The sequence below is a fragment of the Streptomyces sp. NPDC042002 genome (assembly GCF_055588305.1).
Genome location: NZ_JBVJCT010000005.1, coordinates 30707 through 118956, shown reverse-complemented (window position 1 = coordinate 118956; position 88250 = coordinate 30707). Strand labels below are relative to the sequence as shown.

General features: G+C 71.9%; 66 protein-coding genes, 1 tRNA gene and 4 pseudogenes. 37 read left to right on the top strand and 34 right to left on the bottom strand.

The window, feature by feature from the left end:
- Positions 1-104 precede the first annotated feature (104 nt).
- Both ACZ6KY_RS10415 and ACZ6KY_RS10410 read right to left on the bottom strand, forming a co-directional pair.
- A complete protein-coding gene (locus tag ACZ6KY_RS10415) occupies positions 105-908 on the bottom strand; it encodes an endonuclease I family protein (protein WP_469309916.1) in 804 nt (267 codons plus the stop codon).
- Positions 909-1133: 225 nt separating this feature from the next.
- Positions 1134-3539 carry a glycosyltransferase family 39 protein gene (locus tag ACZ6KY_RS10410; protein WP_469309915.1) on the bottom strand — a complete coding sequence of 802 codons (2406 nt, stop codon included), beginning with the start codon at positions 3537-3539 and terminating at the stop codon, positions 1134-1136.
- Between the two features lie 450 nt (positions 3540-3989).
- Between ACZ6KY_RS10410 and ACZ6KY_RS10405 the strand changes: the two genes are divergently transcribed.
- Together ACZ6KY_RS10405 and ACZ6KY_RS10400 are read left to right on the top strand one after the other, a co-directional pair.
- The gene (locus ACZ6KY_RS10405; protein WP_469309914.1) at positions 3990-4913 is read left to right on the top strand and encodes a serine hydrolase; all 924 of its coding nucleotides are present in this window, start codon (positions 3990-3992) and stop codon (positions 4911-4913) included.
- A gap of 178 nt (positions 4914-5091) precedes the next feature.
- Positions 5092-8820: an ABC transporter ATP-binding protein gene (locus ACZ6KY_RS10400; protein ID WP_469309913.1), complete on the top strand. Its 3729-nt coding sequence runs from the start codon at positions 5092-5094 to the stop codon at positions 8818-8820.
- A 21-nt stretch (positions 8821-8841) separates the two neighbouring features.
- Here the strand turns inward: ACZ6KY_RS10400 and ACZ6KY_RS10395 are convergent, their stop codons facing one another.
- Positions 8842-9318: a hypothetical protein gene (locus ACZ6KY_RS10395; protein ID WP_469309912.1), complete on the bottom strand. Its 477-nt coding sequence runs from the start codon at positions 9316-9318 to the stop codon at positions 8842-8844.
- Between the two features lie 184 nt (positions 9319-9502).
- Between ACZ6KY_RS10395 and ACZ6KY_RS10390 the strand changes: the two genes are divergently transcribed.
- Positions 9503-9892, top strand: a complete 390-nt coding sequence (locus ACZ6KY_RS10390; RefSeq protein WP_469309911.1) for a hypothetical protein — start codon at positions 9503-9505, stop codon at positions 9890-9892.
- A gap of 28 nt (positions 9893-9920) precedes the next feature.
- Here the strand turns inward: ACZ6KY_RS10390 and ACZ6KY_RS10385 are convergent, their stop codons facing one another.
- The 3 genes from ACZ6KY_RS10385 to ACZ6KY_RS10375 all read right to left on the bottom strand — a co-directional run bounded on the left by ACZ6KY_RS10385 (position 9921) and on the right by ACZ6KY_RS10375 (position 13809).
- Positions 9921-10523 (bottom strand): hypothetical protein, encoded by a 603-nt coding sequence (locus ACZ6KY_RS10385; protein ID WP_469310127.1) that lies wholly within the window; start codon positions 10521-10523, stop codon positions 9921-9923.
- Positions 10524-10669: 146 nt separating this feature from the next.
- The gene (locus tag ACZ6KY_RS10380; protein WP_469309910.1) at positions 10670-12538 is read right to left on the bottom strand and encodes a glycoside hydrolase family 3 protein; all 1869 of its coding nucleotides are present in this window, start codon (positions 12536-12538) and stop codon (positions 10670-10672) included.
- Between the two features lie 359 nt (positions 12539-12897).
- The gene (locus ACZ6KY_RS10375) at positions 12898-13809 is read right to left on the bottom strand and encodes a LysR family transcriptional regulator (RefSeq protein ID WP_469309909.1); all 912 of its coding nucleotides are present in this window, start codon (positions 13807-13809) and stop codon (positions 12898-12900) included.
- Positions 13810-13923: 114 nt separating this feature from the next.
- On the opposite strand from ACZ6KY_RS10375, the gene ACZ6KY_RS10370 reads away from it, so the two are divergent.
- The 4 genes and pseudogenes from ACZ6KY_RS10370 (at position 13924) to ACZ6KY_RS10355 (ending at position 18085) form a co-directional block, all read left to right on the top strand.
- Positions 13924-14829 (top strand): EamA family transporter, encoded by a 906-nt coding sequence (locus tag ACZ6KY_RS10370; protein WP_469309908.1) that lies wholly within the window; start codon positions 13924-13926, stop codon positions 14827-14829.
- A 10-nt stretch (positions 14830-14839) separates the two neighbouring features.
- A pseudogene (locus ACZ6KY_RS10365) lies at positions 14840-15550 on the top strand (3-phosphoshikimate 1-carboxyvinyltransferase); the annotation flags it as partial.
- Positions 15551-15660: 110 nt separating this feature from the next.
- Entirely contained in the window at positions 15661-16911 is a 1251-nt protein-coding gene (locus ACZ6KY_RS10360; protein ID WP_469309907.1) for a Gfo/Idh/MocA family protein, read from the top strand.
- A 559-nt stretch (positions 16912-17470) separates the two neighbouring features.
- The gene (locus tag ACZ6KY_RS10355) at positions 17471-18085 is read left to right on the top strand and encodes an RBBP9/YdeN family alpha/beta hydrolase (RefSeq protein WP_469309906.1); all 615 of its coding nucleotides are present in this window, start codon (positions 17471-17473) and stop codon (positions 18083-18085) included.
- Here ACZ6KY_RS10355 and ACZ6KY_RS10350 read toward each other — a convergent pair.
- The 3 genes from ACZ6KY_RS10350 to ACZ6KY_RS10340 all read right to left on the bottom strand — a co-directional run bounded on the left by ACZ6KY_RS10350 (position 18066) and on the right by ACZ6KY_RS10340 (position 21507).
- Positions 18066-18956, bottom strand: coding sequence for an MHYT domain-containing protein (locus ACZ6KY_RS10350; protein ID WP_469309905.1), 891 nt, complete (start codon positions 18954-18956; stop codon positions 18066-18068). The genes ACZ6KY_RS10355 and ACZ6KY_RS10350 overlap by 20 nt on opposite strands.
- A gap of 214 nt (positions 18957-19170) precedes the next feature.
- Positions 19171-20106 carry a bifunctional helix-turn-helix transcriptional regulator/GNAT family N-acetyltransferase gene (locus ACZ6KY_RS10345; RefSeq protein ID WP_469309904.1) on the bottom strand — a complete coding sequence of 312 codons (936 nt, stop codon included), beginning with the start codon at positions 20104-20106 and terminating at the stop codon, positions 19171-19173.
- A 351-nt stretch (positions 20107-20457) separates the two neighbouring features.
- Positions 20458-21507: a LacI family DNA-binding transcriptional regulator gene (locus ACZ6KY_RS10340; protein WP_469309903.1), complete on the bottom strand. Its 1050-nt coding sequence runs from the start codon at positions 21505-21507 to the stop codon at positions 20458-20460.
- Positions 21508-21816: 309 nt separating this feature from the next.
- Between ACZ6KY_RS10340 and ACZ6KY_RS10335 the strand changes: the two genes are divergently transcribed.
- From ACZ6KY_RS10335 to ACZ6KY_RS10315, 5 genes are all read left to right on the top strand, one after another.
- The gene (locus tag ACZ6KY_RS10335) at positions 21817-22968 is read left to right on the top strand and encodes a Gfo/Idh/MocA family protein (RefSeq protein ID WP_469309902.1); all 1152 of its coding nucleotides are present in this window, start codon (positions 21817-21819) and stop codon (positions 22966-22968) included.
- Positions 22965-24122: a dihydrodipicolinate synthase family protein gene (locus ACZ6KY_RS10330; protein ID WP_469309901.1), complete on the top strand. Its 1158-nt coding sequence runs from the start codon at positions 22965-22967 to the stop codon at positions 24120-24122. The genes ACZ6KY_RS10335 and ACZ6KY_RS10330 overlap by 4 nt, the downstream gene beginning before the upstream one ends.
- A complete protein-coding gene (locus ACZ6KY_RS10325; RefSeq protein WP_469309900.1) occupies positions 24119-24949 on the top strand; it encodes a sugar phosphate isomerase/epimerase family protein in 831 nt (276 codons plus the stop codon). The genes ACZ6KY_RS10330 and ACZ6KY_RS10325 overlap by 4 nt, the downstream gene beginning before the upstream one ends.
- 281 nt (positions 24950-25230) lie before the next feature.
- Positions 25231-27486 (top strand): SF1B family DNA helicase RecD2, encoded by a 2256-nt coding sequence (gene recD2 / locus ACZ6KY_RS10320; protein WP_469309899.1) that lies wholly within the window; start codon positions 25231-25233, stop codon positions 27484-27486.
- 285 nt (positions 27487-27771) lie between these two features.
- Complete coding sequence (locus tag ACZ6KY_RS10315; protein WP_469309898.1) at positions 27772-29061, top strand: citrate synthase; 1290 nt, start codon at positions 27772-27774, stop codon at positions 29059-29061.
- 585 nt (positions 29062-29646) lie between these two features.
- On the opposite strand, the gene ACZ6KY_RS10310 is transcribed toward ACZ6KY_RS10315, so the two are convergent.
- The 4 genes from ACZ6KY_RS10310 to ACZ6KY_RS10295 all read right to left on the bottom strand — a co-directional run bounded on the left by ACZ6KY_RS10310 (position 29647) and on the right by ACZ6KY_RS10295 (position 34157).
- Complete coding sequence (locus ACZ6KY_RS10310) at positions 29647-31890, bottom strand: heavy metal translocating P-type ATPase (protein ID WP_469309897.1); 2244 nt, start codon at positions 31888-31890, stop codon at positions 29647-29649.
- A 91-nt stretch (positions 31891-31981) separates the two neighbouring features.
- Entirely contained in the window at positions 31982-32221 is a 240-nt protein-coding gene (locus ACZ6KY_RS10305) for a heavy-metal-associated domain-containing protein (protein WP_469309896.1), read from the bottom strand.
- Between the two features lie 94 nt (positions 32222-32315).
- Positions 32316-33266, bottom strand: coding sequence for a PrsW family intramembrane metalloprotease (locus tag ACZ6KY_RS10300; RefSeq protein WP_469309895.1), 951 nt, complete (start codon positions 33264-33266; stop codon positions 32316-32318).
- Between the two features lie 219 nt (positions 33267-33485).
- The gene (locus ACZ6KY_RS10295) at positions 33486-34157 is read right to left on the bottom strand and encodes a TetR family transcriptional regulator (RefSeq protein ID WP_469309894.1); all 672 of its coding nucleotides are present in this window, start codon (positions 34155-34157) and stop codon (positions 33486-33488) included.
- Between the two features lie 165 nt (positions 34158-34322).
- Between ACZ6KY_RS10295 and ACZ6KY_RS10290 the strand changes: the two genes are divergently transcribed.
- Positions 34323-36734, top strand: a complete 2412-nt coding sequence (locus tag ACZ6KY_RS10290) for an MMPL family transporter (protein ID WP_469309893.1) — start codon at positions 34323-34325, stop codon at positions 36732-36734.
- Positions 36735-36777: 43 nt separating this feature from the next.
- On the top strand, positions 36778-37821 hold the full coding sequence (locus ACZ6KY_RS10285) for a zinc-dependent alcohol dehydrogenase family protein (RefSeq protein ID WP_469309892.1): 1044 nt from the start codon (positions 36778-36780) through the stop codon (positions 37819-37821).
- A 164-nt stretch (positions 37822-37985) separates the two neighbouring features.
- Here the strand turns inward: ACZ6KY_RS10285 and ACZ6KY_RS10280 are convergent, their stop codons facing one another.
- Together ACZ6KY_RS10280 and ACZ6KY_RS10275 are read right to left on the bottom strand one after the other, a co-directional pair.
- Positions 37986-38186, bottom strand: coding sequence for a helix-turn-helix transcriptional regulator (locus ACZ6KY_RS10280; protein ID WP_355764666.1), 201 nt, complete (start codon positions 38184-38186; stop codon positions 37986-37988).
- A 379-nt stretch (positions 38187-38565) separates the two neighbouring features.
- Complete coding sequence (locus ACZ6KY_RS10275; RefSeq protein ID WP_469309891.1) at positions 38566-39543, bottom strand: sugar phosphate isomerase/epimerase family protein; 978 nt, start codon at positions 39541-39543, stop codon at positions 38566-38568.
- Between the two features lie 129 nt (positions 39544-39672).
- Here ACZ6KY_RS10275 and iolC point away from each other — a divergent pair, with 129 nt between their 5' ends.
- From iolC to ACZ6KY_RS10245, 6 genes are all read left to right on the top strand, one after another.
- On the top strand, positions 39673-40746 hold the full coding sequence (gene iolC, locus ACZ6KY_RS10270) for a 5-dehydro-2-deoxygluconokinase (RefSeq protein WP_469309890.1): 1074 nt from the start codon (positions 39673-39675) through the stop codon (positions 40744-40746).
- A 104-nt stretch (positions 40747-40850) separates the two neighbouring features.
- On the top strand, positions 40851-41747 hold the full coding sequence (locus ACZ6KY_RS10265; protein ID WP_469310126.1) for a Cgl0159 family (beta/alpha)8-fold protein: 897 nt from the start codon (positions 40851-40853) through the stop codon (positions 41745-41747).
- A gap of 7 nt (positions 41748-41754) precedes the next feature.
- Positions 41755-42597, top strand: coding sequence for a 5-deoxy-glucuronate isomerase (gene iolB / locus ACZ6KY_RS10260; RefSeq protein ID WP_469309889.1), 843 nt, complete (start codon positions 41755-41757; stop codon positions 42595-42597).
- The gene (iolD, locus tag ACZ6KY_RS10255) at positions 42594-44477 is read left to right on the top strand and encodes a 3D-(3,5/4)-trihydroxycyclohexane-1,2-dione acylhydrolase (decyclizing) (protein WP_469309888.1); all 1884 of its coding nucleotides are present in this window, start codon (positions 42594-42596) and stop codon (positions 44475-44477) included. Before iolB ends, iolD begins: the two co-directional genes overlap by 4 nt.
- 14 nt (positions 44478-44491) lie before the next feature.
- Positions 44492-45994, top strand: coding sequence for a CoA-acylating methylmalonate-semialdehyde dehydrogenase (gene mmsA / locus ACZ6KY_RS10250; RefSeq protein WP_469309887.1), 1503 nt, complete (start codon positions 44492-44494; stop codon positions 45992-45994).
- A 374-nt stretch (positions 45995-46368) separates the two neighbouring features.
- The gene (locus tag ACZ6KY_RS10245) at positions 46369-47778 is read left to right on the top strand and encodes an APC family permease (protein ID WP_469309886.1); all 1410 of its coding nucleotides are present in this window, start codon (positions 46369-46371) and stop codon (positions 47776-47778) included.
- A gap of 56 nt (positions 47779-47834) precedes the next feature.
- Here the strand turns inward: ACZ6KY_RS10245 and ACZ6KY_RS10240 are convergent, their stop codons facing one another.
- Positions 47835-48029 (bottom strand): hypothetical protein, encoded by a 195-nt coding sequence (locus tag ACZ6KY_RS10240; RefSeq protein ID WP_469309885.1) that lies wholly within the window; start codon positions 48027-48029, stop codon positions 47835-47837.
- A 116-nt stretch (positions 48030-48145) separates the two neighbouring features.
- On the opposite strand from ACZ6KY_RS10240, the gene ACZ6KY_RS10235 reads away from it, so the two are divergent.
- The 6 genes from ACZ6KY_RS10235 (at position 48146) to ACZ6KY_RS10210 (ending at position 57284) form a co-directional block, all read left to right on the top strand.
- A complete protein-coding gene (locus ACZ6KY_RS10235; protein ID WP_469309884.1) occupies positions 48146-50830 on the top strand; it encodes an alpha/beta fold hydrolase in 2685 nt (894 codons plus the stop codon).
- Complete coding sequence (locus ACZ6KY_RS10230; protein WP_469309883.1) at positions 50827-51690, top strand: ABC transporter permease; 864 nt, start codon at positions 50827-50829, stop codon at positions 51688-51690. The genes ACZ6KY_RS10235 and ACZ6KY_RS10230 overlap by 4 nt, the downstream gene beginning before the upstream one ends.
- A gap of 159 nt (positions 51691-51849) precedes the next feature.
- Positions 51850-53472 carry a vWA domain-containing protein gene (locus tag ACZ6KY_RS10225; RefSeq protein WP_469309882.1) on the top strand — a complete coding sequence of 541 codons (1623 nt, stop codon included), beginning with the start codon at positions 51850-51852 and terminating at the stop codon, positions 53470-53472.
- A 137-nt stretch (positions 53473-53609) separates the two neighbouring features.
- Positions 53610-55529 (top strand): AMP-dependent synthetase/ligase, encoded by a 1920-nt coding sequence (locus ACZ6KY_RS10220; RefSeq protein WP_469309881.1) that lies wholly within the window; start codon positions 53610-53612, stop codon positions 55527-55529.
- A gap of 467 nt (positions 55530-55996) precedes the next feature.
- Complete coding sequence (locus tag ACZ6KY_RS10215; RefSeq protein WP_469310125.1) at positions 55997-56188, top strand: chaplin; 192 nt, start codon at positions 55997-55999, stop codon at positions 56186-56188.
- Positions 56189-56294: 106 nt separating this feature from the next.
- Positions 56295-57284 carry a chaplin gene (locus tag ACZ6KY_RS10210; protein WP_469309880.1) on the top strand — a complete coding sequence of 330 codons (990 nt, stop codon included), beginning with the start codon at positions 56295-56297 and terminating at the stop codon, positions 57282-57284.
- A 108-nt stretch (positions 57285-57392) separates the two neighbouring features.
- Here the strand turns inward: ACZ6KY_RS10210 and ACZ6KY_RS10205 are convergent.
- Together ACZ6KY_RS10205 and ACZ6KY_RS10200 are read right to left on the bottom strand one after the other, a co-directional pair.
- A pseudogene (locus tag ACZ6KY_RS10205) lies at positions 57393-58663 on the bottom strand (NAD(P)-binding domain-containing protein).
- A gap of 64 nt (positions 58664-58727) precedes the next feature.
- Positions 58728-60224, bottom strand: a complete 1497-nt coding sequence (locus ACZ6KY_RS10200) for a carboxylate--amine ligase (RefSeq protein WP_469309879.1) — start codon at positions 60222-60224, stop codon at positions 58728-58730.
- Between the two features lie 297 nt (positions 60225-60521).
- On the opposite strand from ACZ6KY_RS10200, the pseudogene ACZ6KY_RS10195 reads away from it, so the two are divergent.
- Positions 60522-61892, top strand: a pseudogene (locus ACZ6KY_RS10195) (glycoside hydrolase family 26 protein); the annotation flags it as partial.
- 445 nt (positions 61893-62337) lie between these two features.
- Here ACZ6KY_RS10195 and ACZ6KY_RS10190 read toward each other — a convergent pair.
- The 9 genes and pseudogenes from ACZ6KY_RS10190 to ACZ6KY_RS10150 all read right to left on the bottom strand — a co-directional run.
- A complete protein-coding gene (locus tag ACZ6KY_RS10190; protein WP_469309878.1) occupies positions 62338-63468 on the bottom strand; it encodes a GNAT family N-acetyltransferase in 1131 nt (376 codons plus the stop codon).
- Positions 63465-64121: a YveK family protein gene (locus ACZ6KY_RS10185; protein WP_469309877.1), complete on the bottom strand. Its 657-nt coding sequence runs from the start codon at positions 64119-64121 to the stop codon at positions 63465-63467. The genes ACZ6KY_RS10190 and ACZ6KY_RS10185 overlap by 4 nt, the downstream gene beginning before the upstream one ends.
- Positions 64122-64137: 16 nt before the next feature.
- Positions 64138-65250 carry a glycosyltransferase gene (locus tag ACZ6KY_RS10180; protein ID WP_469309876.1) on the bottom strand — a complete coding sequence of 371 codons (1113 nt, stop codon included), beginning with the start codon at positions 65248-65250 and terminating at the stop codon, positions 64138-64140.
- Positions 65247-66011, bottom strand: a complete 765-nt coding sequence (locus tag ACZ6KY_RS10175) for a polysaccharide deacetylase family protein (protein ID WP_469309875.1) — start codon at positions 66009-66011, stop codon at positions 65247-65249. Before ACZ6KY_RS10175 ends, ACZ6KY_RS10180 begins: the two co-directional genes overlap by 4 nt.
- Entirely contained in the window at positions 65995-67785 is a 1791-nt protein-coding gene (gene murJ, locus ACZ6KY_RS10170; protein WP_469309874.1) for a murein biosynthesis integral membrane protein MurJ, read from the bottom strand. The genes ACZ6KY_RS10175 and murJ overlap by 17 nt, the downstream gene beginning before the upstream one ends.
- Before the next feature lie 104 nt (positions 67786-67889).
- The gene (locus ACZ6KY_RS10165) at positions 67890-69215 is read right to left on the bottom strand and encodes an O-antigen ligase family protein (RefSeq protein ID WP_469310124.1); all 1326 of its coding nucleotides are present in this window, start codon (positions 69213-69215) and stop codon (positions 67890-67892) included.
- Between the two features lie 91 nt (positions 69216-69306).
- On the bottom strand, positions 69307-70743 hold the full coding sequence (locus ACZ6KY_RS10160) for an exopolysaccharide biosynthesis polyprenyl glycosylphosphotransferase (protein WP_469309873.1): 1437 nt from the start codon (positions 70741-70743) through the stop codon (positions 69307-69309).
- The gene (locus tag ACZ6KY_RS10155; protein ID WP_469309872.1) at positions 70740-71939 is read right to left on the bottom strand and encodes a glycosyltransferase; all 1200 of its coding nucleotides are present in this window, start codon (positions 71937-71939) and stop codon (positions 70740-70742) included. Before ACZ6KY_RS10155 ends, ACZ6KY_RS10160 begins: the two co-directional genes overlap by 4 nt.
- Positions 71940-71979: 40 nt before the next feature.
- Positions 71980-72273, bottom strand: a pseudogene (locus tag ACZ6KY_RS10150) (DUF3344 domain-containing protein); the annotation flags it as partial.
- 618 nt (positions 72274-72891) lie between these two features.
- Here ACZ6KY_RS10150 and chpG point away from each other — a divergent pair.
- From chpG to ACZ6KY_RS10115, 7 genes are all read left to right on the top strand, one after another.
- Entirely contained in the window at positions 72892-73131 is a 240-nt protein-coding gene (gene chpG / locus ACZ6KY_RS10145) for a chaplin ChpG (RefSeq protein ID WP_469309871.1), read from the top strand.
- A 237-nt stretch (positions 73132-73368) separates the two neighbouring features.
- A complete protein-coding gene (locus tag ACZ6KY_RS10140; RefSeq protein WP_469309870.1) occupies positions 73369-73671 on the top strand; it encodes a hypothetical protein in 303 nt (100 codons plus the stop codon).
- Between the two features lie 97 nt (positions 73672-73768).
- Complete coding sequence (locus ACZ6KY_RS10135) at positions 73769-74008, top strand: chaplin (RefSeq protein WP_469309869.1); 240 nt, start codon at positions 73769-73771, stop codon at positions 74006-74008.
- A 166-nt stretch (positions 74009-74174) separates the two neighbouring features.
- Positions 74175-74672, top strand: a complete 498-nt coding sequence (locus ACZ6KY_RS10130; protein WP_469309868.1) for a DUF5949 family protein — start codon at positions 74175-74177, stop codon at positions 74670-74672.
- Positions 74672-75301, top strand: coding sequence for a vitamin K epoxide reductase family protein (locus ACZ6KY_RS10125; RefSeq protein ID WP_469309867.1), 630 nt, complete (start codon positions 74672-74674; stop codon positions 75299-75301). Before ACZ6KY_RS10130 ends, ACZ6KY_RS10125 begins: the two co-directional genes overlap by 1 nt.
- 692 nt (positions 75302-75993) lie before the next feature.
- Positions 75994-76482, top strand: a complete 489-nt coding sequence (locus ACZ6KY_RS10120) for a tyrosinase cofactor (RefSeq protein ID WP_469310123.1) — start codon at positions 75994-75996, stop codon at positions 76480-76482.
- Complete coding sequence (locus ACZ6KY_RS10115; RefSeq protein ID WP_469309866.1) at positions 76466-77332, top strand: tyrosinase family protein; 867 nt, start codon at positions 76466-76468, stop codon at positions 77330-77332. Before ACZ6KY_RS10120 ends, ACZ6KY_RS10115 begins: the two co-directional genes overlap by 17 nt.
- Before the next feature lie 122 nt (positions 77333-77454).
- Here the strand turns inward: ACZ6KY_RS10115 and ACZ6KY_RS10110 are convergent, their stop codons facing one another.
- The gene (locus tag ACZ6KY_RS10110; protein ID WP_469309865.1) at positions 77455-77745 is read right to left on the bottom strand and encodes a chaplin; all 291 of its coding nucleotides are present in this window, start codon (positions 77743-77745) and stop codon (positions 77455-77457) included.
- A gap of 255 nt (positions 77746-78000) precedes the next feature.
- Positions 78001-78960: a D-2-hydroxyacid dehydrogenase family protein gene (locus tag ACZ6KY_RS10105; RefSeq protein WP_469309864.1), complete on the bottom strand. Its 960-nt coding sequence runs from the start codon at positions 78958-78960 to the stop codon at positions 78001-78003.
- Positions 78961-79089: 129 nt separating this feature from the next.
- Between ACZ6KY_RS10105 and ACZ6KY_RS10100 the strand changes: the two genes are divergently transcribed.
- Positions 79090-79677, top strand: coding sequence for a hypothetical protein (locus ACZ6KY_RS10100; RefSeq protein WP_469309863.1), 588 nt, complete (start codon positions 79090-79092; stop codon positions 79675-79677).
- A 30-nt stretch (positions 79678-79707) separates the two neighbouring features.
- The gene (locus tag ACZ6KY_RS10095; RefSeq protein ID WP_469309862.1) at positions 79708-80478 is read left to right on the top strand and encodes a YcnI family copper-binding membrane protein; all 771 of its coding nucleotides are present in this window, start codon (positions 79708-79710) and stop codon (positions 80476-80478) included.
- 223 nt (positions 80479-80701) lie between these two features.
- Here the strand turns inward: ACZ6KY_RS10095 and ACZ6KY_RS10090 are convergent, their stop codons facing one another.
- The 4 genes from ACZ6KY_RS10090 to ACZ6KY_RS10075 form a co-directional block, all read right to left on the bottom strand.
- Complete coding sequence (locus ACZ6KY_RS10090; RefSeq protein WP_469309861.1) at positions 80702-82108, bottom strand: Cys-Gln thioester bond-forming surface protein; 1407 nt, start codon at positions 82106-82108, stop codon at positions 80702-80704.
- Positions 82109-82366: 258 nt separating this feature from the next.
- Entirely contained in the window at positions 82367-82834 is a 468-nt protein-coding gene (locus tag ACZ6KY_RS10085; protein ID WP_469309860.1) for a single-stranded DNA-binding protein, read from the bottom strand.
- A gap of 132 nt (positions 82835-82966) precedes the next feature.
- A complete protein-coding gene (locus ACZ6KY_RS10080; RefSeq protein WP_469309859.1) occupies positions 82967-85093 on the bottom strand; it encodes a YfjP family GTPase in 2127 nt (708 codons plus the stop codon).
- Positions 85094-85098: 5 nt separating this feature from the next.
- A complete protein-coding gene (locus ACZ6KY_RS10075) occupies positions 85099-86745 on the bottom strand; it encodes a dynamin family protein (RefSeq protein WP_469309858.1) in 1647 nt (548 codons plus the stop codon).
- 271 nt (positions 86746-87016) lie between these two features.
- On the opposite strand from ACZ6KY_RS10075, the gene ACZ6KY_RS10070 reads away from it, so the two are divergent.
- Positions 87017-87092: transfer RNA gene (locus tag ACZ6KY_RS10070), tRNA-Arg, on the top strand.
- A 335-nt stretch (positions 87093-87427) separates the two neighbouring features.
- Here the strand turns inward: ACZ6KY_RS10070 and ACZ6KY_RS10065 are convergent.
- Entirely contained in the window at positions 87428-88099 is a 672-nt protein-coding gene (locus ACZ6KY_RS10065; RefSeq protein WP_469309857.1) for a hypothetical protein, read from the bottom strand.
- Between the last annotated feature and the right edge of the window lie 151 nt (positions 88100-88250).

Here is an 88250-nt window from a genome sequence, read left to right as displayed (position 1 = left end):
GTTGTGGTTCGCGGCTTCCTTCTTTTTTTTTTCCCCCCCCCATGCACCCCCCCCCCCCCCCCCCCCCCCCCCCCCCCCCCCGCCACCCGGCCCGGACGGCCGCTCTACCAGATCGCGTCGACCCACTCCGGGTGGTCGACGAACGGGTTGCGGTTGTGCTGGTAGGTGTCGTAGATGACCTGGTTGCGCTTCTCCTCGAAGGCGCTCGGCGGGTCCTCGTCGTTCCACTCCTTGAGCACGGACAGCTTGCCGATGTACGGGGCGCTGCCGTTGTTGACCTTCTCGTCGGGCTCCAGGTTCGCGAAGCCGTCGTCGCCCTCGTAGCGGACCGCCATGTAGAGGATCATGCGGGCCACGTCGCCCTTGTCGGCGTCGCGCGGCTCGAAGGAGTCGGAGTCGACCTTGCTGCCGCCCCCGTTGGTGACCGCGCTGCCGCCGTTGTCGAAGTCCAGGTTGCCCCGGATGCTGTTGACCTGGACGTCCGCCGGGCGCAGATGGTGCAGGTCGGTGCCGGGACCGGTCACCTCGCCGAAGTCGCCGTGCGACTTGGCCCAGGTGTGCTCACGGTTCCAGTCGCCGACGTCGCCGCCGTTGAGGGACTTGGCGCGCGAGACACCGCTGTACAGCAGGATCACGTTGCTGCTGTTGTTCGGGTCCTGGTCGGTGACCATCAGCGCGTTCCAGACCGCGGAGTACGAGATCTTGGTCTGGCTGCTGATGATGGTGTGCAGCGAGGCCTTCAGGGTCGTGCCGGACTTGCCGATCGCGTTCTTGTAGTACGTGCTGTCGTACGCGGTCGTGGTGGCGCTCGCGGGGGTCGCGGTCATCGTCGGCAGGGTGAGGCCTACGAGGACCACGGAGGTGCTCAGCGCCAGGGTTTTCCAGCGGCTCATGTGCGTGGCGGGCATCGTGGGGTGTCCGTTCTACGCGGGTTGAATGGAGTGGATAACCGGGAGAATGACATGGACATGAGGTTCCTTGGGTTAAAGAGAGGTGTCGGTTCCGTGTCGGGATTCAACAACTCGGCCACCGAGTGCGAGACATGACATACCGGAGCCTCCGGCCGGGATCGTCGAGCGTCGAGCGGCCCCCGACCGGGTGTGGTCAGGGGCCGCCGGGTGCCGGGAGTGGGGTCAGCCGAGGTCGGAGGGGTCGAGCCGGTAGAGCGTGGAGGTCGACTGGCCGCTGCTCTGTGTGCCGGAACCGGAACCGGAGTTGGACCCGGAGCCCGAGCCCGAGCCGGAGTTGGAGCCGGAGCCGGTCCCTGAGCTGGAGCCGGACCCGGCAGTGGAGCCCGACTCCGAAGTGGAGCCGGACGACGCGGACTTGTCGTACGCGCTCTCCTTCACCGCCGTGCCGTTCTTCTCCACCCACGCGGTGATCTGCGAGTTGAGCGTGTTGTTGCCGCCCATCCCGCCGCCCATGCCGCCGCCGAGCTGGATGTAGTGCAACTCGCCCTTGCGCACGAGCTCCTTGAGCTTGGCGAGGGTCATGGCCTTGTCGGAACCGGTGAAGCCGAACATGGAGATGACGGGCTTGCCGGTGCTCACGATCAGCTGGGCCGCACCCTGCGAATTGGACACGGCCAGCAGCCACTTGGCGCCGTCCTGATGCTTCTCCAGGTAGGAGGCCAGGGCGCTGCTGGTGGTGCCGCCCATGCCGCCACCGCCCATGCCGCCGCCCCCGCCGAGGCCGCCCGCGCCGCCGGGCTGGTCTCCGGTGCCGCCCGGGGCGGCACCGTTCCCGCCCTCGGCCTGGCCGCCGCCGGGGAACTCCCCTTTCCCGGCGCCCTGTTGGCCGGTGTCCTGGCCGCCTTGGGGGAAGCCGCCCTGGGGCGGTTCGCCGTTCCCGCCGGGTGCCTGGCCGCCGGGGAAGCCCCCGGCCTGCCCGCCCGCCTCGGCGTTCGGACCGCCCTGCCGGGTGCCGCCGAACCCGCCCCGGCCGCCGCCGGGACCGCCGCCGAAGCCGCCGCTGCCGGTGGACGGGCCCGCGGTCGGGTTGGTGCCGCCCATTCCGCCGCCACCCCGGCCGCCGCCGGCGGCCAACGGCTCGGCGACGGCGTACGCCGCCGGTCCGGCGAGGGCCGCGACGACCGCCGCGGCCACGGACGCGGTGAGGAGCCGGGCACGGTTGGTGGAGCCGAGCCGGGCGCGGTTGCCGGAGCGGAAGACGAACAGGCCCGTGACGGCCAGTGCCATGACCACCGCGACGGCCGGCCACAGCCAGCCGTTCCAGTCGGCGGCCCGGCGCAGCAGGACGACCGCCCAGATCGCGGTGACCGCGAGCCCGGCGGGCAGCACCCACACCCAACGGGCGTCCGGGCCGCGGAAGGCGCGCAGCAGCAGGACGCCGCCCGCGCCGGTCAGGGCCGCGATGCCGGGGGCGAGCGCGGTCGTGTAGTACGGGTGCATCGTGCCCTCGGCCATGCCGAACGTCAGATAGTGCAGGACGGTCCAGCCGCCCCACAGCACCAGCGCGGCACGCGTCGGGTCGGTGCGCGGCGCGCGCCCGCACAGCACCAGGCCGCCCACGAGCGCGATGCCCGCGAACGGCAGCAGCCAGGAGATCTGGCCGCCGAGGATGTCGTTGAACATCCGGCCGAGGCCCGCGGTCCCGGCGAAGGTGCCGCCTCCGCCACCCCCGCCGCCTCCGCCGTTGCCCTCGCCGCCCAGCACCCGGCCCAGGCCGTTGTAGCCCATGATCAGGTCCCAGGCGGAACCGTCCGTGGAGCCCCCGATGTACGGGCGGTCGCCGGCCGGTACGAGCGAGACGGCGGCCGCCCACCAGAAGCTCGCGACGGCCAGCGCCACGGTGGCGAGCAGCAGGTCGCGGACCTTCTTCGCCCAGCCGAGCCGGGAGGCGTACAGGTACACGGCGAAGACGGCGGGCAGGGCGATGTACGCCTGGAGCATCTTGGTGTTGAAGGCGAGGCCGAAGAACACCGCCGAGCCGAGCAGCGGCAGCAGTCTGCCGTCGCGGGTGGCCCGCAGGCCCAGCGCCGCGCCCGCGACCATCAGCAGGACGAGCGTGGTGTCGGGGTTGTTGTCGCGGTTGATGGCGACCGTGATCGGGGTCAGGGCGAGGACGAGCGCGGCGATGGCGGCTGCCGCGTGCCCGAAGTACCGCTTCACACTCGCGTGCAGGATCCAGATCGTGCCGAGCGCGGCGGCGACCATGGGCGCCATCATCTGCCAGGTGCCGAAGCCGAAGACCCGGCAGGACAGACTCATGATCATGAGCGCGAACGGCGGCTTGTCGACGGTGATGAAGTTGCCCGCGTCGAGGGAGCCGAAGAACCAGGCCTTCCAGCTCTGCGTACCGCTGAGCACCGCGGCGCTGTAGAAGCTGTTGAGGCTGGAGGCCGACAGGTTCCAGGAGTACAGGGCCGCGGCCAGTACGAGGATCGCCAGCAGCGCGGGCAGCGACCAGCGGGGTGCGGCCGACGGCGCCGTCTCCGCGGGCCCGGCCGGCACGGGAACCGGCGGCGGGGCGGGGGGAGTCGTGGGGGCGTCGGGCGATGGGTCAGTGGCAGACGTCACCACCGCACCCTGACGCGAGGTGATGGGCGGGGACTGTGCTCCACCTGGGGGCGAGCTGTGCATTCGGGCCACCGCGCCCCGGGTTTCCGCCCCTCAGGTCTCCGCACCCGGGCTTCTGTGCCCCGGGTTCCCTGGTCCGGGTCTCCGTGCCCCGGGCTCCTACGCCCTGGGCCTCTGTACCCCGGGCTCCTGCATCCCGGGTCTGCCTTGATCGTCCGCGTCCCGCGTCCCGGGCCCCGGGGTCTCCGCGCTTCGCGCCCGCGGGCTTTCGCCCGGGGTCCTTTGCGTCCCGTGCCCCGGGTTTCTGCGTTCCGGGGCTGTGCTCCGAGGCTTTGGGATCGAACTCCCGTCCGCGGAACACCCGTACAACCATCGATCGCCCTTGCGAGTCATCAGAGAGCGCGCGCCCTTGGGTGCGTTCGTATCGCTTCAAGGGGATGGGAAGCCTCCATGATTCACCGGATATCCCGGCGTGCCCGTGTGCTCGCAGTGAGCCTCGGCGCCGGGGTCATCGTGCCGCTCGCGGTCGCCGCGACCCCCGCCGCCGCCGCGACGGCGCCGACGGTCAGCTGTACGTCGGGCAAGGCCGGCCTGGCCGCCAAACTGCAGAAGGACATCACCGCGGCGCTCGCGAACCGCAAGGGCACCGTCGCGGTCGGCCTCTACGACCGCACCACGAACACCACCTGCGCACTCCGCGCCACCACCGCCTTCGACTCGGCCAGCACGGTGAAGGTCACCGTCCTCGCCACGCTGCTCTGGGACGCGAAGAAGCACAACCGCTATCTGACGAGCACCGAGACGTCGCTCGCCACCAAGATGATCACCCAGTCGGACAACGCCTCGACCACCAAGCTGTGGAACCAGCTCGGTCTGACGAAGATCAAGGGCTTCCTGACCGCCGCGGGGATGACGAAGACCACGCCGGGCACCGGCGGCTACTGGGGTCTGACGCAGATCAACGTCACCGACGAGCAGAAGCTGCTGAAGCTCGTCACCGCCAAGAACACGGTGCTGAGCGACAACTCCCGCGCGTACATCCTGAAGCTGATGGGGCAGGTCATCTCCTCGCAGCGCTGGGGGACACCGGCCGGGGCGCCCTCGACGGTCGCCGTGCACGTCAAGAACGGCTGGCTCTCGCGCTCCACGAACGCCTGGCGGGTGCACAGCCTCGGCACGTTCAACGGCGGCGGCCACGACTACATGATGTCGGTGCTCACCGTCGGCAGCAGCACCATGGACTACGGCGTGGCCACCATTCAGGGCGTCGCCAAGGCCATCCACAAGGACCTCGTGCCGGTCACCGTCAGTGCCCAGCGCTACACGCCGACGGCGACGCCGAAGGAAGCCTTCCCGGCCGTCCCGGCGAGCTGACCGGGACCGCCCTCCCGCCTCGCGAAGCCCGTACTCTCCCGTCCGCCCGCCCGGCCACCGCGCCCGGCGGGCGGACTGCTGTCGCGGCGGCCGGCGGACGAATTGTTGCGGAGGGATGAAATCCGCTTCGCCCGGTGTTGGTGCCTCCGGCGGAGTGAGATCTACGGAAGGTGCCGGAGTGGCGACGGAACGGGGATGGGCGCGGCGGCTCGCCGGGTACGCGTGGCGGTACCCGAAGGACGTGGTGCTCGCGCTCGGCTCCTCGCTGGGCGGCATGGCCCTGATGGCGGTGGTCCCGCTGATCACGAAGGTGATCATCGACGACGTCATCGGGGACCACAGCAGAGGCATGGCCCCCTGGGCGGGCGCGCTGCTCGGCGCGGCGGTCGTCGTCTACGTCCTCGCCTACGTCCGCCGCTACTACGGCGGCCGGCTCGCCCTCGACGTCCAGCACGATCTCCGTACGGACATGTACGAGACGATCACCCGGCTGGACGGGCGGCGCCAGGACGAGCTGTCCACCGGGCAGGTCGTGGGCCGCGCGACCAGTGACCTCCAGCTGATCCAGGGCCTGCTCTTCATGCTCCCGATGACCATCGGGAACGTCCTGCTCTTCCTGATCTCCCTCGGGATCATGGCGGCGCTGTCCCTGCCGCTCACCCTGGTCGCGCTGGCCGTCGCCCCGGCCCTCTGGTTCGTCGCCAGGCGCAGCCGCTCCCGGCTGCACCCCGCCACCTGGTACGCGCAGGCGCAGGCCGCCGCCGTGGCGGGTGTCGTCGACGGCGCCGTCAGCGGCGTCCGCGTGGTCAAGGGCTTCGGCCAGGAGGACCAGGAGACCGGCAAGCTGCGCGAGGTCGGGCGGCGGCTCTTCGCGGGCCGGCTGCGGACCATCCGGCTCAACGCCAGGTACACCCCGGCCCTCCAGGCCGTGCCCGCCCTCGGCCAGGTCGCGATGCTCGCGCTCGGCGGCTGGCTGGCCGTGCGCAGCGAAATCACCCTGGGCACCTTCGTGGCGTTCTCCACGTACCTCGCGCAGCTCGTCGGACCCGTGCGGATGCTGGCCGTCGTCCTCACCGTCGGACAGCAGGCCCGCGCCGGCGCCGAGCGCGTCCTCGAACTCATCGACACCGAGCCGTCGATCAAGGACGGCACCAGGACCCTGCCGGCCGACGCGCCCGCCACCGTCGAGTTCGACGACGTGTCGTTCGGATACGTGGAGGGCCGGCCGGTCCTGGACGGGCTGAGCTTCGAGATCCGGCCCGGCGAGACCCTCGCCGTCGTCGGCTCGTCCGGCTCAGGCAAGTCGACGGTCTCGCTGCTGATGCCCCGCTTCTACGACGTGACGCACGGCGCCGTCCTCATCGGCGGGCACGACGTCCGCGAGCTGACCACCGAGTCGCTGCGCGCCGCGATCGGGCTCGTCCCCGAGGACTCCTTCCTCTTCTCCGACACCGTGCGCGCCAACATCGCGTACGGCCGTCCCGACGCCACCCAGGACGAGATAGAGACGGCGGCGCGCGCCGCCCAGGCGGAGCGTTTCATCGCCGAGCTGCCCCGCGGCTACGACACCAAGGTCGGCGAGCACGGCCTGACCCTCTCCGGAGGCCAGCGCCAGCGTGTCGCGCTCGCCCGCGCCATCCTCACCGACCCGCGGCTGCTCGTCCTCGACGACGCCACCTCCGCCGTGGACGCCCGGGTCGAGCACGAGATCCACGAGGCGCTGGGGCACGTCATGGAGGGCCGTACGACCCTGCTGATCGCGCACCGCCGCTCCACCCTCAACCTCGCCGACCGCATCGCCGTCCTCGACGGCGGACGGCTCGCCGACATCGGCACCCACGAGGAGCTCCAGGCCCGCTCCGCGCTCTACCGGCGGCTGCTCACCGACCCCGACGAGCTGGGCGGCGTCTCCCCGGGACACGCGTTGCCGGCGGCGCCGCGTGAGGACACCTCCGTACGCGACGAGCTGGACGCCGAGTTCGACGCCGAGCGCGGGGTGACACCGCGCCTGTGGACCGGCGACCGCGAGCCCAGGGACAACGCGCTCGAAGGGATGCCCGCCACCCCCGGACTCCTCGCCCAGGTCGAGGCGCTGCCCCCGGCCACCGATGTCCCGGACATCGACGAGGCCCGCGCGGTCGGGGCCGAGGACTCCTACGGACTGCGCAGACTGCTGCGCGGCTTCGGGGCCCCGCTGCTCATCAGCCTCGCGCTGGTCGCCGTCGACGCGGTGATGACGCTGCTGCTGCCCATCCTGATCCGGCACGGCATCGACCAGGGCGTCACCCGGCTCGCGCTCGGCGCGGTGTGGGCGGCGGCCGCGCTCGCGCTGGTCACCGTGCTCGTCCAGTGGGCCGCGCAGATCGGCGAGACCCGGATGACGGGACGTACCGGCGAGCGGGTCCTGTACGCGCTGCGCCTGAAGATCTTCGCGCAGCTCCAGCGCCTCGGGCTCGACTACTACGAGCGGGAGCTCACGGGCCGGATCATGACCCGGATGACGACCGACGTCGACGCCCTGTCGACGTTCCTGCAGACCGGGCTCGTCACCGCGTTCGTCTCCGTCGTCACCTTCTTCGGCATCATGGTCGCCCTGCTGGTGATCGACGTACAGCTGGCGCTGGTCGTCTTCGTGACGCTGCCGCCCCTGGTCATCGGCACGTTCTTCTTCCGCCGGGCGAGCGTCAAGGCGTACGAACTGGCCCGCGAGCGGGTGTCGCTGGTCAACGCCGATCTCCAGGAGTCGGTGTCCGGGCTGCGGATCCTCCAGGCGTTCCGGCGCGAGGACGCGAGCGCGCGGCGGTTCGCGGAGGGCAGCGACAGCTACCGCAGGGCGCGGATCCGCGGGCAGTGGCTGATCTCCGTCTACTTCCCGTTCGTGCAGCTGCTGGCCTCGGGGGCCGCGGCGGCCGTGCTGATCGTGGGCGCCCACCGGATCGACTCCGGCACGCTCACCACCGGCGCGCTGGTCGCCTACCTCCTCTACATCGACCTGTTCTTCGCGCCCGTGCAGCAGCTCTCGCAGGTCTTCGACGGCTATCAGCAGGCCACCGTCTCGCTGGGCCGCATCCAGGAACTGCTCCGGGAGCCGACCTCGACCAAGGCCGCCGCCGAGCCACTGGAGGTGCCGTCACTGCGGGGCGAGATCGCGTTCGAGGACGTCGACTTCGCGTACGGCCCCGCGGACGAGGCCGAGGAGGCGCTCAGCGCGGTGTCGCTGCGCATCCCCGCCGGGCAGACCGTCGCCTTCGTCGGCGAGACCGGCGCGGGCAAGTCGACGCTCGTGAAGCTGGTCGCGCGGTTCTACGACCCGACGGGCGGGCGGGTGACGGTCGACGGCACCGACCTGCGCGACCTCGACATCACCTCCTACCGGCACCGGCTCGGTGTCGTCCCCCAGGAGGCCTACCTCTTCCAGGGGACCGTCCGCGACGCCATCGCCTACGGCCGTCCCGGCGCCACCGACGCCGAGGTGGAGGCCTCCGCCCGCGCGGTCGGCGCGCACGAGATGATCGCCACACTGGAGGGCGGCTATCTCCACGAGGTCGCCGAGCGCGGCCGCAACCTCTCCGCGGGACAGCGCCAGTTGATCGCGCTGGCCCGCGCGGAGCTGGTCGATCCGGACGTGCTGCTCCTCGACGAGGCGACGGCCTCGCTCGACCTGGGGACGGAGGCCCTGGTCAACCGGGCCACCGACCGGCTGGCGGGCCGCCGTACGACGCTGGTGGTCGCCCACCGGCTGACGACGGCCGCGCGTGCCGACCGGGTCGTGGTGATGGACCACGGCCGGGTCACCGAGGACGGCACCCACGACGAACTGCTCCGCCTCGACGGCCGGTACGCCGCGCTCTGGCGGACCTTCGTGGGTTCCCCGGAACCCGAGGAGCCCGTCAGCTCCTCGGCCTGATGCCAGTTCCTGGGCCCGATATCAGCTCCTCGGCTTGATGTCGGAGATCTTCTTCGTCGCCAGATCCGACTGCACCGTCAGATAGGTGTACGTCGGGTGCTGGACGGAGCCCCAGGTCAGCCGGACCGTCGACCAGGTGTGCCCGGCGCCGCTGTCGCCCGGCGTCACCTTCCAGGCGCTCGGCACGTCCTGGGCGCGCAGCACCCCGTCGGCGTGCTGGTGGTTCTCCCATGTGGTCAGCCGGGTGCGGAGCCCTGGGGTCAGGTAGAACGAGCGGAGCTGGGTGCTGAGGCGGCCGGAACCCCCGTCGGTCACCGCGTCGACGTAGGCGCCGTAGAAGTCGGCGACGCGGTCGTAGGCGGGGCCGTTGCTCCCGCTGCGGGCGGGCGGTGGGGCGGTGGAACTCGCGACCGCCGGCGCCGAGGCACCGGCTGTGATCAGAAGGGCCGCGGCGACGAGTGCGCGGCTGGTCGTACGGGAGGACTTGATGCCGGACATGAACTACCGCCTTTCGTTTTCTGACCAGTTGGACCCCGGGTAAACGGGCACGGTTGTCCTGAAAAAGGAAAAAACCTCTCACGGGTGAGGCGGGATCGACAGCGATGTCGTAGCGGTACGCAACCATCCGCCGTATGTCCTGCGTCCGTACACCAGTACGCCGATTGCCGCGGGAGGGACGACAGTGGACAGTGGTGCGATACGCCGACGGCTGGCGCTCGGCCTGGCCGTGCTGACCGCGGCCGGACTGCTCGCGATCATGAGCCCGGGCAGCGCCCAGGCGGCCCCGTCCAGCTGCTCGGGCCGCAAGGTCCGCACGCTGCCCTTCACGACCGGTTCCGTGCAGGTGTACAAGCGCAGCGGCTATGTCTGCGCGGTGACCTTCCCCGGGGCACGGGGTTCCCGCAAGCGGATGTCGGTCAGCGTGCAGGCGCGCGGCGGCCGGCCCGTGATGGACTCCGGGCGCTTCGCGCATCACGCGGGCCCGGTGACCCTGTACGCGGGCCATCGCTGCGTCCGGATCAAGGGCTCGGTCGGCTCGGGTTCGGTGAGTTCCGGCTGGATCCTCTGCTGAGCCGTATTCCTCCGGGGGCCTCGCCGGTTCACACCGGGCGGGCGCAGCCCACCGGCCTGGTGCCGCCGAGATCGACGTAGAGCTCCGTGGCGGACGGGCACGTGGGGCGGGTCGTCACCGCCGACGTCACCTTGTACTGAGGGCGCTTCCCGCCCGTCCCGTCGCACGCCGTCTCGCGGACCTGTCCGCGGCCCGATCCGTAGACGCAGTCGCCGACGATGGTCCGGGGGCCTCCGCCGCCGCCCGGGTCGCCGGGGTGCGGGGGTTCGAGCTTGCGCATGCAGGCGTAGCCCCGGGGGACGGCGGTGTCGCCGCTCCCGCCGGAGGGGGGCTCGGTCTCGCCGATGCGCAGGACGAAGTCCGTGGTCGCCGGGCAGGACGGGCCGTCCGCGACGTCGCCGTCGTAGCGGGCGGTGACCCGGGCGGCGGCCCGTTCGCTGCCGCAGGGCACCTCGGTGAAACTGGTCGTGCCGAAGGAACTGCACTCGCCGCGGCCCAGGAAGACCGATCCGTAGCCGGAGGGGCGCGTCGAGGCCGCCGCCGGTTCGGGACCGGCGGCTCCGGAGCCGGATCCGGACCAGCGGTCGCAGCCCGCGAGGGCGGTCCCGGCCAGCAGCAGAGCGCACACCATTCCCGCGGAACGCCGACACACCGAGCTGGCTCGCACGGCTCACCCCCCGACCCCTGCCCAGCGTGACCCGCCGAGGCGGGCACACGCCAGACATCCGGGGCCCTTTGGCTCACTTGGGGGTGGCGCGCCGGGTGGGCTGCGTACGGCTAGTACGTCAGCCCGTACCCGATCGGATACAGCACCTGCGCCGGGTCGTCCGCCCGTTGCACCACCACGGGGAGTCCGCCCCGCGGGTCCACCCGGCCGGCGATCACCCGGGCGGCGGCGCGTACTTCGACATCGGTCCAGGAGTACGAGGCCAGGCAGGCGCCGACCCCGGGGAGCAGGGCGACGTCGTACGGGTTGCGGATGGCGACGGCGATCACCGGGACACCCGTGGCGAGCAGACGCTCGACCAGGGTCTTCTGGGACCCGGCCGCCGTCAGGTTGTACGTCCCGACGACCACCGCGTCCGCGTCGGCCGCCGCCGTGACGGCCTGGGCGATCGTCGCCGCCGACGGTGCCGTACCCGTGGACAGGGCCGTCGCCGTGAAGCCCAGCTCGGTCAGCGCGGCGGCGAGGACGGTGGTGGGCGGTCCGTCGGACAGCGACGGGGAGGCGGGATCGGCGCCCACCACCAGCACTCTCGGGGTGCGCCGCCGGGACAGCGGGAGCAGCCCCGCCTTGTTGACCAGCAACGTGGTGGTGCGCTCGGCGATCCGGTCGGCCGCCCTCAGATGCGACGGGATGCCGACCACCCGGTCCACGTCCGCGTCACGGACGTACGGGTCGCTCAGAACCCCGTGCCTCGCCTTGAGCCGCAGGATGCGCAGGATCGATTCGTCGAGGCGGGCCTCGGTGAGTTCGCCGCCGCGTACGGCGTTGAGCACCGCGTTCCACGCGACGCTCAGGTCGGGCGGGTTGAGGAGCTGGTCGACACCGGCCTTGAGAGCGAGGACGGGGACGCGGTCGTCGCCGTACTTCGTCCGGACGCCCTCCATGCCCAGCGAGTCCGTCACCACGACGCCGTCGTAGCCCAGTTCGCCGCGCAGGATGCCGGTGACGATCGGGTGGGAGAGGGTGGCGGGGTCGCCGGCCGGGTCGAGCGCCGGGACCATGATGTGCGCGGTCATGAGCGAGTCGATGCCCGCGCGGATCGCCGCCCGGAAGGGCACCGCGTCGAGGGCCGCCCACAGCTCACGGCTGTGGGTGATGACGGGGAAGCCGAAGTGGCTGTCCACGGCGGTGTCGCCGTGGCCGGGGAAGTGCTTGGCCGTGGCCGCGACACCCGAGCTCTGGTACCCCTTCACCTCGGCCGCCACCAGGCCCGCCACCGCGTCCGGGTCGGCGCCGAAGGAGCGGACGCCGATCACCGGGTTGGCCGGGTTGACGTTCACGTCGGCGTCGGGGGAGTAGTCCTGGTTGATGCCGATCGCGCGCAGTTCGGCACCGCTGACGCGGCCCACCGTCCGGGCGTCGGCCCGCGAGCCGCCCGCGCCCAGCGCCATGGCGCCCGGGAACAGCGTCGCGGGCTTGCCCACCCGTGCCACTATCCCGTGTTCCTGGTCGGTGGAGATCAGCAGCGGCAGCCCGCGCGGCTGCTCCAGCGAGGCCTGCTGGATCCCGTTCGACAGGCCGGCGATCTGGTGCGGATCGCGGGTGTTGTGCGCCCAGGCGAAGTAGATGATGCCGCCGACGCGGTACTTGGCGATCAGCTCGGCGGCCGTCCGGACGCCGATCTCCGTGAGGTTGGCGTCGATGTCGGCCTGGTCGGGCGCGGTGGCCGAATGGCCGTACACCCGCATGACGAAGAGCTGGCCGACCTTCTCCTCCAGGGTCATACGGGAGATCAGGGCGCGCAGTTCCCTGTCGGCGCCCGGGCGGGCGCCGGCCGCGTGGGCGCGGGGTCCGGCGGCCAGCGCGGCGGTGATGCCCGCCGTGGCGGCGAGAACCGTACGCCGGGAGGGTCTTGACGGTCTGTCCGGCTCGGTCGGCCCGGACGGTCTTGCGGTGCTTCCCGTGCTGGAGTCGCGCACAAGCGCTCCTTCCCTCGTGAAGGAAACTTCCGAGGAGTCACGAATATCCGGGAAGTTTCTTCCAGTCAAGGGTGTGCACAGTATCCGGGAAGGGGCCGCCACCGGCGCAGTTGGAGGGGGGCGCGCCGGTGACGGCGTGCTGCCGGCCGCAGGCGGCGGAGAGGGTTGGTCAGCGATCGCAGCCAGCAGCGAAGCCGACACCGCACTGCGGAGACTCGTCCGTCAGCATGCGGATGTGACGAAGCGGGAGGGGTCCGGGTTCCCGGGATCCGGGCGAATGCCGGAAGTCGGGACGGGTGGGACGGATGAGACCACCTGGACCCGCTCCGCCGCGCCCCCCGGGGTGCGCGCGGGCCCGCTCAGTCGCGCGCCGATACCGCCGGCCAGTGCGCCTGGAGGGTGTGGACCGTCTCGGCGATGGCCGGGCGGCGCGCCGCCCCGGAGCGCCACAGCGCGTACAGCCGGCGGACGGGCAGCGGGTCGAGCGGTACCTCGACCACTCCTTCGGGAAGGGCGCCGCGGCCGAGGCGCGGGATGAGGGCGATGCCGAGACCGGCGGCGACGAGGGCGATGAGGGTCGGGTTCTCCTCGGCCTGGTGGACGATGTCCGGCTCGTGGCCCGCCTCGCGCAGGGTGCGGACCAGCCAGTCGTGGCAGACCCGGCCCGGCGGCTGGCAGATCCACCGCTGGCCGCCCAGGTCCTCCCGTCGTACGGCGGCCCGCCCGGCGAAGGGGTGCCCGGCGGGGACGAGCAGATCGCACAGGTCGTCCCCGATCACCGCCTGCTCCACTCCCTGCGGGGCGGGCAGCGGGGCGATGTCCCAGTCGTGCGCGACGGCCAGGTCGACCGCGCCCTTGGCGACCAGGTCGACCGACAGATGCGGGTCGATCTCCGTCAGCCGGGTGTCCAGGGCCGGGTGCCGGGCGGCCAGATCGGCCAGGACGGCGGGCAGCAGACCGCGGGCCGCCGAGGCGAACGCGGCCACCGTCAGCCGCCCCGCCGGCAGCCCCCGGCGCTCCTCCAACTCGGTCTCCGCCCGCTCCACGATCGCCATCAACTCCTGTGCGGTTGCCGCGAGTTGTTCGGCCTGCTCGGTGAGCCGGACACCGCGCCCGCGCCGTTCCAGCAGGACGGTCCTGGTCTCCCGCTCCAGTTTCGCGATCTGCTGGGACACGGCGGACGGGGTGTAGCCGAGGGCGGCCGCGGCGGCGCCGACCGTGCCGTGCACCGAGACGGCGTGCAGGGCGCGCAGGCGCTGGAGATCGAGCATCGGGCCTCCCGGGTCGCGGCATCGCTCACCCCCAGCTTACGTAAGCACTGCTTCATCCATCCCTACAGATATTCGCGCTGGTGCTACATGGTGCGGTCGTCCGATGCTCGACGTATGCGACCCACCCACATCAGCCTCGCCGTGCTCGTCGCCGCCGTCTGGGGCGTGAACTTCACCGTCATCGAGGTCGGACTCGACCACTTCCCGCCCCTCCTCTTCTCGGCCCTGCGCTTCCTGGTGGCGGCTCTGCCCGCCGTGTTCTTCGTGGGCCGCCCCAAGGTGGCCTGGAAGTGGATCGTGGCGGTGGGACTCGCCCTCGGCGTCGCGAAGTTCGGGCTCCTGTTCATCGGCATGGACGCGGGGATGCCCGCCGGACTGTCGTCCCTCGTGCTCCAGATCCAGGCCGTCTTCACCGCGCTCATCGCCTTCGCCTTCCTCGGCGAACGCCCCACCCGCGTCCGGCTCGCGGGCATGGCGGTGGCCCTGTGCGGAGTGGGCCTGGCCGCCGCCGACGAGGGCACGGCCGGCCCACTCGGCGCCTTCGCCCTGGTCATCGCGGCGGCGGCCTGCTGGGGCCTGTCCAACGTCCTCACCCGCAAGGCGTCCCCGCCCGACCCGCTCAACTTCATGGTGTGGGTGAGCACCGTCCCCGTCCTCCCGCTGCTCGGCCTGTCCCTGCTCACCGAGGGCCCGTCCCGCGACCTCGACGCCCTGCGCGCCCTGGACTGGCAGGGCGCCGCCGTGGTCGGTTACGTCGCCTGGGTCACGACCGTCTTCGGCTTCGGCGCCTGGGGCTGGCTGCTGCACCGGCACCCCGCGTCCACCGTCGCGCCCTTCTCGCTGCTCGTCCCGGTCTTCGGGATGTCGTCGGCGGCGCTGTTCCTGCACGAGCCGGTCAGCCCGCTGCGGTGGGCGGCGGCGGCCCTGCTGGTCGGCGGGGTGGCGCTCACCTCACGGACGCCACGCAAGGTCCAGTCGGCGGACGTTCCGGCGCCGGAGCGGGCCGGGGCGCCAGCATGACCCCATGGCCGTTGTCGACGCCCCGTACGTGGGGATCGCCCTCGCGATGATGCGCGCGTACGGGGCGGACGTACGGGTGGAGGGCGATGCCTTCGAGGTGGCGCCCGGCGGCTACCGGGCCACCGCCTACCCCGTCGAGCCCGACGCCTCCACCGCGAGCTAATTCTTCGCGGCGGCCGCCCTGACCGGCCGCGAGGTCACCGTCCACGGCCTCGGCGCGCGGGCGCTCCAGGGCGACCTGGGCTTCGTGGACGTCCTGCGCCGGATGGGCGCGCGCGTGGAGACCGGGTCCGACCGCACGACCGCGCGCGGCACCGGCGAACTGCGCGGCCTCACCGTCAACATGCGGGACATCTCCGACACCATGCCGACGCTCGCCGCCCTGGCGCCCTTCGCCTCCGGTCCGGTCCGGATCGAGGACGTCGCCAACACCCGGGCCAAGGAGTGCGACCGTCTCGAGGCCTGCGCGGAGAACCTCCGGCGGCTCGGCGTCCGGGTGGAGACCGGCCCCGACTGGACCGAGATCCACCCGGGCGTCCCCTCCCCGGCCGAGATCAGGACGTACGGCGGCCACCGCGTCGTGATGGCCTTCGCGGTGACCTCGCTGCGCACCCCGGGCATCGGCTTCGACGACCCGGGACGCGTACGCAAGACGTTCCCGGCCTTCCACGAGGTGTTCGGGGCCTGGGCGGCCGCCGGAGCGGCCGGGGCGGACGGCTGAGACGGACCGGTGAGCGCCGCGGGCGTCTTGTCGCGGAGATCCCGGGCGGCTAACTTCCCGACGGACAGCGCCAACCGCGCCTGCGACCCGACTGGGAAAGCGGTCCACACATGCCCTCCGTCGTCACACTCGCCGTCGTCGGTGCCGGGGACCGCGGGACCGGCCACGCGCGCTGGGCCCTGGACCGTCCGGACCGGGCCAAGGTGGTGGCCGTGGCCGAGCCGCGGGAGACCCGGCGGCGCCGGTTCGCCGCCGCCCACGCCCTGGGGCCGGACGCCGCGGTGGACGACTGGCGGGTGCTGGCCGCCCGCGGCCGGATCGCGGACGCGGTGCTGATCTGCACCATGGACCGCGAACACCTGGAACCGGTACTGGAGTTCGCGGCCCTCGGCTACCACATCCTGCTGGAGAAGCCGATGGCCCTGACCGAGGACGAGTGCCGGCGGATCGTCGACGCGGTGGAGAGGGCCGGGGTGACCCTCGCGGTCGGGCACGTCCTGCGCTACACCCGGTACACCCGCGCCGTGAAGGAGGTCGTGGACTCCGGCCGGATCGGGGACGTCGTGAATGTCCAGCACCTGGAACCCGTCGGCTTCTGGCACCAGGCCCACTCCTTCGTCCGCGGCAACTGGGGCCGTACGGACCGGGCGACGTCCATGCTGATGGCCAAGTCCTGCCATGACATCGACTGGTTGCAGTACATCCTGGGGCAACCCCCCGTCCGCGTCTCCAGTTTCGGACGCCTCTCGCACTTCCGGCCCGAGAACAGGCCCGAGGGCGCCGCCGACCGCTGCCTGGACTGCGCGGTGGAGAACACCTGCCCCTACTCCGCCCGGCGCGAGTACGGCGACCGGCTCGCCCGCGGCGAACACCACTGGCCGCTGAGCGTGCTGGTCGACGACTTCACCCCCGAGGCGCTGGAGACCGCCCTGCGCGAGGGCCCGTACGGGCGCTGCGTGTACGCCTGCGACAACGACGTCGTCGACCACCAGGTGGTGTCCATGGAGTTCGCCTCCGGCGCGACCGCCACCTTCACCATGACCGCCTTCACCGAACAGGCCGACCGCCGGACCCGGATCTTCGGGACCCGTGGCGAACTGCGCGGCGACGGCGAGAAGTTGAGCGTCTACGACTTCCTGACCCGGACCGAGGAGGCCGTCGACCTCGCCGCCGCGGGCGCCATGGACGCCGCGGGCGGCCACGGCGGAGGCGACGCCGGTCTGATGGACGCGTTCGTCGCCGCCGTCGCCACCGGGAACCCCGGCCTGGTGAAGTCCGGCCCGCGGGAGTCCCTGACCAGCCATCTCACCGTCCTGGCCGCCGAACGCGCCCGGCACGCCGGCACCGTCGAGGCCGTATGACCGCTCGGCACGCGCAGCCCCGACCGGCATGCTCGCCCCCTACGCCCAGGTGTCCCCGGCCTCCGGACGGGCGGTCGGCGCCACGGCGCACCGGGAGCCGCGTTGCCGGCGCACGGACGACCGGCTCGACGCTGCGCGGAGGAGGCGAGCCGGGTGAACCCGACCTCGACGGCGCCTCCGAGGAGTGGGGCGTCTCCCGCGTGGATCTCAAGACCGATGCCCGCAACTCCTGTTCGCGCGCCGCGATCGAGCGCACCGGCGCCCGCCTGGAGGGCGTCCTGCGCGACTGGTCCCGCTTCTGGGCGCCGGGCGGGGACGGTCTGCCGCGCGACTTTGCGATCCATTCGGTGACGGCGGCTGAGTGGCCCGAGTGCCGGGACCGGCCGGCCGCGAGGGTACGCGGAGCGATCCGCGCGGCCACGGAGACCGTCCGCCGGGGCGGCACCCCGTCACGGCGCTCATCCGGCCAGGCCGGCTGCCGTGCGCGCGGTCCCGCTCACCCGTTCCACCATGGAAGACCGGCTGGACCGAAAGGCCGGCGATCGGAAACGATCAGCCCATGACCTCGTACGACTCCGATGACAGCGCCGAAGCCCCGCGCGCGTTCCTGATCCTGCACGGCTGGCAGAACCACCGCCCGGAGGGCCACTGGCAGCACTGGCTCGCCGGCCGGCTCGGCGAGCTGGGGCAGCACGTCGTCTATCCGCAGCTGCCGGACCCCGACGACCCGGACCTGGAGGTGTGGCTGGCGGAAGTGGCCCGCCATCTGGGCGCGTTGGCCGGTGCCGAGCGTGTGGTCGTCGCCCACAGCGCCTCGGCCGTGCTGTGGCTGCACGCCGCCGCCCGCCGGCTGCCGGGTGCGGCCGGTGTCGACCGGGTGCTGCTCGTCGCCCCGCCGTCCGCCTCCGTCCTCGCGGGACTGCCGGAGATCGCCGGGTTCGCCCTGGCCGAGCTGGACTTCACGCTTCCCGGGCACACCCTGCTGGTCGCCGGCGACGACGACCCGTACTGCCCCGAGGGCGCCGGCACGGTGTACGGCGACCCCCTGGGCGTACCGACCCGGATCCTGCCCGGAGCCGGGCACCTCGGCATGGACGCGGGCTACGGCCCGTGGCCCGCGGTGCTCGACTGGTGCCTCGACGGGACGACGAAGCTCACCGCCCGCGCGGGGTAGAGTGCCGGCCCGTCCGCTGGTCCCGGGGCTCGAAGAGGGAGTCGGCGCGCGGAGGGTACGCGGGGCGTTCGGGCAGGGCGGTCGTGGCGCGGCGCCGACGCGGGGGGGTCCGGCTCCAGTCCCCGTCGCCGAGGACGAGCTGGGGGTCGAACATCACCACCACTCCGGCCAGGATCAGGAAGACGACCGGTCCGATGAGCATGGGGAGCAGGATCGTGGCGGGCGACGCGTTGCCGTACATCCCGGTGTACGACGCGTCCGTCGCGCCGCGCAGATGTACTCCGAGGGCGGCCATGCCGGTGTAGTGCATACCGGTCTGCGCGATGCCCATGAGGAGACTGGCACCGAGGGCGGCCGGGAAGCCCCGGTAGGAGGCGGCGGTCCACAGGGCGGCGGTCGCGGCGGCGACCGCGATCAGCACGGAGGCCCCGACCGTGAGCGAGTCGTACTCGAGGGACCCGTTCAGCTGGAGCGCCGCCATGCCCAGGTAGTGCATGGCGACCACGCCGAGCCCGGTGATGATCCCGGCGGCGGTCAGGGTGGCGGTGGTGGCTCCGCGGTATCCCACGGCGAAGACGCCGATGCCGACCACCACGATCGCCACGACGAGACTGAGCGCCGTCAGACGGGCGTCGTAGTCGATCTGGATCCCCTGGATCCGGAAGCCGGCCATCGCGACGAAGTGCATGGTCCAGATACCGCAGCCGATGGTCGCCGCCCCGAGGGCCAGCCAACCCGGCTTCCACGACTGCCGGTTGTTCAGGGAACGGACGACGCAGCGCAGCCCCAGAGCGCTGCCCAGACAGGCGACGAGGTAGGAGACCGCCGGAGTCACCCACCCGTATCCGAAGCCGTCCACGGTGCCTTGCATATATGCCAACTCCCCATGAATGCGGGCCACTTGGGGGAGCACGGTCTCGCACTCAGGTTGCGCGAGCGGTCACTTACGGTAGGCGTTTGAGTTAACTCTGTGATGCGACTTCGCTCAAGGGGCGGACGAGCTGTTCACATCTCGGGATCGGCGCACGTCTCCCGTTGCCCTGTCGGACGCCTGCCCGAGCCCGTTGGCCGGCGTCCGGTCCACGTCACTCGCGGCCGGCGCGCAGGTCCAGCCGCCAGTCCTGGCCCACCAGATCGGCGCCGAACGACCGGTGCGGTTTCTCGGCGACCAGGGCGAAGCCGTGGCGCTGGTAGATACGGCGGGCGGCGGCCAGGACGTCGTTGGTCCACAGGACGAGCTCGTGATAGCCGACACCGCGCGCGAAGTCGGTGACGGCCCCGACGAGGCGGTCACCGACGCCGAGACCCCGCGTCTCCGGCTCGACGAGCAGCAGCCTCAGGCGGGCCGTGCCGGGAGCGTCGTCCCGTACGCACATCACGCATCCGACGGGCCGGCCGTCGAGCTCGGCGATCCACACCCGCTCCAGGTGGGGGTCGTGATCCTCGGCGAAGTCGGCGACGATCCTCGCGACCAGGCCCTCGTAGTCGGTGTTCCAGCCGTACTCGGCCGCGTACAGCGCCGCGTTGCGCTGCACGATCCAGCCGAGGTCGCCGGGGCCCGGTTCGCGCAGGACGACATCCTCGCGGCGGGGCGCGGCCCGCCCGTCGCCCAGGAGCGTCCGCACCGTGCGCATCGCCTCCGCGAGCCGCGGGCGGTCGTCGGGGGCCACGGTCGCCAGCAGTGAACCCACGGTCTGGCGCGCCCGCTCGTCGAGCAGGGCGGCGGCCTCCCGGCCGCGCGCGGTGAGCGTGATCCGCCGGCGTCGCGGGTCCCTCTCGGACGCGGCGCGCTCGACCAGTCCGTCCTGCTCGAACTTGTTCAGAATCCGGCTCAAGTAACCGGAGTCCAGCGAGAGTTCGGCCCGGAGATCCGCGGCGTCCGCCTGGGGTGTGTGCGCCAGCTCGTAGAGGACGCGGGACTCGGTGAGCGTGTACGGCGCGTAGAGACGGCGCCCGTAGTCGAGCGCGCCGATGACGTTCGTGCAGAAGCGGTTGAAGGAGCGGATGTCCTGGACGGTCATGATCGGCCCCGGAGTTCGGCTCTGGACGGCGACGATGGCCTGTTCGGCCCGAACGGCTGACTCAGTCAGAGAAACAACTCCCCCGAGCATAGAACCCCCACCCGAAGCCGCCTATCCCCCCGGGCCGCCACCCTCGGAGCCGCCGCCCCTCCGCGAGGGACGCCCTCCGCGCCCCGCCCTCCGGTTCCGGCCCACCGCGCCGCGCGTTCCCGTGCGCCCAGCGGCGGCATCCGGTCCATTACGTCGGTCCGGAAGCCCGGAAGCCCGGAAGCCCGGAAGAGCCGCGTGCCAGGTGCCCTCAGCTCTGCGGCGCCCCGGGAAAAGAGAGGCCAGCCCCCGGGAAAGGGGAGGTCAGCCCCGGGGAACCCCGGTGGACCCCCGGACCATCAACTCCCCCCGCACCGTCGCGATCCCGCCCGGCGGCGGCTCCTCGCGGCCCATGGCGATCCGCCCGGCGCGCGCGCCCGCCTCGGAGAGCGGCAGCCGTACGGTCGTGAGCGCGGGCACGGCGTCGATGCTGAACGGCAGATCGTCGAAGCCCGCGACGGACACCTCGTCGGGGATGCGCAGCCCGGAGTCGCGCAGGGCCGCGCACGCGCCCAGCGCCACGGTGTCGTTCGCGGCGACGACGGCCGTCAACGACGGGTCACGGCGCAGCAGTTCGAGCGTCGCCTCGTAACCGGACCGGCGGTCGTAACGGCCGTGCACGGTGCGCCGCGGGTCGTCCTCGACGCCGTGGGCGTCGAGCGCCGCGCGGTGGCCCTCCAGCCGGTGGCGGGTCGTCGTGCGCTCCTCGGGGCCCGCGATGTAGCCGAGCCGCCGGTGGCCGAGGCCGATCAGATGCTCGGTGAGCTGCTTGCCGCCGCCCCGGTTGTCGAAGGTCAGCGCGATCGCCTCGGGCGCGTCCGGCGCGGGCGGCCGTCCGCACAGCACGACCCGGGTGCCCGCCTCCGTCAGCCGGCGCAGCTTCGTGGCGACGGCGGCGGCGTGGACGGTGTCCTCTATGGCACCGCCGGTGAGCACGACCGCGGCGGCGCGCTGGCGCTGAAGGAGCGTGAGATAGGTGAGCTCGCGCTCCGGGGAGCCGCCGGTGTTGCAGACGACCCCGAGCCGCTCCCCGCCCGCGCGCCCCCCGGGACCGCCGATCTCCGACTGGATCGCCGCCGCCATGATCCCGAAGAAGGGGTCGGCGATGTCGTTGACCAGGATCCCGACGAGGTCGGAGGTCGCCGCGGCCAGCGAGCTCGCGGGCCCGTTCAGCACGTAGTCCAGCTCGTCCACCGCGCGCAGCACCCGCTCACGGGTGGAGGAGGCCACGGGATAGTTCCCGTTCAGCACGCGCGACACCGTCGCGGGAGAGACCTGCGCGCGGGCCGCCACGTCCGCCAGGGTCACCGTCATCTCGTCGTCCTCCGGTCGCGCGTCTCGTCGTACCACTTCGTACGTCTCGTACGTCGTCGTGCCTGGTCATACCTCGTCGTACGGCGTCGAACACGGAGTCGAAGGCCGAGTGCGCCGCTTCCTGTGGGCAGGGTCCGTGCAGACCATACGGCCAACGGCCCCCGTTGTTCGCCCCCTCGAACAACTCGTCTCAGCGGTGGTCTTGTCCAGACCGCTGCACAGAGGCTAGCTTCTCAGCAGATAGAAAGCGCTTGCTAGCACGCTCACCTGTGAGCGCGCTCGGCGTCTGACGCGTACGAAGGGAATGACGTGACACGCAAGACGGTGCGGATCGCCATGAACGGCGTGACGGGACGCATGGGCTACCGCCAGCACCTGGTCCGCTCGATCCTCGCCCTGCGCGACCAGGGCGGACTCGACCTCGGCGACGGCACCGTGCTGTGGCCCGAGCCCGTCCTCGTCGGCCGCCGCGAGAGCGCCCTGAAGGCGCTCGCCGAGCGGCACGGCCTCGACCACTGGTCGACGGACCTGGACGCGGTGCTCGCCGATCCGTCCGTCGACCTCTACTTCGACGCCCAGGTGACGTCCGCCCGCGAGGAGGCCCTCCGGAAGGCCGTCGCCGCGGGCAAGCACATCTACACCGAGAAGCCGACCGCCACGGGCCTCGACGGAGCGCTCGAACTGGCCCGCCTCGCGCACGCCGCCGGCATCAAGCACGGCGTCGTCCAGGACAAGCTCTTCCTCCCCGGCCTGCTCAAGCTGAAGCGGCTCGTCGACGGCGGCTTCTTCGGACGGATCCTGTCCGTCCGCGGGGAGTTCGGCTACTGGGTCTTCGAGGGCGACTGGCAGCAGGCCCAGCGGCCCTCCTGGAACTACCGCGCCGAGGACGGCGGCGGCATCGTCGTCGACATGTTCCCGCACTGGGAGTACGTCCTGCACGAGCTGTTCGGCCGCGTCACCTCCGTGCAGGCGCTCACCGCCACCCACATCCCGCAGCGCTGGGACGAGCGCGACAAGCCCTTCGACGCCACGGCCGACGACGCCGCCTACGGCATCTTCGAACTGGAGGGCGGCGCGGTCGCCCAGATCAACTCCTCCTGGGCCGTGCGCGTCAACCGCGACGAACTCGTCGAGTTCCAGGTCGACGGCACGGAGGGATCGGCCGTCGCCGGGCTGCGCAACTGCCGTGTCCAGCACCGCGGTTCCACTCCCAAGCCGGTCTGGAACCCGGACATCCCGGCCACCTACTCCTTCCGCGACCAGTGGCAGGAGGTCCCCGACAACGCCGAGTTCGACAACGGCTTCAAGGCCCAGTGGGAGCTGTTCCTGCGGCACGTCTACGCCGACGCCCCCTACCGCTGGGACCTCCTCGCCGGCGCCCGCGGCGTCCAACTCGCCGAACTGGGACTGAAATCCTCGGCCGAGGGCCGCCGCCTCGACGTGCCGGAGATCTCTCTGTGACCATCCGACTCCCGGGCGCCGACGGCCGGTTGCGCATCTACGAGCCGCGCACCGAGCCTCTCGCCATCGCCCCCACGGGCGAACCCCTCGCCTCCCGTACGGTCTTCTCCGCCGCGCACGTCGTCGCCGCCCCCTACGCGGACGTCTCGCCCGACTCGCCCGCCGCCGTCGACTGGGACGCCACGCTCGCCTTCCGGCGCCACCTGTGGTCGCACGGCCTCGGGGTCGCCGAGGCGATGGACACCGCCCAGCGGGGGATGGGTCTGGACTGGGCCGGGGCGGCCGAGCTCGTGAGAAGGTCCTCCGCCGAGGCCAGTGCGGTCGGCGGCAGGATCGCCTGCGGTGCCGGCACGGACCAGCTCACGGGCCCGGCCACGCTCCACGAGGTGCGGGCCGCCTACGAGGAACAGCTCGCCCTCGTCGAGGAGTCGGGCGCGCAGGCGATCCTGATGGCCTCCCGCGCGCTCGCCGCGACCGCCGCCGGACCCGAGGACTACCTCGACGTCTACGGCCACCTCCTGCGCCAGGCCGCCGACCCGGTGATCCTGCACTGGCTGGGCCCGATGTTCGACCCGGCCCTGGAGGGCTACTGGGGATCGGACGACCTGGACGCGGCCACGGAGGTGTTCCTGGAGGTGATCGCCGCCCACCCCGACAAGGTGGACGGCGTCAAGGTCTCCCTGCTGGACGCCCGCCGGGAGGTCGAGCTGCGCCGCCGCCTCCCGGACGGCGTCCGCTGCTACACCGGCGACGACTTCAACTACCCCGAGCTGATCGCGGGCGACGAGCGCGGCTTCAGCCACGCGCTGCTCGGCGTCTTCGACCCGCTCGGCCCCCTCGCCGCGCGGGCGGTACGCGTCCTGGACACCGGAGACGTCAAGGGCTTCCGCGAACTCCTCGACCCCACCGTCGAGTTGTCCCGGCACCTCTTCCGGCCCCCGACCCGCTTCTACAAGACGGGCGTCGTCCTGCTGGCCTGGCTCGCCGGCCACCAGGAGCACTTCGTGATGGTGGGCGGCCTCCAGTCGGCGCGCTCCCTGCCGCACCTCGCGCGCGCCTACGAACTGGCCGACGGACTGGGCCTGTTCCCGAATCCCGAACGAGCCGAGACCCGGATGAAGACCCTGCTCGCCCTGTACGGAGTGACCTCATGAGCAGCCTCGCCCGCTTCTCCGTCAACCAGATGACGGTCAAGCAGCTGACGATGCCCGAACTGGTGCAAGCCTGCCTGGAGACGGGCATCCCGGGCGTCGGCCTCTGGCGCGAGCCCGTGCGGTCGTACGGCCTCGACGCCACCGCGAAACTCGTCCACGACGCCGGTCTGGCCGTCACCACCCTGTGCCGGGGCGGCTTCCTCACCGCGATCGACCCGGGAGAGCGGCAGCGCGCCCTGGACGACAACCGCGCCGCCGTCGACGAGGCCGCGACGCTCGGCACCGACACCCTCGTCCTGGTCTCCGGCGGCCTGCCGCCCGGCTCGAAGGACCTGCACGGCGCCCGTGAGCGCATCGCCGACGCGCTCGGCGAGCTGGGCCCGTACGCCGCCTCCCACGGCGTACGGCTGGCCGTCGAACCGCTCCATCCGATGTACGCGGCCGACCGCTGTGTGGTCTCCACGCTCGCCCAGGCACTGGACCTCGCGGAACGCTTCCCCGCGGACCAGGTGGGCGTCACCGTCGACACGTACCACCTCTGGTGGGACGACACGGCCCCCGCCCAGATCGCCCGCGCGGGGGCCGGGGGCCGCATCCACACCTTCCAGCTCGCCGACTGGACCACCCCGCTTCCCGAGGGCGTCCTCAACGGCCGCGGCCAGCTCGGCGACGGCTCGATCGACCTCCGCGCGTGGCGGGGGCTCGTCGAGGCGGCGGGTTACACCGGGCCCATCGAGGTCGAACTCTTCAACGACGCGCTGTGGGCCCGGGACGGACGCGAGGTGCTGGCCGAGACGGCGGCACGGTTCGTGGAGCACGCCGGGTAGCACCCCGAAGTGCCGCCCGACCAGCGATGATTCCGTACGGCCGCGGCGGGCCGAAAAAATCTTCGGAAGTTCGTGCAACCCTTCCCCGGCCTCGCGGGTCGTACGTGGCATCAGGACCTTTGGAGGGGGATCCGGGGGGATCGCGGGGGTTCTGATACGGAGGGGAAAACCGAGGGGCCCGGTCGATGGACCGGGCCCCTCGAAGACTTTCGAGGCCCCACGACCGGGTGAGATGTCCCCGGCCCCGGGGCGCTGTCGGAGGCGGGCGGTACCGTCGGATCATGTCGAATCAGGCGGGGGCCGCCCAGACGGATGAGCGGCGGCTGGCCACGCTGGAAGGCGTGCTCGAACGCATCACGTACGCCAACGAGGAGAACGGGTACACGGTCGCCCGGGTCGACACCGGCCGCGGCGCCGGCGATCTGCTCACCGTCGTCGGCTCCCTGCTCGGTGCCCAGGTCGGCGAGTCCCTGCGCATGGAGGGCCGCTGGGGCTCCCACGCGCAGTACGGCAAGCAGTTCACGGTGGAGAACTACACGACGGTCCTCCCGGCCACCGTCCAGGGCATCCGCCGCTATCTCGGATCCGGCCTGGTCAAGGGCATCGGCCCGGTCTTCGCCGACCGCATCACCCAGCACTTCGGCCTGGACACCCTGCGGATCATCGAGGAGGAGCCCAAGCGGCTCATCGAGGTCCCGGGGCTCGGCCCCAAGCGCACGGGGAGGATCGCCGACGCCTGGGAGGAGCAGAAGGCGATCAAGGAGGTCATGCTCTTCCTCCAGACCGTCGAGGTGTCCACCTCCATCGCGGTCCGCATCTACAAGAAGTACGGCGACGCGTCGATCTCGGTCGTGAAGAACCAGCCCTACCGCCTGGCGTCCGACGTCTGGGGCATCGGCTTCCTCACCGCCGACAAGATCGCCCAGTCCGTCGGCATCCCGCACGACAGCCCGGAGCGCGTCAAGGCCGGCCTTCAGTACGCCCTGTCGCAGTCCACCGACCAGGGCCACTGCTACCTCCCCGAGGAGCGGCTGATCGCGGACGCGGTGAAGCTGCTCCAGGTCGACACGGGCCTGGTCATCGAGTGCCTGGCCGAGCTGGCGGCCCCCGCGGACGAGGGCGAGGACCCCGGCGTCGTACGGGAGAGGGTTCCTGGTCCGGAAGGCGGCGACCCGGTGACGGCCGTCTACCTGGTCCCCTTCCACCGCGCCGAACTCTCGCTCTCCGCACAGCTGTTGCGCCTGCTGCGCACCGACCGGGACCGGATGCCCGGCTTCCACGACGTGGTCTGGGACAAGGCGCTCGCCTGGCTGAAGGGGCGTACGGGCGCGGAGCTGGCCCCCGAGCAGGAGGCGGCGGTCCGGCTCGCGCTCACCGAGAAGGTCGCCGTGCTCACCGGAGGCCCGGGCTGCGGTAAGTCGTTCACGGTCCGCTCGATCGTGGAACTGGCCCGCGCCAAGGGAGCCAAGGTGGTTCTCGCCGCGCCCACCGGCCGCGCCGCCAAGCGCCTCGCCGAGCTGACCGGAGCCGAGGCCTCCACCGTGCACCGGCTCCTGGAGCTCAAGCCGGGCGGCGACGCGGCCTACGACAAGGACCGCCCGCTGGACGCCGACCTGGTCGTCGTGGACGAGGCCTCCATGCTCGACCTGCTGCTCGCCAACAAGCTGGTCAAGGCGGTGCCCCCGGGCGCCCACCTGCTCTTCGTCGGCGACGTCGACCAGCTGCCCAGCGTCGGCGCGGGCGAGGTGCTGCGCGATCTGCTGGCCGACCGCGGCCCGGTCCCGGCGGTGCGCCTCACCAAGGTCTTCCGCCAGGCCCAGCAGTCCGGGGTGGTGACCAACGCGCACCGGATCAACTCCGGGCAGCACCCGCTCACCGACGGCATGAAGGACTTCTTCCTCTTCGTCGAGGACGACACCGAGGAGGCCGGGCGGCTCACCGTGGACGTGGCGGCCCGGCGGATTCCGGCCAAGTTCGGCCTTGACCCCCGCCGGGACATCCAGGTCCTCGCTCCCATGCACCGGGGCCCGGCCGGCGCGGGTCACCTGAACGGACTGCTCCAGCAGGCCATCACCCCCGGCCGCCCGGACCTCGCCGAGAAGCGGCTCGGCGGCCGGGTCTTCCGGGTCGGCGACAAGGTCACCCAGATCCGCAACAACTACGACAAGGGCGAGAACGGCGTCTTCAACGGCACCGTGGGCGTCGTGACCTCCCTCGATCCGGTCGAACAGCGCCTGACGGTGCGCACGGACGAGGACGAGGAGGTGCCGTACGAGTTCGACGAACTCGACGAGCTGGCCCACGCCTACGCGGTGACCATCCACCGCTCCCAGGGCAGCGAGTACCCGGCGGTCGTGATCCCCGTGACGACCGGCGCCTGGATGATGCTCCAGCGCAATCTGCTCTACACGGCGGTCACCCGGGCCAAGAAGCTGGTCGTCCTCGTCGGTTCGCGCAAGGCGATAGGCCAGGCGGTGCGTACGGTGTCCGCGGGACGCCGGTGCACGGCCCTGGACTTCCGGCTGTCCGGCTCGTGAAGCACCGCCTCCTCGCGAGGCGAACCGGCCCGTTCGAGCGTTGAACCGGGCCTTTCGGGCGCGAGACGTGGTCCATCACAAAAAATGATCGATCAAACGAGTCATGAAGGTCACAGAGCACTTCCAGATGCGGGATGAACGGGGCAGGATGAGCAGGTTGGCGGCACTGAGTGCCGCCAATAGGCCCAATGGTCGACCCCGAGTGCACTCTCCAGGGCCAAATGGGGGATGGTAGAGACAGTCAGGGCACCTCGAAGAAGAGGCACAACGTCGGTGAGGGATGACGTGAGCGACAACTCTGTAGTACTGCGGTACGGCGATGGCGAGTACACCTACCCGGTGATCGACAGCACCGTCGGCGACAAGGGCTTCGACATCGGCAAGCTCCGCGCCCAGACCGGTCTGGTGACGCTGGACAGTGGGTATGGCAATACCGCCGCCTACAAATCCGCGGTCACCTATCTCGACGGTGAGCAGGGCATCCTCCGCTACCGCGGTTACCCGATCGAGCAGCTGGCCGAGCGGTCCACCTTCCTGGAGGTGGCCTACCTGCTGATCAACGGCGAGCTCCCGAACGTCGACGAGCTCTCCACCTTCAAGAACGAAATCACGCAGCACACCCTGCTGCACGAGGACGTCAAGAACTTCTACAGGGGCTTCCCCCGCGACGCCCACCCGATGGCGATGCTGTCGTCGGTCGTCTCGGCGCTGTCGACCTTCTACCAGGACAGCCACAACCCGTTCGACGAGAAGCAGCGCAACCTCTCCACGATCCGGCTGCTCGCCAAGCTTCCGACGATCGCGGCGTACGCGTACAAGAAGTCGATCGGCCACCCCTTCGTCTACCCGCGCAACGACCTCGGGTACGTCGAGAACTTCCTGCGCATGACCTTCTCGGTCCCCGCGCAGGAGTACGAGCTCGACCCGGTGGTCGTCTCCGCGCTGGACAAGCTGCTGATCCTGCACGCGGACCACGAGCAGAACTGTTCGACCTCCACCGTGCGTCTGGTCGGCTCCTCGCAGGCGAACATGTTCGCCTCGATCTCCGCCGGCATCTCCGCGCTGTGGGGCCCGCTGCACGGCGGCGCCAACCAGTCCGTCCTGGAGATGCTCGAGGGCATCAAGGCCAACGGCGGCGACGTCGACTCCTTCATCCGCAAGGTGAAGAACAAGGAGGACGGCGTCCGCCTGATGGGCTTCGGCCACCGGGTGTACAAGTCCTTCGACCCGCGCGCGAAGATCATCAAGGCCGCCGCGCACGACGTCCTCTCCGCTCTCGGCAAGTCCGACGAGCTGCTGGACATCGCCCTCAAGCTGGAGGAGCACGCGCTCTCCGACGAGTACTTCGTCTCGCGCAACCTCTACCCGAACGTGGACTTCTACACGGGTCTCATCTACCGCGCCATGGGCTTCCCGACCGAGATGTTCACGGTCCTGTTCGCCCTCGGCCGGCTGCCGGGCTGGATCGCCCAGTGGCACGAGATGATCAAGGAGCCCGGCTCCCGCATCGGCCGCCCGCGGCAGATCTACACGGGCGTCGTCGAGCGCGACTTCGTGCCGGTCGAGGCCCGCTAGAGGCTCGTACACGACCACCGGGCTCCGTAGGCGGGGCCCGGTGAAGCTCGTATCAAGGCAGAAAAACGGAAAGCGCCCTGCTACTGGTCCCCCCACGGGCCGGCAGTCAGGGCGCTTTCCTTGTCCCGGTGCGGATTCCCCCCACGGGATCCGGCCGGGCGTCTGCGGGACAGCGCCTGAATCGCTGTGTGTCGGCACGGAGGCCGACGGTGTGACCGGGCGAGCGGAACTCGCCGTTCTGCGGTGGTGCGGTGCGATCTGCCGGGACGCGTACGGATCGGGAGGGCCGCTCAAAGCTCCCCGCTGTACGTGCCCCGGCGACGCAATTTCCGGGAACGTCCCCCAAGACATCCCCAGATGCCAGTCGCGCCCCCCAAGACGCTTCTGACATCGCCAACTTAGACTGACGAACCCCTTCGGTGGTTACGTTCACATCACTGTGATCTGAGTCTCTTGCATATGTCCTGAAGATAGGCAAGAGCCCCGATACGGGAATCGAGGACCAAGCGTAAGGAAGATGCGCGAGCCTTGTGAAGAGCTTATGTGAGGCTCGCGTTGGACTCTAGGGGGACTCATGGTCCGTCGTCACGCGAATGCTCTCAGTCGAAGGCTGTTCGTGACCACGAAGACCGACGAGAAGGCCATCGCGGCTCCCGCGATCATGGGGTTCAGCAGGCCGGCGGCGGCCAGCGGAAGCGCCGCCACGTTGTAGCCGAAGGCCCAGACCAGGTTTCCCTTGATCGTCGACAAGGTGCTGCGCGCCAGCCGGATCGCGTCCGCGGCCACCCGCAGATCGCCGCGCACGAGCGTGAGGTCGCTCGCCTCGATCGCCGCGTCCGTCCCGGTGCCCATCGCGAGGCCCAGATCGGCGGTCGCGAGCGCCGCCGCGTCGTTCACCCCGTCCCCGACCATCGCGACGGTCCGCCCCTCGCGCTGCAGCCGCCGGACCACGGCGACCTTGTCCTCGGGCAGCACCTCGGCGATCACGTCGGCGGAGCCGATGCCGACCGCCCGCGCCACGGCCTCGGCGACCGCCCGGTTGTCCCCGGTCAGCAGCATCGGCGTGAGTCCGAGGGCGCGCAGTTCGCGGACGGCCTCGGCGCTGGTCTCCTTGACCGTGTCGGCGACGGTCACGACACTCACCGGAGCGCCGTCCAGGGCGACCACGACGGCCGTACGGCCCGCCGCCTCGGCCGCGCTCTTCGCGCCCGCAAGCGCTTCGGGGAGCGCGCCCGGGAACCGGCCGACGGTGACGTCGTGGCCGTCCACCCGCCCGCGTACGCCGCGGCCGGGCACGTTCTCGAAGTGTTCCGGCGCCGGAAGGCCGCCCGTGCGCTCCTGAGCGCCTGTCGCGATAGCTCGGGCAATCGGATGCTCGGAGGCGTGTTCCAGGGCTCCGGCGAGCCGCAGGACGTCCTTCTCGGCGGTGCCTTCGACGACGTGGACCTCGTGCAGGCTCATGCGTCCCGTCGTCACGGTGCCGGTCTTGTCCAGGAGGACGGTGTCGACGCGGCGCGTGGACTCCAGGACCTCGGGCCCCTTGATGAGGATGCCGAGCTGGGCGCCCCGGCCGGTGCCGACCATCAGGGCGGTCGGAGTCGCCAGGCCGAGCGCGCACGGGCAGGCGATGATCAGCACCGCGACGGCGGCGGTGAAGGCCGCGACCGTGTCGCCGGTGACCGCGATCCAGGCCGCGAACGTGCCGAGCGCGATGACCAGCACGACGGGCACGAAGACCCCGGAGATCCGGTCGGCGAGACGCTGCACCTCGGCCTTGCCGTTCTGCGCGTCCTCGACGAGCCGGGCCATCCGCGCGAGCTGGGTGTCCGCGCCGATCCGGGTTGCCTCGACGACGATCCGGCCCCCGGCGTTCACGGTCGCACCGGTGACGGCGTCCCCGACACTCACGTCCACCGGCACCGACTCCCCGGTCAGCATGGACGCGTCGATGGCCGACGCGCCCTCGACGACGGTCCCGTCCGTGGCGATCTTCTCGCCCGGCCGTACGACGAAGCGGTCGCCGACGGTCAGCCGCGCCACGGGCAGGCGGATCTCACGGCCGTCCCGCAGGACCTGGACGTCCTTGGCGCCGAGCTCCATCAGCGCCCGCAGCGCCGCTCCCGCGCGCCGCTTGGAGCGGGCCTCCAGGAAGCGGCCGAGCAGGATGAACGCGATGACGCCCGCGGCGACCTCGAGGTAGAGCGTGGACGCCCCGTCCGTACGGGAGACGGTGAGCTCGAAGCCGTGCCGCATGCCCGGCATCCCCGCGTCGCCGAAGAACAGTGCCCACAGGGACCAGCCGAACGCGGCGAGGGTGCCGACCGAGACCAGGGTGTCCATGGTGGCCGCGCCGTGCCGCGCGTTCGTCAGGGCGGCCCGGTGGAAGGGCAGCCCGCCCCAGACCACGACGGGCGCGGCGAGCGTCAGCGAGAGCCACTGCCAGTTGTCGAACTGGAGGGCCGGGATCATCGACATGAGGACGACGGGCAGGGCGAGCAGCGCGGAGACGGTCAGCCGTTGGCGCAGGGCGGCCGTTTCGGGGTCGTCGTCGGCGGGCGGTTCCGCCTCCTCGGGCGCCGCGGGCGGCGGGGGCTCCTCGGCGGTGTAGCCCGTCCTCACCACGGTGGCGATCAGATCGGCGACCCGTACCCCCTCGGGGTAGGAGACCTTGGCCTTCTCCGTCGCGAAGTTGACGGTGGCGGTGACGCCGTCCATGCGGTTGAGCTTCTTCTCGACGCGTGCCGCGCAGGAGGCGCAGGTCATCCCGCCGATGGAGAGCTCGATGTCCGAGGTCGTGCCTATGGGCGTCTCGGGTGCTGCGGTGGTCATGGTCCGGCTCCAGGAATGGGCCGGGCCGCGCGGAGCCGGTATCAGCCGGTCGGCACGGCCCGGTGCGGAGGAGAAGAGCTGCTGGTCCCGCTCAGGCCGGGCCGACGAGCTCGAAGCCCGCCTCGTCCACCGCGGCGCGGACGGCGCCCTCGTCGAGCGCGGCGTCGGAGACGACGGTGACCTCGCCGGTCGAGGCGACGGCCTTCACCGAGCTCACGCCGGGGATCCCGGAGATCTCTCCGCTGACGGAGCCTTCGCAGTGTCCGCAGCTCATGCCGCTCACCTGGTAGACGGTGGTGACGGAACCCTGGGTGCCGGTCTGGGCGGTCATGGCGTTACTCCTCATCGAGGCGTCCGGTGCGTGCGTGTGCGGGAGGGATCCCTGGGAACCCAGGGTTCCCCTCGATGTTCACCACACTATACCCCTAGGGGGTATTTCTCCAAGTACGGTCGCGGTGCGCCAGCGAGCGCGCCCAGGCCGCCCCCGCGAGTGCGACGAGGAACAGGCCGCCCACCGAGAACAGCGTGAAGAGGTGGTCCTGTCCGCCGCCGGTTCGCGTCGGCCGGCCAGGACCGAACAGCGTCCGGTCGAGTCCCGTACGGCTCAGCCGGGCCACCAGCCACAGCGCGATCCCGTGCGTGGAGTCCCACAGGGCGTGCAGCAGGGACACGCCGAGGCAGGCGCCGAGCACCGGAGCGGTGAACCGGAAGCGCCCGTCCGGGCGGCGGTACGCCAGCAGCACCGCGCCCGTGACCGCGGTCCACAGGCCGTGACCGAACGGGGTGAGCGCCCCGCGCAGCACCTCGGTCTCCAGGAGTGTGCGTACGTCGACCCCCTGAAGGGACACGGCCGCGCCGAAGGCGCCTCCCGCGCTCTCCAGGGCCGCGAAGCCGAACCCGAGCGTCGCGCCGAGCACCAGGCCGGCCCGTGGCCCGCGGATCCGGGTGTGCCGGCGCAGCACGTACATCAGCGCGCCGAGCTTCACCGCCTCCTCGATCAGTCCGGCACCGACGTACATCCCCAGCGAGGGGCGCGGCAGTTGGTACTCCATCACGGACACGCCGAGCACCCCCAGGGTGCCGCCGGCCAGGAAACAGCCGAGGACCAGGTTCACGCCCAGGTCGCGGCCGTGCCGCTCGTACGCCCAGAGCACGAAGACGACGGGCGCCAGAAAGCTGCCGAGCAGGATCAGGGTCGGCAACGGCGTGGCGCTCTTCGTGGCGTACGTGACGATCGCGGTCAGCGCCCAGAGGGTCAGCCCGAGACCCAGGCAGCGCTTCCAGAGGCCGACGGGGATCCGGGGGTACGGCGGCGGGGGCTGCTGCGGTCCGGGAATGCGGGCCCGGGGTGCGCCCGGTGGCTGATTCTGGGTCACGGCCATCCCTTTGTCCCTCGGGGGCGGACCCGCGGGTTCGGACGGGGGACCCGCGTTCCGACGCATCGGGGCGGCCCACGGGTGTGTGACACGGGTGTGTGACGCGGGGGCGCGTGGATGGATCGATACCACGGATCGCTGATCGTTTTGTCCGAACCTTATGGCACATGTCCCTGATGTCGCAGAGCGGAGCGCTGGTGCCGCCCCGTCCGGCGCGGCTCAGCGGCCGGCGGGCGGCCCGCCTTCGAGGAGCGGCTCCAGATAGCGGCGCATGACCGTCTTCAGCTCCGCGATGTAGGCGTCCCGTTCGGCGCCCTCGTGGGACATGACCAGGGTGAGGCCGGCCTTGAAGAGGTGGAGCGCCATGTTCGCCGTGCGGGTGCGCTCGTCGGGCGGCAGGTCCGGCACGCGGGTCGCGATCATCTCCTCGACGCGGGCGAGGAGGGTGCAGTGCACGGTGCCGATCTCCTCGATGATCGCTCCCGGGACGTCGGGGCCGTGCATCAGGACGGCGAAGGCCGGGTTCTCGACGTTGAACGCGATCAGCGGGTCGAGGACCGCGTCGAGCATCCGGTCCAGCGGGAGGCCGATGTTCTCGGGTCTGAGCGCCTGTCCGTGCGACCGGGTCCAGTGCTCCAGCAACTGGTCGCTGAGGCCGACCGCGATGGCCTCCTTGTTCGGGAAGAACTGGTAGAGCGTGCCGGGTGAGACGCCCGCCTCGCGGGCGATGGCGTTGGTGCTCGCCGCCGTGTAGCCGGACTGGCAGAACACCGAGGCCGCCGCCTCCAGGAGCTGGGCGATGCGGCGCTCGCCGCGGGCCTGGCGGCGGCGCGGCTTCTCTTCGGCGCGCTGCGGCGTCGGCGACTCCTCGGTCTGCTGCTTCTCGGGCACGGGTTATCCCCAGCTTCTCGGGACGCGATTGACAAACACGAGTGGTCGCTCGCATTCTTGAAAAACGCGAGCGATGACTCGTGTTTGCCATTCTATGGCAATGGGCGATCCATGATGCCTGCACGCATGCGGCTCATCGGGTCACGGTGAAGGGGACACCGCAACATGTCCGAAGTCAACGGCGCCGATGACGGGCCCGGAGCGAGGCCCGACGAGGGCATCCGCGAGGGCTCTGGCGGGGGTGCGGGCAGAGGCGCCGGCGGGGGTGCGGGCTCGGACGGGGGTGCGGGCTCGGACGGGGGTGCGCGGCTCGGCGGGTGGACCCGGTTCGTCACCGCGCGGCCACGGCTCTCCCTGCTCGTCGCCCTCCTGCTGACCGCGCTCGCCGTGGTCGCCGGCAGCGGGGTCGCGGACCGGCTGGGCAGCGGCGGCTGGGAGGACCCGACCGCGGAGTCGACCTACGCGACCAAGGCGCTGGAGCGGGAGTTCCCCGCCTCGCAGCCCAATCTGCTGCTCCTGCTCGACGCGGGCGGAGCCTCGGTCGACGACCCCTCGGTCGCCGCCGAGGCCAAGCGGATAGCGGCACGCCTGGCCGCCGAGCACGGCGTCACCGGCGTCGGCTCCTACTGGCAGTCCGGTTCACCCGCGCTGAAGGCACGCGACGGCCACGAGGCGCTGATCGCCGCCCGGATCACCGGCGACGAGACGGCCGCGGCCGACACCCTGGACCGCCTCGCACCCTCCTACCGCGGGAAGAGCGGCCCCGTCGAGGTCGAGATCGGCGGACCGGTCGCCGTACGGCACGAGATGCAGACGACCATCAAGGAGGACCTGACCCGGGCCGAGATGATCGCCCTTCCGGTGACCCTCCTGCTGCTGGTCATGGTCTTCGGGAGCGCCGTCGCGGCCCTGCTCCCGCTGGGGGTCGGGATCATCGCGATCCTCGGCACCAACGCCGTGCTGCGCGGACTCACCGAGGTCACGGACGTCTCGGTCTTCGCGATGAACCTGACGACGGCCCTCGGTCTCGGTCTCGCCATCGACTACGCCCTGTTCATCGTCCGCAGGTTCCGCGAGGAGCTGGCCACCGGCGTCCCACCGCGCACCGCGGTCGGCACCACCCTGCGCACCGCGGGCCGCACGGTGCTCTTCTCCTCCCTCACGGTCGCCGTGTCGCTGGCCGCGATGCTGGTCTTCCCGCAGTACTTCCTGCGCTCCTTCGCCTACGCGGGCATCGCCGTCGTGCTGCTGGCCGCGGCGGCCGCCCTGATCCTGCTCCCCGCGGCGCTGGTGCTCCTCGGCGACCGGGTCAACTCCCTCGACCTGAGGCGCCTGTTCCGGCGCGGAAGGCCGGATCCGGCCGACGCCGGAGCCCTCTGGGGACGCATGGCCTCCCTCGTGATGCGCAGGGCGCCGCTCTTCGCGGTGGCCACCACGGCCGGCCTCATCGTCCTCGGACTGCCCTTCCTGGGCGTGAAGTTCGGCACGGCCGACGACCGGCAGCTGCCCTCCGGCGCGGAGTCGCACATCGTCCAGCAGCACATCCGCGACGGCTTCCCGGGCAGCCCCGGCGGGGCTCTGGAGGTCCTGGCCGAGGGCCCGGCCACCGCGACCCAGTACGCCCGGTACCGGGAGCGGATCGCCGCGCTGCCGGAGGTGCTGCGCGTGGACGGGCCCCTGGTGAAGGGTGACGCCGCCTACTTCTCGGTGCTGCCCAAGGGCGAGGCCGTGGACGAGGGGGCCCAGCGGCTGGTGGGCGAACTCCGCGCTACGGACGCCCCGTTCGACACCTCCGTGACCGGCACGGCGGCCGTGCTGGTCGACTCCAAGCACGCGATAGCCGACCGGCTCCCGTGGGCGGCCGCGTTCATCGCGATCGTCACGCTGTTCCTGGTGTTCCTGCTGACCGGCAGCGTGCTGATCCCGGTCCAGGCGGTGCTGCTCAACGCGCTCAGCCTGACCGCGATGTTCGGTGCGGTGGTCTGGGTCTTCCAGGACGGACACCTGTCCGGCCTCCTCGACTTCACCAGCTCCGGCTCGATCGAGACGACCCTCCCGGTCCTGATGTTCTGCGTCGCCTTCGGCCTCTCCATGGACTACGGGGTGTTCCTTCTCTCCCGCGTCAAGGAGGAGTACGACCACACCGGCGACCACCGGGAGGCGGTCCGTTTCGGGCTCCAGCGCACCGGCGGACTGATCACCGCGGCGGCGGTCATCCTCGCGGTGGTGATGGTCGCCATCGGCACCTCCCGCGTGGCCAACACCAAGATGCTCGGACTGGGCGTCGCGCTCGCCGTGCTGATGGACGCGATGGTCGTCCGGAGCCTGCTGGTCCCGGCGGTCATGCGCCTGACGGGCAGGGCCACCTGGTGGGCGCCAGGACCGCTGCGGCGCTTCCACGACCGGTTCGGACTCAGCGAGGGGGAGGCACGGGAGCCCGCCCCGGACGCGACCCCGGACACGGCACCGGCACCGGCCCCGGACGCGGAGTCGGCACCGGCGGCGGAGTCCTCGCCGGACGCGGAGTCCTCGCCGGAGGCGGAGCCCGGCCGGGACAAGGCCGAGGCGCGCGGCTAGCGTTCCCCGGGGAAGCTGATCTCCGAGCGGAGGGCGGGAGCCGATGCGGGCAGTGGTGTTCGAGCGGTACGGGGAGCCGGCCGAGGTACGGGACGTGGCGGACCCGGCGCCCGCGCGGCACGGGGTCGTGGTGCGGGTCGAGGCCACCGGGCTGTGCCGGAGCGACTGGCACGGCTGGATGGGCCACGACCCGGACATCACGCTGCCGCATGTGCCGGGGCACGAACTCGCCGGGGTGATCGAGGCGGTGGGCGCCGGAGTGACCGCCTGGCGTCCCGGCGACCGGGTCACCGTTCCGTTCGTCTGCGCCTGCGGAAGCTGTCCCGCGTGCGCGGCGGGCGACCAGCAGGTGTGCGAGCGGCAGACCCAGCCGGGGTTCACGCACTGGGGTTCCTTCGCCCAGTACGTGGCGCTCGACCACGCCGAGGTGAACCTGATCGCGGTGCCGCCGGAGCTGTCCTTCGCGACGGCGGCCTCGCTGGGCTGCCGGTTCGCCACGGCGTTCCGCGCCGTGGTCGCGCAGGGGAGGGTGGCCGCGGGGGAGTGGGTCGCGGTGCACGGCTGCGGCGGTGTCGGCCTCTCGGCGGTGATGATCGCGGCGGCGTCCGGGGCACGGGTCGTGGCCGTCGACGTCTCACCCGCGGCGCTCGACCTGGCACGGAAGTTCGGGGCGGCGGAGTGCGTGGACGCCTCCGGCGCGGTGGATCCGGCCCAGGCGGTCCGTGAACTGACCGGCGGTGGCGCGCATCTGTCGCTGGACGCCCTCGGTTCGCCCGCCACCTGCGCGGCCTCGGTCGACGGCCTGCGCCGTCGCGGCCGGCACGTCCAGGTCGGCCTGCTGCCCTCACCGACCGGCGCCACCCCGGTCCCGATGGCCCGGGTGGTCGCCCTCGAACTCGAACTCCTCGGCAGCCACGGAATGGCGGCCCACGCCTACCCGCCCCTGCTGGAGCTGGTCCGCGCCGGCGTACTCCGCCCCGACCTCCTCGTGACCTCCACCATCCCGCTGGACGCCACACCCGCCGCCCTGGCCGCCATGGGATCGGCCCCGGGTTCGGGGGTGACGGTCATCGAGCCCTGGAGCTGACGGTCGTCGAGGTGTGCGGGGGACGGCCGTCGGGCCGTGCGAGTGCCTGGAACCAACTCGGCGCGAGGGTGATCCAGTTGGGCGGTGCCTCACCCAGTGCCCCACCGGGGAGGCAACGGGGTGCCCCGTCGGCGAGGGACTGGGTGAGGCACCGGGCCGGCGGGTCAGGTGTCTCTGCGGCCCCGGTTTCCTGGGCGGGAGGCGACCCAGGCTCGGACGGTGTCGGCGTACCAGTAGGGCTTTCCGGCCTCGACGTGGTCGGGCGGCGGCAGCAGCCCGTGCTTGCGGTAGGACCGGACCGTGTCCGGCTGCACCTTGATGTGTGCGGCGATCTCCTTGTACGACCAGAGCCTGCGGTCGGTCATGAGTGGCACCTCCCTGCGCGCACCGCGGCGGCGGCCTGGGGCGGTCGTCGGGGGAGCCGGGCGCTGCGCTGGTGATCACAAAGCGTGTGCCCCGTGAACGACGCAGCGTGAGCGCTGGGCTGTGGCTGTCGACCGGGTGTGACGGAAGACCCGCGTATACGCGACATGTGTGACACGGGGGTGTTTTTTGTGACACGAGTGACGCATTGGCCACCGAGGGGCGGGCGGTTGCCGGTGAGGTTCTCCACAGAACGGTTTCCGCCGTCGTCCGCGCGACGGTCTCCGTACCGGCCCGCGGGGTGCCTTCCGCGGCTCCTCGCGGGCGGGGCCGACGACCCGCCGCGCCCCGAGCGCCCGGCGGGTCGTCGTGGTGCGGCTCTCACGCCCCGCAGGACCTCAGGAACGCCCGGGTGCGCCGGGCGATCGGCAGTGGCTTGTCCGGCGGGCACGGGTACATGTCCTGCTCGACGATCGCGAAGAGCTCGACGCCGAGGTCCTGCGCGGCGGCGAGGACGGGCTCCAGCGCCGGTACGCCGGACGGCGGTTCGCACATCACGCCGCGCGCGACGGCGGGCCCGAACGGCAGCTCCTCGGCCCGTACGCCGGCCAGCACCAGCGGGTCCACCTGCTTGAGGTGGAGGTAGCCGACGCGTTCGCCGTACGTCTCGATGAGCTTGACGCTGTCGCCGCCGCAGTAGGCGTAGTGGCCGGTGTCCAGACACAGCGACACCAGCGAGGAGTCGGTCGCGTCGAGGAAACGCGTGACGTTCTCCTCGCTGTCGATGTGCGTGTCGGCGTGCGGGTGGACGACGATCCTCAGCCCGTAGCGCTCGCGCACCTCATGGGCGAGCCGCTCGGTCTGGGCGGTCAGATGGCGCCACTGGGTCGGCGTCAGCCTGCTGTCCTCCAGCACCGCGCCGGTCTTGTCGTCCCGCCAGAAGGCCGGGATGACGACGAGATGCCCGGCGCCCGTCGCCTGGGCGAGCGCCGCGATGTCCGAGACGTGCGCCCAGGTGGACTCCCACACCTCGGGACCCCGGTGCAGCCCGGTGAAGACCGTGCCCGCCGAGACGCTGAGTCCGCGGCGCGCGGTCTCCTCCCTGAGGATGTCCGGATCGGTCGGCAGATAGCCGTACGGGCCGAGCTCGATCCATTCGTAGCCGGATCCGGAGACCTCGTCGAGGAAGCGCCGCCAGGGGACCTGCCGTGGGTCGTCGGGGAACCAGACGCCCCAGGAGTCGGGAGCCGAACCGATCCGGATGCGCGACAGTGAGGACGGAGGCGACGACAGCGGTGACGACTCCGACGAGGGCTCGGGCTGTGGCCGCGGCGATGACTGAGGTGGCAACGACGTCATGGCCGTCAGCTTCGGGCGGCTCCGGAGAGGTGTCAAGCGTCGTCCGAATGTCTGGACAAAACGTTGACAGGCTTCGCGTGCGGCACTAGACCTGGGGGCAGCCGTAGGGGTCGCAGGGAAGGGAACTCGATGGCGTACGAGCTGATCACCATGGGGCGGATCGGTGTGGACCTCTACCCGTTGCAGACGGGGGTCCCGCTGTCCCGGGTGACCTCCTTCGGCAAGTTCCTCGGCGGCTCGGCGACCAATGTCGCGGTGGCCGCCGCGCGGCTCGGACGGCGCACGGCCGTCATCACCCGGACGGGCGCTGATCCCTTCGGAACCTATCTGCACGAGGCGCTGCGCGACTTCGGCGTCGACGACCGCTGGGTCACCGCGGTCCCCGGGCTGCCGACCCCCGTCACCTTCTGCGAGATCTTCCCGCCGGACGACTTCCCGCTCTACTTCTACCGGCAGCCCAAGGCCCCCGACCTGGAGATCGAGGCCCACGAACTCGACCTCGGCGCCGTGCGCGACGCCCGCGTCTTCTGGATGACGGGCACGGGGCTCTGCGCGGAGCCGAGCCGCACGGCCACGCTCGCCGCCCTGGCCCACCGGGCCCGGTCCGGTACGACGGTCTTCGACCTCGACTGGCGTCCCATGTTCTGGAACGACGCAGCCTGGAACGACGCAGCCTGGAACGACGCGGCCCGGAAGGACACGGCCGGGGGCAGCACCGCCGGGAACGGCGCGGCCTCGAACGATCTGGCCGCCTCGAACGGCGCGGCCTGGGGCGATCCCGAGGCCGCGCGCCCCTTCTACGCCGAGGCCCTGCGCCACGCCACCGTCGCCGTCGGCAATGTCGACGAGGTAGAGATCGCCACGGGAGAGCGCGAGCCGCACGCCGCTGCCACCGCCCTCCTCGAAGCCGGTGTCGAACTCGCCGTGGTGAAACAGGGGCCCAAGGGCGTCCTCGCCGTCCATCGCGACGGGACCACCGCCGAGGTCCCGCCTCTCCCGGTCGAGGTGCTCAACGGCCTCGGCGCGGGCGACGCGTTCGGCGGCTCCCTCTGCCACGGACTGCTCGCCGGCTGGGACCTGGAGCGGATCATGCGCCACGCGAACGCGGCGGGTGCCATCGTGGCCTCCCGCCTGGAGTGCTCCTCCGCGATGCCCACCCCGCACGAGGTCGAACAGGCCCTCGCCGCAGGAGCGGTGCGGTGAGGGCGGGGCACGTCGGGGGAGCCCACCACGAACAGGGCGGCGACCGACCCCCGCCCGCCGGAGCGCTCACCGCCGGCTCCGTCACCCCCACCGCCTACGACCGTCTGCGCCCCCCGTCCCCCCGCGTCGACGTCCTCGCCCTCGTCCAGGTCAGGGCCCGGCACCCCGAGGCGATCGCGGAGGCCGCCGCGCGGCGGGTGCGGAGGCCGCTGCTCGACGGCTCCGGTCGGCTGATGATCGTCGCCGCGGACCACCCGGCGCGCGGCATGCTGGCCGTCGGCGACCGGAAACTGGCCATGGCGGGGCGCGCCGACCTGCTGGAGCGGCTGTGTCTCGCGCTCTCCCGCCCCGGGGTCGACGGCGTGCTCGCCACCGCCGACGTACTCGACGACCTGCTGCTGCTCGGCGCGCTCGACGGCAAGGTGGTCATCGGGTCGATGAACCGGGGCGGACTCGCGGGCGCCGCCTTCGAGCTGGACGACCGGTTCACCGGGTACCGCCCGCAGGACATCGAGCGGCTCGGCTTCGACGCGGGCAAACTGCTGCTGCGCATCGACTACGACGACCCGGGCTCGCTGCGCACCCTGGAGTCCACCGCCCGGGTGATCGACGCCATGGCCGAGCGGCGACTCCCGGTCTTCGTCGAACCGTTCCTCTGCCGTCGCCGGGACGACGGCACCCTGCGCAACGATCTGAGCGCCGAGGCCGTCACCAAGTCCATCGCCATCGCCGGTGGTCTGGGCGGCAGTTCGGCGTACACCTGGCTCAAGGTCCCCGTCACCGAGAACCCCGACGACATGGCCCGCGTCATGGAGACCTCCACGCTGCCCGCCGTGCTGCTCGGCGGCGATGTCGGCGAGGACCAGGAGGGTGCGTACGAGAAATGGCGCGGGGCACTCCAACTCCCCACCGTGCAGGGCCTGGTGGTGGGACGTTCGCTGCTGTACCCGGCGGACGGCGATGTCGCCGCGGCCGTGGACACCGCCGTAGGACTGCTGTGAGGGCCGCATGAGTCGTCCGAGCAACGAGCTGTACGTGCCCAAGGGCACCACCGCAGACGCCTATTACGCCCTCGACATCGACCCCGAACGGGCCGGCTGGACTCATAGCAGCCTGCGGATCGTGGAGCTGGCACCCGGCGGCACCCACACGTTCACCACCGGGGACAGCGAGTGGATCGTGCTCCCGCTCAGCGGCGGCTGCACGGTGCGCACCAAAGACGGCATGGAAGAGGAAGAGTTCCAACTCCTGGGCAGACGGAGTGTGTTCGACGGAGTCTCCGACTTCGCGTACGTTCCCCGTGAGGCCCGGGCCCAGATCGCCTCCGGCGCGGGAGGCCGCTTCGCCCTGGCAGGAGCGAAGTGCGAGCGCCGACTCCCCGCCCGCTACGGCCCCGCGCCGGAGGTCCCCGTCGAAGACCGCGGCAGCGGCGACTGCGCCCGCCAGGTGCGCAATTTCGCCGCCGCGGACGTCTTCGACTGCGACCGGCTCATCGCCGTGGAGGTGATCACCCCCGGCGGCAACTGGTCCTCGTACCCGCCCCACAAGCACGACGAGGACGAGCCCGGCGTCGAGTCACGGCTGGAGGAGATCTACTACTTCGAGATCGACGGCCCGAACGGTTTCGGCTATCAGCGCGTATTCCCTTCCCGTGAGGGCGGTTCGGACGTCCTCGCCGAGGTCCGCACCGGCGATGCCGTCCTCGTCCCCGACGGATGGCACGGCCCGTCCATCGCCCAGCCCGGTCACGCCATGTACTACCTGAACGTCATGGCGGGACCGGGCGGGGACAGGGAGTGGCGGATCCGCTTCCACCCGGGACACGCAGAGAGCACAGGGGGATACCGATGACCTCGACGACGAGGCTGACGGTCGCGCAGGCACTGGTGCGGTTCCTGGCCGCGCAGTACACCGAACGGGACGGCGAGCGCCGCCGGCTGATCGGCGCCACCTGGGGCATCTTCGGCCACGGGAACGTCGCCGGGATCGGCCAGGCGCTCGTCGAGTACGCCGACGAGATGCCGTACCACCAGGGGCGCAACGAACAGGCCATGGTCCACGCGGCGGTCGGCTACGCGCGTCAGTGCGGGCGGCTGTCGGCGCACGCCGTCACCACCTCCATCGGGCCCGGCGCCACCAACCTCGTCACCGGCGCCGCGCTCGCCACGATCAACCACCTCCCGGTGCTGCTGCTGCCCGGCGACGTCTTCGCGACCCGCCCCGCCGACCCGGTGCTCCAGCAGCTGGAGGTCCCCTTCGCCGGGGACGTGTCGGTCAACGACTGTCTGCGCCCGGTGTCGAGGTACTTCGACCGGATCACCCGCCCCGAGGCGCTGATCCCGGCGGCCCTCCAGGCGATGCGCGTGCTCACCGACCCGGCCGACACCGGCGCGGTCACGCTCGCGCTGCCCCAGGACGTGCAGGCGGAGGCGTACGACTGGCCGGAGGAGTTCTTCGCCGAGCGGACCTGGGCCGTGCGGCGCCCGGCGGCCGACCCGGGTGAACTGGCCCGCGCCGTCGCGGCGGTCCGCGAGGCCCGGCGCCCGCTGATCGTGGCGGGCGGCGGTGTCCACCACAGCCGCGCCGAGGAGGCGCTCGCCGAACTCGCCTCCGCCACCCGCATCCCCGTCGCCTCCACCCAGGCGGGCAAGGGCTCGCTGCGCTGGGACCACCCCCAGGACGTCGGCGGCGTCGGGCACACCGGCACGGCGAACGCCGACGAACTCGCCCGCACCGCCGACCTGGTGATCGGCGTCGGCACCCGCTACACCGACTTCACCACCGCCTCCGGCACCCTGTTCGGCGCGTCGGGGGTCCGTTTCCTCAACCTCAACATCGCTCCGTACGACGGCCACAAGCTCGCCGGGACACCGCTGATCGCCGACGCGCGCGCCGGTCTGGAGGCGCTCACCGAGGCGCTGCTGACGCACAAGCACCGCGCCGAGCCCGCGTACGTCACCGAGTACACGGACGACAAGGAGCGCTGGGAGTACCGCGTCGACGCGGCCTACGAGGCCGAGGACATCGACATCCGGCCCACCCAGCCGCAGGTTCTCGGTGTCCTGGACGAGCTGGTCACCGAGGACGACATCCTGATCAACGCGGCCGGCTCGCTCCCCGGCGACCTGCACAAACTGTGGCGGGCGCGGTCGCGGGACCAGTACCACGTCGAGTACGGCTACTCGTGCATGGGCTACGAGATCCCGGCCGCGATCGGTGTCCGGATGGCGGCCCCGGACCGGCCGGTGTGGGCGCTGGTCGGCGACGGCACGTATCTGATGATGCCGACGGAGATCGTCACCGCCGTCCAGGAGGGCGTCGCGATCAAGGTGGTCATCCTCCAGAACCACGGGTACGCCTCGATCGGCGGCCTCTCGGAGTCCGTGGGCGGCGAGCGGTACGGCACGGCGTACCGCTACCGCGCCGAGGACCGCAGGTACACGGGGGCGCCGCTGCCGGTGGATCTCGCGGCCAACGCGGCCAGCCTGGGGATGCGGGTCCTACGCGCGAAGACCGTGCGTGACCTGCGGGCGGCCCTGGCCGAGGCGCGTGAGGCGGACACTCCCACTTGTGTCTACGTGGAGACCGAAACGGCAGACACAGTGTCGGGCGCGCCTCCGGCCCAAGCCTGGTGGGATGTACCTGTGGCCGAGACCGCGACCCGATCGTCGGCGGTCAAGGCACGTGAGGAGTACGACCGGCACGTCGCCGCCCGACGCCGCCATCTGTGAAGGAGTGCATGGCCATGACGAAGACCGTCGACCACTGGATCGCCGGCAAGACCGTCGAGGGTGCGTCGGGTACGTACGGGCCGGTCACCGACCCGGCGACCGGCGCCGTGACCACGAAGGTCGCGTTCGCGAGCGTCGAGGAGGTCGACGCCGCGGTCGCCGCCGCGAAGGACGCCTACGCGACCTGGGGTCAGTCCTCGCTGGCCAGGCGGTCCACGATCCTGTTCAGGTTCCGCGCGCTGCTCGACGCCAACCGGGACGCGATCGCCGAGCTGATCACCGCCGAGCACGGCAAGGTCCACTCGGACGCGCTCGGCGAGGTCGCGCGCGGTCTGGAGATCGTCGACCTGGCCTGCGGGATCACCGTGCAGCTGAAGGGCGAGCTGTCGACCGAGGTGGCCTCCAAGGTCGACGTGGCGTCGATCCGCCAGCCGCTCGGTGTCGTCGCGGGCATCACGCCGTTCAACTTCCCGGCCATGGTGCCGATGTGGATGTTCCCGCTCGCCATCGCGTGCGGCAACACCTTCGTCCTCAAGCCGTCCGAGAAGGACCCGTCGGCCGCCATGAAGCTCGCCGAGCTGCTGGCCGAGGCCGGTCTGCCCGACGGTGTCTTCAACGTCGTGCACGGCGACAAGGTGGCCGTCGACCGTCTCCTGGAGCACCCGGACGTCAAGGCGGTCTCCTTCGTCGGCTCGACCCCGATCGCCCGCTACATCCACACCACCGCCGCCGCGAACCACAAGCGGGTCCAGGCCCTGGGCGGCGCCAAGAACCACATGCTGGTCCTGCCGGACGCCGACCTGGACGCGGCCGCCGACGCCGCCGTCTCCGCCGCGTACGGCTCGGCCGGCGAGCGCTGCATGGCGATCTCCGCGGTCGTCGCGGTCGGCTCCATCGGCGACGAGCTGGTGGCCAAGATCCGCGAGCGCGCCGAGAAGATCAAGATCGGTCCCGGCAACGACCCGGCCTCCGAGATGGGCCCGCTCATCACGGCCGCCCACCGCGACAAGGTGGCGTCGTACGTGAAGGGCGCAGCCGGCCAGGGCTCCGAGGTCGTCCTCGACGGCACGGGCTACACGGTCGCGGGGCACGAGGACGGCCACTGGATCGGCCTCTCGCTCCTGGACCGCGTGCCGGTGACGTCGGACGCGTACAAGGACGAGATCTTCGGCCCGGTGCTGTGCGTGCTGCGCGTCGAGACGTACGACGAGGGCGTGGCGCTGATCAACGCGTCCCCCTTCGGGAACGGCACCGCGATCTTCACCCGGGACGGCGGCGCGGCCCGCCGCTTCCAGCTGGAGATCGAGGCGGGCATGGTCGGCGTGAACGTGCCGATCCCGGTGCCCGTCGGCTACCACTCCTTCGGCGGCTGGAAGGACTCCCTCTTCGGGGACCACCACATCTACGGCAACGACGGCACGCACTTCTACACCCGCGGCAAGGTCGTCACCACCCGCTGGCCGGACCCGTCGGAGGCACCTGCGGGCGTCGACCTGGGCTTCCCGCGCAACCACTGAGCCCCCGCCGACCCACCCAGTGAAGCCGTCCGTTATGCGGACGGCTTCACGTTTTTTTGACGCCCCCGCAACGATTCCCGTTCATCGGGATGAACCGGGTGACGCAGGTTACTGATCGATGTCACCTTTGAAAGCATGGTCACATTCCAGTGGATCCTGATGATTGCAACATGATGGCGTCACGGCCTGTGAAAGTGATGTGTCGTGCGTCGCTTCGCTCTTGCGGATTCCGTAGGTAAACGGCCATTGACGCAACGGTTTCCGTCAAGGTTCCATCAGCGCGGGAGCGGACGAGAAGAAGTACGACGCGAGCCGCCGGAGGCGATATCGCTCCCGCCCGAACACCTGACGCACGAGTCGATCGGAACCGCTTCATGACCGACACGCTCCGCCCTGTCGAGACCGCCGTCCTGGACGCCGGTCCCACGGAGACCGGGAACCCCCGAACGCTCAAGCGTTCCATCGGCGTCGTCGGAGGCACCCTGCTGACGTTGTCCTGCGTGACCCCGGCCTCGACGCTGTTCGTGGTCATACCCGACCTCTTCGGCTCACTCGGCACCGCGACCGCCCTCACGATCGCGATCGGCTCGCTGCTCTGTATCGCCGTGGCGTTCTGCTATTCGGAGCTGGGCACCCTCATCCCCAGCGCCGGCGGCGAGTACGCCATGGTCTCCACGATGGCCGGACGGCTCGCGGGCTGGCTCGTCTTCGTGATGTCGCTGCTGGTGGTCATGATCGTCCCGCCGGTGATCGCCATCGGCACAGCCGACTACCTCGCCCCGTTGGTGCACCTCGACCCGGCGATGACCGGCGCCGGAGTGATGCTGCTGGCCACCCTCGCCGGACTGCTCGACCTGCGCGCCAACGCCTGGATCACCGGCATCTTCCTGGTCCTCGAGGTCATCGCGGCCGGAGTCGTGGCCCTGCTCGGCTTCACCCACGCCCACCGCGGCCTCGGCAGCCTCACCTCGATGCAGGTCGCCGGGACCGGCGCGCACACCGACCCCGTGACGGCCATGCTCGTCATCTCCGGGCTCGCCATCGCCCTCTTCGCCACCCAAGGCTTCTCGACCGCCGTCTACCTCTCCGAGGAACTGGAGAACCCACGGCGCAACGTCGCCCGCACGGTGCTGGCCACCCTCGCCATCTCCACGGTCGTCATCCTGGTCCCGGTCGTCGCCATCACCATGGGCGCCTCCGACATCAAGGAGCTCACCGGCGGCGACATCAGCAGCATGGTCACGGCCTGGTCCAACTCCGCCGTCGGCACCTTCGTCAGCCTCTGCGTCGCCCTCGCGATCATCAACGCGGGCATCGTCATGGTCATCCAGAACTCGCGCGTCCTGTTCGCCTCGGCCCGTGACAAGGCGTGGCCCGAGCCGGTCAACAACGGCCTGTCCAAGCTCGGCCGGTTCGGCTCCCCCTGGGTCGCCACCCTGCTGGTGGGCGTCCCCGGCGCCGCCCTCTGCTTCGTCAACCTCGACACCCTGTACGGCGTCACGGGCGTGGCGGTGACAGCCATGTACCTGCTCGTCGCCGTCGCCGCCCTGCTCGCCCGGCGCGGCCACCACCGCCACACCCCCGCCTGGCGGATGCCGCTGTGGCCCGCGATGCCGATCCTGCTGATCGTCGTCCTCGCCTACGTCCTCACCCAGCAGGAGACGGTCTACCTGGTGTGGACCGGCGGCATCACCGCCGTCGCCACCCTGTACTGGGCCTTCTACCTGCGGCCGCGCCGCGACACCCGCTGGCTGGTGTCGATCCCGGAGGACGCGCAGGTCTGACCGGAGTGGTCCGACCGGCGGATCCCTCCCGCCCGGCCCCGCCCCTCGTGGAGGCCTCAGCCGAACTCCCCCGTCTCCACCGCGCACGTCCCGTCGTCCTCGCCACCCGCGCTGCGGTACGTGGCGAGGGCGACGTCGTTCCCGGTGTCCACTCCCAGGGACCGCAGGGCCCACTCGGGACGCACGGGACGGTCGAAGAGGTACTCGGCGGCGGTCAGTTCCCCGACACTGGCGGCGCGGCGCGTCTCCATGGGGGGCTCGTACCACGGACGCGGTACACCGGACCCGTGCCGTACTCCCGTGGGAGGGGTGCGGGTTCACCCCGGCGGCTGCCCCGGTTGTCGGTGGGCGCCCGTACCGTTGAGGCATGGATCTTCGACTGCCCCGGCCGCGCGGGCCTCGCCGGGGGCAACTCCCCGCTCGCACGACGGCGCGAGCCCGCGGGAGATGGGCGGCCGCCGCCGCGGCCGTCGTGCTGCTCGCCGGCGCGGGCACCTGGACGGCCGTCGCCTCCGACGACGCGCCCGCCGTGCACCGCGCCGACCGCGTCATGGCCATGGACGGCGGAGTGCGGCTCGACACCTCGTACTTCACCGCGGGCCCGTCCTCGCGGCGCCGCCCCGCCGTCCTCCTCGCGCACGGCTTCGGCGGCAGCAAGGCGGACGTACGCGACGAGGCGGAGAAACTCGCCCGCGACGGATACGCGGTGCTGACCTGGTCGGCGCGCGGCTTCGGCAGGTCCACCGGAAAGATCGGGCTGAACGATCACAAGGGCGAGGTCGCCGACGTCTCCCGGCTCATCGACTGGCTCGCCCGGCGCCCCGAGGTCCGGCTCGACGGGAGCGGCGACCCGCGCGTGGGCGTGGCGGGCGCCTCGTACGGCGGGGCGATCTCCCTGCTGGCCGCGGCGAACGACCGGCGCGTCGACGCCATCGCCCCGTCGATCACGTACTGGAACCTCGCGGACGCCCTGTTCCCGAACGGCGTGTTCAAGAAGCTCTGGACCGGCATCTTCATCAACTCCGGCGGCGGCTGCGCCCGGTTCGAGCCCGAGCTGTGCGCGATGTACAACCGGGTCGCGGAGTCCGGGAAGCCGGACGCGGCGGCGGCGAAGCTGCTCCAGGAGCGCAGCCCCTCCGCCGTCGGCGACCGCGTCAAGGTGCCCACCCTCATCGTGCAGGGCCAGTCCGACTCGCTCTTCCCGCTCGGCCAGGCCGACGCGATGGCCAAGGCGATCAAGGCCAACGGCGCGCCCGTCGACGTCGACTGGATCTCGGGCGGGCACGACGGCGGCGACATGGAGACGGACCGCGTCACCTCCCGCGTCGACTCCTGGTTCGACCGCTATCTGAAGGACGACAAGGGCGCCGACACCGGCCCGGCCTTCCGCGTCACCCGCACCGGAGGCATCGACTCCACCGACGGCGCCGCCCTGCTGCGCGGCGCGAGCGCGGACAGCTACCCCGGACTGGACAGCGGCCGGCACACCGTCGCGCTGACCGGCCGCGAGCAGAGCTTCCAGAACCCGGCCGGCGCCAGTCCGCCCGCCATCTCGGCCCTGCCGGGACTCGGCGGCTCGGGCGGCCTCGCCCAGCTCTCCACCCTCGGCGTCGGGATCTCCCTCGACTTCCCCGGCCAGTACGCCCGCTTCGAGTCCGCGCCCTTCCGGGACGACCTGCGGATCACCGGCTCGCCGACCGTCACCGTGCACGTCCGGTCCAGCACCGACGACGCCGTCCTCTTCGGGAAGGTGTACGACGTCGGCCCCGGCGGCACCCAGCAGGTACTGCCCTCCCAGCTCGTCACCCCGGTCCGCGTCGAGGGCGCGAAGAGCGGCAAGGACGTGCGCCTCACCCTTCCCGCCGTCGACCACGCGGTCCAGAAGGGCCACCGGCTGCGCCTGGTCCTCGCCTCGACGGACCTCGGTTACGCCTCCCCGGCGACCCCGGCGACGTACACCGTGTCCCTGAAGAGCGCCCTCCAGGTGCCGACGGCCCCCGGAGTGAAGACCGCCGCCGCGGCGCTGCCCGCCTGGGTGTGGTGGCTGCCGCTCGCCGGCGCGCTCGCCGCCCTCGCGCTGCTGCTGACCGGCCGCCGCCGCACCACGGCCCCGGCACCCGATCCCGAGCTGGCCGACGTCCCGCTCCAGATCACCGGCCTGAGCAAGCGCTACGCCAAGTCGGCCGACCGGTACGCGGTACGGGAGCTGTCCTTCCGCGTGGAGAAGGGCCAGGTCCTCGGCCTGCTCGGGCCGAACGGCGCGGGCAAGACGACCACCCTGCGCATGCTCATGGGCCTCATCAAGCCCGACGAGGGCGAGATCCACGTCTTCGGGCACGCGATCCGCCCCGGCGCGCCGGTCCTCTCCCGGGTCGGCGCGTTCGTCGAGGGCGCGGGCTTCCTCCCGCACCTCTCCGGCCGCGAGAACCTGGAGCTGTACTGGCTGGCCACCGGACGTCCCCCCGAGGACGCCCACCTGGAAGAGGCACTGGAGATCGCCGGACTCGGCGACGCCCTGGCCCGCGCGGTGCGCACCTACTCCCAGGGCATGCGCCAGCGTCTGGCCATCGCCCAGGCCATGCTCGGCCTCCCGGACCTGCTGATCCTGGACGAACCGACCAACGGCCTCGACCCGCCGCAGATCCGCGAGATGCGCGAGGTGATGATCCGGTACGCAGCCGCGGGCCGCACGGTCATCGTCTCCAGCCATCTCCTCGCCGAGGTCGAGCAGACCTGCACCCACCTCGTCGTCATGGACCGCGGCCGGCTCGTCCAGGCGGGCCCGGTGTCCGAGATCATCGGCTCCGGCGACACCCTGCTCGTCGGCACCGGGTCACCCGTCGACGAGCCGGTCGTCGAGAAGGTGGGCGCACTGCCGGGCGTGGTCTCGGCCGTCGCGACCGAGGACGGACTGCTGGTCCGCCTCGATGAGGGCGGCAGCGCGCAACGCCTGGTCGTGGAGCTCGTCCGCCTCGAAGTACCGGTCGCGTCGGTGGGACCCCACCGCCGCCTGGAAGACGCGTTCCTCACCCTGATCGGAGGTTCCGCATGAGCACGCTCCTGGAGCGGACCGAGACGGCGGACGGGTACCGGGCACGCCGCACTCTGCCGCTGCGCGTCGAACTCGTCCGCCAGCTCAAGCGCCGCCGCACCCTGGTGATGGGGGCGGTCCTCGCGGCCCTGCCCTTCGTCCTGCTCGTCGCGTTCACGATCGGCGGCCGGCCCGGCGAGCGCAACGGCCGGATCACCCTGCTGGACACGGCCACCGCGTCGGGCGCCAACTTCGCCGCGGTGAACCTGTTCGTGTCGGCGGGCTTCCTCCTGGTGATCCCGGTCGCGCTGTTCTGCGGCGACACCATCGCCTCCGAGGCGAGCTGGTCCTCCCTGCGCTATCTGCTGGCGGCCCCCGTCCCCAGAGCCCGGCTGCTGTGGTCCAAGCTCACGGTCGCGCTCGGTCTCAGTCTCGCGGCGATGGTCCTGCTGCCGGTCGTCGCACTGGCCGTGGGTACCGCCGCCTACGGCTGGGGCCCGCTGGAGATCCCCACCGGCGGCGCGCTCTCCGCGGGCACCGCCACCCAGCGGCTGCTCGTGGTGATCGCGTACATCTTCGTGTCCCAACTGGTCACCGCCGGGCTCGCTTTCTGGCTGTCGACCAAGACGGACGCCCCGCTCGGAGCGGTCGGCGGAGCGGTCGGACTGACCATCGTCGGCAACGTCCTGGACGCGGTCACCGCCCTCGGTCACTGGCGCGACTTCCTGCCCGCCCACTGGCAGTTCGCCTGGGCCGACGCCGTCCAGCCGACACTGGAGTGGGGAGGGATGATCCAGGGCGCGGCGATCTCGGTGACGTACGCCCTCGTCCTGTTCGCCCTGGCCTTCCGCGGTTTCGGGCGAAAGGACATCGTGTCGTAGGTCTCCGGAGGGTCACCCACCGGTCTCGACGGGCCTCCGCCGTGGCCGCTTCGCAATCCTTCCGCAACCCATCCGAGCGCTCGTCCCGGCCTCCTCGGCCGTCACAGTCAGACATGTCGGCCCGCACAAGGGCCGTACGCCGAGGGGGCAAAGATGGGGATGAACCACATACGGACGGCGGCGGGCACGGGCCGCCCACGCGACGGCGGGCGGACGGCGACCCGTCGAAGGCTCGGTGGCTCGCTGCTCGCCCTGACGGTGGCGGGCGCGGTGCTGCTCACCGGATGCGGCGCGGGCGGCGGCGGCAGCAACTCCTCGGACGGCGCGGACAAGTCCGGGGGCCGCAACCTCCCGCTGCCCGCCCCCGTCCAGCCGACGGGGGGCACGGCCAAGGGCGACCAGCGGGGCGAGCAGTCGGACGCCCCCGATGTCGAGCCGTCGCCCGACTACCTCTCCACCTTCGCCCTCGACGTCGACACCGCGTCGTACGGCTACGCCCGCCGCACCCTCGCGAGCGGCGGTGTCCCCGACCCCGCCACGATCCGCCCCGAGGAGTTCGTCAACAGCTTCCGCCAGAACTACGAACGCCCCGACGGCAACGGCTTCTCGGTCACCGTCGACGGCGCCCGCACCGACGACGGACGCTGGTCCCTCGTCCGGGTCGGCCTCGCCACCCGAACCGCCGACAACGAGAACGAACGCCCGCCCGCCGCCCTCACCTTCGTCATCGACATCTCGGGTTCCATGTCCGAGCCGGGCCGCCTCGACCTGGCCCAGAAATCCCTCGACGTGATGACGGACCGGCTGCGCGACGACGACTCGGTCGCCCTGGTCACCTTCAGCGACGAGGCCGAGACCGTGCTGCCGATGACCCGGCTCGGCGACCACCGCGACCGCGTCCACCAGGCGATCGACAGCCTGGAGCCGACCGACTCGACCAACCTCGGCGCGGGGGTGAGGACCGGGTACGCGACCGCCGTCGAGGGCCTGCGCAAGGGGGCCACCAACCGGGTCGTCCTGATCTCCGACGGACTCGCCAACACCGGTGACACGGACGCGGACAGCATCCTCGGACAGATCTCCTCCGCCCGTCGCGAGCACGGCATCACCCTCTTCGGCGTCGGTGTCGGCAGCGAATACGGCGACGCCCTCATGGAGCGCCTCGCCGACAAGGGCGACGGCCACACGACGTACGTCTCCAGCCGCGACGACGCCCTCACCGTCTTCTGCGACCAGCTTCCGCGGAACATCGACCTCACGGCACGCGACGCCAAGGCGCAGGTCGCCTTCGACCCCGCGACGGTCGAACAGTTCCGGCTGATCGGCTACGACGACCGCAAGGTCGCCGACCAGGACTTCCGCGACGACCGGGTGGACGGCGGCGAGGTGGGCCCCGGGCACACGGTCACCGCGCTCTACGCCGTCCGCACCCGCCCCGGCGCCTCCGGTCATCTGGCCACCGCGAGCGTCCGCTGGCTCGACCCCGACTCCCGCGCCCCGCACGAGGAGTCCGGCAGTCTGGAGACCGGCTCCCTGTGGTCCGGTGTCTGGACCTCGCCCCCTTCCTTCCAGATCACCGCCGTGGCCGCCTACTTCGCCGACGCCCTGCGCTCGGGCGATGCCCGCCGGAGCTCGCTGCCCGGTGTCCTCCCGCTCGGTGAACTCGCCTCTCGGGCCCGCGGTCTGGCGAAGGAAACGGAGGACAAGGACGTCGCGTCCCTCGCCACCGCGATCGGCCAGGCCGACCGACTGAACATCTGCCCCGGGGACTGCGGGTCGTAGCCGGCCCGCCTGCCGTCCTTCGGCCACCGGTCCGGCGCGGACCGGCGGCCGGGGACGGATCGTGCGTGACCCATTGAGTTTCTGTTACGCACGGGTAAGTTGACTCGTCGGTAAGGACCCTGCGACCGGGAGCCGTGATGGGCGTACGCAAGGATCTGAAACGGGCGAAGCGGTACGCGGACCTGGCGAGCCGCAGTCGGGTGGAGCTGGTCAGGGACGAGAGCGGTACGGTCCGCGAGGCACGCACCGCCACCCTGGCACCCGCACCCGCCACCGGCAGCACGGCCGACCTGCCGTTCACCAACGCGGCCGAGGCACCCGACGCCGTCGTGCTGCGCCGGCCGCGGAACGGCGGCTGGGACCCGGTGACGGCGGCCGCCTTCGCCCGCGAAGTCACCGACACGGCAAAGGGGTTGATCGCGGCGGGCCTCGAACCGGGCGGCCGGGTCGCGGTGATGTCCCGTACGCGCTACGAGTGGACGGTCCTCGACTTCGCCGTCTGGGCGGCCGGCGGCCAGAGCGTCCCGGTCTACGCGACCTCCTCCGCCGAACAAGTGGAGTGGATCGTCCGGGACTCGGGCGCCCGCTTCGTGATCGTCGAGACCCCCGGGAACGCGGAGACCGTGGCCACGGGTGTCGCCGGCCACTCCCAACCCCCGCGCGTCTGGCAGCTGGACGCCGGCGCCCTCGCCGAACTCGCCGCTCTGGGGCGGGACATCACCGACGAGGAGGTCACCAAGCGCCGTGCCGCGCTCGGTCCCGCAACGGTCGCGACGATCTGCTACACCTCCGGGACCACCGGCAGACCCAAGGGCTGCGTCCTCACCCACGCCAACCTGTACGCCGAGGCCGCCAACACGGTCGAACTGCTGCACCCCGTCTTCCAGCAGGTCACCGGCCGGACCGCCTCGACGATCCTCTTCCTCCCGCTCGCCCACATCATGGGCCGCACCCTCCAGATCGCCTGTCTGATGGCCCGCATCGAGCTGGGCCACTGCCCGAGCATCAAGCCGGACGAACTCAGGCCCGCGCTGCGGGAGTTCCGGCCCACCTTCCTGGTCGGCGTGCCCTATCTCTTCGAGAAGATCCACGCCACCGGGCGCGCGACCGCCGAGAAGATCGGCCGTGCCGCCTCCTTCGACCGCGCCGAGCGCGTCGGCGTGCGCTTCGGAGAGGCGTATCTGAACAAGTTCCTCGGCACCGGCAAGGGCCCCGGACCCGGCCTGTACGCGGCCTGGGCGCTGTACGACCTGCTGGTCTACCGCCGTATCCGCAAGGAACTCGGCGGCCGTGCCCACTACGCCATCAGCGGTGGCTCCCCGCTCGACCGCGACCTCAACCTCTTCTTCTACGCCGCCGGAATCATCGTCTACGAGGGTTACGGCCTGACCGAGACGACCGCCGCCGCCACCGTCGTCCCGCCGCTCGGACCCCGCCCCGGAACGGTCGGCCTGCCGGTCCCGGGCACCGCCGTCCGGATCGCCGACGACGGAGAGGTACTGATCAAGGGGGGTGTCGTCTTCGGCGCCTACTGGAACAACCCGGCGGCGACCGACGCCGTGCTGACCGAGGACTGGTTCACCACCGGCGATCTCGGCGCGCTGGACCGGGACGGCTATCTCACGATCACCGGCCGCAAGAAGGACATCCTCATCACCACGGGCGGCAAGAACGTCTCGCCCGCCGTCCTGGAGGACCGGCTGCGCAGCCGCGCGCCCGTCGCGCAGTGCCTCGTCGTCGGCGACAACCGCCCGTTCGTCGCGGCCCTGGTCACCCTCGACGCCGAGGCGGTCGCCCACTGGCTCGCCGTCCGCGGACTCCCCGCGGACACTCCGCCGTCGGACGTCGTCCGCGACCCCCGGATGCGCGCGGAGGTACAGAAGGCCGTGGACCACGCCAACGAAGCGGTCTCCCGGGCCGAGTCCATTCGCGCGTTCGCCTTGGTGGAAGGCGAGTTCACCGAGGACAACGGCTTGCTCACCCCGTCCCTGAAGGTCCGGCGGCACGCGGTGACGGCGGTGTACGCGGCCGAGATCGAGGCGCTGTACGGGAGTTGAGGAAACCCCGCACCGGCCGCCGGGTGGCCCCGCACCGCACATCGCGGACAACATCCCGGTCCTGTCGGGCAACGGCGCGATCCACAGCTGACCCTCAGCTCCGGGCCCGGTCCGCACGCGTTCAGGTGGGTGGCCGGGCTCCGACGCGTGTTCTCGTCGTATGAATGAATTCCATTTCTGTCGACTTGACATTACCGCCCCGGGCGAAATGCTTCTTCTGCGGAAGGAGCGTTGCGCCTGTTGTGAAGCTTCCGTGCCGATTCCGGGCAGGGCGATTCGAGTGAATTCCCAATTGGCGTACGTTCCGTAGTTTCTTCGGCCGTCCATCCCTCGTTGACAGCCTGCAGGTCATGGTGCGAGCCAATCAAGTTCCGCTCGCTCGGTCTCGACCGACAAAGGGGCATGACCCAGAGAAGGGAAAGCACGTGAAGCACAAGAAGAGCGCTGCTGTCGTCGCCGGCGCGATCATGGCTCTGGGCATGGCTGCCCCGGCCTTCGCGGACGCGGGTGCCGAGGGCGCCGCCGTCCACTCTCCCGGCGTCCTCTCCGGCAACGTGATCCAGGTCCCGATCCACATTCCCGTCAACGTGTGCGGCAACTCGATCAACGCGATCGCCCTGCTGAACCCGGCGATCGGCAACTTCTGCGCCAACCACTGACGTTTCGGCACTTCAGCCGCCTCCGGCTGTGCCACGGGCCGGCCTTGGACCGCCTCTCGGTCCCAAGGCCGGCTTCCTCACTTCTACCAGCAGGAAGACAACAAGAGTGCGACAGAACCTGAGTAGGGGAGTGGTCCTGGCCGCGGCTGCGACGGGCATCATGTCCCTGTACGCCAGTCCGGCCTTCGCGGACTCGACCACGACCGCGACCGCTTCGGACTCGCCCGGCGTGGCGTCCGGAAACAACATCCAGGTGCCGGTGAACGTGCCGGTGAACCTCTGCGGCAACACGGTCGACGTCGTCGCCGCCCTCAACCCGGCGTTCGGCAACTCCTGTGCCAACGGCTCGGGTTCGCACGGCCGGCACGTGGCGCCGCACCACCCCGCACAGTACGACGCCAGTTCCGTACACGGCTCGGGCCACGCCCCCGGCCGCAGCGGCGCCGACCACTCGGGCGGCGGCTACGGCGGCTACAGCGGTGAACACGGCGGCTACGACGGCCACTTCGGCGGCGGTTACGGCGGCGAGCACAACGGCCAGGGCGGCTACGGAGGTCATGGCGGCGAGTACGGCGGCTACGGCGACTCGGGACACGGCCACTCCGGATACGGGGATTCCGGATACGGGGACTCCGGTCACGGAGGTCCGGGGTACGGCGACTCGGGTGCCCACCAAGGCGGTTGGAGCGGCTCCTCGTCGTACGGCGGGACGCAGGGCTCGCCCGGTGTCCTGTCGGGCGACCAGGCCGCGGTTCCGGTGGACGTCCCGGTCGAGCTCTGCGGGAACACCGCGGACGTGATCGCTCTGCTGAACCCCGCCTCCGGCAACGAATGCGGCCATCACCACGCGCCGGACGGTCACGCGACGACCCCGCACCACTGCACCCCGCCGTCGACCACCCCGCACAACCCCCCGCGGACGGTCCACGAGCACCCGCCGACCCGGACCCCGTACACGCCTGTCGTGCACACCCCGCGTCCGGCGCTGGCGGAGACGGGCAGTGAGGGACTCCTCGCCACCACGGCGGCCAGTGCCGCCCTGCTGGCGGGCGGCACCGTGCTGTATCGGCGTAGCCGGGCCGCGTCCCGTCCGTGACGCTCCGCTCCGGGTGCCGGTCGCGTCCCCGCGCCCGGCACCCGGAGCGGTCCGAGCCCGCCCGGTGCCCCGCCGGAGTCAGCGGCGCGCCCGGTGCGCCACCGGAATTCAACGGCCGGCGCCGAGACCCAGGCCCGATCCCTGCCGACGGCCTTCGCCGGGCGCCGGAATCCGTCCGCCGCCCGGCCCCGTGCGCAGCCGTCGCCTTACGCCGCGCACGAGCGTGTCCGCCGTGAAGCCGGCGCCGTGCACGAAACGCATGGCCGGGCCGAAGCCGGAGGCGGTGATCAGGCCCGCCATGAAGAGACCCGGAACCGACGACTCGAAGTCCCGGCCGATCTCCGGGGAACCGTCGGGCAGCGCCGTCAGACGCGCGCGCACCTCGTCGGCGAGCAGGCCGAGCCGCTCGCGCCGCGCCCTGAACCCCGTGGCCGCGATGACGTGGCCGGTCTCCAGACAGGCCGGTGTGCCGTCCCGGTCCACCGTTTCGAGCCGCACGCCGATGCCCGAGGTGCAGGCCGACGTGACCTCGTGCCCCAGCGTCAGCTCGACCACCGGTCCGACGCGGTCGCGTACCCACCAGGCACCCGCCGGGCCCAGCGCGGTGGCCGCGATCCGCGTCCGGGTGGGTTCGGGGAACCGGCGGAAGAGGCCCGGGCGCTCGGCGTAGAACCAGTTGCGCCAGCCGCAGCCCAGACCGCTGTGCGGGGCGCGGGCCGAACGCCACCACGGCCGCTCCCAGGCGGGCGGCGCGTCGTTCCGGTACAGCCGGTCGGCGCGGGCCAGGACTCGTGCCCGGGTGCCCTGTCCGGCGAGGAGGGCCGCCGTCTCCAGGGCGGCCTGGCCACCGCCGATCACCGTGACGTCATGGCCCCGGAAGCGGGAGAACTCGCCGTGGTCGCCGCTGTGCGACACCTGCTCGGGCCCGAGGCCGTTCAGCGCGGCCGGCATCTCGACGAAGGGCATCACGCCGACGGCGAGGGCGACCGTGCGGGCGCGCAGTACCTCGCCGTCGTCGACCAGAACCTCGAAGCCCCGGGGCACGCCCGTACCCGCACGACCATGCGTTCGTCGACGCCGGGCACGGCGTTGCGGGCGAACCACAGGCCGTAGGAGGCGAACAGCTCGACCGGGATCGGCTCGCCGTGCCGGGCCGCGACACCCCGGCCCGCGCAGTACGTCTCCAGGCGCCAGCGGCCTTCGGGGTCGGAGAGGCTGGACGCTCACGGCTCCGACTTCAGGAACATGCCGGGCGGCATGCGGTCACGCCAGGACGCCATCGGGCGGCCGAGGACGCGCAGGCTCAGCCCGGCCGCCGCGGCGTGGGACGCGATGGACAGGCCGTACGGACCGGCACCCACCACCAAGAGGTCGTACATCAGCGGCTGCTCGCTTTCTCGTCGTCGGCAAGGGAGGGGGCCGGGGAACCCGCCGGCCGGGCGGTCAGGTGGGCGGACATCCGGTCGGAGCGGGGGTCGGCACGCGGAACCGGCCCGCCGCGCGGTCGGAGGACGACGAGTCCGCGCTCGCGGCGACGGGTCTCTCCACCACGGCCGCCGCCGACTCGCCCGCGGTCCTCCCGGCCGCCGCTGCCTCGCCCGCGGTCCCCCTGGCCGCCGCCGTCTCGGGAGTTCCGACCGCTGTCCCGGTCGTGGTCCCCGTCGTGGTCCCGGCCTCCTCCCGCGGCCCTGCCGTCGTCCCGAAAGCCTCCGCCGACCCGGCCGCAGACCCGGCCGTCTCCGTCGCGACGACCGGTCCGCGCAGCAGGCGGCCGACGCGCCGCGCCAGACACAGAGAGAGATGGCATGCCCACAGGCCCCACAGCGCCCGACCGGGGGCGCGGTCGTCCAGCGCGTGCCAGGCCAGTTCGCGGCCCCCGGGCCGGCGGCGCAGGGCTTCGAGCGGCGCGTAGTTCTCGACCACGAACGCCCGGTCCGGCAGGGGTGCCGGCGCCGGCAGCGGACGGTGGGTCAGATCCAGGTGCAGAGCGCGTACGACGTCCAGGCCCGCCCCGTCCTCGAAGAGCCGGAACTGGGCGCCGGGGCGGGGGTTGAAGTCGAGCAGGTGGTAGCGGCCCGTCGTGGCGTCCCGGCGGAAGTCGAGGTCGAAGATGCCGCGGTAGCCGAGCGCCTCGACGAGCCGTTCGACGAGGGTCTGGAGCTGCGGGTTGGGCGTCCAGCGGCCGACCGCCGTGAGGCCCGCGCCGCGCGGCCGGGCGCGGTGTTTGCGGCCCGCGCCACCGCCGTGGGTCGCGCCGGACCGGTCGACGTATCCGTGGAAGAACCAGTCGCGGTCGGGCCCCGGCGGCAGGAAGGCCTGGAGCAGCAGCTGGCTGCCCGCCTCCGCCGTGCGCAGATACAGGGCCTCTGCCTCCTGCGCCGAGCGGACCACCACCGTGCTGCGCAGTCCCCTTCCGGCCGGGACCAGCCAGGGACGGCTCCACTTGGCCACCAGCGGAAGCCCCAGTTGCCAGGCCGCCGCGGCGGCCTGTGCCGGGCTCTGCGGCATCAGGGTCACCGGGTGCGGCACACCCATGCTCTCGCATACGGTGGCCAGTTCGGCCTTGTCGGCCACGTGTTCGGCGAGGGTGCCGGACTGCTGCGGCAGCAGGTACCCGGCGGCGAGTTCCTCGCCCAGGCGGCTCACCGCGAGGGCGCTCGCGTCATCCATCGGGACCAGTACGGCGGGCCGGGAAACCCGGGCGGCCACTCGGCGCAATACCGCGGCGATGTCCGCGACGGACGAACCGGGTGGGGGAGGAGGGTGCGTCTCGCACACAAAACGTGATCTGCGGACGGGACTTCCCGCGGTATCGGCGACGAGGTGCACCTCCACACCGGCTCGGCCGAGTGAGCGTACGGCTCCCAGCGTTCCGTGGTGAAAGGGATTCCGGTCGATGCGCAGCAGTACGGCGGGGACCCGGTTGTCGAGATTCGGCACGGGATTTTCCTTCGGGTCGGCGACGGTCGGCGACGGGAACGGGATCGGCGACGGGATCTGAACGGAGATCAGGATCCGGATCTGAAAGGGGATCGACGTCGGGATCGGGATCGGCATCGGCGTCGGGAACGCGGTCGGGAGGAATCGGGACGGGCGCGGCGACCGGGCGGGTCACCCGTGCGAGTGATCATCAGGAGTGGAGGCCGGAACCCCGATTGGCTGAATGGGTATTCATATGACTGAGTGTCAGTAATCGGAAATGAAAATCCGAGGATCAAGAGGGAGAGAGGAGCAGGCATGGCCCCACAGCAGCAGCGGCCCCGGAGCGGAAGGCTGGCGTTCATCGCGGCCGGCATCGTCACGTCGGTCGCCCTTGCGTCCGGTCCGGCATACGCCGTGGGCGCCGGGGCGGTGCGGGTCGGTGACCCGCCGGCTCCGACGCCCACGGCGGCGGCACCGCCCGCGAACTCCTCGACCGCCGACGGCGTTCCGAGCCCGAGCCTGACCCCGCTGTCGGCGTCGGCGTCGGCGTCGACACCGGCTTCGGCTTCGGCGTCCACCGGGTCGACCGCGACCGCCGCCGTGCCCGTGCGGCCCGCCGTACCCGCGCGGCCCGGCGCGACCGGCGCGAAGCCCGCGCCACCCGTCAGGCAGGTCCCCGCCGAGCCGCCCGCCTTCGGTGCCTACCTCGACTCCGGCGCCGGGGGTATCGCCCGTATCGAGCAGCTCAGCCAGTGGCTGGGCGGCACCGACCTGCGGGTCGGGCACACGTATCTGCCCGGCGACCGCTGGAGCGACATCGAGGGCGCGCCCAGGTTCCTGGACGCCTGGGCGGACTGGCGCCGCCGACGGGACGACCGGATGCTCGTCCTCAATGTGCCGATGATGGAACGCAACGAGGACGGGCTCTCCGACGGCCGGGTCCGACTGCTGCTGCGCGAGGCCGGGACCGGGGCCTTCGACCACCATTTCCGCGCGCTCGCCGAGCGGCTCGTCGAGCTGAAGGTGCCGGACACCGTCATCGTGCTCGGCTGGGAAATGAACGGCATCACGTACACCCATCGCTGCGGTCCCGACCCGGAGGCCTGGAAGAGGTACTGGAACAGAATCGTCACCGCCATGCGGTCGGTGCCGGGACAGAGGTTCCGGTTCGATTTCGCTCCGAGCCGCGGCCTGGACGGCATTCCCTGGACCCAGTGCTATCCGGGGGACGACACGGTCGACGTCATCGGCATGGATTCGTACGACCAGCCGTCGGGGCTCTCGTTCGACGAACAGGTGAAGGAGCCGTACGGGCTTCAGGAGCAGGTGGACTTCGCGAAGGCCCACGGCAAGTCCATCTCCTATCCCGAGTGGGGCCTTTTCCGCAACGGCGACAACGCGGCGTACATGAAGGACATGCTCGCGTGGATCGACGAGCACAAGCCGCTGTACAACACGCTCACCGACTACTGCCCGCACGGCGTGTGGCAGTGCGAGGACAATCCGCTGGCGGCCCAGGCCTACCGTGCCGCGCTGTCCCACTTCACCGACCCGGCGACGACCGACCCGGCGACGACTGATCCGACTGCGACGGATCCGGCGACCGCTGATCCGGCACCGGACGCGACGTCGACATCCCACCCGGTTTCGACACCGACACCCGAGTCGACGCCGACGTCCGAGCCGGCTTCGACGCCCAAGCCGGCCTCGACGCCCAAGCCGACGCCGAAGCCCGCCTCGACGCCCGAGCCGGCTTCGACCCCGACCCCTATGCCCAAGCCCACCCCGACCCCGACTCCGGCCAAGACCCCGACGCCCAAGCCGGTTCCGACGCCGACCCCGAAGCCCAAGCCGACTCCCGAGCCGGTCTCCACGCCGATCCCGGTGCCCGAGCCGACCCCGACGCCCAAGCCGGTTCCGACGCCGCCCCCGGCACGGGAGCCGATCCCGAACGTGACACCGGACCCTGATCCTGACCCGGACACGTCCGTGTCCCCGGCCACCTGTTCGTCACTGGAGCTCGGTGACTGGGTGGAGCACTGGATCGGCGGGAAGGTGTGCGTGCGTCTCGACTGGTGGTCGCGCGACTGGTGGTCGGGCGACTGGTGACACCCGGGTGGCGGCGGGTCGTTCAGGGCCTGCCGCCACCGCGCTCCTTCCAGCTCCGCAGCAACTCCTTGCCCTGTCGGCGCGCGGCGACGTCGCAGACGACCGCTGACATCAGCGGCGCCGTACGCCGACGGGCCAGAAGCAGTCGCTGGTTGACGACGGGATCCGGGCGCCAGTGGTGCTTGTAGGGCTCGTCGCCGCGCAGCAGACTCAGCGTCCCGCGGACGCCCCCCTCGGTGTGCCGGGAGCACGCGTCGAGCAGTATCACCGCCACGTCCGCCTTGCGCTCCCGCAGTCGGGGATGCACGCCGTACAGATAGCCGCCCGCCAGGCTCCGCGACAGCAGGGTGAGGTCCACGGCCATCACGGTGTCGTCGAGCCGGAACTCGGTGACCACCGCGTCCCCGGACCGCACCATCGGGCCCACCGAGCGGACCAGATGCTCCGAGAACCGTTCATGGAGGTGCTCGGACGTCACCTTGCGGCCCTCCCACTGCAACCGGTGCAGTTCGAGGAGCCGGCCGAGGGCCGCGTCCACCTCGTCGTGCGCCACCACCCGCTGTTCGATCCCGAGCGCGGTGTGTTTGCGCAGCTTGGCCCGGACGCGCTGCTGGGCCTTGGCCGAGGGGAGGCGTTCCACCAGCTCGTCCATCGAGGTGGCGGGCAGCTCCAGGCACAGGGAGTCCCGCAGCCGGCGGCGCGGTCCGTCCCAGCGCTCGTAGATCCGCTCCACCGCGCTGCCGGGGCGGACCTCGCGGAAGTCGATCAGCGCGGTGCGGGCCGCGGCCGACAGTCCCTCGGTGAGCGTGGCCGCCGCCCGGTCGGTGTGCTCGTCGTCGAGGAGCACGTCCGCGTAGTCGGAGATGGCCCCGCCGAGCGGCACGAGCGTCGGGTGTGGACGCCGGGCCCGCATCAGGGGCGCGACCGCGAGCAGTTCATCGCCCTCGCGCACGACCACCAGACGCAGTCGCCCCGGCGTTCCGTACGACAGCCACCAGGAGTGCAGCCAGGCGTGGCTCTGGAACGCGGTGGCGGCGCCGCAGCGGTGGTACAGGCGCCCCCAGGCCGCCGACAGTTCGGCGAACTCCCGCTCTTCGGTGACGAGTTCGGCTCGCGCGGTGCTCCGTACACCGGCCTGGAGCGTCCCGCTCACAGCTGGCCGTGCACATCGGCGGCGGTGGCCGGGTTCGGTACCGAGGCAGGACGGGCGGTGTCGGTGGACCGCCGGGGCCGGACCAGCAGCACGAGCCCGCCGAGCAGCCCGCCCGCGCTCGCGCCGACCAGGCCGGTCACCGTCGGGGACGCCGAGGACGCCGAGGTCGGCCTCATCGCCCGGGAGAACGAGACGAGTTCGACGTGGGTGCTCTTCTGGCTCGCGTTGGCGTGCTGCGTCAGGGAGCGGGTGACGGCGTTGGCCATGTCGGCGGCCCGGTCGGGCCGTGCGGAGGTGGCCGAGACGGCGACCATCGGCGCGTCCGGGGAGGTCGCCGTCCGCACGTTCGCCTCCAGGGTCTTCACCGGCACACCGGCCCAGACCTGCGCGTCCCCGAGCACCGCGAGCTGCGTGGCGACCCGGCCGTACGCCTGGGCGAAGCCGAGCGCGGCCGACGGATCACCCTTGTCCGTCGGTACGGCGATGACGTAACTCGTGGCCGTGTAGACCGGGGTCTTCACCACGCCGTACGCGCCGCCGAGCACGCCGCCGAGCACGGCGCCGGCCGCGAGCAGCGACCACGGCGGCATGGTCCTCGCCCGGGAAAGGGCCGAACCCGAGGAGCGGTGGCCCCTGGTGAGGTTTTCGGACATGTGGAACTCACTCCAGTCAGGTGCGCGAGACAGCGGCCGCGTACACGTCCATGAGCTGTGCGGCGCTGCGGGTGATGCAGTAGTGGTGGGCCGCCTCCGCGGCCGAGCGGGGGGCGGGACCCTCCGCGCGGACGCCGGTCAGGGCGCGGGCTAAGGAGTCCGCGCCGCCCTCGACCCGGGTGGCACCGCGGGCCGCCTCGGGCGGCAGGTCCTCGACGGCCGGGCAGGAGACGTACAGCACCGGCAGTCCGGCCGCGAGCGCCTCCACGACCGCCAGCCCGAACGCCTCCTCGGGGCTCGGCGAGGCGAGGACGTCCATGGCCCCTATCAGCGACGGCAGATCGGCGCCGGGAAAGCCGTCGGCGGGCCGCTCGCCGGTGAACAGAACCCGGTCCGCGACCCCGGCGTCGTAGGCCGCGCCCCGCAGCACGCTCTCCTCCGTGCCGCCGCCGACCAGCAACAGCCAGCAGTCGACAGGCAGTTCGGCCAGCGCGCGGATCAGGACGTCGAACCGCTTGCCCGCCGTGAGCCGGCCGACGCCGCCGACGACGTACGCGTCCTCCGGCAGCCCGAGCCGGCGGCGGGTGCGTTCGCGCAGCACCGGGTCGAAGCGGAAGCGGGCGATGTCGACACCGTTCGGCACGATCTCGATGCGCGGTCCGGGCACGCCCCAGCGGCGCAGCCGTTCGGCGACCGTGGGCGAGACGGCGACGGTGGCGCGGCCGAGCCGCTCACTGGCCAGATACAGGGCGCGCACGCCCGGGCTGAGCCGGCGGCCCTCCATCTGCGAGTCGCCGAGCGAGTGCTCGGTGGCCACGACGGCCTTCACCCCGGCCAGCCGGGCGGCGAGCCTTCCGTACACGCAGGCCCGGTAGAGGTGGGTGTGCACGAGGTCGTAGCGGCCGGAGCGGATCACCTTCACCAGGCGGGGGAGCGCGCCGAGGTCGCGGTTGCCGCTCATGCCGAGATGGATGACGCGCACACCGTCGTCGGCGAGCCCGTCGGCGACCGCGCCCGGGTTGGTGAGCGTCACGACATCGCATTCGACGGGCAGGTGCCGCAGCAGCAGCCGCAGTTGCTGCTCGGCGCCGCCGACGCCGAGCCCGGTGATGATGTGCAGCGCCTTCATCGGCCCGCCTCGACCGGGCGGCGGCGCAGCCGGTGCAGCTTGTGCTTCAGGAACAGGCGTACGGGGGTGTCGTTCTCGCCGATGTGCACGCGGGGGAGGGCGTACGGGCCGGTCAGCGGGCCGGGGTCGATCGCGCAGCCGTAGCTGTACCCGGCCTCGCGGACGGCGTCGACGACCCGGCGGTCGATGGTCCCGTACGGGTAGCAGAAGCCGCCGACGTGAGCACCGATCAACTCCGAGAGCACCGCTCTGCTTTCCGTGACCTCGGCGTGCAGCACGGCGTCGTCGGCCTTCGTCAGATCGACATGGGTGAGTCCGTGCGAGCCGACCTCCATGCCCTCGGAGGCGGCGGCGAGCCGGATGCCCTGCTTGCCCAGCAGCGGCTTGCGGGGGCCCAGCGGATCCCAGGCGTTGTCGCCGCCGATCCGGCCGGGCAGGACGAAGAGGGTGGCGCCGAAGCCGTGGCGCCGCAGGAGGGGAAGCGCGGTCTCGATGAAGTCGGCGTACCCGTCGTCGAAGGTGAGGCCGACCAGGTCCTGCCCCTGGCCGCGGGCGCGGGCCGCGAGCAGGTCCGTCATGCGCACCCCGCGCAGACCGCGCCGGCGCAGCCAGCCGAGCTGCTGGTCGAGGCGGTCCGGGGAGACCGTGATGCGGTACGGGTCGTCGGAACAGTCCCCGACGGAGTGGTACATCGCCACCCAGGGCGGGGCGTCCAGGGAGCTCGTGCCGGTACGTCTGCTGCTGTCAGCGGAAACGGGCATGCGGAACCCTTCGTTTGACGGAACGGAGTGCGGGAGCGAACCCCTGGACCCGGAGGGCCCAGGCCAGCAGGGCGAAGACGACGGTCACGACCGTGCCGCCGACGACGAGTCCGAGCAGCGGGGAGTCCACGCGGCTCGCGCACAGACCACCGGCCACCGCGGCGGCCACCGCGGCCCGCAGCGGTTTGCCGATCTCGGCCACCACCTTCCGGGTGCGGATCGGCACACTGCGCGGCCCCATGCCGTACAGCAGGAGCAGGGCGCTGAGGGTGATGCCGGTCGCGTTGGCGGCGGCGATCCCGCACACCCCCCAGGGGCCGACGGCCACCACACCGACCCAGCAGGTCGCGACGATCCCGGCGGTCATCGCGAACAGCGGGTACCAGGTGGGCCGCCCCGAGGAGAAGTACGAGCGCACCAGCGCGCCGACGAGGGTGTGGCCCAGCAGCCCGAGGGCGTACACACGCATGACCGCCGCCGTCGCCGCCGTGTCCTGGGCGGTGAACGCGCCCCGCTGGAACAGCAGTTGGATGATCTGCGGGGCACACGCGACGACCGCCGCCGTGCCGAGGAGCACCGTGCAGGAGACGAGCGCCAGATCCCGCTCCACCCGGTCGCGGGCCCGCTCGGTGTCACCCTCGGCGATGGCCTGCGCGACCACGGGGAAGGTGACCGTGCACAGCATCAGCGAGAGCACCATCGGCATCTGCGCCACCTTCTGGGCGTAGTTCAGATGCGAGATGGCCCCGGCGGGCAGCGAGGAGGCCAGGAAGCGTTCGACGAGGACCTGGGACTGCCGGCACAGCGCGAAGAGCAGGACCGTGCCGATGAGGGTCAGATCCATCGGGCGGGCCGGCTCACCGCCCGGAGCCTCGGCCGCCGACTCCCCGCGCCGCAGCTGCCGCCAGAGCGACGGCCCCTGTGCCACCACCATGAGCGCGCCGCCGACCGCGACACCGAGGGCCGCGGACCGCACGCCCCAGCGGGTGCCGAGGACGAACATCGCCGCGATGATCCCGGCGTTGTACGCCACGTAGATCGCCGCCGGTGCCACGAAGCGCCGGTGCGCCCGCAGGGCCGCGCTGCAGTACCCGGCGAGCCCGAACGAGAACACGCAGGTCGCGGTCAGCCGGGTGCAGTCCACCGCGAGCCGGGGATCGGGCAGACCCGGCGCCAGAGCCTCGACCAGGTACGGCGCCCCCGCGATCAACAGCGCCCCGACGGCCGCGAAGGCGAGCGTCAGCCGGGGCAGGGTGGCGGCGACCAGCGCGCGCACCGGATCACCGGCGGCTCCTTGCGCGCGCCGCGCCACGGCCATGCTGAACGCCGGGATCAGCACGAAGGCCAGCCCGTCCTCGATCAGCAGTGTCGCCGCGAACTCCGGCAGCGTCCACGCGACGAGGAACGCGTCCGTGTCCGACCCGGCCCCGAACAGATGCGCAAGCGCCTGATCCCGGCCGAGGCCCAGCAGGGCTCCGGCGATGGAGAGGGCGATGGTGACGAGAGCGGCCTTGGCGAGGAACCGGTTGGAGGCCGCCTCGGTCTGCCCCGCTTCCTTTGGAGGACCGGGGTGCCGTACGGCGCCGGAGGCTAAGGCGGAGCCCGTGGGGGAGCTGGAGGCGCGGGCGCAGGGCAACGGGACGACGGACTCGACGCCGGGTCCTGTCCCCGAGAAAGCCCCCGTCCCGGGGACGGCTCCTGTCCGCGCGCCGGTCCCTGACTCCGGCCCCGCTCCCGCCGGTGTGCCCGTGCCCGCCCCTGTATCCGTGCTCATCCCCGCGTCCCCCGTCCTCGTGCCAGTCCTCGTGCCTGTCCTCGTGCCTGTCCCGAAGCCCGTGTCCGTGTTCGGGCCCTCCCCCGCCCTGGGCGGCGTCACCGTCATCGCGCCGCGGCCTCCTCCCGTACCGAAGGGGCCGGTGTCGTCGCGTCGGTGCCGGACGGTGTCGACGGATCCATCAGCGCCCACCAGCCGATGACGCCGAAGACGACGGCCGTCAGGACCGTGGAGGGGCCGCCGATGTCCGCGTACACGAAGTCGACCAGCTGCCAGACGATCAGCCCGCACGCGACGAGCGCGCAGTCCGTGCCGGGCGGGGCGCGCCCCGGGGCGGGACCGGGCCCCGTGGCGTCCGGTGGCGTGCGGCGTACGCGGACCAGCCCGCGCAGCGCGCACACCAGGAGCGCGAGCCAGCTTCCCGCGAGGGCGAGCAGCCCGATCAGACCCTGTTCGCTGAGGACGAGGAGATACATGTTGTGCGGCGAGAGCAGCGGCTGCCTGTGGTAGTCGGCGCCCGCGCCCGCGATGTCACTGCCCGAGGAGAGGGCGAGCGAGGCGTGACCGTCCCGGTTGTCGGGGAAGCCCTTCAACCCGACGCCCGTCAGCGGGTGTTCGCGCCACATGTCGGTGGCCGCCGCCCACATCGTGTACCGGTCGGTCACCGACTGGTCCGGCGCGTCGGTGACCTGCGTGATGCTGGCGATGCGCTCCTGGAGCATCGAGGTGCCGACACCCAGCCCGCCGACGAGGATCATCCCGGCGGCGGCCAGCACGGCGCCCACCCTCACCGCGCGCCGCAGCCCCGCCAGCACCAGTTGCGCGCCGCAGGCCACCGCCGTGGCGATCCACGCGCCCCGGCTGAACGACAGCGCGAGCGGCGGCAGCAGGGCCAGCGCGCACAGCACCGCGACGGAGCGCCGCCGCGCCTCACCCGTCCCCAGCGCCAGTGCCACCGCGCACACCAGCCCGAACGCGACCACCGTCGCCATGCCCATCACGTCGGTCGGCCCGAAGGTGCCGACGGCCCGGACGTCCTCGCCCTGGTACGAGGCGCCGGTCCCGGTGACGTACTGCCGTACCCCGACCGCCCCCTGCCACAGCGCCAGAGCGACGAACGACCAGGCCAGCAGCCGCAGGTCGCGCCGGTCGCGCACGAGCAGCAGGACGGCGGCCGGTACCAGTACGAAGATCTGGAGATAGCGGGTGAGGCCGGTGATCCCGGCTCCCGGGTCCGCCGCCCCGGCCGCCGAGACCGCGATGCCGATCACCGGGAGCCCGATGACCACGGCGGCGGTCACGGACAGGGGGCGCCGCCGGGCCCGTACGAGATGGATCGCGCAGCAGAGCACCACGAGACCGGACATGGCGTCCGCGATGTTCGCGCCGCCCTCGTCGCTCGGCGCGACCGGCAGCCCGAGCAGCGCCATCACCGCGATGACGGGCAGCACCGGCAGCGCGCGCCGCAGGGCGGCGGTCAGCGTGTCCAGGGGAGTGAGGGGCAGGGAGTGGCTCACCGGCTCAGCTCCCCGTCGGGCGCACGAGCGCGGCGGCCGTGCGCAGCAGGATGCAGACGTCCTGCCACAGCGACCAGTTGTCGATGTACGCGTTGTCGAACCGGCAGCGGTCCTCGATCGAGGTGTCGCCGCGCAGCCCGTGCACCTGGGCGAGCCCGGTGATGCCGGTCTGCATCCGGTGACGGGCCGCGTAACCGGGGTAGGTCTGGCTGAACTTGGCCACGAAGTACGGCCGTTCGGGGCGCGGTCCGACCAGGCTCATGTCGCCCCACAGGACGTTCAGGAGCTGGAGCAGCTCATCGAGCGAGGTGCGTCGCAGGAAGTGGCAGAAGCCGCTCATCTCCTGCTCGTTGGCCACACTCCAGCGGGTCGCGGCCTCGTGCGCGTCGACCGGGCGGTGGGTGCGGAACTTCAGCAGCGTGAACGGCCGCCCGTCCTTGCCGATGCGCTCCTGCCGGAACACCACACCGGGCCCGTCGGTCAGCCGCAGGACGACCGCGAACATCAGCAGCAGCGGACTGAACAGCAGCAACAGCGTGCCGGAGACCGTGACATCGAGGAGCCGCTTGCCGAAACTGGTGCGCCGCCGGCCGATCGACAGGCGGCGGCAGGCGAAGCCGGCCAGGGTGTGGCGGCTCTCCCGGTCGTACGACGGGGAGTCCGGGTCGACCTCCCACAGCTCGCAGCCCGCGAGGGCCAACGCCCGCAGCATCGGCCCGTGTTCGCTCGGCGGCTCCACCACGAGCACGGCCCGCACACCGTTCTGGATGAGGGCCCGCTGCACTTCCTCGCCGGTGGTGAGGACCGGGAGTCCGTCGGGGCCGGCCGGCTGGCCGGAGACCACACCGACCGGCCGTACCCCGCAGTTCGGATGGCGCAGGAAGGCCGCGGACACCCGCTGCGCCGTTCCGGCGGGGCCGATCACCAGGGCCGCGCCGGGGCGCCGCGCGAGGGCCCGGCGACGCCGCCAGTGCACCGTGCCGCGGCCCGCGCAGCTGATCGCCGACTGTACGGCGCACCCCAGGGCCAGCGTCTGTGCCGACAGCGCGCCGTCCGGGGCGAACGCGGCGAGCAGGGCGGCCAGCGTGCACCAGGTGACCGCGATCCGCGCGCAGACGGCGGGCAGTTCGTCGAGCAGGGCGGGCAGCGGCGCCGGCCGGTACAGTGACGCCCGCGCGTTCAGGGCGACCACGCCGAACAGCAGCGCGACGACGAACAGTGGGTGGAGCCGGATCTCCGTGAGCGTCTGCCCGGCCGCCAGCGCCGCGACGGCGTCCATGGCGGCCAGCGGCAGCCAGGAGGCACGCCGGGGCGCGGTCCGTGGCCCGGCCGGGAACCTGAATCCGCCGTCGGTCTCGCGCGAAGGCATGACCGAGACCGGTGAGAATCCGTACTCCCGGGGCTGTCCGCCGGGGGAGGGAACGGTGCTTTCCGCAGTCACGAGTGGATGGACTCCCTGCACTCGGTGTGGTCCGCGCACATGACGCTCCCGGCGTGCTGCGGCTGTCGGCCGGCCAGCAGTTCGCGGTACACCCCCGCGACCGCGTCGGCCGTGAGGCGCACGTCGTGCGTGGTCAGTACGTGGCGGCGTCCCTGGTGGCCGAGCGATTCGCGCAGCAGCGGATCGGACAGCAGCGCGCCGATCGCCTCCGCCAGCGGTCCCGGCTCAGGCGAGGGCACCAGACAGCGGGTGTCATGCCCCGGGGGCAGGCTCTCGCGGGCGCCGTCCACGTCCGTCATCACGACCGGACGTCCGCAGGCCATGGCCTCCAGCGGCGCCAGCGCCATGCCCTCCCAACGGGAAGGCAGCACCACCAGATCGGCGGCCTGGTACCAGGGCACCGCGTCGGCGGTGGCCCCGGCGAAGAGCACGTCACGCGGTGCCCCGGCGCGCAGCCGCGCGGCGTCCGGCCCGTCCCCGACGAGCACGAGCCGGGCCGAGGGCATCCGGCGCAGCACCGAGGGCCACGCCTCCAGCAGGACGTCCTGCCCCTTCTGCCGGCACAGCCGTCCCACGCACACCACCAGCGGAGCCGCCGGATCGACCCCGGAGAGCAGGGGAATCCCGGCTCGTACGGTGTCCACGGACGCGGGGTGGAAACGCTCCGGGTCGACACCGTTGGGGATCACCCGCCAAGGGGCGCGCACTCCGGCGCGTACGCCGGTCGCGCGCTCGGCCTCGCTCACGCACACCACCCGGGACGCCCAACGCGCCCCCCACCGCTCCCATCGCAGCGCGAGCGCCGCCGCGGCGCCGTCGACGGCCTCGAACGACCAGGCGTGCGGCTGGAACACCGTCGGTACCCGTCCGCGCAGCGCGAGCCGGGCCGCGAGCCCCGCCTTGGCGCTGTGCGCGTGCACCACATCGGGCCGCACCCGCGCCAGGACACGGCCGAGCCGCCTTACCTCCTGGGCCAGTTGGGGCCCTGGTGCACGCGTCGCGTGCCAGGGCCGTACGTCCGCGCCGAGCGCCCGTACCTCCCGGGCGAAGCCGTTGCCGTCCGGGCAGGCGACGGTCACCGGCGTTCCGGCGGCGAGCTGTGCCCTGACGAGGTCGCTGACGACGCGGGCGACGCCGCCGTCGATCGGCTGCGTGACATGAAGGACCCGCGGCGGAGGGTCTGTTGGCAGGTGCATGCGCGGTTCCTTGCTTACGGGCGGCGCGCCGGGGCGCGCGTCACTGCTTCGCGTCGACGGCGGCGAACAGTGCTCCGACCCAGGCCGCGTCCCGCTGCGAAACGATCCGGAAGGCCAACTGGTCACCCCCGCGACGGATCCCCTTGCCAAGTTCGAGGACGTCGGAGTCGTAACCGAGTGTGTTCGTGTACGCGGGCACCCGCTTGATCGCGCCGGGTCCTGGCTCGCTGATCGTCGAGTTCAGAACGTCGTCCGGGGGGTTGGCGGAGTCGCCCAGCACCGCCGGCGCACCGCGGCCCGTCGAGACCGACAGCGAGTCGCCCGGGCCGCCCCGGCGTGCCGCGAGGCACCCGGGTGTCGTGGCGCGGGGCGTCCCGGCTGTTCTCACGGGGCCGTGGGGGAGGGCGGACCTCGTGGAACTCCGGCAGCTGATGGAGGAGTTCGCGGCCCGCACGATTCCGCCGTGCTGGAGTGCGTGGTACCGCTGCGTGAACGCCAGGGCCGGTGCCTCCGCGGCGGGAGCCCTGTCGGTGGGCGGCTCCGCGGACGCGGGGCCACCCGGTGCCCAGAAGGTGGCGAGGGCGGAGCGGCCGACGAGCGCACGGCGCAGCAGCAGGCCCGGGGAAGTACGCATGACCGGCGGTGCCCTTTCGGGGGAAAAGGTTCGGGACCAGCGGAAGGACGGAAAATCTGAGGATCAGACGGATGCGTGTCGGCTCCCCGTCCGCTCCCGACGCCGGTCGACGCCTGCTTCCAGGCGCCCTCGGAGGTGCCCGACTCTAGCGGGTGTCCGTATTTATCAGGGAAAGCTTGCATGTGTGTCGGATTGGTGAAGCTTGACCGTTTGCGAGATCACCCCTTTGGAGGCACAACCCGCGTGTGTGCCGCGCGTTGAATCCAGAGCCGGGCATCCCGCCCGGATGTTGAGTCGATTTCCAAGGAGCACTTCTCCATGTCGCGTATCGCGAAGGGCCTGGCCCTGACCTCCGTTGCCGCCGCCGCTGTGGCCGGCGCCGCCGGCATCGCCGCCGCAGACAGCGGCGCGCACGGCGCGGCCGCCCACTCCCCCGGCGTCCTGTCGGGCAACGTCGTGCAGGTTCCCGTTCACGTTCCGGTCAACGTGTGCGGCAACACCGTCAACGTCATCGGTCTGCTGAACCCCGCGGTCGGCAACACCTGCGTCAACGGCTGACGTCATCGCGGACCCTTCCGCCGGCCGTCCACCCGAAAGGGAGGGCGGCCGGTTCGCGTTGCCGCACACGCGGCGGCCGTTCGCGCGCGGGGTCCGACAGGAGGACGAGACGCACCGTTCGTCCGGGTGGGGTGCAGGAATTTTCTGCACGCGGAGTTTCCGTCGCGTTCGGGGCTCGTTAGGCAGCGCACAGAGGAATTCCCTCCGGTGACATCAGTCGCCGAAGAAAGGAACACGATGAAGTCCCTCAAGGCCGCCGCTGTAGTCGCCGGATCCCTGGTCGTCGCCGGTGCCGCCGCGCCCGCGTTCGCCGCCGGAGCCCCCGGCCTCACGCCCTCCAGCCTCAACGGCGCCCTGGAGACCGTTGCCAGCCAGCGTTCCCTCAGCGCGCAGGATGTCCTGCCCCTGCAGCATCAGTCGAGCGCGCTCGACACCGAGAACAAGGGCTCGCTGCTCAACGGCGTGAGCGGCGCGACGAAGACGCTCAACACGGCCAGCGGTCCCCAGCAGCTTCTCGGCGGCCTTCCCCCTCAGGGATAGTCGTATCCCTTACGCGCGTGTCTTTCCGTAACGCCCGCCCGCATTTTCCTGGGCTCTGGAGAAAATTTCCGAGAAAATCTCCAGGAAAGGGCTGAAAATGAACACTGCCAAGAAGGCCGCACTGATTTTCGCCACCGCCGGAATGGCCGCGGGTGCCGCCGCGGGCAGTGCCGCCGCGGACTCCGGCGCCGAGGGCGCGGCGGTCGGTTCCCCGGGCGTCCTGTCGGGCAACCTCCTACAGGTTCCCGTTCACGTTCCGGTCAATGGCTGCGGCGATACGGTCAACGTCGTCGGCCTGCTGAACCCGGCATTCGGCAACACCTGCCTCAACGACTGACGTCGTACATCCGAGGCGGTGAAAAGGGCCGATTCCGCATGACGCGGAATCGGTCCTTCGCGCTGTTCGAGCCGCGTCCCTCGTTCGTGTGGTCACGCTCCCGGTCATCGCCCGGTCGGGTGATATCGGGTCAGAACCCGAACGGGCGCATCGATAGGGTTCCGCGGTGACCTCAACCTCAAGCGAAATGCGCCCTCTTCGGGTCGCCGATCTCGGCACGCTCGCCGTCATGGCCTTCAGCGGTGAAGCCCCCGACGGTGACATGCCCTATCTCCTCGCCTACTCGCTGGGCGACGGCGAAGGCGGCCCGGAAGGATCAGCGGCCGCCGTCCGGCAGCTGCTGATCGACAACGGACTGCCTGTCGGCGACACGCTCATCGACGGTTCCCGGCAGCCGAGCCTGCCGCTCACCCTGCTCGTCGAGGCCGGCCAGGCCGTCGTCAGCATGCCGCACCTCAACGCCCAGTGCGTCGTCCCGCCGGAGTGGCTCGCCGCGGTGGGGGAACGCGGTTACGCCTACTTCCTGTTCGCCACCCGCGCCTGGCCCGTGGCCGAGCCTGGCAAGCCCGTCGCGCCCGAGGACCTGACGGCCTTCGCGGGCGACGAGGAGACCCTGCTCAGCGCGGCGCACGTACTGCTGCCCGCGCGCGGCCTGCGCGGCTGATGACGGCCGCCGCGGGCCGGGGGACGGACGGCGGCAGCGGTGCGCGCGGGCGTACCGCGGGCAGCGGCCGTGCTCTCGCCCTGCTGCTGGTGATCACGGGGGCGGCCGGTCTTCTCGCCGCGTGGGTCATCACGATCGACAAGATCAAGCTCCTGGAGAACCCGAACTTCGTTCCGGGATGCAGCCTGAACCCGGTGGTCTCCTGCGGCAACATCATGAAGAGCGAGCAGGCCTCGGCCTTCGGATTCCCCAACCCGATGCTGGGCCTGGTGGCGTACGGCGTCGTCATCTGTGTCGGCGTGAGTCTGCTGACCGGTGCGGGATTCCCGCGCTGGTACTGGCTGACCTTCGACGCGGGCATGCTCTTCGGCGTCGGATTCTGCACCTGGCTGCAGTTCCAGTCGCTCTACCGGATCAATTCGCTGTGCCTGTGGTGCTGTCTGGCATGGGTCGCCACGATCATCATGTTCTGGTACGTCACCTCCTTCAACGTACGGAATGACTTTCTGCCCGCGCCGGACTGGCTGAAGGTATTCCTCGCGGAATTCACCTGGGTTTTTCCGGTGCTGCACATCGGCGTCATCGGAATGCTGATCCTTACCCGTTGGTGGGATTTCTGGACGGGCTGAATCTCCTTTTCCGGTGCCGCTGAACGGTGTCGAGCAGTCCCTCGGCCTGAAGGCGCCCAGCATCGCGGGTGAGTTGCCGTTGCCGATGCCTGGCGGGCTGGAGGGGCCCCGGTACGTCGAGGGCCGGATGATCCCCGAGCGGGCCGTTCCCCAAGTGCCGCTCAGCGGCGGGCTGCCAGGGGCGGACGTCCGTACGCCCCTCCCGCACATCCTCGGCGACGGATTCGACCAACCTCGGTCTCTCCGCGCCGGCGGCCGGCCTGCGGACGCCGACCCCGGGAGCGTCCGTGGACAGCCCGCTCAGCGCGCCGAACCCCGACCACCTCGGCCTTCCCGAACCGAGGCTGCCTCAGGCCGCCGTGCTCACACCGCTGCTGAAGACCGCTGCCGGGGGCGAACCTGGAGATGGGCCCGGGGCCTGGCGGACCCCGTCCGGGGGAGCGGGCCGGGGAGTCCGGACCGGGCCTGCCGACCGAACCATCGGGCGCCGCCGTCGTTGATCCCGCTGAAGCGGACCGAAGCGGCCGGACCGGAACAGTCGGACCGGAACAGTCGGACCGAAGCAGCCTGAATTCGTCGAGGAGAGATGCATGTTCGTCAGCTGGATGTCGAGCAGAGTGCCGAGGTGCGGGCCGGGCCGGGTGCCGCCCGGCCGGGCGCGCGGCCGCGGGGCGGAGCGCGTGGCGGGTGGAATGGCGTTGACCCGGCGTGGTGCCATGCGGGGTCTGCTCGTATCGGCCGTCGGCGTGGCGCTGGCCCCCGTCGTCGCGGCCTCACGGCCGCCGCGCCGGCTCCACCCCCAGGACCTCTCCTTCGACGAGGTGTACCGCGGCCGGCACATCCTCGGCACGAAGGGCGGTTCGGACGGCCGGGCCGCGTTCGCCGGCGGCGAGTGGCAGGTCACGGTGGACGAACGGCCGCTGCATCTGATGCGCCGTGCGGACGGCAGCTATCTCAGCATGGTGGACCACTACGAGTCGTATCCGACACCGCTGGCGGCGGCGCGCGCGGCCGTCGACGAGCTGGGACCCTCCGAGCACCTCAGGGGTATGGACGGCAAGGCGGGGGGCGCGGCCGCGGGCGGTGCGCGGGGGACCGGCGGACGGGGAACCGGCACGCGGGAGAGCGGCAGGCGGAGCGGTGCGGAGGGGGGCGGCCACCACCATGGTGTACACGCGTAAGAACGCCAGCACCCTCACGAGCGCGGAGCGCCGCCGCTTCGTCACCGCGATGCTGGAGGTCAAACGCCGGGGACAGTACGACGAGTTCGTCCGGGCACACATCGAGTACTACGTCTCGGACGGCGACGGCGGACTGCGCGCCGCCCACATGGCGCCCTCGTTCCTGCCCTGGCACCGGCGGTTCCTGCTGGACCTGGAACGGGCGCTACAGAGCGTGGACCCCGGGGTGAGTGTGCCGTACTGGGACTGGACGCGGGACCGCACGCCGTCCGCCGCGCCGTGGACCAAGGACCTGCTCGGCGGCAACGGGCGGCGCTCGGACCGGCAGGTCATGACCGGACCCTTCGCCTACGCGCAGGGCAACTGGAAGATCAAGGAAGGGGTGACCGACGGCGCGTTCCTCACGCGCGAGTTCGGCCGCCCGCGACAGCCGCTCCAACTGCCCACCCAGGGCGAGCTGAACTCGGCCCTGGAGGACCCCGTCTACGACACGGCGCCCTTCAACTCGACCTCCACACACGGCTTCCGGAACCGGCTGGAGGGGTGGGGACACGGGCCGGGGAACGCCACCTGGGGAAACCACAACCGCGTCCACCGCTGGGTCGGCGGTCACATGCTGGGCGGCGCCTCCGTCAACGACCCCGTCTTCTGGCTGCACCACGCCTTCATCGACCTCCAGTGGTCCCGCTGGCAGAAGCGCCACGGGGGCGCCCGCTACCTGCCCGAGCGCCCCCCGGGTCCCAGCAACTCCCAGTACCGCCGCATCGTCGCCCGGCACGAGAAGATGCCCCCGTGGGGCGTGACACCGGAGGCGATGGAGGACCACAGCGGCATCTACCGGTACGCGTAGCGGGGTCCACCGGTACGTGACGGACATCCACGGGTACGGCGAACGGGCGTCACCGGGACACGTACCGGGCACGGCGAAGCCCCCGGCAGCACTTCCTGCCGGGGGCCCTTCGCGTGCTGGGCTCAGCTGCCGTAGCCGTGGGCGCGGTGGTGCTGCTCCTTGTGGTGGTGACCCCCGCCGTTCACGCAGGTGTTGCCGAAGGCCGGGTTCAGCAGACCGACGACATTGATCGTGTTGCCGCATACGTTGACGGGCACGTTGATCGGGGCCTGGATGACGTTGCCCGACAGGACGCCGGGCGAGCCGACGGCCCCGCCCTGGGCGCCGGCGTCAGCCATGGCCAGACCGGCCCCGCTGAGCGCCACGGCACCCGTGCCCACGACGACTGCGGCGGCCTTCGCGATGCGAGACATCACGTTCTCCTTTGAATCGATGAGCGCGGTGGCACGACGCGACCGCACTCCCCTTCAACGCCTCCGTCCACACCTGGTCACGGGCGTTCAGCAGGGGATCCCTCTTCGAACAGGAGCCGGACGGACGGCTGTTCACTCGGTCCGGTCGCACGTCCGCTCAACGGGACCACGGGGCATGGGACCACGGGGGCAGGGGGCATGGTGACCGGGGCGGACGATCGGCGAGTTGTCGGACAACCGGGCGAGCGGGCCCGGTCAGCCGAGCCGGCGCAGCGGTGTGCCCGCCAGGAACGCCTCGATGTTCTCGACCGCCGCGCCGTAGTACGTCTCGTAGTTGGAGCGCGACACGTAGCCGAGGTGCGGGGTGGTCAGCAGTCGGGGGGCCGTGCGCATCGGATGGCCGACGGGCAGCGGCTCGACGTCGAACACGTCGAGGCCGGCTCCGGCGATGCGTCCCGCGTGCAGCGCGGCCAGCAGGGCGTCCTGGTCGACGATCGCCGAGCGCGAGGTGTTGACGAGGAAGGCGGTCGGCTTGAGGAGGGCCAGTTCGGCGGCGCCGACAAGGCCCCGGGTGCGGTCGCCGAGCGCGAGGTGGACGGAGACGAAGTCGCTGCCTGCCAGCAGTTCCTCCTTGGAGGGGGCGAGCTCCACGCCCGCCTCCTCGGCCCGTTCCCCGGTGAGGTTCTGGCTCCACGCGCTGACCCGCATGCCGAAGGCGAGGCCCACCTGGGCCACCCGGGCGCCGATCTTGCCCAGCCCGAGCAGACCGAGCCGGCGGCCGTGCAGATCGGCGCCGACGGTGCTCTGCCAGGGACCGCCCGCCCGCAACGCGTTGTGCTCCGTGACGATGCCCCGCGCGAGGCCGAGCAGCAGCGCCCAGGTCAGCTCGACCGGGGGCGTCGAGGAACTCGGCGTGCCGCACACGGTCACTCCGTGCGCCTCGGCGGCCGGGTAGTCGATCACCGTGTTGCGCATCCCGGAGGCGATCAACAGCTTCAGCCTCGGCAGCCTGGCCAGCAGGGACGCCGGGAAGGGCACGCGTTCGCGCAGTGTGACGACGATGTCGAACCCCGACAGCGCGGCGGCCAGCGCGTCCTCGTCGGCGAAGTGCCGGTCGAAACAGGTGACTTCCACCCTGTCCGCGACGGGCGACCAGTCGGCGATCTCGGTCGCGACGCTCTGATAGTCGTCCAGCACGGCACAGCGAAGTCGCATCTCGGGTCCCTCCCAGGCTCAGCAGGACCCTATCCGAGCGGTGGCCGGGGGAGCCGGGCGGCGGGTGACGGACGGCTCCCCGGGGGAACCGCGACGGTCACTCGCTCCCCATGGCAGTATCTGGGCTCCATGAGTGCGTCCCTGGCGGTACGGAGTCTGCGCGCGGCGGTGTTCGCCGTGCTGTGCGTGCTGCTGGCCGCCGGGGGGCACCTGCTCGCCACCGGGCAGGCGCCGCCGCGCTGGGCGGACGGCGCCGGACTCCTCGCCGTCTTCGCCATCGGCTGTCCGCTGGGCGGTCGCGAACGGTCCCTGTCCGGGATAGGCGGCGCGATGCTGGTCGCGCAGGCCGGACTCCACCTCGGCTTCGAAGCCGCCCGGCCGCGCATGGTGATGGACATGCACGGGGCGTCCATGATGGCCCCGCACACGCACGCCCTGACCCCCCACGCCACAGCCGTGCATGTCGCCGCGGCCCTGCTGACGACCTGGTGGCTGCGGCGCGGCGAGGCCGCCCTGTGGTCCCTGCTGCGCCGGGCCGTGGCGTTCGTGCCGGGCCTCGCCGCGTGGTGGAGGGCGCGTACGGTCCTGCCTCCCGTACGGCCGTACGGGGATCCCGCGGGACGGACACCGGCCGAACCGTGGCCACTCCGGCGGACACTGCTGCGTCACGCCGTCTCGCGCCGGGGACCGCCGGCAGGGCTCGCGTACACGCCCTGACCACGTTCCCCCCAGTACGGAGTTCCCTGAATGTCCCCGATGAGCACCACCCTGCGCCGCACCGGCACGGTCGCCGCCCTCGCCACCGCGGGCCTCCTGACCGCCGCGGGCGCCGCCTTCGCGCATGTGACGGTCCACCCCGAGAGCTACGCCAAGGGAGCCACGGACGGTCTCCTGAGCTTCCGCGTCCCCAACGAGGAGGACACCGCCAGCACCACCAAGGTGCAGGTCTTCCTGCCCACCGATCATCCGGTCCTGGGTGTCCTGGTCACCCCGCAGGCGGGCTGGACCGCCAAGGTGACGACCATCAAGCTGAAGAAGCCCATCAAGACGGACGACGGCACGATCACCGACGCCGTCTCCGAGATCACCTGGACCGGGGGCAGGATCCGCCACGGCGAGTTCCAGGACTTCGAGGTCGCCTTCGGCCAACTGCCGGACGACACCGACCAATTGAGCTTCAAGACCCTCCAGACCTACTCGGACGGCAATGTGGTCCGCTGGATCGAGGAGCCACAGAAGGGCGCGGAGGAGCCGGAGAGCCCGGCTCCGGCGCTGACCCTCACCGCCAAGGGCGCGGGAGAGGACACTCCTTCGGCGGGGACCGGGACCGGGACCGGGGCCTCCGGATCCGACTCGTCCTCGGCGTCCGCCTCCTCGGCGGCCAAGGAATCGACCGCGAGCGACAAGAGCAGTGACTCCACCGCGCGTGCCCTGGGAACAGCAGGCCTGATCGTCGGTGTCCTCGGCCTCATCGCGGCCGGATTCGCCGTCGTACGCGGCCGGAGCACCCGCTCCTAACCACTGTGCGCCCGCCGCCCCGCCGACCTCAACTCCCGTCGGCGGGGCGGAAGGTCCCCACGGCCACATTCCGCAACCCCGACGGACCACCACGCACCACGCCGCGGCCGTACTCTCCCTGGCGGCCGTGTGGCTGGGTAGCCGGGTGACACGGCGGCCGAGGACGCTGTGCGGCAGAGCAGCCCGGCAGCCCGGCAGCCCGGTGGTCGAGGTGCCGTGCCGGTCAGATCTGCGGCGGTGTCTGCTTCCTGCGGACGAGGACCACCACGGCTCCGCCGATCACGACGAGGGCGATGGCCGCGCCCGCGATGATCGGAGTCGAGCCGGAGCCACCGGTCTCGGCGAGGTCGGTGCCGCCGCTGGAGCCGCCCACCGACGCCGGGCTCGGCTCGCTGAGCGTCTGGGTCGAGACGTCGGTCGCGGCGCCCTGGGTCTTGCAGTCCAGCACGCCCTTGAACCGCTTCTCGACGCCGTTCGGGCCGCCGATGCCGAAGTCGTACGCTTGGTCCTCCTGCAGCGGGATGGTGACCGTCTGGGACACGCCCGCCGCGACGGTGTGCTCGGCGCCCATCAGTTCGAACGTGAACGCCTCGTCGCCCTTGTTGGCCGCCGTGATGTCCACGCCACCCTTGGCGCAGTTCTTCTGGGCGGACAGGGCGGGTATCGCACCCTTCGCCGCCCAGGTCGCGGTGGCCGTGGCGGAAACGGTGGACTCGCTGGAGCCCGCGAGGATCTGCGTCTGACTGCGGGTCTCCGAGGTGAAGGCGCGGCCGACCGGCACGGTCGTGGAGGCCTGCACGGTGAGCGAGGCGGAACCGTCCGCGCTGTCCTTCGGCACGTCGAAGAAGACCCGGCTGCCGTCGACCGCGGAGGTGACAGCCTTGCCGTCCTTGTCGACGACCTTCACCCCGCTGGCCGCGGTGTCCGTGGGGGGTGTCACCGTCACGCTGCCCGCGTTGGTGTGCACCGTGACCGGGCCGAGCCGCTCGCCCGCGTGGCCGGAGACCGCGGCCGGGGCGAGCGTCAGCGAGGCCTCGGGCTCCGGCAGGTTCCGCGCGTTCTTCTGCAGATAGTCCGCGAGCTTCTCCGCCCCCGGGTCCGCGGCGTCCACGTCGGCGCCGTCCGAGAACCGCCAGATGGCCACCTGCGTACCGGCCGCCGCGTCCTGCTCGGTGAGGCCGGTGACATCGGCCTTCTGGGCCAGCGCGGCCAGGTCGTTCACCTGCGGGTAGGAGTTCTGCAGGATCCAGCGGATCCTGCCCGCGTCCTTGTTGCCGTTCAGCGACGTGCCGCTCCAGGAGGTCTCCTGGTACCTGGCGTCCCGCTGTGTCGGGTTGTGGAGGTCGATGCAGTAGGTCTGCAGCATGCCGCCGTTGTCGACGGACATCTCGAACAGGCCGGCCGAGACCCAGGAGTCCTCGCCGTTCTCATGAATGACCGCAGACCCGTAGGTCTTCAAGTCGCCTATGGTGGCGCTCGCTCCACCCTGGCTCTGCGGGGTCTCGTCGGCGGCGGCCGTACCGGCTGCGGCGACCGTCCCCGCGGCCGCGAGCCCCCACACCAACGCCGCTGCGGCGAGGCGGGCGGCCCCTCGCCCGCGTGCGGACAACACAGAGAACGCAGAAGACACAGAATTCCCCTTCGAGCAGGACCCTTTGACATGGGGGACGGTCCCGCCAGCAGAATCAGAAGCCCCGAGAGCTGTGTTCGGCATCCTAAAGAAGCGGCGCATCGCTCCCCCCGGTCATGTCATCCGATAACCGATCCGACTCGGAATCGTTATCGCGATCACGTCCGTGAGCTGCGCCTATCGACAAATCCACGAGAGTTGTTCGCAGTGTATTTGTCGATAAGCCGCAGTTCGGTCAGATCGTGACTCTCTCTGACATCACGTCACCCCGGCCGGTTCGGGACGCTGTTGGGACGCGCTCCCGGGCGGGGTGTCGGGCGCCGATTCCCAACTGGGCTCAGGGCGGTGCGCCGAAGCCGGCTCGCCCTCCTTGGACGGACGCCGGAAGGCCGACGTACCGCGGGAGAGGTCGTGGCCGATCGCCACCGCGTCGATGTCCGCCGACGTCCAGCTCTCCCCGTCGCGTGTCTCGGTGCGCACCTTCAGCCTGCCCTGCACGATGACGGGGTCGCCCACCGACACCGAGGCCCCCACGTTCGTGGCGAGCGCGCGATTGGCCCACACCGTGAAGAAGTTGGTGTGCCCGTCCGTCCACCCGCTCTTCTCGCGGTCCCAGTACCGCGAGGTCACCGCCAGCCGGAACCGCGCCGACGCGCCGTTCGCCAATTCCCGGTACACGGGCCGTGTCGCCACATTGCCCACCGCGCACACCATCGTCTCGTTCATCGTGAATCCCTCCCGTGCGAATACGTCTGCCGCGGCGAGCGCATGCGCTGCGATCGCCGCGGGATCAGACTGCCTCCGCCGGGCCGGGCCCGCTGGGCGCTGTGTGCTACCGGCCGGTTGCGGAAAACCGCGTCACCCGACCGGGGTACCCGCCGTCGCCGTCCCCATGACCCGGCCGTACTGCTCCCGTACCTCGCGGTACCGCAGCAGCTCCGCGGCCACGGGATCCAGCACCCGGGCTCTCCCGCACCCGGCGGCCGCCTCGCGCAATCGGCGTTCCGCTTCCAGGCCGTAGCGTCTGGCCGGCCCGCGGGCCGCCATTCTGCTGCCCCACTCGACGACCGGGCCGCCGACGATGCCCGACACCATCAACAGCACCGGAACCCCCAGGTTCGGTGACATGACCCCGATGATCTGGCCCACCAGCCAGAGCCCGCCGATGACCTGGAGGATCGTCATCGCGGCCTGCGCCAGCACCGCGACGGGCCACCAGCCGGGCCGCGGCGGCCGTCCCGCCGGAGCCGTCGCGCGCGCCGCCATGTCGTCCAGCGCCTCGGGCAGCCCCTGCGCGCCCCGTACGGCCGCCTCACGCACCGCCTGCGCCCAGGGCGCGGGAAGTCCGTACGAGGCCCGGTCCGCGACCGTCCGCACCGCCTGCTCGACACGCTGGCGCGCGGTGGCCTCCTCGTCCGCGGGAGCGCGCACGGGCAGGCGCCCGGTCGGGGGCTCGCGCCGCTCCAGATGCCAGCGCCACAGCCGCAGCCAGGGCGTGCCGCACGCGCGGTTGGCGTTGCGGCGCCAGGCCCGCTCGGCGGCCTCCCCGGTCGCTACGGCGCCCACGGCGTCCGCGAGCCGGTCCGCGAACTCGTCGCGCGCCTCCTCGCTGAGCCCGGCCCGTCGCCCGGTCGCGTAGACGGGCCGCAGCCGCGCGGCGGCCGCGTCGAGATCGGCCGAGATCCGCCGTGCAGCGGCGCCGCGTTCCGCCACGAACTGGCCGAGACACTCGCGCAGTTCGGGGACTCCGGCCCCGGTGAGCGCGGACAGCGAGAGGACGGTCGCGCCCGGTTCGCCGTACTCGCCGAGCGCGATGCCGTCCTCGTCGAGCAGCCGCCGCAGATCGTCGAGCACCTGGTCGGCGGCCTCTCCGGGGAGCCGGTCCACCTGGTTGAGGACCACGAAGGTGACCTCCGCGTGCCCGGCCAGGGGCCGCAGATAGCGCTCATGGAGGACGGCGTCCGCGTACTTCTCCGGATCCACCACCCAGATGACCGCGTCGACGAGCGCCAGGACGCGGTCCACCTGCTCTCGGTGCTGGACGGCCGCGGAGTCGTGGTCGGGCAGGTCGACCAGGACCAGGCCGCGCAGCTGTGCCTCCGCCTCCGCGCTCTGCAGCGGGCGTCTGCGCAGCCGCCCGGGGATGCCGAGCCGGTCGATGAGGGTGGCCGCGCCGTCGTTCCAGGTGCAGGCGATGGGTGCGGAGGTGGTCGGCCTGCGCACGCCGGTCTCCGAAATGGCCACGCCGGCGAGCGCGTTGAAGAGCTGCGACTTGCCGCTGCCCGTGGCACCGGCGATGGCGACGACGGTGTGCTCCCCGGAGAGTTTGCGGCGGGCCGCCGCCTCGTCCAGGACCCGGCCCGCCTCGGCGAGCGTCCTGCTGTCGAGACGGGCGCGGGAGAGGCCCACCAGCTCACGGAGCGCGTCCAGGCGCGAGCGCAGCGGCCCGTCGTACGCGAGGGGGGCGGGCACCGCCGGGACGGCGGCCTTGGCCTCCGCCAACGGCGTCTGGTAGTGACCGGGGGCCGTCTCGCTCACGCGCCGCGCGATGAGACCGTCGTCCCAGACGGGGCCGTCCTCCGCGCGTGCCGGGTCGTCGCCCTCCCCGCGCGCGTGGGACTCCGCTTCGGACGCGTCCCGCGGGGCGCCCCGTCCGGCCGCGCCGCCGCTCCGCGGGGCGTTGCCGCCGACGCCCCCGTTGGCTTCCTCAGTGCCTCCCTCGGTGCCCGTCATGCCTCCCTCGATGTCCGCCCGGGACCCGGCCCCGGAACCCGCCGCACCGGGCGGACCGTTCTCCGAACGGTTTTCCGAAGTGTTCTCGGCGCTGGCGGTGCCCGGGGTGTTCACCCCGGAGGGGGCGTTTTCGCGGGCGCCGTCTTCGGAGTGATCCTCTTTGGGATGACTGTTCTCTTCGGGACGGCCCTTCTCGGGTCGTTCGTCTCCGGGGCGGTCGGCCTGATCCGTGTGGTCAGTGACGGCAGTCACCGCGGTCACCTCTCCTTCTGCAGTACGGACAGCGCGGCGATGAGTTCGGCCTGGGGTTCTGGATGGACGTCGAGCGCTTCAAGGGGGGCGAGGCGGCGCTCGCGTTCGGTCTGCAGCGCCTTGTCGATGAGGTCCGTGAGCAGCCGGCCGCCCTTGTCGCGCAGCCGCAGCGCGCCGTGCGCCCCGATCCGCTCGGCGAGCCCCTCACCCGCGCTGCGCGCCCTGCGGCCGCCCAGGAGCGCCGTGGCGACCAGCGCGGCCACCACCGCGGGGTCCGGCGCGACACTCTTGTCGAGGTCGCGTACCTCGTCCTCGGCGTACTCCTCCAGGACCCGCCGCCAGCGTCGTACGGCCAGACCGATCCGGTGCTCGGCGCTCTCCAGTGTCGGATCACGATCCGTCAGCCCCGGAGCGCCCGAGGCCGGTTCGCGGCGCCAGGCGTCGTCCACGCGTTCGTCGGCGGCCGCGACGGAGCACAGCAGCAGGGCGGACAGGCTCTCCACGAGCGCGTCCAGCAGTTCCTCGGCCGTGCAGTCGAGGGGATAGGCGCGCCAGCGCTTGAGGGCGTCCCCGGAGAGCACGGCTCCGGCCTGCAGACGCCCCTTCGCGCGCGTGTGCTCGCTGTCGTACGCCCCGTCGACGGCCGCCGTGAGCCGCGTCGCGGCGGCGTACTGAGCGGCGGCGGCACTGGCCAGTTCCGGCATCCGCGACCTCAGGGAGTCGAGGACACCGTAGGCCGTACGCGCCATCGCCCCGTGGCGGGCTCCCGGGTCCTGGGCCTGGTGCGTGAGCCACGTACGCAGCGGCGCGACGGCCGTGGCGGGCAACAGGCCGCCGCCCCAGGCGGACTCGGGCAGCTCGGGCACGGTGAAGCGGGGGGCCTCACCGAGTCCCGCCTTGGCGAGCAGCGCCCCGTACTGCCGCGAGACCTCGGACACCACCTGGTGGGGTACCCGGTCCAGGACCGTCACCAGGGTCGCCTTCTGTTCCTTGGCGGTACGCAGCAGATGCCACGGCACGGCGTCGGCGTACCGCGCGGCCGTGGTGACCATCACCCAGATGTCGGCCGCGCAGATCAGTTCGGCGGCCAGCACGCGATTGTCGGCCACCAGGGAGTCGACATCGGGCGCGTCGAGGAGGGCGAGGCCGCGGGGCAGCGTGTCGGCGGTCTCGATACGCAACACCCGCTCCCCGTGTTCGGTGGGGGCGGGAAGATCGTCGCCGGGCTCCTGATGGGGCACCCACACGCGTGTGAGCTGGGGCAGCACGCGCATGCCGCTGAACCAGTGATGGTCCTCCGGATGGCACACCAGCACCGGTGTACGGGTCGTCGGGCGCAGTACGCCCGCTTCGCTGACCCGGCGCCCCACAAGGGAGTTGACGAGGGTCGACTTGCCGGCACCGGTGGACCCTCCGATGACGGCGAGAAGGGGTGCTTCGGGTTCTCTCAACCGGGGCACCAAATAGTCGTCGAGCTGTGCGAGCAGTTCGTCGCGGTTGGCACGCGCGCGTGGAGCCCCTGCCAGGGGCAGCGGAAAGCGTGCGGCGGCGACACGGTCGCGCAGGGCGGAAAGTGCGTCGAGCAGCTGAGGCCGTACGTCCAAGGTCACCACATGCGAAGAATGCCCAATTTTGGAGTCTTTCTGAAGCATATGGGTATGCCTGCGCGCCGACAGGACAGACGGGACGGAAGGGATGACTGGGGCGCAGGCATAACGAGTGCACAACACCCGGTGCGCGAGACGCCAAAAGCGGTGCACGATTCGTACCTGCCTGCGATTATCAGGACCGCTTCACTGAACCTCCACATTGAGCCACGGAGGCGAAGCATGAGGGACGGGGATGCGGGAGCCCTATTCTTGTCCCCGGCAAGGTCACGGATCAGCCCACACCCGGGCACCAGGACACAGGCCGACACACCCGGCCCCCGTAGCTCAGTGGATAGAGCAGGCGCCTTCTAAGCGCTTGGCCGCAGGTTCGAGTCCTGCCGGGGGCGCCAGTCTCCGCCCTCCCTTTGGGGAGGGCTTTTTGCTGGTCAGGACACGTTTCACTCGACGCGACGAAGCCCGAACGCCTCCCCGATGATCAAGTGGAAGGTCCGGGGCTGTCCGGCTGTCACCGGGTTTTCGCGGGTGGCCCCGCCGAACACGTGGCGAGGTTTCGGCGGGGCGGCTCAGCCTGCCGGGGCATCTCTGGGAGGTCTGTCCCGGCTTCCGTCCGTTTCCCGGGGTCCGAGAGCTGACCGGAAACGCACCGGGCGTCGTGGGGTTTCCGTGGCAGGGGGTCGGCCGATGGGTCCCCGTCGGCCGACCGCCCCGTAGCGCCGGGCCCGGGTCAGGCGGTGGCGTAGGTGAAGCTGAGGGTGATCTTCTTCGCGTCCGACATGGCGACGGTGTAGTTCTTCGGGCCCGTGAGCCGGACCTCGTAAACGGCCTTGTCGCCCTTGTGGTTGGCGGCGGCCTTCAGCGTGGCCGGGCCGTTGTCGGTCCGTACGACCTCCGCCGTGACACCCGCCGCGGTGAGCGTGGCGGGCAGCGTCACCTTGGCCGTCACCGTCAGGTCGGCGTCACCGGAGTTGGTGGCCGTCACCCGTGAGAGCGGCGTGAAGGCGGAGTTGTTGAGCGTCAGGGACTTCTTGTAGGTGCAGATGACGCTGTGGCTGTCGCTGTCGCACTTGTTCCAGTCGGAGGGTGTGACGTCCACGGCGAGATCGGCGTGCGGGGTGGGCGTGGAACTGGCGGTGGCCGTGGTTGTAGGACTCGCCGTGGCCGTGGCCGTGGCCGTGGCCGTCGCCGTCGGCGAACTTGTGGATTCCGACGGAGTGGGCGTCGGCGTGTCCGTTGCCGTGCTCGTGGCCGTCGGGGTGGGAGAGAAGTCCGCCTTGACCGCGAAGGAGCCCGCCACGGTGTCGGTGAACGTGGCACCGCTGCTCACGCCGATGAGGCCAAAGCCGCCCGCGGCGAGCGTGAGCGCCGCCACGATCTTTCTCCGGTCGGAGATGGCCATGGGGGTTGAGCCCTTCTGATAGAGCCGGGTGTGTCTCGTGTTCCGGGCGGTGGGGGGGGGGGGGGGGGGGGGGGGGGGGGGGGGGGGGGGGGGGGGGGGGGGGGGGGGGGAGGGGGGCGAAAGCACCGCGACGCTCATAATAAACACAAAG

Excerpts from the sequence above, each read along its gene's own strand:
- ACZ6KY_RS10415 (WP_469309916.1), bottom strand. The coding sequence starts at position 908 with ATGCCCGCCACGCACATGAGCCGCTGGAAAACCCTGGCGCTGAGCACC.
- ACZ6KY_RS10405 (WP_469309914.1), top strand. The coding sequence starts at position 3,990 with ATGATTCACCGGATATCCCGGCGTGCCCGTGTGCTCGCAGTGAGCCTC.
- ACZ6KY_RS10395 (WP_469309912.1), bottom strand. The coding sequence starts at position 9,318 with ATGTCCGGCATCAAGTCCTCCCGTACGACCAGCCGCGCACTCGTCGCC.
- ACZ6KY_RS10385 (WP_469310127.1), bottom strand. The coding sequence starts at position 10,523 with ATGGTGTGCGCTCTGCTGCTGGCCGGGACCGCCCTCGCGGGCTGCGAC.
- ACZ6KY_RS10375 (WP_469309909.1), bottom strand. The coding sequence starts at position 13,809 with ATGCTCGATCTCCAGCGCCTGCGCGCCCTGCACGCCGTCTCGGTGCAC.
- ACZ6KY_RS10370 (WP_469309908.1), top strand. The coding sequence starts at position 13,924 with ATGCGACCCACCCACATCAGCCTCGCCGTGCTCGTCGCCGCCGTCTGG.
- ACZ6KY_RS10360 (WP_469309907.1), top strand. The coding sequence starts at position 15,661 with ATGCCCTCCGTCGTCACACTCGCCGTCGTCGGTGCCGGGGACCGCGGG.
- ACZ6KY_RS10355 (WP_469309906.1), top strand. The coding sequence starts at position 17,471 with ATGACCTCGTACGACTCCGATGACAGCGCCGAAGCCCCGCGCGCGTTC.
- ACZ6KY_RS10350 (WP_469309905.1), bottom strand. The coding sequence starts at position 18,956 with ATGCAAGGCACCGTGGACGGCTTCGGATACGGGTGGGTGACTCCGGCG.
- ACZ6KY_RS10345 (WP_469309904.1), bottom strand. The coding sequence starts at position 20,106 with ATGACCGTCCAGGACATCCGCTCCTTCAACCGCTTCTGCACGAACGTC.
- ACZ6KY_RS10340 (WP_469309903.1), bottom strand. The coding sequence starts at position 21,507 with ATGACGGTGACCCTGGCGGACGTGGCGGCCCGCGCGCAGGTCTCTCCC.
- ACZ6KY_RS10325 (WP_469309900.1), top strand. The coding sequence starts at position 24,119 with ATGAGCAGCCTCGCCCGCTTCTCCGTCAACCAGATGACGGTCAAGCAG.
- recD2 (WP_469309899.1), top strand. The coding sequence starts at position 25,231 with ATGTCGAATCAGGCGGGGGCCGCCCAGACGGATGAGCGGCGGCTGGCC.
- ACZ6KY_RS10310 (WP_469309897.1), bottom strand. The coding sequence starts at position 31,890 with ATGACCACCGCAGCACCCGAGACGCCCATAGGCACGACCTCGGACATC.
- ACZ6KY_RS10305 (WP_469309896.1), bottom strand. The coding sequence starts at position 32,221 with ATGACCGCCCAGACCGGCACCCAGGGTTCCGTCACCACCGTCTACCAG.
- ACZ6KY_RS10290 (WP_469309893.1), top strand. The coding sequence starts at position 34,323 with ATGTCCGAAGTCAACGGCGCCGATGACGGGCCCGGAGCGAGGCCCGAC.
- ACZ6KY_RS10285 (WP_469309892.1), top strand. The coding sequence starts at position 36,778 with ATGCGGGCAGTGGTGTTCGAGCGGTACGGGGAGCCGGCCGAGGTACGG.
- ACZ6KY_RS10280 (WP_355764666.1), bottom strand. The coding sequence starts at position 38,186 with ATGACCGACCGCAGGCTCTGGTCGTACAAGGAGATCGCCGCACACATC.
- ACZ6KY_RS10275 (WP_469309891.1), bottom strand. The coding sequence starts at position 39,543 with ATGACGTCGTTGCCACCTCAGTCATCGCCGCGGCCACAGCCCGAGCCC.
- iolC (WP_469309890.1), top strand. The coding sequence starts at position 39,673 with ATGGCGTACGAGCTGATCACCATGGGGCGGATCGGTGTGGACCTCTAC.
- iolB (WP_469309889.1), top strand. The coding sequence starts at position 41,755 with ATGAGTCGTCCGAGCAACGAGCTGTACGTGCCCAAGGGCACCACCGCA.
- iolD (WP_469309888.1), top strand. The coding sequence starts at position 42,594 with ATGACCTCGACGACGAGGCTGACGGTCGCGCAGGCACTGGTGCGGTTC.
- mmsA (WP_469309887.1), top strand. The coding sequence starts at position 44,492 with ATGACGAAGACCGTCGACCACTGGATCGCCGGCAAGACCGTCGAGGGT.
- ACZ6KY_RS10245 (WP_469309886.1), top strand. The coding sequence starts at position 46,369 with ATGACCGACACGCTCCGCCCTGTCGAGACCGCCGTCCTGGACGCCGGT.
- ACZ6KY_RS10240 (WP_469309885.1), bottom strand. The coding sequence starts at position 48,029 with ATGGAGACGCGCCGCGCCGCCAGTGTCGGGGAACTGACCGCCGCCGAG.
- ACZ6KY_RS10235 (WP_469309884.1), top strand. The coding sequence starts at position 48,146 with ATGGATCTTCGACTGCCCCGGCCGCGCGGGCCTCGCCGGGGGCAACTC.
- ACZ6KY_RS10230 (WP_469309883.1), top strand. The coding sequence starts at position 50,827 with ATGAGCACGCTCCTGGAGCGGACCGAGACGGCGGACGGGTACCGGGCA.
- ACZ6KY_RS10225 (WP_469309882.1), top strand. The coding sequence starts at position 51,850 with ATGAACCACATACGGACGGCGGCGGGCACGGGCCGCCCACGCGACGGC.
- ACZ6KY_RS10220 (WP_469309881.1), top strand. The coding sequence starts at position 53,610 with ATGGGCGTACGCAAGGATCTGAAACGGGCGAAGCGGTACGCGGACCTG.
- ACZ6KY_RS10215 (WP_469310125.1), top strand. The coding sequence starts at position 55,997 with ATGGCTCTGGGCATGGCTGCCCCGGCCTTCGCGGACGCGGGTGCCGAG.
- ACZ6KY_RS10185 (WP_469309877.1), bottom strand. The coding sequence starts at position 64,121 with ATGTCCGAAAACCTCACCAGGGGCCACCGCTCCTCGGGTTCGGCCCTT.
- ACZ6KY_RS10180 (WP_469309876.1), bottom strand. The coding sequence starts at position 65,250 with ATGAAGGCGCTGCACATCATCACCGGGCTCGGCGTCGGCGGCGCCGAG.
- ACZ6KY_RS10175 (WP_469309875.1), bottom strand. The coding sequence starts at position 66,011 with ATGCCCGTTTCCGCTGACAGCAGCAGACGTACCGGCACGAGCTCCCTG.
- murJ (WP_469309874.1), bottom strand. The coding sequence starts at position 67,785 with ATGAGCACGGATACAGGGGCGGGCACGGGCACACCGGCGGGAGCGGGG.
- ACZ6KY_RS10165 (WP_469310124.1), bottom strand. The coding sequence starts at position 69,215 with ATGGCGCTGCTCGGGCTGCCGGTCGCGCCGAGCGACGAGGGCGGCGCG.
- ACZ6KY_RS10155 (WP_469309872.1), bottom strand. The coding sequence starts at position 71,939 with ATGCACCTGCCAACAGACCCTCCGCCGCGGGTCCTTCATGTCACGCAG.
- chpG (WP_469309871.1), top strand. The coding sequence starts at position 72,892 with ATGTCGCGTATCGCGAAGGGCCTGGCCCTGACCTCCGTTGCCGCCGCC.
- ACZ6KY_RS10140 (WP_469309870.1), top strand. The coding sequence starts at position 73,369 with ATGAAGTCCCTCAAGGCCGCCGCTGTAGTCGCCGGATCCCTGGTCGTC.
- ACZ6KY_RS10135 (WP_469309869.1), top strand. The coding sequence starts at position 73,769 with ATGAACACTGCCAAGAAGGCCGCACTGATTTTCGCCACCGCCGGAATG.
- ACZ6KY_RS10125 (WP_469309867.1), top strand. The coding sequence starts at position 74,672 with ATGACGGCCGCCGCGGGCCGGGGGACGGACGGCGGCAGCGGTGCGCGC.
- ACZ6KY_RS10120 (WP_469310123.1), top strand. The coding sequence starts at position 75,994 with ATGGCGTTGACCCGGCGTGGTGCCATGCGGGGTCTGCTCGTATCGGCC.
- ACZ6KY_RS10115 (WP_469309866.1), top strand. The coding sequence starts at position 76,466 with ATGGTGTACACGCGTAAGAACGCCAGCACCCTCACGAGCGCGGAGCGC.
- ACZ6KY_RS10110 (WP_469309865.1), bottom strand. The coding sequence starts at position 77,745 with ATGTCTCGCATCGCGAAGGCCGCCGCAGTCGTCGTGGGCACGGGTGCC.
- ACZ6KY_RS10105 (WP_469309864.1), bottom strand. The coding sequence starts at position 78,960 with ATGCGACTTCGCTGTGCCGTGCTGGACGACTATCAGAGCGTCGCGACC.
- ACZ6KY_RS10100 (WP_469309863.1), top strand. The coding sequence starts at position 79,090 with ATGAGTGCGTCCCTGGCGGTACGGAGTCTGCGCGCGGCGGTGTTCGCC.
- ACZ6KY_RS10095 (WP_469309862.1), top strand. The coding sequence starts at position 79,708 with ATGTCCCCGATGAGCACCACCCTGCGCCGCACCGGCACGGTCGCCGCC.
- ACZ6KY_RS10085 (WP_469309860.1), bottom strand. The coding sequence starts at position 82,834 with ATGAACGAGACGATGGTGTGCGCGGTGGGCAATGTGGCGACACGGCCC.
- ACZ6KY_RS10075 (WP_469309858.1), bottom strand. The coding sequence starts at position 86,745 with ATGCTTCAGAAAGACTCCAAAATTGGGCATTCTTCGCATGTGGTGACC.
- ACZ6KY_RS10065 (WP_469309857.1), bottom strand. The coding sequence starts at position 88,099 with ATGGCCATCTCCGACCGGAGAAAGATCGTGGCGGCGCTCACGCTCGCC.